Here is a 113105-nt window from a genome sequence, read left to right on the forward strand (position 1 = left end):
GATTTGTGCGCGGCTACAGCCTCGGCAAACGGGTCTACGATCTGCGCTCCCGCATCGATTCTTTGAGGTCCGATGTCCTTTCACGGGAATCGGAAGCCAACCGCCTCTCCGAAGAGCTGAAAAAGGCCGAGGACAAGGACCGCCGCAGCCTGCGCGACCGCATCGATGATGCGGAACGAGACCGCAGCCGCGCCCGCCGCGAGGCCGACGACCTCGGCTATGATCTGAGCGAAGCCGAACGCGACCTAGGCTACTTCCGCCAGACCTCCGGCATACCGATGGCACCAGCGCGTTATTAATTGTAAACTACGGGGCCGTGCACCCTCACCGGCGCACGGAAACCCTTGCGATATCCCGCAGGAATTCATCGCGCACCACCTGCCCCATGGGGGTGTCAGATGGTTTGTCGTTGATGCGCAGGCGGGCGAAGACGATGTGTTGGCCTTCGCGTTCTGCCCAGCCCACGAACCAGCCGAAGGGGCGCTGCGGGTCGGGCTTGCCATCATCGCCGTTGAGGTTTCCCATGCCTGAGGTGCCGTGCACGCTCCAGGCTTCGGCAGCATCGAACACCGGCATGATGGCGCGGGTCTTGTTTTGAGCATCGCGAGCGAAGGGCAGATTGTTGCCCATCAGACGGCGCAGGAAGCCCACCTGCTCGACCGGCGAGATTTGCAGCGCGCCACCCATCCAGCTGGCCATGCCCTTCGGCGTGGTGCCGGGTGCGCCCGCCGTGCTGGTGGTGCCAAAGCCCAGCCGCTTCACATAGCTTAAAAACTTTTCAGGGCCGAGGCGGCTGGCGATCTCGGTGCCGTACCAGCTCACGCCATTCTTCTGCCAGGCGCTGGGGTCCACCTTGCGGCGCTCTGCCGGGGCGGCATCCATGCCTTTTTGCCAGTCCCACACCGGGTTGAATTCATCCAGCAAGACGCCGGAATCATAGCCGATCAGCGCTAAGGGAATGTTGAACGTCGCGCCCGGCGGCACGCGCTTGTCACACGTGCCCTGCTGCGTCATGACGGCACCGGTTTCCACCGAGGTCACGAAAGTGCACTCGTAAACATGCTGCGAGGCATTGGCCCCGCCCGGCACTAGGCCAGCGCCAGAAAGGCCAGCGGCGGAAAGGCACAGGGCTTTTAGAACGGCGCAGCGGGATAGCATTCATTTTCCTTGTAACCGGTGCTCATGCAGGCCGATAAGGGGTCGTTGATAAAAGATGGCATGGTTTAAGTGCAAGTTGGGGCAGCAATAGGACGGGGCAAATTGCCCTTCATCTCCGTTGTGCCGCAGGCTCATCCCCCACCGTCAACGGCCAGTCTACAACGTAATTCTCGAAATCGTCCACATCAACCTGCTTTTCGTTGATGGTACGGCCGCGTGCGGAAATGCCAGCCACATGCACGGTTTCCGGATCCCCGGAAACAAGGTGGTGCCACCAGTAAAGATCTTCGCCATCGCGCACCAGCGCATAGGCGCAGGTAGGCGGCAGCCAGCCGATTTCGTTGACGAGCTTCAGGTTGAGCTGGATGCAATCCGGCACCGTATCAAACCGGTTGGGGTAATCTGAACAGGCGCAACTGTCTCCATCCAGCAACTGGCAGGAGACGGATGTGAACACCACATCGCCGGTGTCCCAGTCCTCCAGCTTATTTAGACAACAGAGCCCGCAGCCATCGCACAGGCTTTCCCACTCGGTGTTACTCATTTGCGCCAGTGATTTCGTTTTCCAGAAGGGCGCGTCACTCATCGTTAACATTTCCGTTCCATTTTGCAGCATCGGGCGGCAACGTGATCCCCGTTTGCCATATCGCAATCTACCGGATTATGAGATAATCGCTAAATCCGGCAGAGTAGTGGTGATGGTGGAATGACCCGCGCAAGGTCGCTGCGTCAAGCAAATGCTGGCGAGATCGAACAGGAATACGTTTCAGGTGCAGGAAGACAACAACAAGAAACCGGCGCGCCGTAAGCGCCATCTTCTGCTGCGCATCGATTCATGGATCGATTCCAGCCTGTGGACATCCGCGTCGCGCTTCTTCGATTTCTGGGAAGATGTCACCATCGCATCGCGCAAGCTCCATGTGCGCGGCTGGAAGAAATTTCTCATCAACATTGCCGATGATGCGCTGACGGTTGGCACCGCTGGCACCGTGTTGATGCTGGCGCTGGCGCTGCCCGCCTTTGAGGAAACCAAGAAGGACTGGCGCTATCGCGGTGATTTCGCGGTGACATTCCTCGACCGTTTCGGCAACACCATCGGCCATCGCGGCATCATTCACGAAGATTCTGTGCCGATCGACCAGATGCCGGACCATTTCATCAAGGCGGTTCTGGCCACAGAAGACCGTCGCTTCTTCGAGCATTTCGGCATTGATTTCATTGGCCTTGCCCGCGCCATGAGTGAAAACGCGCGCGCAGGCGGCGTTGTGCAGGGCGGCTCTACACTGACACAGCAATTGGCCAAGAACCTGTTTCTGACCAATGAACGCTCGCTGGAACGCAAGATCAAGGAAGCCTTTCTGGCGCTTTGGCTTGAATCCAACATGTCGAAAAAGGAAATCCTTAGCCTTTATCTGGACCGCGCCTATATGGGCGGCGGTACCTTTGGCGCGGCAGCGGCAGCACAGTTTTATTTCGGCAAGAACCTGACGGATGTGACTCTGGCGGAATCCGCCATTCTCGCCGGTCTGTTCAAGGCGCCTGCGAAATACGCGCCGCATGTGAACCTTCCAGCGGCGCGTGCGCGCGCCAACACGGTTCTCTCCAACTTGGTACGCGGCGGCTTGATGACAGAGGGACAGGTTATTGGCGCACGCCGCAACCCCGCCACCGTGATTGACCGGGAAGACGTGAAGGCACCGGACTATTTCCTCGACTGGGCCTTTGACGAGGTGCAGCGTCTGGCCAAGGATGGCAAGATCAAGGACCACACGGTCATTGTGCGCACCACCATCGATACCGGCCTGCAACAGGCGGCTGAACAGGCGCTGGAAGGCAGCCTGCGGGAGTTTGGCGAAGGCTACAAGGTCAAGCAGGGTTCGATTGTGATGATCGAGAATGGCGGCGGCATCCGCGCCATGGTCGGCGGGCGGGACTATGGCGAAAGCCAGTTCAACCGCGCAACGGCGGCGCTTCGCCAGCCGGGTTCATCCTTCAAGGTCTATACCTATTCCGCCGCCATGGAGAAGGGCTACAAGCCGGAAACGCTGATTTCAGATGCGCCCGTAACATGGCGCGGCTGGTCACCGCAAAACTATGGCCGTTCCTATGCGGGCAAGGTGACGTTGCAGACGGCGTTGGCAAAATCCTACAACACCGTGCCGGTGCGCCTTGCCAAAGATGTGCTGGGAACGCAGATCATTGCCGATACCGCCAAAGCCATGGGCGTTGCCACGCCGCTGCGCACCGACAAGACCATTCCCCTTGGCACATCCGAAGTGACCGTGCTGGATCAGGCCACAGGCTATGCCGTTTTCCCGGCAGATGGTATGCAATCGCGCCGCCACGGCATTGCGCAGGTGCTGGATTACGAAGGCAAGGTTCTCTACGATTTCGAGCGCGACGAGCCACCGGCGCAGCGCGTGCTATCCGAAGACGCCAATTCCAAGATGAACCGCATGCTGGTGACCATTCCCGTGGAGGGAACGGCGCGGCGTGGCGCACTGGACAATGGCATCGTTTCCGGCGGCAAGACCGGCACGTCGCAATCCTACCGCGACGCCTGGTATGTGGGCTTCACCGGCAATTACACGGCAGCCGTCTGGTTCGGCAATGACGATTTCACCTCCATGAACAACATGACCGGCGGCGCCCTGCCCGCCATGACGTTCAAGAGGCTGATGGACTATGCCCACCAGGGCATGGAACTGCGCCCCATTCCCGGCATTCAGAACCCGCTGCCCAATGGCACGCACCCCAAACCCGCCACCGGCGCGGTCGTAGCCTCCACAGACGCCAGCGCCCTCCCCGCCCTCACCCGCCCCCGCTCCCTTTCCGCCGAAGCTACACGGGTTATTCGCTCGATTGGAAAACGGCTGAAGGAGGCGTCTGCGCCTTCGTTGACGGTGCAGAAGGTGGCAGGCGTTGAGACGGATGGTGGGGTGAAGCGGTAGGGTCGAATCACTCGCTGCGCATCGGCTTGCCCACACGTACCCACTAAGAGGCGGGCTTCCTACCGCAACCGGTTTGATTTCAAGCATATTGGTGTAGATCCAGAGGCGAGCCTTTAGTCCTCATCCTCCGCGATCCGAAGGTCTCTCAGAAACCGATCGAAGCTTGGGGAATAACAGGTCACCAGCCCATTCTCTTCTGCTTCCTCCAGTGTTTCTGGCTCGCCATCGTAAGCCACCATCTCATGATCTAAAACGAAGATCTGACAATATCTGTCCTTTGACAGGCAGATCATAATGGAATTGCCGCCACCATCATTGCCAATGACGAAAAGCGCACGAGGAAGGGGGTATGCACTTGGTTTTGTGAATTCTTTGTCGATCTCCGCCAGATCGCACATATGCCGAAGCTGGAGGTCTCGCCCGTCGGCATCGAGATATTCAACGGGCGTATTAAAAATCAGACCGCCGCCCGAACGCTTCAAGAATGTTCTAAATCCTTCAGGAAGCTGAACCCCGATTTTTCCTTCGAAACCCAAAAGATCCGCCTCAGTCGCGGGCTTACCGCCCTCGCTCTCTATGCTTGCTACGAATTCATCCAGTGTCATTCCGTGCGCTCCTTGAAATCCGTGGTTAACTTCGATCCGCTCAAATACTCTCTTCATCCACAACCTGGACGCCTTTTTCTTTCAGGGCCTTCAAAAGTTTAGGGCTGGGCTTGCTGTTTTCCAGACCGCTCAATCGTCTCAGATTTGGCAAGAGGGCAAGATCATCAATCGCCTTGTTGGTAATCCTTACGACTTCATCGCCAACACCGGGATCCCAGAATGGGAACAGGTGATAGATAAAACGCGAGCCACCATCGATGCCGCTTGATTGATGCAAAGCCTCGATTTGGGAAAGAAGCTCATCGGGAATGGCCATATTCTGAAAATATGTCTTCGCTTCTGGAATGATCGCATATCCATCAGTCTCGACGTCGATTTCACGCTTGTCATACTCTTTCGCAAACTCATGTATGTCGAAGACAGGTGTGAGAATCTTCTGCCGGTACATCAACTCTTCTATGACAATTAGCTTTAAGCCAAAGTCTCTGAACCTGTTGTCGGCCGCCTTAGGCATGGGATAGGTCTTCGGTTGGTTCCGGTAGTCCACCGCATCGTTGAGCAGCGCCAATAACCGAGCCGAGCTTGTGAGAGGCAGTCGCTGGCTCGCCGCTTTGAGCGCTCTGCGTGTCACGGCTGAAACGGCTACCCGCCGAACAGCTTTTCTCCATCGCCGCTGATCCCAGCTATCGAAATCACTTTCTATCAGCCCCAGCTCTTTTCTGTATTCTTCAAGATATTTGATATCGCGGTTTTTCAACTCTTCAGCAGATGCCCAGCGCTCACTTTTATAGTGTTTCGATGCTATTTGGTGTTCGGCCCTTGCGACCTGAACCTGCATCCTGGCAATCTCTGTCGTCTGCGTTGTCGTTTCCACCTCGAGGGCAGCAAGGATGAATTTCTCTACAAACGAAGTCGCCGTTTCCTGTGACCAAGACCGGGCGTCTCGAAGAGTAAGGGTCAGGATATCTGCAGACTTTATATAAAGAACATCTGCTTTTCTGGAATAATGGCCCAGCATGTTGGAGGCGAAGGTGCTCATAGGGCCTTCTGTAAAATCGTTTCGCTCCAAAATGTGAAAGCGCAGGAGATCACTGACAAGGACTGGTCCGTTAGCATCCTTCGCCAGCATCTCACCGAGAACCAAACTTCTCTGCGTCGGGAAAGCTCGAAATAGTCTGGCTATCATCGGGCGCAGCTCAGCGTCAATTTCTGGCGCTTCTACGGAATAAGGACGGTGCCAACAGTATGCTTCCAACATGGCAGTCGGAATATCACCCAAGTTTCCAGTATCCATGTGGCTATGAACTGGACTTATTTGACGATCGACAGAGCCGAGCGCAACCTCGATCAGTTTTTGGTGCTCATGGTGCCGTTCAGAAAGCTCTCGGAAAAATCCCGCACGCACATCGCCCGGCACGGATGTTGATGGAGACGAAAACAGTGTGATAAATTTATAGGCGTGGGTCTGATCAATGTCTTTTGCTGGATAGTCATTGACGAGTATAATTTTCAGGCAGTGAAAATACGCATCGTACATAACTTTGATTAGATCTAAATTTTCGCTTAGAACAGCATAAAACCTATTTCGGATCTCGGAACGATGTTCGTAGTCATCAGCGGGTACCACGTTTAAGTCTTGGAAAATCTGTTTAAATTTTTCAGGCATTTCCGAAATCATCAGGCACCTCTTACCACGATATCCTCAACCAAAACGTGTTTCGTAATTGTGGCAATTTTGGCTCGCGGCGCATACGCCCGGAGACTGCAACCAATTACCGCTCCATTCGTTTGCGAACGTTGCACAATGCGTTCAGGTCGCGAGATGACCCGGACCTCCCCTACAGACTGGCTGGAGCCATCCATGAGTGACGACTCTCGCAGAGAATCCTCTGCTTATCCCTTTCAATCCCTTTTCGTGCCGTTTCCGTTTGTCTGCTTTTCGATGACCTTGGCCACCGATATTGCCTTCTGGCAGACGGCGAATTTGCTTTGGCTGAATTTTTCGGCTTGGTTGCTGTTTGCGGGGCTCGTATTTGGCGGGTTGGCGGTTTTGGCGGGGTTGGTGGATCTGTTTCGCTCTCGCACGCGGCCGATGCGGCCTTCGTTTTTTGCGATTTTTCTGTTTGTCGTGATGCTGGCTTTGGCGCTGATCAATAGCCTTGTGCATGCGGGTGATGGTTGGACGCCTGTTGTTCCCTATGGTCTCGCCCTTTCGGCGGTTACCTTTGGCGTGGCGCTGATGTGCGTTGCCGCTTCTTCCCGCAAATATGCAAGACTGGCCTGGAGAGTATGATGATCGCGCGCCGCCTGCTTCACACCGCTGTCTTCATGGGCAGTGCCGCCGTCATCCTTTCTGCTTGCAGCGAACAGGATAGCAATTTCGATATTTCCCAGCAGATCGGCGCTGACCCGGTGTTGCCGGAACCATCTGCCAGCCTGATACCGGACCTAAAAGTGGCCAAGGTCGTGGGCTGGAAGGATGGTGAGTTGCCGACTGTGCCGGAAGGGTTGAAAGTCAGCCTTTACCAAAAGGACCTTGCCAACCCGCGCACCGTGCACACGCTGCCCAATGGCGATGTGCTGGTGGTGCAGTCTCGCGGGCCTAAGGGCGCGCCACCATCGCGGCCAAAGGATATTATTCGCGGCTGGATCATGGCAATTTCCCATGGGGAAACAAAGCCGCAAAAAGAGAGCAATCTCATCACGCTTCTGCGCGATACCAACCGCGATGGTGTGGTCGATGAGCGCCACGATCTTCTGACGAAGATGGATTCTCCCTTTGGCTTGGCCTTTGCGGATAATACTCTCTATGTCGCCACGGCCAGCGAGATTCTCGCCTATCCCTACCAGCTTGGGCAGAACGAAATCACGCAACCGCCGAAGGTGCTGACGCCGCTGCCGGGCGGGCCGATCAACCATCACTGGACCAAGGATCTGGCGCTAAGCCCGGATGGCAAGTTCCTCTATGCCTCCGTTGGGTCCAATTCCAACATCGTTGAAAACGGTCTGGAAGCGGAAAAGAACCGCGCCGCTATTTTGCAGGTGGACCGACAGACGGGTGCGTTCAAGCTGTTTGCATCGGGTCTGCGCAACCCCAATGGTCTGGCATTCAACCCGCAATCGGGTGAGCTTTGGGCCGTTATCAATGAGCGTGACGAGTTGGGGCCGAACCTCGTTCCCGACTATATGACATCGGTGAAGGAAGGTGGTTTTTACGGCTGGCCGTGGAGCTACTATGGCAACCATGTCGATCCGCGTGTCTACCCCCCGCGTCCCGATATTGTCGCCACCGCCATCAAGCCCGATTACGCGCTGTCCAGCCATGTCGCGGCGCTTGGCCTGACATTCACGCTGAACTCTGCTATGCCAGCAGCCTATGCAAATGGCGCATTTATTGGTGAGCATGGCAGCTGGAACCGCGATTCCTTCAACGGCTACCGCGTGACATACGTGCCGTTTGAAAACGGCAAACCGGCTGGCACGACGCAGGATGTTGTGACGGGCTTCATTCAGGGCGACAAGGCCCGAGGCCGCCCGGTCGGCGTTGGCATCGATGGAACCGGCGCGCTTTTGGTGGCGGATGATGCGGGAAATTCCGTGTGGCGCGTGGCGGCTGCTGATGGCAAGATGACGCCAGCCCCGGTTGCCACGGACGATATTTCGGGTGGAACGGCGGCAGCCCCTGCTGCACCGCCGACCGCGCCTGCCGCGCAGACTCCACCGGCGGCACCTGCGCCCACTCCCGCTAACTAAAATGTGCTCATGCTTCACGCTGCCGGATTTTGCAGCGTGAAGCTTTCTGCAGAGCTGGACCTACTGCGAATCGCCGCCAAGTTGTGTGGAGATTTTTTCAAAGGCTTAGATCTCACGCGTTCTGCCCATTTCCCCGCGATGAAATCAATGGTAACCCTCACCTGTTCCAAAACGGGAAAACAGCGTGTTTCGAGTTCCATTTCTTGTTGCCATTTCGCTCATCATTGCTTTTGGCGTGGGTATCTTTTCAACGTTTGCAGCACTGCAAGCGACCGAGGGTTTTGGCTCTATCAAGATTGGTGCGTGGGATGCGTTTCCCGAGGCGCAGACCATTGAAGCTGACCCTTATGCAAAATCCCATCGCGCCCGCGCGGGCAAGCTGCTTTACGGCACGGCGGAAGGTTTGAGCTTTACCGCGTCTGTGGATAGCAGCGGTGAGCGCCTGTCTGGCGACTGCCGTTACAAGCTGACCGGCAACGTGCCCCCTTCCCGTTTCTGGACGCTTTATGCCGCAGACCATCAGGGCAATGCGCCCGAAGATGGATCAGGTCGACCGATTGCGCTTAACTCCCGCAACCTGTTGCATGGTTCTGAAGGTGGCATGGATATCAATATTGCCTCATCCGCGCAGACGTTCAACTGGCTGGCCGTCCCGCCCTCTGCCGGGTTCAAGCTGGTGCTGACGCTGCTCGATACACCGGTTGCATCCAGCACCGGGCTTATCGACATCAAGATGCCGGATATTCGCAAGATTGGATGCGGCAATGCTTAAGGTCATCTTTGCCGTTTTCGTCGGGCTTGTTGGTGCCGCCGTGCTGCATCTCATCATCCTGCTGGCCATCCCGCATTTTTCCAACCGCGATGCCTATACACGGGCCGTGGCGGAAGGTGCGCCCAACATGTTTCATCTGCTGGATGAGAAAAGTGAAAAGGCCGGGCTTGGTAGCGGAGATCCCTTTATGCGGGTTGCCATCTGCACGTTCAGCGTGGATCAGAAACCGGTGCGGCTGGCGGCATTCGGCGCGGTGCCCTTCTGGTCGGTCGCCGTCTTCGATAGCGCATCCAACGAGATTTTCAGCATGAATGACCGCACCTCTGCAGGTGGAGAGATGGATATTCTGGTGGCAAACCAGGTGCAGCTTGCGTCTATCCGCAAGGCAATGCCCGAGGGACTTTCGAAATCCATTCTGGTCGCGGCTGGACAGGGCAAAGGCTACGCCGTGTTGCGGACCATGGTTCCGCAGTCAAGCTTCGTGGAAGAAGCGACACGTTTTCTCAGCGAGGCCAAATGCGAGCAGGCGCCATGGCCGTGACCAGCGCGCTGGCAACGAACCATCAGGAGCCGGTGGCGGCTTCAGTCGTTGTGTCAATGGTCTTGCGCTTGCGGGGCTTGCGCCCATCTTCAATCTGAATTTGCGGCACTGGCCGCTCATAGCGCACGCCCGTGAAAAACAGAATCTGGGCAGGGCCATCAGTTGCTTTTTGCGGATTGGCGGGTTTGGCGAAGCGGCGGGATGCCGCAAAAAACGAAATGATTTCCGTCATCGTATTCTCCTCTCAAGGCATGACGCTAAGCTGTTGAATATGTGCGCGGCGATATGAACTACGCGCGGAATGCCATCACCACAACATTGTGCATTTCCAGTCCACAGACTGGCATGTGAGATGCGAGCTTTCGTAAACACTCAGGCGTTTACGACCGTCAATCCAGACTTCCGATTTCGAAATCCGGCATCGTATCTGTAGGCTCTTCACAAGATTACAAACAGATATAAGTTAATCATCCGTTAATTCTAATATTCTTGCTTCCGTAAGAACCATTAAAATTGAGTATAATTGCGATATCTCTTGGAAAGGATGCAGTCACACATCTGTGAATTGAAAATCAGGCATTTTTTGAAAGTCGTTGTATTCAATACCTTAATTCAAACACTACAATAAGTAACAGGTTATTTTTAGGAAAACTGTCGTTTGACGGCTGTCATTATCGTCATGTTTAAGAGCAGATAGCCGCCATGATAGCGGTTAGGGGCTCGCTCTTTACTGCCATCGGCACGATGGACGGTGCCCCGCTTTAAGCCACCTGCAGCCCCCTCCTCCGGGTCGGGCGTTTCGCTCATAGGTGGTGTTGGCGCATGATCCACACAGATCCCAAAACATCCTCTTAAAATTTGCTGTGAATAGCCGGAAAAAATCGCTTTGCGCGATTGCTGGTTAACAGCACGTCAACACGTTTGCTCTAATTTGATGAGATCGTTTTGTTCTGCGTCAAATTGGGTATTGCGTTGACCGACAGGTATCGAGAATTGGAAAGGCCAAGTGCCGAGAGGAAGAAGGATGTGGTCCTTATGGCTACGGTGACGAGCTTCGAGGGGCTGTCTTATCCATCCAAATCAGAGCTCCGGCAGTTTGCAGAGCTGTTCATGCCGCTGTTTGCCGCCTCCACGCCAGAGGCGAAGCGGGATGCGGTTGCGGCCTTGTCGCAGAACCCCAACGTGCCCTCAGCCGTTGCCTTCTTCATCGCCAGTCAACCGATCGGGCTGTCTGCACCCTTTCTCGTTTCTTCCAAATGCCTTGATGACGATACGCTGATTGCCATTGCCCGCACACAGGGCGGCGCGCATGCGCGAACCATCGTGCGCCGGGATGATCTTTCGCCCACCGTTGTCGATGCGCTGGTTGGCCTGCGCCACTCGCACAATCCCATCCCTGCCTCTGCCCGAAAGAACGCGGCGACTGCCGAGCCCGCGCAGAGCCTTGAAAAGTCGATTGCCGAGCGCGAAGAGGATCTGCGTCGTCAGCTCCGCACCATGGCGCGCCAGCTTCACCGCCCGGTCAGCGATACGCTGGGCGTGCGCCGCCTGACAGACGTGCAGGAAGCATTGCTGGTACGCTTTGCCCGCGAGCGCAATGCGCGGCAATTCTCCACGGCGCTTTCCGATTCCCTTTCGGCAAGCCACTGGCTGTCCGAGCGCATCATGCTCGATATTTCCGGCCAGCAACTGGCCACGACCATGATTGGCGTGGGCATGGATTTTGCCGATGCAGCCTTTGTACTGGAAAGCTTCTATCCGCACCTCAAGGCGCAGGAAGGCGACATGACGCGCGCCGAAGCCATGCTGGACAAACTGGACATTGGTGAATGCGAAGACCGCATCGAGAGCTGGCGCCGGGCAGACAGCTATACTGTCGATCCAAGCCGGGAAACCACGCGGGAGCTTCAGGAACAGACGGATATCGCACGGCTGGTGGTTCGGCGCTAAGGCGCCGGATTAAGCTGAAACGACGTTGAACAGACCGTCAACGGTCTCGGTCTCGATTTCCACGACCCAGAGGTCGCTATCGAAGCGACGCTCTTTTTCTAAGACGGCCTCAATATCACCTGCATCCGCGTGGCCTAGCCGCAGTTCGAAACGGCGGTCTGCGCTCCCCTCTTCATTATCGGAAAAGCTTTGGGGCGCGGGGCTGTAGAGATTTTCTAAGCCGTTGCGAAGGCGCTGGCGAATGAAGATTGCGCCTGCCGCATCGGCACCCTTGCGTTCCACGGCGGCGAAATCACCGGCGGAAAAGACGCGCCTTATGAGGGCTGAAATGAAAATCTCGGATTTGATGCGCATGGGAATGCGATATCACAAAGCGCCGATCGATTTCAGCTTTTTCAGCACGGCCTCGCTGGGCTCGCCGGTTTCGGGCAGGCGATAGTGTTTTTCAAAGTTGCGAATGGCCTGACGCGTCTGCTCGCCTGCCATGCCATCCACCTTCACATCCGCATAGGCAATGTTGACAAGGCCCTGCTGGATCTTGGCGACAAGATCGTTTGTGACGGGCGTGTGCGGCTTTTGCGTTGTGAGCGAGACGGACTGTGCCTTCGGCTTTTCAGCCTCTGCGTTCTTGATCGCAGCGGCTACGGGATCAATGGCGACGCCGCCGGAATTGGCAGCGGCTGGCCGATCCTTCGGCAGGGCTTTGGGGATCGCGGCAACGGTGGTGGCGCTGTCTATTTTCAGGGCCGAGAGAACACGGGTCGTCGGCTCGCCGGTCTGCTCCATGCCGACGGTTTCTTCAAAGAACAGAATGGCGGCGGTGGTGCGGGGGCCGGTCATGCCGTCTGCCACGCCTTCGTAAAGGCCGCGACGGGCAAGCTCGCGCTGGATATCGGTGACGAGTTGAGACGGGCCCTGGGCTGCGGCCCCGCTCGAAGCATGCGCGGGCAGAGCCGGAAGGGCTGGCGCTTCATCTGGATTACCGGCTGCCGGCATGGCCGATGGCTTCGGCGCTTCGGTCTGGCGCTCGATGCGGAAGGTGGTCACATTGCCCTGTTCGCCGAGGCCGGATGCCAGGCGATATCCGGGAATGCCGTTTGGATTTTCTTCATCGCGTGTGCGCATGAAGGGTGATGGGTGATGCCCCGGCTGATACCAGAGCGCATTGGCGGCTACGAAACCGAACACGACGAAGAAGGCCGTGCAACCGCCGACCAGTTTGGGGTGACGCAGAATCTGTTGCCCCACGGCCAGAGCGGCCACGGAAACGACACCCGGCTCCTTGCGGGCCGGAGTTTTCCTAGGCGATTTTCGCTTTGGCGCCGCCATCCGCAACGTCCTCCTTCATCATTTTGTCTGCACCTGCGACCTGTTGCTTGAGGCGTGGTGGAAAGACCACCGGGCCTTTTGCATCATCATGGTCGAGGCCTGTCGTCTGGCCAGAGCCATCCGCTGGCAAGAGGATCGTGACAACCGTGCCTTCACCGGCGCGGCTGGTCATTGCAAAGCTTCCGCCGTGCAGGGCAACCAGACCCTTGACCAGCGCAAGGCCGAGGCCTGTGCCCTCAAAGCGGCGTGTATATTCGTTCTGCACCTGCATGAAAGGCTGGCCGAGAAACGCCATCTTGTCTGCGGCGATGCCAATGCCCGTATCGCTGACGGTCAGCTTCAACATGGCCCCCTCCAACGATGCGTCGATGGTGACAACACCGCCCGATTCGGTAAACTTTATGGCGTTGCCAGCAAGATTGATAAGAACCTGTTGAACGGCGCGCTGATCGGCAACGACTTCACCGATTTCGCGCTGAATGCGGCTGGTGAGGGTCAGGCCCTTCTGCTTTGCCTGAAGACCGAGCATGCCCTCGCAGGTGGCAATGGCATCGGAGATGAGGAAGGGCTCCATCAGCAGCTCATAACGGCCCGCTTCCAGCTTGCTCATATCCAGCATGGTGTTGACCACCGACAGAAGATGCGCGCCGGACTGGCGGATCAGCGAGACATATTCGCGCTGCCGATCATTTTCGAGCTTGCCGAAATACTCGCCAGCGAGGATATCCGAAAAGCCGAGAACGGCATTCAGCGGCGTGCGCAGCTCATGGCTGACGGCTGCCAGAAAACGCGACTTGGCATCATTGGCCGATTCGGCTTCCGCTGCCTTGCGGACCACTTCCTTGCGCAGGATTTCCTTCTCCGTCACATCGCGAAGCTGGCCGATGACGGCTGTGAGCCTGCCCATAGAATCTCGCTCTGCCGTCAAGTCCACACGACCGTGCAGAAACTGGGTCTGGCGGGTGGCAACTGGCGTATCAAAGCGCAGTTCCGCAAATGCATTCTCATTACCCTGACGCAGCGCGTCAAACGCCTGCATGAGAGCGATGCGATCCGACACATGAACCAGTTCAGCGAAGATGTGGCCAGCGCAATGCTGGAAGGATGTTGGAAACTGGCCGACATCGCGTCCGGACACGCTTTTGACCACGCCGTGCTCATCAAACACCAGCAACAGGCCGGGCACCTGTGTGGCGCGCAGCATGACATCGCCTGCGTGCGCAGCGGACATGTCCTGCTCCTGCGGGCGCTTTGGCCGGTGCAGGGCCAGAAGCGAAGCGGCGGCGGCGAGAAAAACGGCAAAGACTGTTGCAACGCCCAGTGGCAATGCAACAGAGACGGAGAATGCGAGGCAGAAAGCAGCCGGCACGACTGCCAAGGCGGCAATGCCTGACACGACGAGACGACGCAGGGCGTGGACCGTTGCGATCCGCGCGCTGGCGTCTTCTTCCATGCGCGAAAGCCACACGCCAGAGGCATGATCAATCAGCGCAATCGCTTTTTCCGTTATTTTACGCAATACCTAAACACCGAATTCTGACGGGCGACGCAGCCCTTAACCATGGCCGACAATAGAGGGCCGCGGCTTAAGGAAAGCCTAAACCTGAGAGCTCCCGGCCCCTTTAAACCCCGGCATAATCCCGTTTCGGGGCATTTGGGGCAGACTTTGTCTTTCATGGTTAATGACGGGTAAGCAAAGGATTTTGTTAGATTTTTCGTTTCGCGTTAATCTTTGTGGCAGGCGTGGGCACCCTTATCCCCTGCAATTGCTGGCGACCGCCGCAATTATGCTTAACACCAGCCGTTAAACTTGTAGCGAAATTGCAATCGGGGTTCAGTTACGGAACAAATCGATACAATTTGAATTAAATTCTGCCGTTTTTTGCAAATGGCTGTTGGTCTGTTGGTTCTAGGGTGATTCCAAGCCCGAGAAACAGGGCAACACGGATGACCCGCAAAGGGCAACGTCAAACAGGGTGGTGTCGCAATGTGGTTCTTGATCAAGGGGTCGATCTGGTTTTCGCTGGTTCTGGTTGCATTGTCCTATTTTGGCGGCTCCAGTGACAGCAACAATCCAAATTCCCAGATGAATGTCGCCGGCGCTGTATCAGCAGCCAGCGAAGCCTATAAATATGTCTCCGCCATCTGCGTGGAAAAGCCCGACGTTTGCGTGAAGGGTGCAGAAACATTTCATGCGCTGGGTGAAAGAGCCCGTGAAGGCGCAAAGGTTGCCTACCAGCTGATCGACGCCCAGCTGGCTGGCAGCGACGAACAGCCGAAAATTGCCGATGCGGCGGCAGCGCCTGCACATGCCCCTGCCGCAGAACCAGCCATCGCACCTATCAATATTTCCGACAACAGCGATGACATCAAAACCGGCACCATCAAATCACAGCCATACGTGCCGATGCCCCAGCGCCGCCCGGCACCCTGATCGACGGCCAACGCAATTCAATACATTCCTCCGCTTGCAGCCCTTCCCTGGGGCAGCCTGACTGCCCTGACTGTAACCCTGCTACGATTAGCTTAGTAGCGGGGCTTTTTTTGTGGTGAGCGGTTCAATTGGGGTTTGGTTTGGCCTATATGCTGGTGAACCGGCACGATGAACGGATGGCGCACCATGGCTTCCCTAGACAAGATACTCGATGACTTTGCCTTTCTGGATGACTGGGAAGACCGTTATCGCTACGTGATCGAACTCGGCAAGGCGTTGCCTGATCTCTCCGAAGAGAACAAGAACGCATCCAACAAGGTGCAGGGCTGCGCAAGTCAGGTCTGGCTTGTGAGCCACAGCGATGGCGCGAGTGACCCTGTCCTGACGTTTGAGGGTGATTCCGATGCGCATATCGTGCGCGGGCTGGTGGCCATTGTGCTTGCCGTCTACTCGGGAAAACACGCCTCTAAGATCGCCGGTCTCGACGCCATCGAGGTTTTCGGCAAGATTGGTCTTGTGGAACACCTTTCCGCGCAGCGTGCCAATGGCCTGCGCTCCATGATCAACCGCATCCGCGGCGAGGCACAGCTGCTCGCCGCCTGATGGTTTCGGGATTGTCTCACAGATCTGGCCGATAGCCATCGGCACCCCAATGGTGGCTGTCTCGCTTGCGGCTTGTGGGGCTGGGCGGCGAATAGTGCCGCGACAGCGCCTGCAAGGCCGTGCGCAACATGAGCTTTGCGGAGCGCACCGGCCATTGCCGCTCACGCTCCACCAGTTCCAGACCCTTTTCAAAACAGCAGACATCAATAGCGACGCCAGCCAGTTCCGGCCCCATAGCCTCGGTGGCCTTGGAAAACCGAATGCGGGCGGCCATGGCGGTATCGCTGATATCCTGCGCGCCATTGCCTTGGCCTTTGGTGCGCTTTGCCAGCCGTGGCTCCCAGCACGATGTGATCCTTGGGCTGAGTTGGCCACGATGGAAATCGGCGGCCAGCCTCTCGCCCGCTTCCAGCGCATCCGCCGGGAAAAAGAGTTTGCCGTCGCGGTCCTTCAGTCGCAGCAGGGCTGACAGCGGTGAGGACGACTCATTGCGCCGCGCCGTTTGCTTCGTGCCATCGATCTCTATGGAAACCACATCGCAGAGACGATGCTGCTCCTGAAAGATCTCGTCATGGTCTTTGACCATAGCGCGCTTGAGGAAGGCACTTGATGTGGCGGGCTGCGCGCGGAGGCTGTTGCCATCCAGAACCAGCAGGCCGGCGGACACGCCCTGATCGACCGCCTGCCGATCGAACCGACGCGGTTGATCGGCACGCTCAGTGGACACGTCGATATCGCCTCCCCTCTCCGTAATCACAGCAGGCTTGCTGCCGATGAAGCGAAGAAGCCGCACAAGTGAGGAATGGTTCTTTTCGGTGGTGTTGGTGTCGATCTCACGCATGGGGTTCGACCTCGATTGTTTCCAGAAGCGGTTTGACGGCCTCTTCCACCATGGTCACGAATGCATCGAAACCAGCATCATCGCGACGATCTTCGACTTGTTGGCAGGTCAGGCTGGCCGTGGATTGATCCCGCCCGAAGCAGAGGGCCACCTGCCACATGGGCAATGACAAGGCGACATGGCTGACATAGAGCGCGATCTGGCGGATATGCAGCATGGCGTGACGCCGGTTGCGACGGACCGCGTCCTGATCCACGATCTGCGTGTAAATCTGGCAGGTGGTTTCACGCACCCGCTGGCATGCGGCACGGTTAGCCCTCGGCACTGGCGCGCGGGGCATGCAGGCCAGCACAGCCGCAAAGCTTTGAGGGGCAGATGTTTGCGGCGCGCAGGCTTGAAGATTTGATGTCATGATGCAACTCCTCACTAAATAGGAATTAATTCATACTCCATCAAATCTTAACCTGCAATTGCGCCGTCACCCTGAAAATGCTGTATTCAGCAACCGTAAGCATAAGGCTTTGAAATTTTTCAAGGATTATTTTCTTATTCTGAACGCTGACACCCTTGTCTCCACGGCATAAAAAAAGCCGATCCACGAGGGACCGGCTTTTGAAGAGGCGAATGGAGTGCGGATCAGCGGCTGGACTTGCGGCGCTGGCCGAGGCCCATTTCCTTTGCCAGGCGCGAGCGCGCTTCGGCATAGGCAGGGGCGACCATCGGATAATCGACAGGCAAATCCCACTTGTCGCGATATTCTTCCGGGCTGATGCTGTGATGCGTCGTCAGGTGACGCTTGAGCGATTTGAAAGAACCACCACATTCCAGGCAGATGATCTGATCATCCTGAACCGACTTGCGGACAGAAACCGCAGGCTTCTGCTTTTCAACATTAACCGCAGCCACTGTTGGCAGCGATGTACCGCTGAGCGCGGTGTGCACATCTGAAATTAGACCGGGAAGCTCCGTAACCGGAACGACGTGGTGGCTAACATAGGCAGCAACGATATCTGCAGTCAGTTCGACAAGCAGATCCTGAGCGCCGCCGTATGTAGTTTCCGTCATATATCTGTCTCCTGTTCATATCTTCACCGGCACAGGTTAAAACCTGAACCGCGTGAAACGAAGTTAACCCCGCCCTCTGATTTGGGTCCTCCGAAGATCAATTCCTTCTTCCGATATACGCAGGAGAAGGGATCGATGCTTATGGACACTACGAACAACGAATGGATATCGACGATACTCTTGGAAAAGATGAATTATGCATCTTTAAAATACCTAACTGGACCTACTCATCTTCGCATGACACAAATCAACATCATGTACTTTACCTGATGTGGATAACACCAAACCAAAAAAAGTCCAATTATTATTTTGTAATAATTCGTAGATTAAAGCCCTTATTCTTCCTATTAGAAATCACAGGTAAGAAACTAAATATGTATGTCTGAATTATGGCTCAGACTACACTCAAGCATATACCCTATTTCAACTTCAGGTTTGCTTTCATTTCGTCTTTTACAGTAATCTTTGAGAGACGATATCCGGCCTGATGCGCAACTTTTGCTAGCAAATGAGCAGAAACCGGGGCAGTCATAATAATGAAACAAAATCCTATTGCTGCACGTGCGAAAACAGTCAGCTGAAACGCGTCAATGCCGACGGCAAGAAGAAGAAGACCCGAACCGACAGTTCCGGCCTTGGACGCTGCATGCATGCGAGTATAGAGGTCTGGAAAACGGTTAATACCTATCGCGGCAGCCAGCGAAAAGAGCGCCCCACAAACCAATAGGACCGTGACGGCAATGGCGATGACCCAGTTCATGATCGGCCCCTTTTTCCGTTTGTTCTTCTTCGTGCTGCACCGCGCGCAGGCATCACATCCGTGCCATCGAGCACGATTTTTCCATGCGCATCTGGGTCTGGTCTTCGCGACTGGATGAAGCGGGCGAATGCAACTGTGGCAAGAAAACCGACAAGGCAAAGAGCAACTGCAATATCAACATAGAGATACACGCCTGTGCGGATCGCTATGGTTGCGATGAAGCCGATGGCAATGCCAACAAGCATATCCAGTGCAATGACCCTATCCGGCAGGGTTGGGCCAACAACGACGCGATAGACCGTCATCAGAAAAGCAACAGACAGGACAATCAACGCAAACATCGTTGCGCCGGAAACCAGGGTCTCAGGTGTCATTTGCGAAATGCCTCCATGATCTTCTTCTCGAAACCCTCCGCAATCGATCGCTTGGTAGCCTCTACATCGCTGCAATCCAGCGCGTGAATGAAGAGGATTGCGCGGTCAGCGGAGACATCCACGGAGAGTGTGCCGGGCGTGAGCGTGATGAGATTGGCGAGAAGCGTGATCTCGAAATCGCTTTTGACCTTGAGCGGATAGGCGAAGATGCCCGGAGTAAGCACCAGCTTTGGCTTGATGACCATCATGGCCACCGTCCAGGCCGAGAGCGCAAGTTCGCGAACGAACAACAGCGCCAGCGACAGGATTGCAGGGATGCGCGCCCAATAGGTCTCGCTTGCCGCGAGCTGGCGGCGCACGATGCCAAGCGACAGCGCCGCTATGATGGCCCCAAAGACCGTATTGGCGATGGTGAAGCTGCCGGAAATGGCAAGCCAGGTGATGACGAACAGCAAGCCCAGGACATAACGGCTCATTGCGCAGCTCCTTGCGGAAAGACGGAGCGGATATAGGCCGCGGGGTCGGCGAGGCCATCTGCTGCCTGCTGGCTGAGTTTCATGATGCTTTCCGGAAACAGGCCGAAACCGACGATCAGCAGGGTCAGCGCCAAGACCGGGGCGATGCCGGGCACTCTGGCAGGCGGTGCCACATCCTTCATGCCAGCGGGTGCCGAGCGCCAGAAGCAGAGCAGGAAGACGCGGGCAAATGCGATGGTGCAGAGGAAGCTGGACACAAGGATGGAGGCTGCCAGCCACCACGCGCCGATATCGATGGCGGATTTGGTGAGCATGGCCTTGGGCCAGAAGCCGGAAAATGGCGGCAGGCCGGAACCGGCAAAAAACAGCGCCAGTGTGAGCCCTGAGAACCATGGCGCTCGGGCATAAAGGCCGCTCAGATCCGTGAGCGACCAGCCACCGCCGATGCGTGCGGCGTGACCGATGGCCAGATAAAGCGCCGTCATGAGCACCACGGAATTCAGCGCATAGAAGATGGCCCCGGCGACGGCAGAGGGTGAGCCGATGGCAACGCCTGCCAGCATGATGCCGATACCCGATATGACGACGTAACCCAGCATGCGCCTGATATCGTTCTGCGCCAGCGCACCCATGCCGCCGAGAATCATGGTGAGTGCCGCGACGATGGCAATAATGAAGCTCAGTTCCTCCCGCTGCACCGGAAACAGCATGATCATGACGCGCAGCAGCGCATAGACGCCGACCTTGGTCAAAAGACCGCCGAACAGGGCTGAAACCACAAGTTTTGGTGTGTGATAGGATGCGGGCAGCCAGAAATTGACCGGGAAGGCCGCAGCCTTCATGGCGAAGGCCAGCGTGAACAGCGCGGCCAACGTCATCAGCGGCGGCTGATCTGACGTTTCGGTGACCTTGCGGGCGATATCGGCCATGTTGAGCGTGCCGAAAATGGCATAGAGATATCCCACCGCGATCAGAAACAGCGTGGTGCCGACGAGGTTGAGCACGGCATATTTCAGCGCGCCATCGATCTGCTCTTTCGTCGAACCCAGCACGATGAGGCCGAAGGACGAGATGAGCAGCACCTCGAACCAGACATAAAGGTTGAAGATATCCCCGGTCAGAAACGCGCCGCTGACGCCCGCCATGAGCAGCATGAGGAACGGATAGAAACCATAGCGCCTGCCACCCTCATCGATCTCGGCACTGGCATGGATGGCGCAGGCGAGTGCGACGATGGCACCGGCCAGGCCCAGCAGCGCGCCAGTCAGATCCGCCGTGAAGGCGATGCCGAAGGGCGGAAGCCAGCGGCCCATGACCATGGTGAAGGGACCGCCTGCCACCACCTTCCACAAAAGCGCAGCGTGGATCAGCACCAGCAGACCGAGCCCTGATACGGCAATGGCGGCATGAAGGCGCGCCAAGTGCCTGATCATCATCAGGATAGCACCGACGCTGATGCACAGCGCAAAGGGCGCAACGATCAGCCAATCAGCAAGCGGGGTGGGCTGCATCACCAGTGCGGCGGCAAGATCGATGTTAGGATAACCGGAAGCGGCCATATGTCTTATCCGTTTCTCAATATCCGAGCGGCGGGAGCGGCTCACGGGCCGGTTCGGCAGCGCGCATCGCATCCGTATCGTCTGTCTTCAACTCCTGAAAGGCGCGCCAAATGAGCACAGCCAGAAAGCAGAAAAAGCAGAAGGAAATGACGATGGCCGTGAGGATGAGGGCTTGCGGCAGCGGGTTTGCCGTACTTGCCGCCAGAACATCTTCGCCGGGGCCGATGATGGGCGGCACCTCGCGCGTCAGCCTGCCTGCGGTAAACAGCAGCAGATTGACTGCATTGCCCAGAATGGCGATGCCAATCAGCATTCTTACGCTGTGGCGCGACAGCATGAGATAGATGGCGACACTGAAGAAGATGCCGACGAGAACGGCGAAAATGGGCTCCATCAGTCACGCTCCCTTTCTTCCAGTGCCAGCGCAATGGATGTGAAGCCTCCGACCACGACCAGATAGACGCCGATATCGAAGGAGATGACGGTGGCAAGCGGCACTTCGACGCCAACAAGGCTGGGGAAGATCCAGATACCCGTCATGAAAGGCACAGACGAAAAAACCGAGATGATGCCGGACAGCGTGGCGATGAGAAGGCCGAAGCCCGCAATGGACAGCGGATGGAAGACGATGGCGCGGCGCACGCTTCTGACGCCGAAGGCAATGCCGTAGACAGCAAAGGCCGAGGCCGCAATCAACCCGCCAATGAAGCCACCGCCCGGTTCATTATGGCCGCGCAGCAGCACGAAGACGGAAAACAGCAGCATGAGCGCGGTGATGACGGGCGCGATGGTGCGGAAGATCAACGTGTTCATGCCCGGCCCTCCCCGGCTTTGGTGCCTGTTGCCGGTTTGGCGCGAATGCGGATCAAGGCAAGGATCGCAAGAGCCGTGATCATGACCACGGCGATTTCGCCCAGCGTATCGGTGCCACGGAAATCGACGATGATGACATTCACCACATTGTTGCCGTGGGCGATGATCTTGGAATAGGCGCTGAAGAACTCTGTGAGGCCGGTGTTGAAGGGCCGCTCGGTGGCTTTGAGCAACATCAGCGCAAAGCCCGTGCCGCAGGCAAGTGCAATCGTTCCATCCAGCAGTTTCTGGCCGCGATGGCGGTGATCGGACGGCGAAAGCCGCAACCGCGTCATGACGAGCGTGAGGATGACGACAGACAGCGTTTCCACCATGAACTGGGTGAAGGCCAGATCCGGTGCGCCAAACAGCAAAAACAGCACGGCCACGGCAAAGCCCTGAATCCCGAGCGCGACGATGGCCGTGAGGCGGCTGGCCGCCGTCAGCACCGCAATGAGGCCGATGATGGCTATGACGATGAAAGTGATTTCGTGCAGCAGCATATCTGTTGGCCAGCTCGGCATGGCTGGCAGTTCGCCATAGGCAAACAGCGGCACGAGCAGCACCAGCGCGATGATGGCGAAGGTAACGGTGACGTAGAATTCAAGCCTGCCCGGCTGAATGATGCGGGTAACATAAAAGGACAGCTTCACCAGCCCTGAGATGACGGCATCAAAGGCGCGGTCCGGCCCCGGACCTGCCGAGACCAGCGCCCGGTCCATGAGGCGTCGTGCGCGGGACAGATTGGTATAGACCACAACACCCAGCGCAACAGTCAGCAGCGAAAGGCCCAGCGGCACGCCGATATGCGGTATAAGCGACATGGTGACCGGACGCGGCGCACCTGCAATGGCCGTGGCCATGGGCGTGGAAACGAGAGCATGGAAGCCACCGGAAAACAGCGCAGCCAAAAGCCCGACCAGCGCCAGCACGGCGGGGCCAAGCCACAGCAAGACCGGGCCTTCATGCGCCTGTTTCGGTGTTTTTCGCGGCTTTCCAATGAAGGGTTTCAGCGCCACGGCAAAGGCGATGGCGAGCATCAGCGCATTGCCAATGATGGCGATGCCGGTGAACAGCAGTGCGCGTGGATTGGCATGCGCCAGCGCATAATAAATCTCTTCCTTGGCGAGAAAGCCGAGAAACGGTGGCAAACCGGCCATGGAGAGGGCAGCCGCCATGGCGGCGATGAAGGTGATAGGCATGGCGCGGCGAAGCCCGCCAAGCTTCGTCACATCCCGCGTTCCAGCCTCATGATCGATGATGCCGGCGACCATGAAGAGCGCGCCCTTGAACAGCGAATGGGCGACGAGATAAAGGACCGCCGCCTCGATGGCGTGTTCGGTGCCGATGCCGGTCAGCATGACGAGCAGGCCGAGCGATGAGACGGTCGTATAGGCCAGCATCAGCTTGAGATCGGTCTGACGGATGGCCAGAAACGCGCCGGTCAGCATAGTCAGCCCGCCGAAGAATGGCAGCAGGATTTCCCAGGCCGCCGTATCCCCCAGAACGGGATTAAGCCGCATCAACAAGTACACGCCCGCTTTGACCATGGTGGCGGAATGCAGATAGGCCGACACCGGCGTTGGCGCTTCCATGGCGTTGGGCAGCCAGAAGTGAAACGGAAATTGCGCCGATTTGGTAAAGGCACCGCCCAGCACCAGAAGCAATGTGGCGAAATAAAACGGGCTCTGGCGCAGCACATCATTGCCATGCACCAGAAGCGAAAGCTGCGTTGTGCCGCTGATATTCCAGATGAAGATGAGGCCCGCCAGCAGCGCCAGCCCACCGCCGCCGGTGACAACAAGCGCTTGCAAGGCAGCGCGGCGCGAAGCTTCACGCTTGTGATCGAAGCCGATGAGCAGGAAGGATGTGATCGAGGTGAGTTCCCAATAGACGAACAGCATCATCAGGCTATCCGACACCACCACGCCCAACATGGCCCCCATGAACAGCAGCAGAAACGCCAGAAAACGCCCCTGCTGCGGATGGCCTTTCATATAACCGCCCGCATAAAGCACGATAAGCGTGCCGATGCCGGTGATGAGCAGCGCAAAGGTCAGCGACAGGCCATCAATGAACCATGAGAAGCTGAGGTTGAAGCTGGGCACCCAGACATAGCCGCCCGTGATGACCTCACCGGCAGCGATTTCCGGCAGGAAGCTCAGGAAATGCGCGAAGGCGAGCGCCGGGGCGATAGCCAGAAGCCATGCAGCCCTGTGGCCCAACCGACCAACGGCCACGGGTGCACATAATGCCATGACAAATGGCAAAAACAGCACGAGGAATGTCATCGACGTGACATTGGCAATCATCTTGTCTCCCAGCCCTGCCGATGTTCACGGCCTTGTCATGTTGTCCTTTCAATTAGGCCATTAAGGGCATGCACCTCAACAGTTTTCGGCCAAACTGGCAGTAACAAGGTCTTTATCCCCAGCAACAGACGCATTGCCATCCTCCCCTCTTTTAACATTGAGCCCTCGACCCTATCTTGGGGACAAACGAAAGGATCTCCTGATGAGCGATCACCCAGCACCCAAAATAACCAAGTCCGATGCGCAGTGGCGCGAGGAACTGACGGCGGACCAATACCGGATTCTGCGCGAACACGGCACCGAGCGCCCGTTTACTGGCCCCTACTGGAACAGCACGGAAAAAGGCCTCTACCGCTGCGCTGCCTGCGATGAGCCGCTGTTCATCTCCGACACCAAGTTCGATGCCGGTTGCGGCTGGCCCAGCTATTTCGAGCCAGTCAAGGCTGACGCCGTGACGGAACATCGCGATACGGCTTTCGGCATGGTCCGCACGGAAATTCGCTGCGCCAATTGCGGCGGCCACCTCGGCCACGTGTTCCCGGATGGTCCACCCCCAACCGGTTTGCGCTACTGCATCAATGGACATTCCATGGTGTTTGAAGCGCAGGAGTAAGCGGATTTGAAATATGGAAAGGCCACGCGCCCCTAGGGGTGGCGTGGCCTTTTTCATGTCGGGCTCGCCTTAAGCGCCAGACGCGAATGCAAACCCCTCATCCGCCCAGCCGGTCATGCCGCCGATCATGATTTTGACCGGCCTGCCAAGGCGGGCGAGATTGAGCGCGGCGTGGTCGGCACCGTTGCAGTGCGGACCTGCGCAATAGGCGACGAACAGGGTATCGGCAGGCCACTCGGCCATGCGACGCTCGGTGATATCAGCATGACGCAGGTGTATCGCGCCAGGAATGTGCTTGCGGGCGAAGACTTCAGGCGAGCCGACGACGTGCAGCAGCACAAAGTCTTGGTCACCGCTGTTCATGCTGGTGAAAACATCCCAGCAATCGGTTTCCAGTGCCAGCAATCTTGAGAAATGTTCGATGGCCGCGCCTGAAGATGCGGCGGGAGTTTGCGATACGAGGCTCATGGGCGTCTCCTTTTGATGTCGATGGAGACAATTTAGCCTCGATAGAAAAGCACTGGCAGATGGCATGATTGCCATATATCATCAAGATCATGCCAAAACATCTGACCCCGCCCTCACTCAACCGCCTTGTTGTTGCGCTTGCCTATGACGGGCTGTGCACATTCGAATTCGGCGTTGCCGTTGAGATCTTCGGATTGGCGCGACCTGAGATGGGCGATGACTGGTATCGCTTTGCCGTGGCGGGCATTGATGATGGCGAGATGCGGGCCACAGGCGGCGTGCGTTTCCTTGTGGATGGCGGGCTGGAATTGATCGAGCAGGCGGGCACAATCATCGTGCCGGGCTGGCGCGGCATCCATGAGCCGGTGCCGGAAGCGCTCTGCGTGGCGCTGCGCAAGGCGCATGAAAACGGGACGCGGCTTCTTTCGCTTTGCTCTGGCGTTTTCGTGCTGGCTGCGGCGGGGCTTCTGGATGGACGACAGGCCACGACCCACTGGCGCTATACGGATGCGCTGAAGGCGCAGTTTGGCGAGATCGAGGTTCTGCCTGACGTACTCTATGTGGATGGCGGCACCGTGCTGACGGCTGCTGGAAGTGCGGCGGGCATCGACCTTTGTCTCCACCTCGTGCGCCGCGATTTCGGATCGAAGGCCGCCAATATGGTGGCGCGGCGGCTTGTCGTGGTGCCGCACCGCGATGGCGGACAGGCGCAGTTCATCGACAAGCCGGTGCCCGAGACCCATGAAAAGGCGCGGCTGGGGCCGCTGCTGGATGCTGTTCAGGCTGACCTTTGCCAGGATTATACCGTCGCAAAGCTGGCGCAGATGGCTGGCATGAGCAGCCGGACGCTGCTGCGCCGGTTTGAGGCTGCAACCGGCATGACTCCGGCGCGGTGGCTTTTGCTGCAAAGGCTTTCCAAGGCCAAGGACCTGCTGGAAGGCTCGAAAATGGGCATAGAGGACGTCGCGCAGACAAGCGGACTTGGCAGCGCCGCCAATCTGCGACACCACTTTCGCCAGCAATTTTCCATCACGCCTGTGGCCTATCGCGCCCGCTTCGGCACGAAAAGCCTAACGCCATTGGAAGCTTGAGTTCCATGCAGGTGAGGTCCAGCCAGCGGCCGAATTTTGTGCCGACTTCCGAGAAGCGCCCGGCAACGCGAAAGCCCAGCGATTCGTGGAGGCGTATGGAGGCGGTGTTCTCAGCTTCGATGGCGCCGATGAGGACGTGCACGTCATTGCCCTTGGCGTGCTCGATCAATGCCTGCATGAGCTGCTTGCCGGTGCCAGCACCACGTCCGTCCTTGTGGACATAGATGGAATGTTCGCGGGTGTGGCGATAGCCATCGAATGCGCGCCAATCGCCATAGGATGCGTAACCGACAACGGCCCCGTCCTTGATGGCGACGATGACCGGAAAGCCCCGGTCCTTGCGGGCTTTGAACCATTCCGTGCGGTTTTCAAGATCGACCAGAACATCGTTCCAGATCGCGGTCGTGTTCAGCACCGCGTCGTTGTAGATATCCATGATGGCGGGAAGATCGTTCAGGGTAGCGTCGCGGAGTTCTATCGTCATGCTTCATGCTCACTGCAAATCAAATGTTGCAGCAAGCATAGTGCATCTTCCGAGACTGTGCAGCGGTTTTACGCGACCGAAGGCGCCATGCTGAAACTGGTCATGACGGCCACATAATGCACCGCAGCCGCCGTGACCACAAAACCGTGCCAGATGGCATTCTGGAACCGCAGCCGCTCCCACACATGGAAAATCACGCCCATGGAATAAATGATGCCGCCGATGACGATGAGCCAGAGGCTGATGGGCGGCAGATGGTAGGACAGGCGATCCGCCACCATGACACCGCTCCAGCCCATGGCGAGATAGAGAGCGATGGTCAGCCGATCAAACCGGCCGGGAAAGAAGCATTTGAGCATGATGCCGGACAGCGCCGCCGCCCAGATGCCAGCCAGCGTGACGGCAATCATGGGGTCTTCGATGCCGCGCTGCAGAATGGGCGTGTAGGTCGCGGCAATGAGAATGAAAATGCCGGAATGATCCAGCCTGCGCAGCAGCCACTTCACATGGGAATGGGGCCAGATATTATAGGTAAACGAAATGGACAGACAGGCCACGAGACCCAGAGCATAGATCCAGACAGCAGCGATGGCGCTGAAGCTTCCCCACAGGGTGACGTAGAAGATCAGGGCCGTTGCGCCGATCAGCGCAAAGACGATGCCTACTCCGTGGACAATGCCATCAGCAACGATTTCTGGAAGGTCATAGCGGCGTCCAAAGCGCCATAGTTCACTCATGGTCTGTTCCCGAATAGAAAGTGAGCAGATCATGCAGCCAATATGAGACGGGAACAAGACCGGGCGTGCGAAAGGCGATCACTTTGCGTTCGCGCCTGTCGCAAAAGTAAGACTGGCAGGATGCCTGTAGCCTATCGGTCCACCAGAACCGAGCATTTGGCGTGGCGCACCACGCGGTCTGCAGTCGCGCCGATGAAATAATTGGTCATATCTGGCGTGTGCGAGGCGATGATGATGAGGTCCGCTTTCAAATCCGCAGCAGCCGCCAAAATCTCACGGGCGGCAGAGCCGTTGCGGACCTCGACTGAGCCGACAAAAGGCGACGTCTGCTGCAGGGCCGTCAGCCTTGCTTTGGCATCATCGATTGCATTTTCAATGATGTCGAGCGGCAGATCGATGGCCAGATAATTCGGGAGATCCTCGACCACATTCAGCAATATGATTTCGCCATCGCGGCCAAGCAATGCTTCGGCTTTCTTGAGGATCTTCTCGCCTTTTTCAACGGCGCTGAAATCAACCGGAACAAGAATTCTGTTATACATGTCTGTCTCCTGCATGTCAGATGCCCCTAGTCTACCCAATGAAGCGGAAGGCGTAATTGATCCGCGTCAAGCCAAACGCAGCTCATTGTCAACAATTAGTGCACACTCTTTCACCAAAAGGCCATCTTTCGTGAACGATGGAACGCGCGCATAGTGACCCTCAGACTGCCGCAGAGGCACAAGTTTCATGGGAGTGCAGGAGTTGGTTAAAGACGAGATGTTTGCATTGACGCGCCCTGCCTATGTGGGTCAGGCGCATCTTGTGGTGCAGGATCTGGCAGGCGTCTCGGCGTTTTACCAGAAGATCATCGGCCTATCGGTCATCGAGAAGACGGCAAGTGGCGAGGTTCTTGGCGCAGGCGACCAGCCGCTTTTGACGCTGACGACCGGCCACGGCACGACACGCGCACCCGCAAGTGCTGCTGGCCTGTTCCACACCGCATTTTTGATGCCGACCCGCAGCGATCTCGCTCTGTGGCTGACCCATGTTGCCAATAACAATGTGCCGCTTCAGGGCGCTTCCGACCATCTGGTCAGCGAAGCCATCTATCTGGCCGACCCGGAAGGAAACGGCATCGAAGTTTACCGGGACCGGACGCCGCAGGAATGGAGCTATCAGCCCGATGGCACTGTTTCCATGGCCACCAACCGGCTCGACCTTCAATCACTCTATGACAGCGCGCCGAAAGCCACATTCGCCAAGGCCCCTGACGGCACGGCCATTGGCCATATCCACTTGCAGGTGGGCGATATTCCGCAGGCCGATGCGTTCTACCAGAATGTCCTGGGCCTGAAGATCATGGCGCGCTATCCCGGCGCGAGCTTTTTCGGATCGGGCGCCTATCATCACCACGTGGCCGCCAATATCTGGAACAGCCGGGGTGCCGTAGCCCGCACAGGCAACATGACAGGTCTTTCCGGCTACTCCCTGAAATTCAACGAGAAAACGGCTCTGGACAGTGTCGTTGCCGCACTCGAAAAGCTTGAAATTTCCACCACGCGCCAGAGCGATGGCATTACGCTGAAAGACCCGTGGGGCATCGGCTTGACGCTTTCGGCGCAGGCTTAAGAACAGGGCGGAATGGCGCGTGTGGTTGTAGCCTCGCCATTCCACACTTAAATATTCTGAAACCTTGGAACCGGTGTTTAAGTCGAGCGTTCAACGCCCTGATGGGGGACTGCTTGATGAACGAACAGACGAAAATCAACCGGAAGATTGCTGAGCGAAACCTTATCTCTGCCGAGCATAAGGAGCTTTTGATGGGCGGGGCGATGGGTTCCGCGCAGGATGATGAGCGAAGCCAGCAGCCGCTGGGCCGTGAGGCGCTGGACGTAGCCGTTGCATGGTCCACCGTCGGCATTTTCGTCGTCATCATGATGGGTGTCATCCACTCGCTTTCCATCATTCTCATACCCGTTGTCATGGCCATTGTGGTGGGCATGATTCTGGGCGTGGCGGCCACCAAGCTGAACTCCTATGGCATTCCGGGTTTTGCCGTGGCGCTCATTCTCTCGTCAGCCGTTGCGCTGGTTTTCTTTCTGGTCATCAATTCGCTGATCGATCCGCTTTCGACGCTTGCGTCTGAAGGGCCAATGATCGTTGAAAAAGCCATCGACCGCTTCGTGCCCTATCTGCAAAGCCTGCGATGGCTGAATGTATCCTCCGCGACCTTCAGCCTGAACTCCATCTCGATGGAATCGCTGATTTCGCGCAGCGGCGATATTATTTCGGTGGTGGGGTCTAACATCACGCCCGCCATCGTGCAGGGCTTGATCTTCTTTGCGGCGCTTCTTCTGTTCCTTTATAGCCGCGTGCGCCTGCGCAAGGCCACCATCATGGCCTTTCCGCAGCGCCACCAGCGTCTGCGCACCATCCGCACCATCGCCTCCATCGAGCAGGTTCTGAGCTCCTACTTTGCCACGGCGTCGATGATGTATGCGGGCCTTGGTGTGAGCATGGTTATCATCGCTTATGCCGGTGGGCTGGCCATGCCGTTTTTGTGGGGGCTGTTTGCGTTTCTCTCCAGCTTCGTGCCCTTCCTCGGCATCACTGCCATGACGCTGGCTTTGACGGTTGGCGGCATTCTGACGCATGACAGCCTGATCCTCGGGCTGTTGCCCGCCATTGTCTTCTTCACCATTCACCTTTTGATGGAAAATCTGGCTTTTCCGGCGGTGGTGGGCAAGAATATGGAGATCAATCCGTTTCTGGTCTTCGTCGCCATCATCTTCTGGACATGGATGTGGGGCGCTGCCGGTGCCATGCTGGCCCTGCCGCTTTCGCTGATCGGCATGACGGTTGCGCGTGAGCTGTTCCCATCGCGCCGGGTCGTGCCGAACCTGCCGTCCTGATTACATGATCAGTTCGATGGTGGGTGGAAGGCGGAGTCATCCAGCCGGGTGAAGATGACGCCTCGGGCTTTGAGCGCCAGAAGACCCTTCACCACGCCCTCGCCTGCTTCATGGGTGGGCTGGTTGATGTGGGAAATGATGACATCACCATCCCTGGCAGCGGCGATGTGTTTTGCCGTCGTGCCCGCGCCCAAAAGTGAGCCGCCATCGCCATTGATGGAAAAGCCTGCCACGCGTTCTCCCAACTGGTTGATGGTTGCCATGGAAGTGCGGGTGTATTTGGCGGTTGCGCCGCGAAACCATTGCGGCTGATGGCCAGTGGCAGCGGCGATGGCCCGCATGCCGCCTTCCACTTCCTGCTGCACGGCTTCCGTGGAGCCCGCGGCTGCGATGCCATAGATCAGCGTGGGCCTGTCCACCGCCGGAATGTGGTTTTCGCCGTGGTTTTCCAGCTCGAAAAGATCAGGGTGATCCAGCATGATGGCTAGCGCCTGTGGATTGTTACGCAACCAGCGGGCCGTGACGAAGATGGTCGCGGGGATTTTCTCTGTCACCAGCGTATCGAGAATCCGGAAATCCGTCTTGCCCATGCAAGCATCCAGCGTCACCGCCACGCGAACGGCATTGCCCTTGGCCGTCTGCATTTTCAGCGTCGGTTCCATCAGCCCATCGCCTGCGAAAGCGCAGGTTGCAGCGGAGGCCATCAGCACAGTGATGGCGATTGTCTTCAGCATATCAGGCGCTTTCTTCGATCACGAGCCAGAAGCCATTCTGCCCGCAACGCGCCGGAATTATGGCGCGGAGGCCGATGGCTAATCCAGCTCCGCAAGCTTGGCAAGTGCTGCTTCCACGCGCGCGCAAGCGCTGACATCGGGCGGCATGATTGGAAGGGGTGGCTGGCGTTGGGTCAGCGACAGGAGATTGGCCGCCGCATACATGACGCGGAAACTGCCCAGTTCCTGAAACAGTGACCAGAAGGGCTGGAAGTGCTCTTCGATGCGCTGAACCTCTGCCGCATCCCCCGCTTGCGCTGCGCGCGCCAGGCGCAGACTGGGTTCTGGCAACAGACCGCCAATGACGCTGTACCAAGCATCTGCACCTTGCAGCAGAGCTTGGGATGAGCCCCAGTCTCCGCTGTAGCCGATGGAAAAGCCATCACCCAGCCGTGGGCGCAGGCGCTCCAGTTCAGCCTTGAAGGCTATGTCTGCTGGCAGCGGCATTTTGATGGCGCAGATATTGGGAATATAGGCAAGCCGCACCAGCAGCTCGTCACCGAAGGAAAACTTCGTCGTGGTCGGATTGTTGTAGATGCAGAGCGGCAGGCTGGTTGAACCAGCCACCGCTGCGACATGATAATAGGCTTCTTCCTGCGTCAATGGGGTGTAGGACACGGGTGCCAGCAGCAGGGCATCGGCACCGGCGGCCTCGGCGTCCTTTGCCAGCGCCACGGACTGATCGGTGCGCAACGCGCCGACACCCACGAGCAGCGGCCGCTTGCCTTTCAGGATCTCCGCAGCCGCCTGGACGGCGCGAAGGCGCTCTGTACGGGAGAGATAGGCATAGCTTCCAGTGCTGCCAAGAAGGCCAATGGAATCGACCCCGGCTGCATCCAGCCGCTCGATCAGCATTGACAGCGCCTCGACATCGACAACCCCGTCGTCATCCGTCGGTGTCAGTGGAAACGCAGAAAGCCCTTGAAATCGTACAGTCACGAACACCTCCCCCAATGCCTTAAGGGAAAATGATTATGCCGCAAAACCGCAGGCTGCAATATCAATCATAGAGATAATGCTTGGCCCATTGTTCCTCAGGGACTTTTTCGCCAACCTTGTAGTTAAAGTCGCGGATGCCAAGGGTTGAAGGCGTGATCTGACACTTGTAGCGCAGGCGGTACCACTCACCGCCGCTTCGGAACACGGCACCTGCGGCCTTGATGCTATCTGAGGTCACATCCGGGTCGCCAAAGGCGTAGGCGATGACCTTGTCGGGCTTCATGCCCTTCTGTTCGCTGGCAATCCGCTCCATCGCTTCGATATCGCAACGCTGCTCAAGGCGTTCTTCGGGTGCCAGCACGTTCAACTGGCGCAGAATATTGGCATCGATGGCAAGCGCTGGCGCCGCCATGGGCACGGATATCAGGGCTGCGAGAAGGGCAACGGGCGTAAGCTTATGCATGGGGTCCTGTCGAGCTTGTCGTTTCTTCTTTTTCTGATTCGCGGAGCAATTCCACGCGGCGACCTCCACAGGACGGATGTGTCAGATTTGCGATCCGGTTCAAAAATGTGAGGGAAAAGCGATCAACTTTTGGCGAACGCACGCGCTGCCCTTTCGGTTTTCCACCTTGATACACACCAGCCCGCGCTCTACATCTTGGTATACACGCAGACCGATTTTCCATGAAAGCGAGTAACTCTTGTCCATTTTCAAAAATCTGCCCGCAGCGCCCGTTGCCGCGAAGAAACCATTGAGTGACACGCATCACGACATTACCCGCACGGATGATTACGCCTGGTTTCGGGCTGATAACTGGCAGGCGATGTTCAAGGACCCGACGCTGCTGGACCCTGAGATTCGCACCCATCTGGAGGCAGAAAACGCCTATATGGAAGCGGCCATGGCCGATACCAAGCCGCTTCAGGACACGCTGTTCGAAGAGATGAAAGGTCGCATCAAGCAGGATGATTCCTCCGTGCCGGTCAATGACGGCCCCTTTGCCTATGGCACGCTTTTCGTGACGGGTGGCGAGCAGCCGCATTATTTCCGCACGCCGCGCGGTGGCGGCGACAAGCACGTGCTGCTGGACGGCGACAAGGAAGCCCACGGCAAGGATTATTTCCGTCTGGGTGGCCTGGACCAATCCAGCGACCACAGCCGTGGCATCTGGGGCTATGACGACAAGGGTTCCGAATATTACACGCTGCGCATTCGTGAGTTGGAAACCGGCGAAGACTTGGCTGACATCATCGAAAATACAGCTGGTGGCGGTGCCTGGGCACCTGATGGAAAGAGCTTCTTCTATTCCCTGCAGGACGAGAACCACCGCCCGTCCAAGGTCTTCCACCACATTATCGGTCAGCCGCAATCATCAGACCGTCTGGTGTACGAAGAGAAAGATCCCGGTTTCTTCATGGGCGTCGGCGCATCTGTGCTGGATGACTTCATTTTCATCGACATCCACGACCATGAAACCAGCGAATACCGCCTTCTTTCCACCAAGGATTTGACCGCTGAACCGCAGATCGTGGCAGAGCGCGAAGAGGGTATCGAGTATTCGCTGTGTGAAGGCGGCGATGTTTTCTACATTCTGACCAATGATGGCGATGCCAAAGATTTCCGCATCTGCCAGACGCCGGTGACGGCACCGGGCAAGGAAAACTGGACGGAAGTCGTGCCGCATGAGCCGGGCCGCCTGATCCTCTCCATCGATGCCTATGCGCGCCACCTCATCTGGCTGGAGCGTCGCGATGGCCTGCCGCGCCTCGTCATCCGTGACCGGACCAGCGGTGAGGAGCACAGCGTTGCCTTTGACGAAGAAGCCTATTCGCTGGGCCTGCATGGTGCCGCTGAATACGACACCAATGTCATCCGTTTCAGCTATTCCTCGATGACCACGCCAAGCCAGCTGTTCGATTACGACATGGTGACGCGCGAACGCACGCTTTTGAAAACGCAGGAAGTGCCATCGGGCCATAATCCTGACGATTACGTCACACGCCGCATCATGGCCCCTTCGCATGATGGCGCGCTGGTGCCGGTCTCCCTGCTTTACCGCAAGGATACGCCGCTTGATGGTTCTGCCCCATGCCTGCTCTATGGTTACGGTGCCTATGGCATGTCCATTCCGGCATCGTTTAGCACCAACAATCTGTCGCTGGCCGATCGCGGCTTTATCTATGCCATTGCCCATATCCGTGGCGGCAAGGACAAGGGCTTCGAGTGGTATGAAAACGGCAAGATGGAGCACAAGGAGAACACCTTCAAAGACTTCATTGCCGCTGCTGACCATCTGGTGAAGGAAGGCTTCACCGCCTATAGCGGCATTGTGGCCGAAGGCGGCTCTGCTGGCGGCATGCTGATGGGCGCGGTTGCCAATATGGCACCGGAGAAATTCGCAGGCATCATCGCCGCTGTTCCCTTTGTCGATGTTCTCACCACCATGCTGGACGACACATTGCCGCTGACGCCGCCGGAATGGCCTGAATGGGGCAACCCGCTGGAGTCGGAAGAAGAGTATCGCTGGATTGCAGCCTATAGCCCCTACGACAATGTGGTGCAGAAGCCCTACCCGCCGCTTCTGGCGATTTCCGGCCTGACCGACCCGCGCGTGACCTATTGGGAGCCGACAAAATGGGTGGCAAAGCTACGTGAACACACGACGGGTGAAGCCCCTATTCTGCTCAAAACCAACATGGCGGCTGGCCATGGCGGAAAGTCCGGTCGCTTCCAGCGGCTGGAAGAGATTGCCTTTGAATATGCGTTCGCGCTGAAGGTGGCTGGCAAGGCTGCTACTTGACGTTTACGTTTAGTCGGGATGCTCGGGCACGTCCCGGGCATCTGCGACGTTGCATTCTTTGCGACGTGGTTAGATCCTCGGGACAAGCCCGAGGATGACGGCTGGGTGTTTTGCACTTGTTCCGGGCAAGAGCTGCCATTTGAAGCCGGACGCCTACCGTCGTCATGCTCGGGCTTGACCCGAGCATCTAACCACGTGGAGTCTTGGCAGATGTTCTGAAATGACTGACTCAGGATGGAATTCGGAGAAAAATACCCGTTGAAATGACTTTTTTGAGATTTTTTTCCACAAAAAATCGACGCCATCGCTACTTGCAATATATATTTGTCATTAATTGAATTTTCATTTTTTATGCAGTTAAGCCGCCATTTAAAACAGTAAACGGCAAACCATCCGAAGTATTACAGAATCACAGAAATGGTTCCGCGACGCCGCGCATGGCTGCGATGCGGCGTTTTGCGTTGCAATATCATCTTCTCGCCGTATTATAGAACCCGTTGACATATTTATGCGTTTCTCGCCGCTGTGATTGCGGCCTTTTCCGTCGCCTCGTAGCGGCTTCTATTTGACGATCATTTTTTCGTCTTTCCGCGCATGTCACTCAACATGGAGTTTTCGCACAGCTTTGCGGAATCGATGCTCCATGGCTTCATCTTTGCGTTCTGGCTGCGGACATCGCGTTCGCGTCAGCGCTTTGGCAGGCCGGGCTTTGCAGTGCCCCGGTATGTCTAACATAAACACTGCATCAGACTTGGGGGTCTTACAATGAAGAAACTCCTCGCCTCGACCATTCTTGTCACGGGCTTCACCCTTGCCGCTGCCGCTGGCGCAAGCACCGCCAACGCCGCTGAGACATGCGGCAATATCTCCATCGCAGAAATGAACTGGGCCTCTGCGGGCGTCGCGGCTTATGTCGACAAGTTCATTATGGAAAACGGTTATGATTGCACGGTCGATATCGTGACCGGCGACACCACACCGACCTTCACCTCCATGAACGAAAAAGGCCAGCCGGACATGGCGCCTGAAATGTGGGTGAACACGCTGGGCGCTCCTTACGAGGAAGCCGTAAAATCCGGCAATCTCATTCAGGACGTGAAGATCCTGAGCGAAGGCGGCGTTGAGGGATGGTGGATTCCGAAATACCTCGCCGATGCACATCCCGACATCAAGACCGTTGAAGATGCGCTGAAGCATCCCGAACTGTTCCCGGCACCGGAAGATGCCAGCAAGGGTGCGGTCTTCGGCTGCCCTCCCGGCTGGGGTTGCCAGCCAACGACGGCCAACCTCTTCAAGGCACGCAAGGCAGATGAAAAGGGCTTCACGCTGGTGGATACCGGATCTGGAGCGGGTCTCGATGGCTCCATTTCCAACGCTTACGAAAAGAAGGCGGGCTGGCTCGGCTATTACTGGGCACCCACGGCCATCATGGGCAAATATGACATGGTGAAGCTGGATGACGGCGTGCCGCTCGACCGCGAAGCCTATGACACATGCATCGTCAAGGCCGATTGTGCCGACCCCAAGCCGAACGCCTATCCCATTGCCGATGTCTATACGGTTGTGACGAAGGCGTTTGCCGAAAAGGCCGGCCCTTCAGCCGAATACGTGAAGAAGCGCGCTTGGGACAACGGCACACTTGCCAAGGTTCTGGCCTGGATGGATGAAAACCAGGGCACCAACGAAGATGGTGCTGCCTACTTCCTCGAAAACCACGAGGACATCTGGACGAAGTGGGTTTCGCCAGAGGTAGCAGAGAAGATCAAGGCTTCGATCTAATCAAGATGAGGCGAGGCCGCGAGATGATCGCGGCCTCCGCATCTGTGGATACCCATCCCCACAAGCTTCTCCATCAACACCTTAGGGAAAAAAACAATAATGGCCCTCTGTAATGTTCTGCCGGATATGCTGTGCAAGTTTCCGGCCATTGGCAACAGCACCATGCGCGTGGCGCGCAAGACAATCGATGACGGGTTTCGCGATATTGTTCGCAGCTATGGCGACATCATCGATGCCGTTGTGCACCCGTTGCAACTGTTTCTGAACGCATCCGAACGCTTTTTCACGCAGACGCCGTGGATCATCATCTTTCTTGGCCTGCTGGCCATGGTGCATCTGGCGGGGCGCAGTTTCCGCATCACGCTTGGCACTGCCGTTTCTCTGTGCCTCATCGGCGCTGTTGGCCTGTGGCGGGACGCGATGACGACGCTCTCGATCGTCGCAATTGCCACACTCATCGCCGTCCTCATCGGCCTGCCGCTTGGCATTCTCATGGCGCGGTCTGAGAGGCTACAGCGTTTCATCAATCCCGGTCTGGATGTGATGCAGACGATGCCGAGCTTCGTTTATCTGATCCCCGTTGTCGTCATCTTTGGTATTGGCAAGGTGCCGGGGCTGATCGCTGTTGTGATCTATGCCATTCCGCCGATGATCCGCCTGACCAATCTGGGTATTCGCATGGTGGACCGGGAAACGCTTGAGGCCGCCGATGCTTTCGGTTCTTCGAACACCCAGAAACTGTTGAACGTGCAATTGCCGCTCGCGCTGCCCACCATCATGACCGGCATCAACCAGACCATCATGATGTCGCTCGCTATGGTCGTCGTTGCCTCCATGGTCGGCGTTGGCGGGCTGGGCAAGAATGTCCTGCAGGCCATCAACAACCAGTTCTTCACAATCGGCTTTCTGAACGGCTTTGCGCTGGTGGCTATCGCCATCATGTTTGACCGCGCAAGTCAGGCCTTCGGCAAGCGTTTGCAGAAATATCGCGAGGTGCAGCATGGCTAAGGACATTGAAATCCGGAATCTTTACAAGATCTTCGGCAAACATCCCGAGAAGCATCTTGAGGCCGTTAAAAACGGCTTGAGCAAGACCGAGCTGAACGACAGGCACGACCACGTGCTGGGCCTCAACAACATCAACATCACCATGCCCGGTGGCAAGATTACCGTTGTCATGGGTCTCTCTGGTTCCGGCAAATCCACGCTGATCCGCCACATCAACCGGCTGATCGACCCCACGGCAGGCGAAGTGCTCTATGGTGGGCAGGATGTCTGCTCCATGGGCACATCCAGCCTGCGCGAGTTCCGCCGCCACAAGACGGCGATGGTGTTCCAGAAATTCGGCCTGCTGCCGCACCGCACCGTTCTGGAAAACAGCGTCTATGGCCTCGACATTCAGGGCGTATCCCGCAAGGACAGCATCGAGAAGGGTCGTTACTGGCTGAACCGGGTGGGTCTGGATGGCTATGAGGAAAATTATCCTAACCAGCTATCCGGCGGCATGCAGCAGCGTGTGGGCCTTGCACGGGCACTCACCAATGATGCCGACATTCTGTTGATGGACGAGGCCTATTCGGCGCTCGACCCGCTTATCCGCGTGGACATGCAGACCATGCTGCTCGATCTTCAGCAGGAGTTGAAGAAGACAGTTGTCTTCATTACCCATGATCTGGACGAGGCACTGCGGCTCGGCGACCATATCGCTATCTTGAAAGACGGTGAGATGGTGCAGCAGGGTGATGGACAAAGCATCATCCAGCATCCGGCCAATGAATATGTCAGCGACTTCGTGCGGGATGTGAACCGCAGCCGCGTGCTTCAGGCCACGACCGTGATGGAGCCGGCGACCAGTGCGCCGGACAGTATTTCGGTTCTGGAAACGGATACGCTGGAAACCATCGCCCGCGACATGACAGACGCCAACGAGACAACGGCGCAGGTGGTGGACGAAGATGGCAAGACCGTGGGCAGCATCGGCATCGAAAACCTGATGGCGGCGATGGTTACGCCCGCAACACAGGATGATGCGGCACCCGTTGAAGAGCCTCCAAAGCCACAACTGGTGACAGAATCGGAAAAACGCAGCGCCTGATTCTCTCTGGCCCTTCGCGACTCACGTTGCGCAGGGCGGTTTACGGCAAAGAATCGGCCCAAGTGGCCGATTTTTTTGTTTTGCAAGACCCTAAAATGCAAAAACGAAGCACCAGTTTCACACCTGTCAAGCGGTGAACGCCCTCCCAGCCTCAACGACGCAAGCTTCGCGCAAGCTTCAGCCGTTAATACTTCGTTAATCAGGCAAAGAGAGGCTTGCTATGAATATCAGCAACAACATCGGCGGATCGGCCCAACACGGTCGTTCACCGCACATTGAGAAGCGTGCAACAGAGGCCGTCGCGCCTGAACAGCAGCAGGTCATCCTCAGCGGCAGCAAGATATCCTTCGTCAACGCTCTGGAAGCGACGTCGCTGGCCAACGTTCTCTGGACCGTTAACAACGAAGCATCCGCAAATGATGCCGTTTCCCAGGGTGGCGCCGCTCAGGTCGAATCCCCGTGGTTCAGCCAGGCCTACACCGAACATTGATCGTTCCCGTCACGCCTCTCCCAAGGCGTGATCAGATGACAGGTTTATCGTTAAGATTGACTTAACGGACCTGAAGCCGCGATATCGCGGCTCCGTGCATGCGGCTTGGCGTCAAGCCAGATAATCTGCCCATGCTACCGTCAGCCATGATTGGCGGCGTTGATTTCAACCGTGATATGCGACAATTCCTTGATCGACTGCAGCTTCTGCCGGTAAAATGACGGCGCATGCGAAGATGCCGTTTGGACGACCACAATGGCCGCATGATGCCCCGGCCCTACCTGCCACACATGCAAGTCGGTAATCCTGTCGCCAGCAGTTTCCAGCTTGCTGCGAATCTGGCTGGACAAGCCATGCGCCTGCGGCACTGCATCCACCAACACAGAACCGGTGGAGCGCAAAAGCCCCCAGGACCAGCGTGCAATGACCAGCCCGCCGACGATGCCCATGGCCGGATCCAGAAACGTCCAGCCATTCCATTTGCCGAGCAGAAGAGCGACGATGGCCAGAACCGATGTCAGCGCATCCGCCAGCACGTGCAGATAGGCTGCACGCAGATTGTTGTCCTTGCCGGCATGACTTCCATGATTGGCGTGACTTCCATGATGAGCATGATCGCCGTGGTGGGCGTGGCTACCATGGGAGTGACCGTGGTCATGGTCGTGGTGATGATGGTGGTCGTCCTTCAAAAGCCATGCGCTGACGATGTTGACGACGAGACCGATGGCCGCGACAGCAATGGCCTGATTGAAATCGATCTCCACCGGCGAGAAGAACCGCAACAGGCTTTCCCAGGCAATCATGACAGCCGCAACGCCCAGCACCACTGCACTGGCAAAACCGGCGAGATCACCGAATTTGCCGGTACCGAAGGTGAAGCGGGCATTGCTGATCTGGCGGCGCGCATAGAGATAGGCCAGCGCCGAAATCAGCATTGCACCGGCATGGGTGGCCATGTGCCAGCCATCGGCCGTCAGCGCCATGGAGCCGAACCAGCTTCCGGCAGTAATTTCGGCGACCATCATGATGGTGGTCAGGGCGATGACCGCCCAGACGCGTCGCTCATTGCGCTCGTGGTTCTCTCCCAGAAACACGTGGCCATGCGTGCCGTGATCATGAGGGTGGGGATGTGAATGGGGATGATCTGTCGCTGCAGTCATGGCGCACCTCTTATCGAATGTAGGTTTTCAGAACCTGTGCCAGTTCTTCCGTGGCACGGGCACGCTCTTCGTCGTTTTCGGCATGCAGCACATGCTCATGCAGATGATCCTGCATCACCTCACCCGTGAGGCCGGAGAGCGCGCCGCGCACGGATGCCAGCAATTGCAGCACCTCCCCGCAGGGCTTGCCACCCTCCAGCGCCCGCTCCACCGCTTCCATCTGCCCCTTCAAACGGCGGATGCGCGCCAGAAGCTTGTCCTTGTTCTCGATGGAATGTGACATGCTGGCCTCTCAATATAGTATAGGGGGGTATGGTATATTGGATGTGGTCAGGGCGCAAGCGTTCTGGATCACCTTGCCATGGGCAAGCCTTACACCTATATCTACAGAAGCTATAGATATGAGGCGATCATGTATTCCATCGGGGATCTATCCAGAACCACAGGCGTCAAGGTCACGACCATCCGCTATTATGAGCAGATGGGTCTGCTGCGCGCGGCCGAACGGTCCGAAGGCAACCAGCGGCGCTATGAAAAGTCAGATCTGGAGCGCCTCGCCTTCGTGCGGCACGCCCGCGATCTCGGCCTTAATATCGACGCCATCCGCGAGTTGATTGCGCTCAGCCAGCACCGAGAAATGCCCTGCGACGGCGCAGACCGCATCGCTGCCGACCATCTGGCCACGGTGCGCGAAAAGATCGCCAAGCTTAAAAAGCTGGAGCACGAGCTGAAACGCATCGTCTCCCACTGCGACGGCCATTCCATCGAGGACTGCTACGTCATCCGGGCGCTCTCAAACCACGAATTGTGCGAGCATGAGCATTGAGAAATGCAGACCACTTGACTCAATCCCGTTTCCAGCGCATTGAATGTCCCATGATCAACGCACGCGCACTCATTTCCTGCACGTATTTTTGGGCCTTCCTTTAAGGGCGGCTCGACAGATCATTTTGTCAACAAGCCGCCGTCAGGCGGCTTTGTTGTTTTCAAACGTCCTGACGGCGAAAACCAGAACCCGAAGGACACGAGAATGACCGAAGACAGCCTTCTGACCCTGCCGAGACCGCCTGTTGTGACCATTCGTGCTGCGCGCAAGGATGATCTGCCTGAACTCAACGAGATGATTGAGCTTCTGGCCGCTCACCATGGCGATGCGGCTGGAATTACGCCGGAAAAACTGGAGCGTGATCTCTTCGGCAACGTGCCGTGGATCACGGCGTTGGTGGCCGAGGCGGACGATGCTTTGATCGGTTACGCCATTCTCATGCCACTCTACCGCGCCCAGGAGGGTCGTCGCGGCATGGAACTGCACCATCTTTTTGTGCGTGATGGTCATCGTGGCCATGGCACAGGTCAGCATCTGGTGGCGCGCGCCAGCGATGTCGCCAAGCGTTGCGGCTGCGACTTCATGTCCGTGGGTGCCGCAACCGGCAATTTCGCGGCACATAAATTCTATGAAAACATGGATTTCATACCGCGCCCCGTCACTGGCATGCGCTTCATGCAGGCCTTGGCTTGAGACGCTGAAGCGTTGTGGCGTGGCAATTGCCCGCCCGCCTTCCCCAAGGGCTGCCGTGCATTTTACAATGGATATTCCGGGGAGCTTCCGAGGACCTTGCAGCAGCCGGAACAGGATAAGCATCCTATCCGGCGCGGCTCTGCGCCCAAAAAATCAGGACGGGGCATTAATTCGGCTTTAATCCTGTTCTGCAGAAACAGTCTATCCCCATAATTTCAATAGTATTGAAAGGTTTTAGGCGTAACTAATTGAGATGTCTGTGGGATGAAGCCGCAGTTGGCAGTTGCCGCTTTCCAGGATGGAGAGTTCAACCAACCGGTATCCAATATGAATATCAGCAATATTTCGATTTTGAAGAAAGTTAGCCTGGTGGTTGCACTCATGGGGCTTGCGGCCTTTGCAATCACCATCGCTGGAACTCAAGGCCTCATGTCGCTTGGCACTGCCTTGAAGGATACCGGCACGAAGGAAGAAGCTGCACGCGAGGCAATGGACCTGCGTGTAGACATTATCGCAATCAGCCGCATGACCTACCAGCTGGTTCTGGCGCCCGAGAAATCCGCAGACTTTGCAGCGGAAACCGAAAAGCGCGCCAAGGAAATGCTGGAGCGCCTTCCCAAAATCGCGACGGCTGCGGATGCAACCGAAAAGAAGCAGCTTGCCGATATCGGCACAGCGCTCAATGCCTATTTTGATAAAATCCGGGCGCTGGTGAAATTGACTGCCACCCCATCCATTACGACCGATGCGCTCAAGGCGGGTCTTGCTGACAGCCTTGAAGGCCAGAAGGCCGTGACCGCCGCTGTGAAGATTTACAGCACCTATTCCGGCGAAGAGCTGAAAGCATCGCGTGCGAATGCGCTTTCCGTTTCCAGCGTAACGATGATCGTTCTGGTAACGACCGCCGTGATCTCGATTATCGGCGGCGTGATGGCCGGACTGTTTGTTGGCGGGCGCGGCATCTCGCGTCCCGTGCGCCTGCTCACCGAGCGGATGAGCCGTCTTGCAAAGGGCGATCTGCACGATCCGATCGGTGGTGTGGACCGTCAGGACGAAATTGGTGAAATGGCCCGTGCGCTTGAAGTGTTCAGAGCCAACGAAATGCAGATGCGTGAGATGGAAGCTCAGGAAGCCGCCCTCACCGCACAGAGCAAAGACTTGCAGTCCTCGATCAGCGGCATCGTAGCTGCGGCTGCGGCTGGCGACTTCTCCAAGCGTATTGCCAAGACGTATGAAGACGCGGACCTGCAGACCTTCGCAGAAAGCGTCAATGAACTGGTCATCAATGTCGATCTGGGTGTTACAGAAGTTCGCCGCGTTATTGCTGCCCTATCTGAAGCCGACCTGACGCAGGAAATGAATGGCAGCTATCAGGGTGCCTTTGCTGAACTGCAAACCAACGTCAACCAGACGCTGGCAACCTTGCGCGCCACGATGCAGACCATCCGCCATGCTGCGGGCACCATCACCGACAATTCCGGCGAATTGTCCTCTTCGGCCAACCAGCTGGCACGACGCACCGAACAGCAGGCCGCAGCCCTCGAAGAAACCGCAGCAGCCCTGGAAGAAATCACAACCACCGTCAAGACATCGACTGCGCGTGCCAATGAAGCGACGCAGATGGTGCGCGACACCAAGAGCAGCGCTGGCAAATCCGGCAACATCGTTCGCAACGCAATCGATGCAATGGGCCGGATCGAACAATCCTCGCAGAAAATCGGTCAGATCATCTCTGTCATCGACGAGATCGCCTTCCAGACCAACCTACTTGCCCTGAACGCCGGTGTTGAAGCTGCGCGTGCCGGTGAAGCGGGTCGTGGCTTTGCTGTGGTTGCACAGGAAGTTCGCGAACTGGCCCAACGCTCGGCAAATGCTGCCCGCGAAATCAAGGGCCTCATCACCACCTCGGCAGATGAAGTCAAGGGTGGGGTATCGCTGGTTCTGTCGACCGGAGAAGCGCTGAAAGAGATCGAAGAACTCGTCAACCGCGTCGATGACCATGTCACGACCATTGCACGGGCCGCTGCGGAGCAATCCATGGCGCTCGGAGAGATCAACAGCTCGGTCAACCATATGGACCAGATGACGCAGCAGAACGCCGCAATGGTGGAAGAAACCACCGCCGCCAGCCAGATTCTGGCCGACGAAGCGCGCCAGTTGCATGCCCAGCTTGAGCGTTTCCGGTTGGAAAGCAACGGTCAGTCAGGCCAGCGCTACCGCGCAGCAGCCTGAACAGGACAACATTGAATCTAAAGAAAGCGCGGCATCTGATGCCGCGTTTTTTGTTGCGCAAAGCTTAAGCCATTTCCCTCAAGAGGTCTCGCGGCCACCCCCCTGCCAGTTTCAGCCTTTTTGCTCAAAAGCTTTTCCGATAGCATAGCAAACATCGATGATTGCAGGAGATGACTATGCCCCGTATTGCCTTGGCACTGACCGAGGAATTTGCTGATTGGGAGCCCGCTATTCTGACGGCAATGGCGCGCGGTTATTTGGGCGTCGATATCTTCACCGCATCCCCCGATGGTGCGCCCCTCACCTCCATGGGTGGGCTGAAGATCGTCCCGGATACGACTTATGACGCACTGGACCCGGAGACTGTTCACGCGCTGGTCATTCCCGGCGGCTTGATCTGGGAACGGAAAATGGCACCGGATTTTACCGATCTCGTCCACCGCTTTCGCGCGCAGCACCGTTTGGTGGCTGGCATTTGCGCAGCAGCGAGTGCGCTGGCCGGAACGGGCGTGTTGAACCACGTGGCACACACCGGAAATTCCGTGGCATCACACTCCACCTACATCACCTATGAGGGTGCCGAACACTACCGCGAGCAGCCCCAGGCCGTCAGCGACCAAGGCATCATCACGGCACCTGGAACCGCACCTGTGAGTTTCGCGAGCGAAATATTGAAAGCGCTCGATCTCTGGGGGCCGGAGGCGGAGGCCGAGATGGCCGGGTTTGCGGCGGAGCATCTCTAACGGCGGTCAAGCACACGACACGCACGCGCAGTCCCCTCAATCGGATTTTCTGTCATCGCGCGCCTGACGTCTCTGCTGTTGATGTGCAGGCTGCGATCGGCGGGAAGTTTCAGGCTGCTGATCTTGGCTGAGGCGGCCTTGAGAAAGGCCTCCCGGTTCTCAGCAAAGAACTGAAGACACGCGGCCTTTTGCGGCTCTTTGCCCAGCAAAGCCTTGAAGGCCAGCCGGTGCATGGCGCAGGGCGCGCCATGGCCGGGAACGGAAAAACGCAAGGCATCGAGCCCGTCGCTCCATTCACTTGCGGTTTCCATATTATCTCGCAACGTCGACACGTTTGAGAAGATGGCCGCTCAAGGTTCCCAAGATGATCCAGAACACGAAGCTGGTCACGGTTGCCAGAACGACGAAACGGCGCTCCAGCGGCAGAGGTGCCAGCGCGTGTTCACCCGCTGGCGGCAAGGGCGCGCCGATGATGTGGGGAGCGGCCATCAACACCAGAGCCAGAATGACCGCCCATGCTTCCGCCCGTTTGAAGGCAAGTAGCGCCAGACCGCCCGCCGTGGCAGCAACGGTTGCCACCCACCACATCTGACGCGCACCAAGCTCTGCGGCGGGGCTGCCGGGCAGTTCCGGCGGCAGGCCGATGGCCGGGGCCAGCATGACGGCGGCAAAACCGGCAAGGCCCCAGAGCAGCCCTTCCCGCCAGCCGCCTGCGGAATTGCGCAAGGAAATCAGAGCCGTGAGCACCAGCGCATAGCCGATGGCAGTCAGCACATTGGCGGCGATGGTGTACGCATTGCGCTCGAAGCCATCGGCGGGCGCCCACGCTTCTGGATCGTGGTGATGATCTGCGGGTGCGCCCGCCTCATGGGTGTGCGCATGCGCAACCTCTGCGCCGCGGCTTTCGAAGGTTTCGGCCTGAAGGATGAGCGGCGTGGTGCCGATGGCCTGCATGGCGCTGACGGCCAAACCGGCAATCAAGCCCACCAGAACGGCGGTGAAAACGATATTACGGAAAAATGGCATGATCTTCCTCCCCTCAATGGCAAGGGAAGGCGTTGGCGTGGCGCGTATCATGCGCGGCATTGTGCACGGCTTCTACCTGCGAGAAGCCGACAAAGCCCACGATAAACAGGCCGAGCAAGGCTGCTGTCAGCGATTGCGCAAGTCTTGAGGTTGAGGACGAGACGGCGCTTGCCGCCGTATTCTGGTGGATAGACATGGTGACCCTTTCACGTGCGGGTGGGCGTCATTCTGATCAAAAGACCCACGACCGCATTCAACATTCACCACGGGGAAAAGAGACACAGGGTCTTGAAGGCGGGAATATCCCGACCTGAAAACCGTGCTGTTCCGGACACCCCGCCGGCATTGACGACACTTCCGTGATGGCAGGTATCCTGGCTTGCGGGTCACAACCTTGAAAACACCTTCCCGGTCCTTTGTTTCGCATCGTGCTTTACGAAATCCCGGAGAATTTCGTGCCGATGGGCCAGACCAGTGGCAATACGTTTTCAGGCTCTCCGCTCACAGTTGCGGGGGCAGCCACGAATCAAAGCTTGAGGCTCCTATCGTGTTCCCTTTTCACTTTCCGGGCGAACCGGAAAGACCATCACACAACCGTTATCCTGCGGACGGGTTGAGGAGTCAATGGCTTCTCAGGGAGAAGGAAGTGCCTTGAGATAGGCCGCAATGGCCTGGCGGTCTTCGGCAGGAAGACGGGCCATATTCTGCTGGACTTTGACCATGGATCCACCGGCACTATCGAAGTCCGGCGTGAAGCCGGTTTCCAGATAATTGGCGATATCCGCTTCACTCCATGAGCCGATGGTCTGCGATTCCGGGCGAATATCGGGAATGCGCCCCTCGCCTTCCGGGTTCGGTCCACCGGCAAGCCACTGGCCCTTCATGAAGCCGCCCAGCGCATCTCGCGGGGTATGGCACTCGCCGCAATGGCCGGGGCCTTCCACCAGATATTGGCCGCGAACGACCTGCGCATTCGCATTGGCAATCTCGACGCGCGGTTCGCCCTTATCGAAATACAGGAACTTCCAGCCGCCAAGAACAAGCCGGATGTTGAAGGGAAATGGCAGATCGTGGCCGGGCGCATCATTGGTGCTGGCGGGCAAGGTTTTCAGATAGGCGAAGAGGTCGTTGATATCCTGCGGGGTCATCCGCGCATGGGAATTATAGGGAAAGGACGGATAGAGGTGCTCGCCATCCTTGCCCACGCCCCGCGTCATGGCATCGCCAAACTGTGCGAGCGACCATGCGCCGATGCCGTGCTGCGGATCCGGCGAAATATTGGGCATGTGGAACGTGCCGAACGGGCTTGGCAGCGCCTGCCCACCGGCAAGCGTCTTCAGCGCATCGCCCGTCGCATCCGGGGCGGCGTGACAGCTTGCGCAGCCGCCTGCCCAGAACAATGTCTCGCCATTGGTAAGATTGGGTTCGCCAAGGTTGGCCCAATGGCTGGGTGCCTGGCGCTCAGGCGCGGTGACGCCCATGAAAATTCCGAACCCGACGGCCCCGGCAACAACAGCACCGCCCGCCAGCTTTGCCCAAATGGACGCCATCGCCGTTTCCGCTTCTTAAATGGATATCATGAAAAAGGCCCGCCGAAGACCGGCGGACCGATGGGCTGATTACTTCTTGACGCGGTAAGCCTGATGGCAGCTGCTGCAATCGGCACCCAGCGTCTTCAAGGCGGCGCCGACGCTGGCCTGATCTGCTGGCAACTGTGCCAGAACCATGTCTGCATCCGAGCTCAGCTTATCGGACTTCGCTTTGAAGTCTGCGAAGTTCTGCCAGATGGCAGGGGAAGCAGAGCCACCTTCAGAACCTGCGGGGAACTGATCCGGGAAAGCCTTGGCATTGGCGCTGATGGTGGTGACAGCGGTTTTGACTGTTTCCGCATCATAGGGCTTTTCGCCCTTGGCGATGGCACCCAGCGCTCCCATGGCACCGCCGATACCCTTCATCAAGCCTTCGCGCTTTTCAACCTCGCCGGCTGCGGAAACCGCACCGGCGCAAAGACAGCCTATCATAATGGATGCGGCAATCGTTCTAAGCTTCATCATGTCTCTCCTGGGTCCGCGCACCGGCGGGTGAATGCTTGCGTGTCATCACGTAATCCCTGCGGCAAAACAGCGCGACGCACAAAGGCGAAGATGCCTGTTCCACATGGCAAAAAGAAGTCACATTGCAGTGATTTTTTTGAAGCATTATCAGGCGCATATCACCCGGAAGCAAGGGCTTCCCACAGGGTGAAACCAGCGACCACAACCAGCAGCAAGCCCGCAGCGCGACCGATGAAAATAGTGATATGCGGCGAAGACACCAGTAAATCCCGGCTTTTGCCTGCCGTCAGCGCCAGGGTGCCATAGACGGCAAGCTGCGTGCCCGCCGTCATCAGCCCCATGATGATGCCCTGTATCCAGACGGGACCGTACATCGGCTTCAAAAATTGCGGGTAGACCGCCATCATGAAAAGATAGGCCTTGGGGTTGGAGAGGCATGTAACGATGCCACGGCGGAATGCGCGGCGGGCAGAGGCGCTGGCGCTCACCTCATCCCCCTCCACCACGATGGAGCTGCGCATGAGGCCGATGCCGACCCAGATCATATAGGCCGCACCAAAAATCATCAGCGGCGTGAACAGAACCGGCATAAGGCTGGCCAGAAGCCCGACGCCAACAGCGCCATAAAGCGAATGCACCACGCCTCCCGCCATGATGCCCGATGTGGCGGCAAGTCCCGCCTTGCGACCGCCCGTCATAGAGCTTGCCAGAACCAGCAGCATATCGATGCCGGGCAAGATGATGATGCCGAACAGAAGCGAGAAGTAGAGCCAAAGGCTTTCTGAATAAGACATATCGAATATTCCTGAAAATACGGCATTCGTCAAAAAATGGATGAGCGATATGACGCGGATATCAGCCGCTTTGCCTGATAATATCAAATGAATATGTGTGGTGAAATCATCTCGCTGACGATGGGTTTTCGCACCCTCTTCAGAAGGTCAGCGTGCGGCTCTCTTCGCGGCCAAAACCCCTGATATCGATGCGATCCCAGTAGACATCGGCGATGGCAAATGTGTTTTCGTCAGGCGTATCCACCATGCCCTTGAAATTCAGGAAATGCGTGTGGCCGAGGCTGGCATAATTGCCGACGTGGTTGTGGCCGCAGAACCATGCTTTTGCGCTGGGGTGCGCTTCAAGCAGCGCCAGAATGGCAGGCGCATCCCACATATTATGGGCGTTTTGCGGGTAGAGCGGATAGTGGCAAAACAGGATTGCGGTTTCACCGGCAGCATCCGCAGCATCGAGCGTTTGTGCCAGCCATGCCAATTGCGTGTCGCTGAACGAGCCGTTCCAGTCATGCGCGTTGATGGCACCGGCCTGTCTCAAGCCCTCCAGCCTTTGCGCTGCGAGATCGCGGCGGGCATCGCCTAGCGGTGGGGCGAAGGTGCTGACATCGCTGCCGTCCAGCACCACGAACCGGACGGAGCCAACCACGAAATCATACCATGGAGACGGCATTCCCAGCCGCTCATGCACCTGCGCGAGATAGTCAGGCGCGACCGCGAAGTCGTGATTGCCCGGTAACAAAACTGAGCGGTGTCTGAGCTTGCCATAGGGCGCGAGGATGGCGTCGAAATTCTCCCAGCCGCGATCGATGATATCGCCAAGCGTGACGACGAAGGCGAGATCATGGGCGTTAAAGACCTCGATGGCCTGCGCCAGCTTGGCCGGGCTCTCGGCATAATAGCGGCCCATTTCCGGGCGCGGCGGGATATCGGCATATTGCGGATCGGCGACGATGCCAAAGGAGAAGAGCGGTGCGGTTTTGTCTGTCATGATGCCCCCGCATAGGCCGGGGCAATGACACCCATATGACAAAACGAAAACACCCGGCGCAAGGCCGGGTGTTTGTCTTTAGGTGTGTCTCAAGACTTACTTGGAAGCAGCTTCGAAGCGCTCCAGAACGTAATCCCAGTTGATGAGATTATCGACGAAAGCTTCGAGGTACTTCGGACGCAGGTTCTTGTAATCGACATAGTAGGAGTGTTCCCACACGTCGACGCCGAGGATAGGCTCTGCGCCGTGAACCAGCGGGTTTTCGCCGTTTGGTGTCTTGGAAATTTCAAGCTTGCCGTTCTTGACAGACAGCCATGCCCAGCCGGAGCCGAACTGCGTGGTGCCAGCGGCAATGAAATCTGCCTTGAACTTGTCGTAGCCGCCGAGATCAGACGTGATTGCCTGTTCCAGCTTGCCCGGCAGCTTGTTGCCGCCGCCGTCCTTCTTCATCCACTTCCAGAAGTGGACGTGGTTGTAATGCTGGGCAGCGTTGTTGAACAGGCCAGCATGTGTGCCGAAGGACTTCTTGACCACTTCTTCCAGCGAAAGATCTGCGAGACCGGCTTCAACTGCGAGCTTGTTGCCGTTGTCCACATAAGCCTTGTGGTGCTTGTCGTGGTGCAGCTCAAGTGTTTCGCGAGACATGTAAGGCGAAAGCGCATCGTAATCGTAAGGCAGTGCGGGAAGTTCGAAGGCCATGGTGTTACTCCTTGTTGCAGCGGCGTGACCGCTCCTAGAAACCTGGTGCGCGGACCATAGGAGCGGACGCCCCGAGAGGCAACCTGCGAATTATCAAAATGTTCCGGTAACGGAGAAAATTCCTCTCATCGCCATGGCTTCACACCCCCCGTGCCGGACCTTGCGTACCGTTTGAGGAAAATCCGTTCGGCGGACCTGCGCCTCACGCTGCTGGCTTGAAACGCGGGGTCGTGTCAGCCTCGCCCAACGGGCGCTGCATGAGCACGATGTCCAGCCAGCGACCGTGTTTCCAGCCGACTGATTTCAGCGTGCCGACCATATCGAACCCGGCGGCGCGGTGAACGCCGATGGAGGCGGCATTGTCCGAATCTCCGACCACGGCAACCATCTGGCGGAAGCCACGGGCTGTCGCATCTTCGATCAGAGCCAAAAGCAGCGCCTTGCCAATGCCGAGGCCCTTGCGCTCCGGATCGACATAGATGGAATCCTCAACCGTCGCGCCATAGGCGGGGCGAGCCCGGTGCAGGCCCGCATAGGCATAGCCCGCAACCGCGCCCTCCACTTCCGCCACCAGATAGGGAAAGCCACCGGCGACCAAAGCCTGTCGGCGCTCGCGCATCGTCTCCAATGATGGAGGTTCGATTTCGAAACTGGCAGTGCCGTGCAGCACTGCGTGGCGGTAAATCTCGGTGATAGTGGCAAGATCACCCTCTTCGCCGGGGCGGATGGTGACGGTAGGTTTAAGCTGCGATGGCATGACAGGTCCTGAAAATCGATTATGGAATGTGCACAGTTCGTAAGCGCCTAAAAATTGTTATTTCGAGTCCTATCCGCCGGTCAACAGCTTGATGGCGATGAGCCACATGGTCAGCGCAATCACGCCTTCCAGAATGCGCCATGCTCTTGGGTTGGCAAAGAGCGGACGCAGCCAGCGCGCACCAAAGCCAAGCGTTGAGAAGAACACGAAGGAGGCGGTCACGGCACCCGCCCCGAAGGATGCTTCAGCGCCGGGAAACTGGGTGGATATGCTGCCGAGCAAGACAACCGTGTCGAGATAGACATGCGGGTTGAGCCATGTCAGCGCAAGGCAGGTGACGAGCGTAGATGCAAGCGGCGTGACGCTGCCGGATGCAGCAATGAGAACGCTGGACGCGCCCAGCGCCGATTGCAGGTTCTTTGCGCCATACCAGAACAGAAAGGCGGCACCGGCATAGCGCATGGCGGGTTCCAGCCCCGGCATGACAGCCGCAATCTGGCCGAAAGCCGCAACGCCCACAGTGACCAGAATGGCCTCCGATATGGCGCAGGTCGCAACCACGGCCAGCACGTGTTCTCCGCGCAGGCCTTGCCGTAACACGAAAGCGTTTTGAGCACCGATGGCGACAATCAAAGTCAGCCCCATCGTAAAGCCCGTCAGATATGTCGAAAAATCCATTGTCGCGTCCCCGTTCGGCGCTTGGATAATCTTAGCTTACGGATTAATCTAATTAATCTTTCTAATCGTGATTAAGTCAGGCTAATTTCATGCTGGATTATGCGGCGTTTCGCGCGGTGGCCATGGTGGTGCAGACGGGCAGCTTCGAAAAGGCGGCGCTGGCGCTGCGCGTCACCCCCTCGGCCATCTCCCAAAGGGTCAAGCAGCTGGAGGAACGGCTCGGTGCCGTCCTTATACTGCGCGGCCAACCCTGCACGGCCACCGAAAAGGGCGAATGGGTCTGCCGCCACATGGAGCATGTGGGCATGCTGGAGATGGAGCTTTTCGATCAGCTTCCGGCCCTGATTGCACCGGATGAGCCGGGCCAGCGCGTGACCCTGCACATCGCCACCAATGCCGATAGCCTTGGCACATGGTTTGTCAACGCCATCTCCGGCTTTGCGAAGGATACGAATTATCTGTTGAATATCGCCGTAGACGATCAGGATTACACGGCCGACTGGCTTCAGCGTGGCCGGGTTCTGGCGGCGGTGACGAGCCTCGAAAAGCCAGTGCAGGGATGCCGCGTGGTGCCTCTTGGAGCTCTGCGCTATCACGCCACGGCTAGCCCTGATTTCATGAAGAGGTATTTCGAGGGCAGCGTCACGAAAGCCCGTCTATCGGAAGCGCCTGCGCTCACCTTCAGCCAGAAGGACAGGCTTCAATTGACGTGGATCGCACAGCAGTTCGGCGCTGACGTGGTCTACCCCACCCACTGGCTACCCTCCACGCAAGCCTTCGTGGATGCAGCACTTATGGGCATGGGCTGGGGCATGAACCCGCACCTTCTCGTGAAACATCATCTCGCATCCGGCCGGCTGGTGGAACTTGTGCCCGCAACGCCGCTGGATATTCCGCTCTACTGGCAGGTCAACCGGCTGGCCGCGGACCGGTTGAAGCCCCTGACGCAGGCCATCATGGACGGGGCGCGAGAGGTTCTGGTGCAGTAAACGGGAGAGCGAGAGATTTGCCCCTCGCCCTCACAGTCACGGCTTACTCGGTGTGCGCACCCAGATCAGCCGCCCATTCCATGTAAAGATCGAGTGCCTTGCGGGCCACGGGTCCGGCCTGCAACTCGCGATCATCAAGCTTCGTCACAGGCGACACCTTGGAATAGTTGCCCGAGCAGAAGATTTCATCCGCCTCGCGGAAGTCCTGAGCCGACAGCGTTGCTTCGCGCACCTCGAAACCGGCTTGGCGCAGAAGGCCCATGACGCGGGTGCGGGTGATGCCGGCAAGGAAGGTGCGGTTCGGAACAGGTGTGAAGACCACGCCATCCTTGACCATGAAGACATTGGCCGAAGATGTTTCAGCAACATTGCCGTTCATATCCAGCATCAGCGCGCCGCCGAAACCACGCGAACGGGCTTCGAGAATAGCGCGCCCGCTGTTGGGATAAAGGCTGCCAGCCTTGGCGTCCGTCATGGCCGTTTCCGGCGATGGGCGGCGGAAGGACGAGACGGTGAGTGTCACCGGTGCGCCCGCATCCATTGGTGCTTCGAACAGGCACAGCGCAAAGCGCGTGGATGACGCATCCGGTGCCACGATGCTGCCGGGCATGCCGTGTTCGGCCCAATACATCGGCTTGATATAGATGGCGACGTTGCCATCGAATTTCGCAACACCTTCCAAGGCGAGTGCGGCAATCTCTTCCGGCGTGAAGGTCGGCTTCATGCCCATGCTGACCGCAGAGCGGTTGACGCGCTGGCAATGCAGATCGAGATCCGGTGCAAGACCATTGAACCAGCGTGCGCCATCAAACACCGTGGATGCAAGCCACATGGCGTGCGATGTGGGTCCGATCAAAGGAGGGTTACCGGGAAGCCATTGACCATCGATATAGGTCCAGGTTGGGGAACGGGGCGATGTATCGACGGACATAGTGTTCTCCTTGTGCAATGGCGGGGAATGAATGCCTCTCGACCTTTTGCGTCAAGATTAAAAACAGTCGATTTGGGAATTTGATGGAAAGTTACAGGAAACCAGTCCTTTGGAGCGTTTTTATTGCGCGACACGCAAACAGCATCGATCAACCCATCAGATTTTGTGATGAAAAGCGTCTGGCCCGAGACTTCGCCGCATGCGATATTGAAGAAAGACAAAGGAGTGCGACATGGCCTGGTCTGCCCAACAATATCTGAAATTCGAAAGCGAGCGGACCCGCCCTGCCCGTGACCTCCTGGCACAGGTGCCGCTGGAGCGGTTGGCGGCGGGATACGATCTGGGCTGCGGCCCCGGCAACTCCACAGAGCTTCTGGCCGAACGCTTCGGTGTCAACGTCATAACCGGCGTGGATAGCGATGCCGACATGCTGGAAAAGGCGCGGATACGCCTTCCCACGACGGAGTTTCAAAAGGCGGATCTCGCAACATGGCAGCCCAGGCAAAAGGCGGATCTTTTCTACGCCAATGCCGTCTTTCAATGGTTGCCCAACCATATCGACATTCTCGAAGGACTGATGGATCACCTGAAGCCCGGCGGTGTTCTGGCCGTGCAGATGCCGGATAATCTGGACGAGCCAACGCATATTGCCATGGAAGAAACCGGTGCTGCCGGGCCGTGGCAGGCAGCCTTTACGGGCGCGAAATTGCGCCGCCAACCGCTGCCGGAGCCCACTGATTATGTCGAGCGACTGTCTCCCAAATCGGCACGGGTGGATGTTTGGCACACCATCTATAACCACCCCATGCAGAATGCGCAGGCCATCGTTGAATGGGTGAAGGGCACCGGCCTTCGCCCCTATCTGGATGCGGCGGGCGAAGACAATCGCGACGCCTTTCTGGCCGATTATCTCAAGCGTATCGACGCCGCCTACCCGCCCATGGCAGACGGGCGGCGCCTGCTGCGCTTTCCGCGCCTGTTCGTTGTCGCCGTGAAAAAATAGCGGATATGAATTCTGATGAGCTAAAGTTCACATGCTTTACTTAAAGTATTGGCGTTATATCTTCACGAGATATTAGTGATATCCGGCAACGGGTTTTCAATTCCGTTCATCTATCCTAGCCGCGATTATAAAGCGAGAGGGTAGAACGTGCGTCATTTCTGGCACGACAAGGCAGGTAATTTTGGTATTCTGACAGCGCTGCTGGCTGTTCCCATGTTTGGAGCGGCAGGCGTTGCGCTGGATATCAGCCAGGCAATGGTGGTGAAGCAAGATCTGCAGAACGCAGCCGATGCGGCAGCGCTCGCAGCCGTGGCGAAATCCTCGAAAGAGGTCGAAGCCGCCCGCAAGATGAAGGCCGATGGTAAAATCGTCATCCCTGAAAATGAGGCGCTGAGCTTTTTCGAAGCCGATGCCGTTGGCCGCAACGATTTTGAGGTGGAGAGCGTGAACGTCTCCGTTGAGAAGGTCGGCAATGTCGTGCAATCCAACGTGAGCTTTTCAGCCACCGTCCAGACGTCGCTCTCACGCATTCTCGGCAAGAACTTCATGACCGTGAGCGTTAAGGCAACGGCAAAATACGAGACCGAAACCTACAGCGATTTCTATCTGTTGCTGGACAACACGCCTTCCATGGGTGTTGGCGCGACGCCCGCAGACGTGAAGAAGATGGTGGACAACACCAAGGACAAATGCGCCTTTGCCTGTCACGTGGTCAGCATAGACGGCGTCGATGACAAGAACAGCTATTACCACCTTGCCAAGAAACTCGGCGTGACCACGCGCATCAATGTGGTGGCACAGGCCACCGCCGCGCTGATGGACACGGCGACATCACTGCGCAAGACCAGCGATCAATACCGCATGGCGGTCTATACCTTCGGTGAAAAGGCGCAGGATGCCGAGCTGACGGAAGTCGTGCCGCTTACGACCAATCTGGCAAATGCCAAGAAGAAAGCCGAGAAAATTGACCTGATGTCGGCGCTTTCCAAGAAGAGCTCCGAAAGCCAGTTGACGGATTTTGACAATACATTGACCGCGCTTGGCACCAAGATGGGAACTGTTGGCAATGGCACAAGCTCTGCCTCGCCGGACAAGGTGGTGTTCTTCGTATCCGATGGCGTGGGCGACAGCTACAAGACGACCAGTTGCACCAAGCGCGCCAACAATGGCCGCTGTCAGGAACCGATTGACACACGTTTCTGCACGGCGCTGAAAGAAAAGGGTTACAGAATTGCGGTGCTCTACACCACCTATCTGCCCCTGCCGGAGGATGACTGGTACAATACCTGGATCAGCCCCTTCCAGTCTCAGATCAGCACCCGCATGGAAGAATGCGCAACGCCCGGTCTTTATTTCGAAGTGAGCCCGACGGAAGGCATCAGCGACGCCATGGCCGCACTTTTCAAGCGGATCATCACCTCCCCGCGCCTCACGAGTTGAGTTGAAAACGCGCCGGTTGGCACCCTGATGAAGGGGTGCCATCCGGCAGATCCGGCTTTAAACCAGCCGCGCCGGTTGAACCAAATCTCATCCGCCCCACTTATTCCCTTGCCATTATCGCCTTGCAATCTGCAGGGCGGAATTCACATGGGAGAATATTCATGCACACAGTAACCGCCAATGGCGCAGCTATTCCGGCGCTTGGTTTCGGCACGTTCCGTATGCCGGATGACGATGTCCAGCGCATTCTTCCCCAAGCCTTGAAGCTCGGCTTCCGCCATGTCGACACCGCCCAGATCTACAAGAACGAAGCATCCGTCGGTGATGTCATCGCCAAATCCGGCATTGCCCGTGGCGATATTTTCCTGACGACGAAGGTCTGGGTGGATCAGTACCGCCACGATGATTTCATCAAATCCGTGGATGAAAGCCTGACGAAGCTGAAGACAGATTACGTCGATCTTCTGCTGCTGCACTGGCCAAAGAGCGACGTGCCGCTGGCCGAGCGCATCGGCGCGCTGAACGAGGTTCACAAGGCGGGAAAGGTTCGTAATATCGGCGTTTCCAATTTCAATGTCGCGCTGATGGATGAGGCCGTCAAACTTTCTGATGCGCCCATTGCCAACAACCAGATCGAGTATCACCCCTATCTCGATCAGACCAAGGTCATCGAAGCCGCACGCAAACACGGCATCTCCATCACCGCCTATTATCTGATGGCGGATGGCAAGGTGCCCGGCGATGCCGTTCTGAAGGATATCGGAGCAAAACACGGCAAGACTGCTGCTCAGGTAGCGCTGCGCTGGGCCGTGCAGCAGCCGGATCTCATCGCGCTCTCCAAGACGGCGACCGAAAGCCGCCTGCAGGAAAACTACGATATCTTCGATTTCGAACTTTCCAGCGACGAGATGCAGGCGATCTTTGCACTGGCAAAAGCGGATGGCCGCATTGTCAATCCGGGTCATCTGGCTCCGGAATGGGATAAGTAGGCGTCAGTCTGCATTCGGCATGAGTTGCGAATGTGGAGACGTGGTTAGATCCTCGGGACAAGCCCGAGGATGACGTCAAGAGAGAGTGGGGGACGAGCTGTTTGCCCCCTCTTTCTTTAAGAATGCACGCCGTTCACCATTGCGAAGACCTGATCGATATTGCCGTTCTGCGCGGCAAAACGCAGTGGCTTGCAGCGCTCCACGACCACTTCCGTCGCGTCCGGCTGGTTCGTCAGAATGTCCATCACCTCGGAAATATAGGCGTCCAGCGGCATGGCGCGTTCGTCGGTTGCCTGATGGTCGCCCTGCAGTGTGGTCTGCACGTAGGGCGGAATGATTTCGATGACATCGACTGATGTGTCTTTCAACTGCTCGCGGATAGCCATGGAGTATCCGTGAATGGCGGATTTCGTGGCGCTGTAGGTTGGCGTCGCGACCATGGGCACGAAAGCAAGGCCGGATGATACCGTCAGCACGGCTGCGCGCGGCTGCTTCAGAAAATGCGGAAGCAGCGCGGCTGTGAGGCGGATGGGGGCCAAGAGGTTCGTCGTGATGGTTTCCTCGGCAATGTCAAGATAATCAGGCGCGGCAGCGATGTCCTCATTCTTCATGATACCGGCATTGTTGATGACCGCATTGAGGTTTGGGTGGTCAGCGATGAGCTTATCGGCAAAGGCGCGAATGCCCGCCGCATCGCCTGCATCCATGGTGGCCCATGCCATACCAGGATTTGCGGCGGCTACCTCCTGCAACACCTCTGCGCGGCGGCCTGAGATGATGACCTGATTGCCCAGCGCATGAAATGCTTCCGCTAGTGCGCGACCAATGCCTGTGCCCCCGCCGGTGATGAGGATGGTGTTGCCTGTGACTTGCATGGGAGTATCCTTCCTTGTTGCTGATACAAAGAGTAGGTAGGATGCTCTCTCAAACACAGTAGGCACCTGAAAGATTTATACGCACCCAAAGGAGAGTGTCTGTATGAAAAGGCATCTGGCCGATGACACCATCGAAGAACGGCGCAAGGCCCCTCCGCCAGAGACGACCGATCCCGTGATCGAGGCGCTGGTGCGCGACATTATCGCCAAGGTGGCTGACAAGTGGACGATGCTGATTCTGGAAGTTCTGGAAGAGCGCGGCACGTTGCGTTTCACGCAGATAGGCCATCATGTGGAGGGCATCAGCCAGAAAATGCTGACCAAGACCCTGCGGCAGATGGAATGCGACGGGCTGGTGCGCCGTGTGGTCCACCCGGTCATTCCACCGCATGTGGATTACAGCCTGACGCCGCTGGGCCAAAGTCTGGGCAGCGCGTTCTGCGGCGTGTGGATCTGGGCGGAACAGAACCATGCAGACATAGAAAGGGCGCGAAAGGCGTTCAACGACCGCCCTCCACGCCCCGCAATCTGATCAGTTTTACTTAAGCAAACTGGCTGAGGCCCGGAACGGAGGCAATAACCTGATCCACGGTTTCATCGCCTGCATGCACGCGGGCGATGGCGATGGTTTCTTTTGCTAGCGCGGAAATTTCGCCCATGCCGAGGCCCTGGCTCATCAACTGCTGGCCAAGACCCATGATGCCGCCGCCACCGATGGCGCTCATCAGGCCACCCAGCAAACCGCCGCCGCCCTTGCCTTCGCCGTTGAAGCGGGCCACGAGATCAGGCGCGCCGGGAATGGCTTCGATCATCCGTGCAACCGGTGCATCGTCAGCTTCGCGCTGAAGGAAGCCCAGCATCATGCCCAGCGCCTTTTCGGCCTTGTCATGTTCGATACCAACCTTGTCGGCAACCTGGGTTACGATTTCGCTCATAATGTTCCTCCGGAAACGAATAAATGACGTTAACGTCAACGTAAAACAACTGACGTTTTGGCACAAGGCTGGAAATGACGGCGCGACCAAGTTTGCCATCGCTTCCACAAGCTTATCAAACAGGTGTTGAGCATGCAGCCAGTTCATATAAGAATATTGCAAAGATTGGATAAAGGGCGCTTACGCCCTGATGACGGGAGGAATATGCCTGATGTTGCAGGATGGAAAGCTCTACATCGGCACCAGCCGGAACGCCGATGACAGCCTGAACAAGGGCGAATATCTGGACTTACGATTCGGCAACCGGCACGGTCTGATTACAGGCGCGACCGGCACCGGCAAGACGGTGTCTCTGCAGGTGCTGGCGGAAGGCTTTGCCAAGGCTGGCGTTCCCGTTTTTTGCGCCGATGTGAAGGGCGACCTGTCCGGCATTGCGGCCAGAGGCGAAGCCAAGGAGTGGGTAACGAAGCGCGCCGAGCAGATCGGTTTTAGCGATCTCGCCTTCGAGCAATTCCCCGTCATCTTCTGGGATCTCTACGGTGAAAAAGGCCACCGTGTGCGCACCACCATTGCCGAGATGGGACCGCTTTTGCTGGCGCGCCTCATGGATGCTTCGGAAGCACAGGAAGGTGTGCTGAACATCGCCTTCAAGATTGCCGATCAGGGTGGCCTGCCGCTCTTGGATCTCAAGGACTTACAGGCGCTGCTCAACTATATGGGTGAGCATGCGACAGAGCTTTCCAACCAGTTCGGGCTGGTTTCCAAATCCTCCGTCGGCTCGCTTCAGCGCGGCTTGCTGGTGCTGGAACAGCAGGGTGCCGAGCATTTCTTCGGTGAACCGGCGCTCAAGATTTCCGATATCATGCGCACCACATCCGATGGGCGCGGCACGATTTCGGTTCTTGCCGCCGACAAGCTGATGATGAACCCGCGCCTTTACGGCACGTTCCTGCTCTGGATGCTCTCGGAACTCTTCGAAGAGCTGCCGGAGGTGGGCGATCCGACCAAGCCGAAGCTCGTCTTCTTCTTCGATGAAGCGCATCTCCTGTTCAATGATGCACCCCGCGTGCTGGTGGAGCGCGTGGAACAGGTCGTGCGCCTGATCCGCTCCAAGGGTGTCGGCGTTTATTTCGTCACGCAAAACCCGCTGGATGTGCCGGAAACGGTGCTGGCGCAGCTGGGCAACCGCGTTCAGCACGCGCTGCGCGCCTATACGCCACGGGAGCAGAAAGCCGTGAAGACGGCTGCCGATACATTCCGCCAGAACCCGGCCTTCAGCACCGCAGATGCCATCACCACGCTCGGCACCGGCGAGGCGCTGGTTTCCACGCTGGGTGATAAGGGTGCGCCATCCATCGTGGAGCGCACGCTGGTACGCCCGCCATCTGGCCGTGTCGGCCCCGTAACGGACGACGAGCGCCGCGCTATCATGAGCACAAGCCCGGTTGCGGGTCTCTATGACGAAGATTTGGACCGCGAATCAGCATTCGAGCTGCTGGCCGCACGCGCGCAGAAAGCAGCCGAAGCGGAAGCCGCCAAACGCGCTGCCGAAGAAGAAGCCAACCAACCGGCAGACAGCGCCGCTGGCCGCTGGAAACTGCCCGGCTTTGGCGATGAAGAGCCAACGCAGGCCTCCACGTCAGGCGCCAAACGCAAGGCTGGCGGCTATCAGCGAGAAACGGTTATCGAAGCGGCGATGAAAAGTGCGGCCCGCACGGTTGCAAGCTCTGTCGGGCGCGCCTTGGTTCGCGGCCTTCTGGGCAGCTTGCGGCGGTAAAGTATTAGCTACTCCCGCATTTTGTGGCGGAATGCGGGAGGGTTTATTCTGGGCCGCTATGTTTCTCGATAGAGAACCATTCCGGCGTGATAGAGCACATTATCGATAAACTCGCCGTCAGCCGTGAAACCGGTATCATCCCAGTAATCGATGTGGTCACCCTTCATCTCGTAGCGCCCCTGATAGGCGCTTTTGCGGTTTCCCCGTGCCTCATCATAGCGGCCATTGGGCAATAGCTCGTGTCGGATGTGGCCATCGCCCGTCACCCACATGCCGATATAGGGGTGGCTCTTTTTCTCCGTCTCTGCCCTCATCCCCTGGCCTCAACCGGCCGTGGGGCGAACGACGATCTCGTTGATATCGACGTCATCTGGCTGCTCGATGGCAAAGCGCACGGCGCGGCCGATCGCATCCGGCTTCAGCGCAATGGCGCGGTATCCCGCCATCAGTTCGGCAGCAGCGGGGTCGGTGATTGTGTTGGCCAATTCGCTTTCCACCACGCCCGGATGGATGCAGGTGACGCGGATGTCCCTGTTTTCCTGACGCAGACCATCCGAAATGGCCCGGACTGCAAATTTTGTCGCGCAGTAGACCGCAGCGGTGGGCGATACGGCCAACGCGCCGATGGAGGCAACGTTGATGATGTGGCCGGATCTTGCGCGGGTCATATCCGGCAATACGGCGGCGATGCCATAGAGCACACCCTTGATGTTGACGTCTATCATGCGGTCCCATTCGGCAACCTTGAGCGACGACATGAGCGAAAGCGGCATGATGCCCGCATTGTTGACGATGACGTCGATCTGCCCGAAAGCCTTGCGTCCCGCCTCGGCAAAGGCTGCGACGCTCTCGCGGTCCGTCACGTTGAGCGGGTGGGCGATAACCTCGGCACCGGCTTGGCGCAGCTCTTCAGCCAACGCTTCCAGACGGTCCATACGGCGCGCACCGATGACGAGTTTGGCGCCTGCTGCTGCAAGCTCCCGCGCAATGCCTTCGCCAATGCCGCTTGATGCGCCGGTGATGAGGACGACTTTGTTCAAAGCCATGATGGGATCTCCCTTGATGTTGCAACCCGACCCCTTTTGTGGAGGTGTGCCGTTGCACCAGAGATAAAGCTTTGGCATTGTCGTTAGAACTGCCTCAATTCTAACCTCAATGGGTAGATATGCTAACCAATGAACATCGATCTCAATGCCCTGTCCATTTTCTGCATGGTCGCTGATGAGCGCAATTTTCGCGCGGCAGCTGATCGCCTTGGCGTTACCCGCTCCGCCGTCAGCCAGACAATTCGCAAGCTTGAGGAAGCGATTGGCATCGCGCTGGTGCAACGCACCACCCGCAGCGTCAGCCTGACCGAGGCAGGGCAGCAACTCTATGACGAAGTCTCGCCATCCATCGCCAATCTGGTGCAGGCAACATTGTCCACCTCTTCTCTCAGCGGCACGGCGCGTGGACGGCTGCGGCTCGCCGTATCCTCGATTGCGGAAAGCTTTCTCTCCGGCCCGCTGCTGGCCGGGTTTGCAAAGGCGCATCCGCAGGTGCAGCTTGATATTGTCGTGACCGATGAGGAGTTCGACATCGTGGCCGCGCAATATGATGCGGGTGTGCGGTTGGGGGAATTGATCGAGCAGGACATGATCGCTGTTCCTGTCTCCGCTGCGCAGCGGCAGCTTCCGGTCTGCTCTCCAGCCTATAGAGACCGTCGCGGGTTGCCCATGCACCCAAGCGAACTGATCGACCACACATGCATCGGCTGGCGCCCTCGCCCCAGTGTTGCGCCATATCGATGGGAGTTTGCGGAAAATGGCCGGGAATTTTCCGTCGCGGTGGAGCCGGAATTCACCACCAATGATATGCAGCTAATGATCAAGCTCGCCTGCGCCGGTGCTGGCATAACATTTGGCATGGAAGAAACTTTTCGCCCCTATCTCGACAGCGGGCAGCTTGTCCCGATGCTGGAAGAGCATTGCCCCAGCTTTTCTGGCTTTTATCTCTATTATCCGAGCCGCCGTAATCTGGCACCCAAGCTGCGCGCCTTCATAGACCACGTCCGTATGCCGAGAGCGGCATGACCACACGAAAAAGGGCCGGCCCTTCGGCCAGCCCTTCCACTATCGCTTGATGACGGGGGACGCAATCAGGCGACAGAAACTGGAACCTCAGTGGAGGTCCGCATGGCGTGGGAGTAAGGGCAAACAATGTGCGCCTTCTTCACCAGGTCTTCAGCCGTGTCCTTGTCGAGGCCGGGAATATTGACCTGCAGCGATACTTCGATGCCGAAGCCTGTGCCGTCTTCGCGTGGGCCGATGCCGACCGTTGCTGTGACGCTTGTGTCTTCTGGAATCTTGACCTTTTCCTTACCGGCGACGTTCTTCAACGCGCCGAGGAAGCAGGCGGAGTAGCCGGCAGCAAAGAGCTGCTCAGGGTTGGTGCCGGTTGCGCCATCGCCACCCAGCTCCTTTGGAACGGTCAGCGTAACGTCCAGAACGCCATCCTCAGACTTTGCATTGCCAGCGCGGCCGCCTGTTGCTGATGCTTTTGTTGTGTAGAGAATTGCCATGTCACTGCTCCTTGGTGTGAATGTTGAATATTACATATACCGCAATTTAATTGTGCGCAATATAATTTTGCGCATTGAGGATTTTTTCTGTTTCTGCGATACGTGATGCGGAGATTGCGTTGCGATGTGCATAGGGCAGGAACCGAGTGACGGCATAAATTGTTCCCTACGCAGCCGCATTTTGGAGCCCTGATATGGATGATGGAACGATGGAAGGCCTTTTGACGCTCGACATGCAAATATGTTTTGCGCTGTATGGCGCGTCCCATGCATTCAACCGCGCCTATAAGCCCTTGCTCGAGCCTCTTGGGCTCACCTATCCGCAATATCTGGTTCTGATGGCGCTCTGGGAAAAAGAGACCGCGACCGTAAAGGTGCTGGGCGAAATGCTGGGGCTGGATTCCGGCACGCTCTCTCCCCTGCTCAAGCGGCTGGAACAGGCTGGCCTGATTACGCGCAAACGCGGCACGGTGGACGAACGTCAGGTGATGATCGCGCTGACGCCTGAAGGCGCCGAGATGAAGACCAAGGCAGCCGAAGTCATGCGCGCCATTGGAGAGGCTACCGGTTGCAGCCTGGACGAGCTTGGAAAGCTACGCGACCAGCTGAATGCCTTGAAGGAGAATCTGGTGAAGGAGTGAGCGTGTCACTCCGAGCGACTTTCCGATGGCACAACGCCACTGTTGGCAGCACGAACCATTCCGGGGATTAAGAAAAGGTCGATTATGTTCCATGCTACGGCTGCCCAAGTGAGGGCATCTAGCAGAATGCTGCGGCCGATTATGAATGGTAGCAGAAACGTCGCTATACCGAGAGCCAACTGTATTTTTGCGGATCTCTTGAAGCCCAAATAGAAGCGATGAAAGCCGAAATATCCGCCTCCGCCAAACAATTGCAGGGCATAAGCAACCCACATCTGCTTTTGAGCCACAGCATGTGGAGGTGTGGGCGGTGACGGATGCTCGCTTGCAGAAATTTTCGGTACGCTGACCAAGAATGATGCCCTTTGCAAAATCAAAATGTCTAATGCAATTTGAAATTGTTTTCCGGGCATTTCCAGTACAACAAAAAGCCCGCAGGATGTTCTATCCTGCGGGCTTTCTCATGCGTAAAAATGTCAGTCGCTTACTGCCAAACCACCACGCGCGCCTTGTTCGGCACGCGGTCATAGAGGTCGATGACGTCCTGGTTCATCAGGCGCACGCAGCCGGATGATACGGCCTTGCCGATGGAGTTCCACTCAGGAGAGCCGTGGAGGCGGTACAGCGTATCCTTGCCGTTCTGGAAGATGTAGAGCGCGCGGGCGCCGAGCGGGTTTTTGAGGCCCGGTGGCATGCCGCCGTTCTTGGAAGAGAACTTGACCAGCTCTGGCTGCCGGGCAACCATTTCGTCTGGCGGCGTCCATTTTGGCCACTTTTGACGCCACTGGATGACGCCCTCGCCCGACCAGGCGAAGCCTTCACGGCCAATGCCGACGCCGTAGCGCATGGCGGAACCGCCGGGCTCGACCACATAGAGGAAGCGCGAACGCGTATCGACAACCACGGTGCCGGCTGGCTCGCCCGTAGGATCAACCACGCGCTGGCGATAATAGCGACGGTCGATGTTCTGGTAGGGGATGGCGGGAATGACATAACCGCCATCTTCGACCGTGCCGTAAATGACGGCCAGTTCGGAATCGGACATGCCGCCTGCAAACATCGAGCGGAAATCGCCCGCAATGCTGCCTGCAAGGCTACCGGGCTCGGCACCGTTTGAAGGCCTAAAGCCTGACGACGCGCAACCTGCCAGAAGCGATGCGGAGGAAAGGCCAAGGAGGGAAAGGAAGGTACGTCTGGAAAAGTCTGTGTCGGTGCTCATCATAAGGCCGTTTTTCTCACATCGAAGCGATCGGGGGCGGATGTTACGCGGGTTTGCGGAATCACCCATCAATCTCGCTGTACGTCGTTTGTTCCACGACATCTCACCTATTAGTATAGTAGTTAATACATAACTAACGGCCAGTGGCGCTAGTGCAACACTGGCACTGGAGACGAGCTTTCCTGGGGTGCGTGATCAGATAACCACAATCGGCGCGCCCTGAGGCACGCGGTCAAAGAGATCGATGACATCCTGATTGAGCATGCGCACGCAACCGGATGAGGTGGCCTTGCCCACGGATTGCCAGTCCGGCGTGCCATGCACCCGGTACAGCGTGTCCTTGCCATCCTTAAAAATGTAAAGCGCCCGGGCACCGAGCGGATTGTTGAGACCGGGGATCATGCCGCCATTGGCAGCCGAGACAGACGCCAGTTCCGGTTGTCGTTCCACCATCTCATTTGGCGGCGTCCAGCGCGGCCATTTGGCTTTCCACTGTATCTTGCCGCGACCGGCCCAGGCATAGCCATCGCGGCCAAGCCCCACGCCATAGCGAACGGCCTTGCCGCCCGGCTGCACGAGATAGAGGAAATGCTGCTTGGTATCGACCACGATCGTGCCCGGCGCTTCCGCCGTCTGGTAGTCAACATCCTGGCGCAGAAAGCGGGGATCGACACGCGAATAGGGAATGGCAGGCAATGTGTGGCCGTCATCGCTGATCTGGTCATACATCACGCGGTGCAAAGGGTTGGAAACCGGCAGGCCGTAACCACGCGTCTGGTTGCTATAGCCAGGTGTGAGGCCAGAACCTGTGGGCTTTGCGGTGGATGGCGGACCATAAAGCTGCTGGAACTGCGACTGGAAGAGCTGCGGCGGGCGACTGTTGATGGAGCCGGGCGTTGGCGGCAACGGCGGGCGCGGAATGGAGCCGACATTGTTGTAATTGAAGACCGGCGCCGTTTCCTGCACGAACACGTCAGGGTTCATGCGGCTGGTGTCGGTAATGAGCAGGCAGCCGCTCAAAAGCGGCATGAGCGCAAGCACCGCAAAAGACACAAGGCGACGGCAGGTTTTCAAGGGTACTGTCATGGAACCGCTTCACAGGGAGACATCGTTTCCACGACATTGCCCTACCCGGCTGGCGCGAAGCTGGAGGCATTTGCGGTTATGGCAGGTGTCAGGCGAACTGATTGAAGAAGCGAATACTCTCGACAACGGCACCGGGGACCACGCCATTATGGTTTCCGGGCAACAGCATATTGTCGATGGGCATGCCTGCAAACCGCGCCCGCTCCATCAAAAGCTTGTGGTCGGCGTCGAAAGGTCTTTCCTCCGTGCCCCGCAAAAGCAAGGTCGGGCATTTCAGGCTCGGGCCGAAACAGACGGAAGAGCGCATGATGAACTCCTCCTCGTTGCGATCATCGAAGCATATTTCATCCGAATATCGGTTGAAATACCGCCATGAGTTGACGCCTGCGGAGATGGGAACGGACGCCCGGAATTTGCGCGTCATCGATGCCAGCAGCGACAGGGTGCCGCCATTGGAATGGCCTGCGAGGAACAGCCGATCGCGATCCACTCCCGGCAAATTTTCGAGATAGGATGCCGCCGCCAGCGCATCGGACGTCTCATCGTAAAAGCCGGAATAATTGCCCTGCTGGCCGTTTTCGCCCCTAAACGATGGCAACAGAACCACGAAACCTGCTTCCCAATAGGGCTTCATCAGCGCCCAATGCCCATCGCCCGTGGCGTTGCCGCCATGGAGAAACAGCACGGCTGGTTTCAGTGTCTTGCTCGGCTCATAGTGCGAAAGCCATGCCACCAGCTCGATGGAGCCGTTGGGTCCACCCGGATAGGTCACGCGGCTGGCGCCCGGCGGCGTTCCTAGCGGCGTGGATTTTTCAGGCGCTGCGATCTTGCGCAGCAGATGCGTGTGAAACTGTTTGCGCGCATTGGCATAATCTTCGCGTGCAAGCGGAAGAACTTCGGGAATGGACAGGGCGGCATGGGCAGGCAGCGGCAGCGAAGACGCGGCGACAAGACCGGCTGCACCTGCCAGAAGGTTGCGTCGTGTGAGGCGCGTCTCAGTGAAAGCACCGGAGGACGAGGGTTTCTCTGCCATATGAGAGGTCCGAAATTGTATTAAGCGCACGTTAATTTCACCACTAAGTGATTGAATTGTCCATTCACTGTTTTGCGAATGCGCAAGAAAGCCTAAGCTAATTTATCGTCAATCATTGCCATCAGTGTGGACAGGCGATCCGCTTCCGATGGCAGTTTGTCCGCACGCAATCTGGCGATTCGAGGAAAGCGCATGGCTACGCCGGATTTATGGCGATTGGAACGGTTGATGCCTTCGAACGCCACTTCCAGCACAAAACCGAACTGCGGCGTGGCACGAACGGCACGCACCGGGCCGAAACGCTCCACCGTATTGTCGCGCACGAACTTATCCAGCACCTCCAGCTCCGCATCGGTAAAGCCGAAATATGCCTTGCCGACAGGAACGAGTTGCTCGCCCTCCTCCGTTTCCGACCAGACGCCAAAGGTGAAATCCGAATAGTAGCTGGAGCGTTTGCCGTGGCCTCGCTGGGCATACATCATCACGGCATCGATGTTGAAGGGATCGCGCTTCCACTTGAACCACGGCCCCTTGGCACGGCCCGCCTGATAGAGGCTATCCTTGCGCTTGATCATCACCCCTTCGATGACAGGATCCGGTGGCGCCTTGCGCAGCGTCTCCAGCTCATCCCAACTGGAAAACGGCACCAGCGGCGACAGATCGAACCGATCATGTGGCGCATCTTCGATCATGCCTGTCAATATCTCACGGCGCTTGAGAAAGACCTCGCCGCGAACATCCTCTTCGCCTTCGAACAACACATCATAGGCGCGCAGGAAGGCCGGATACTCCTCCAGCATGCGGGCCGTGACCGTTTTGCGGTTCAAACGTTGCTGAAGATCGGAGAAGGTGCGGGTAGCAAGATTGGAACGAGCCGTGCCGCCAATCAGCAACTCGCCATCGACGACGCCTTCGAAGTTAATGCGCTCGAGAATGTCGGGAAAAGCGCCGGATATGTCATCGCCAGAGCGGGAATAGAGCTTGCGCGTATCGCCGGAGCGCGACAGCTGCACGCGAATGCCATCCCACTTCCATTCCGCAACGAAATCCTGCGGATCGAGGTTTTGCAGATCATTGTCACCGACGGGCGTGGAGAGCATGACGGAATGAAAGATTGCGGGCGTGGCGAGCACTGGGCGCTCGGACTTTCCCTCCAGCCATGCAAACAACGGCTCATAGGGCGGCTCCAGCCCATGCCACAGCGTTTCGATTTCGGTAATATCGCGCCCGCCGAAATCTGCCAGCGCCTGACGCGCGAGCCTCGCCGAAACGCCGATGCGCAGGCCGCCGGTGACGAGTTTGAGGAAGGCAAAGCGCGAAGACGGCTCCAACCTGTCCAAAAGATCACGCACGGCGGGGCGTACTTCCGTTCGCCCTAGGGAATTCATTAGCGTGACGATTTCGCCAAGGCCAGGGTCTTCGATGGCAGGCCGGTCCTCTGGCTGGCTGGTATCCCAGACAAGCGATATCGTCTCGGCCAGATCGCCAACATAATCATAGGAATAGCGAAACAGCACGTCGTCCATGCGTTCCAGCACAAGCTCGCGCAGCATGGCGGGTTTGACGCTTTTCAGGTCCAGCGTACCTGCAATGGCGGCAAGGCCGTAGCCCCGGTCCGGGTCCGGTGCATCGCGGAAATAATCGGACAGCAGCTTTAGCTTGCCGTTCCGCGACGGGGTGAGGACAAGACGGTCAAGGAGGTTTGCGAAGGCTTTCATACCGTCAATCCCCCTCGTCCTCGTAACCCACCAGATGCAGCGGGCGGGCCGGAATGCCCTGCAACTCGCACCAGCGCACCAGCGCCTCCTCGCGGCCATGGGTGACCCACACTTCGGAGGGCCCGACTTCCTTGATGGTTTCCAGCAGTTCTGGCCAGTCACAATGGTCCGAGATGACCAGTGGCAGTTCCACCCCGCCCTGCTTGGCGCGCTGGCGCACCATCATCCAGCCGGACGCAAACGATATCAGCGGTTCGTTGAAGCGGCGCGCCCATTTTTCCTGAAACGCCGAGGGTGGCCCAACGACTATGGCGCCCTTGAACTGTTCCGGGTTGCTTTTCTCAAGCGTGGCGGGACGCAGGTCGCCCAGCTCTATGCCCTGCGACATGTAGTAATCGCACAGCTTGGCCAGCGCGCCGTGAATGTAGACCGGTTCGCTGTAGCCATTGTCACGCAGAAGCCTCAGCACCCGCTGCGCCTTGCCCAGCGAATATGCGCCGACGAGATGGGTGCGTTCGGGAAATTGCCGGATCGACGTCAAAAGCTTGGCGATTTCGTGGGCGGGCTTGGGGTGGTGGAACACTGGCAGTCCGAAGGTCGCTTCGGTGATGAAGACATCGCAAGGCACCGCTTCGAAAGGCGCACAGGTGGGGTCGATCCCACGCTTGTAATCGCCTGATGCGACGATCCTGATACCGCCATATTCAATGGAAATCTGGGCCGATCCCAGAACGTGGCCAGCAGGATGAAAACCAATGGTGACGCCATTGACGTCAACCGTTTCGCCAAAGCCAATCGCCTGCTCGCTGCCGGTAAAATCCTCGCCGTAGCGGATGCGCATGATATCCAGAGTCTGGCGCGTGGCGAGAACCTTTTCATGGCCCGACCTTGCATGATCCGAGTGGCCGTGGGTGATCAAAGCCCGAGGCACCGGCCGCACGGGGTCCACATAAAAATCACCAACCGGGCAATAGAGGCCTTTCGGCGTAGGATAGAGCAGTTTGTCAGGCTTCATGGGGGCCATCTGTTGCGGTGCGACGGGTGAAAACGCGTGGTTGCCAAACACGTTCCCCACCCATCATGATTCCCGCAGCAGCGCGAGGTCAACCTTTCGCTGACAGCTTCTCGTCAGCGGCCCGTAGGCAGCCTCACATTTTTCAGCGCAATAGAGGCAATCAGACCGATGACTGCGGTCAGAGCTGCGGCATAGAAGAGAATAGTGAATGTACCACTATACAGAGCCGCAACGGCGGCCTGCGATGCAGCCGGTAGTTCCGAGAGCATTTTCGGTGTCAGCTCCTCAATCTTGCCAACGCCTGGAATATCAGCCCCCACGCCTGTCAGACTGGATGAGACGATGGCACCATAAACGGAAATGGCAATGGCAGCGCCACCCATGCGCGTCAGCGTCACCGCACCGCTGGCCGCGCCGAGATCCTCCTTGAGAGCCGAGTTCTGGACGCCGATGATCGGTACCTGCTGACCCAGCCCCACACCAAGCCCCTGCGTAAACATGATGGCGGCGATAATATAAAGAGGTGTGCCTGCGTGCATTTGTGACAGCGAAAGCATGGCCAGCATTGCGATTGTCAGACTGGCCACCGAGAAAGGCTTGTATTTGCCGGTTCTGGAAATCAGGCGCCCTGCTGAGAGCGATCCCGCAACGATGCCGCCTGTGACGGCGATGAAGAACAAACCAGCAGTGGAGGGTGAAAGGCCGGTCGTTGTTTGCAGAAACAGTGCGTAATAATTGACCATGCCGATGCCCAGCCCCCCGCTGATGAGGGAAATAATCATGAGCAAAGGAAATGTGCTGTCCTTGAAGAGATGCAGAGGTACGACAGGCTCCGGCGCACGGCGCTCGACCTTCACCCAGAGATATGCGGTCAGGGCGGCAAATGCGACGATGCAAAGGCTCTTCCATGCAAAGATGGAGCCGAATATTTGTGAACTATCCGCCCACAGGACGATGCATGTGATGGTCAGCGCCAGCAGGACAGCGCCCATATAGTCGATCTTGGGCTGGCGGTCCGGGCGCCTGTTGGGCAGCAGCAAAGCAAGGCCCGTGATGACGGCGATGCCGATGGGGAGATTTATCAAGAAGATCGAGCGCCAGCCGAAGAGATCGCTCATCGTACCGCCAAGAACGGGGCCGATGCTGCCGGACGCCATGATGACGAGGCTGGAGTAGCTCTGATACTTGGCTCTCTCCCGCGGCTCGAACAGATCTGCATTGACGGAAAAGATTGAGACCAGAATGCCACCGCCGCCAAGGCCCTGCAGAACGCGCGCTGCGATGAGGGAATTCATGGACCATGCCATGCCGCATGCCAGAGAGCCGATGGTAAAGATCACGATGGCCGCGATCATCACATATTTTCTGCCGAAGAGATCCCCCAGCTTTCCATAAATGGGCATGACCGCACTGGACGCCAGAAGGAAGGCCGAACCAATCCAACCAAAACCTTCAAGCCCACCGAACTCACCAACAATCGTGGGCAAGGCAGTCGACACGATCTGGTTGTCGAGCGTCGCCATGAACATGGCAAGCATGAGAAGAAAGAAGACAAAGAGCCTGCGGCGGCGATCAGGAACAAGCGACGCCGTGGGCTGGACGGATATATCCATGGTGGGGTTCTCACAATTGATGAGAAAAATTTATGTGCCTTTCGCACATATATGTCAATGGCACGCTTATAAAAACCGTGCTATCGTTTGGACAAGAGTTCGGGGAGTACGAAAATGAGCAAACAGGCGCCAGCGCCCACATGCGACACTATGGAAAGCGACGAGGTGCTGCATATCAGTCAGACCATGACCAGGATGCGCCTGATGATCGGTCGGCGCATTATCGGCCGCATGGCCATCGCCAGGCTGGCGCCGGGGCTGGAACTGTCTCACATCGATGTGCTGGATGTTGTGCACCGGGCTGCCCAGCCTGCGACTGTCGGCGCCATCGCGGATGCCATGCGGCTTGATCCGTCTCGCGGCAGCCGGGTGGTGGCGGAAATGGTGGGGCGTGGCCTTCTGAAACGCGAGGTTTCGCAGGAAGACGCACGGCGCAGTCTGGTCGTCATCACCCCGCTTGGCCATACCATTCTGGGAGAGATGCGCAGCGCCAAGGTCAGCATCATCCGCGAAGTTGTAAGCGATTGGCCGGAACAGGACGTCGCAGATTTCGCCCGCCTGTTCGACCGCTTTATCGGACGGTTCGAACAGCGGCTGGTCCCTTATCTTCCTGCTCCAGCAGATGTTAGCCAGCAGGCAACTACCGAGTGATGAGAGCGAGAGCTAGACGGCGAAGACGCTGCGTTTCTGAGCCTTACCAGCGCGCATAGGGTGAGTTGTCGTGCCTGACGACCTGCCCCCAACAAGGCGTTTCTCTTTCCAGATTTCCACCTGCCGCGCAGAGAGCAGGAGCACGATGGCGATGCCTGCATAAACAGGGGTGGCCATTGCGTCAAATACGGTGTCGGGATCGGTCATGAGAAACTCCATCAGCTTGATGGCATGACACTAGACGCAAACCCGGCATGGGCATTTGCGGGAAATCAAATCTCACCCCTGCGCAGCGACGAGCTGTTTGTCGCAACGCGAGGGACGTCAGATACCGTCGCCGCAGGACTGCTCGAAAAACCGCACGCCGTTGCGCCCGCCTTTTTTGGCCTCATACATGGCAGCATCCGCCTTTGCCAAAAGGGCCTCAGGCGTTTCGCCATCGCTTGGATAAAACGCAGTACCGGAGGAACAGGTGACCGTGAGGGAACCGACATTCAGTTCGATCGGCTCGGCGGCGCGCTCACGAATGGTTTCCAGCCGCTGCAATATGCCGGGCTCGTCATGTTGGGGGTTGCTAAAAATGATCGCAAACTCATCACCGCCAAGCCTGACGGCGATATCGGATGCACGGATGCAGTTCTTGATCCGCTCGGCAAGGCTGCGCAGCACTTCGTCGCCCACGCCATGACCGTAGATATCGTTGATTTCTTTGAAATTATCGAGATCGATATAGGTAACAGCCACCAGCCTGTTTTCGCGTCGGGCCTCATGAATGGCGCGCTGAAACTGGCTCCAGAACAGGTTTCTGTTGGAAAGCCCCGTCAGCGGATCATGATGGGCCATGTAGTTGACCTTGTCTTCCGCACGGCGGCGATCAATCGCAATGCCGGCGATATTGGTCGCCATGTCGATGATCTCGCGCTCAATGGCAGAAGGCATTCGCACCGTGCCGGAATAGAGAGCAAATGTTCCAAGCAACACGCCGTTATTGCCAAAGATCGGCGTCGACCAGCAGGACCGAAGCCCGTGGCGCATCACGAGTTCTATGAAGTTGCTCCACAGCGGATCTTGAAACGTATCACTGACATAGACCGCTTGCCGCAGCCAGGCTGCGGTTCCGCAGGAGCCAACATCCGCGCCGATTTCCACGCCGTCCACAGCCGCGACATAGCTCTCGGGAAGGTTCGGCCCAACGCAGTTTCGCAACCGGTTCTGCTCTATGAAAAGAATGGAGCCGGTCAGATTATCCAGCAGGTCTTCAACCGTGCGCACCACGGCTTCGAGAATGAGCTGCAACGGCTTGCCATGCACGATCATCTCAAGAAGCGCGGCGTGGCTACGGCGCAGGGATTCCTGCCATTTGGCTTCCGTGATGTCTCTGGAAATACCTGCGATTCCAACGATCTCGCCTCGATCATTGCGAACGGGAATATGGGTTCCCGAAAACCAACGGATCTGCCCGTCTGAAAATGAGATATTGTATTCGGCATTATAGCTGCCGTTACCCGTATCGAGAAGCCGACGGTCTATCTCATCCAGTTGGCGCGCAATTTCCGGTGGAGCGATGTCGTATATTGTAAGCCTGCGCCCGTGCAGGAACGTGGGTTCATGGCCAAGGCATGCCAGACACGCCGCATTCATATAGGTATAGTAACCCTCAGCGTCCTTTAAAAAAACCATCTCTGGAATATTGTCGAGCAAATAGGACATTCTGGAGTTTGAAAGACCATCCAACAGAAAATCGGCATTCATGTCCATAACGACTGGATTGCGAGCGCCTTTTTCTTCACCCATTCCGTAAGAGCCCTTACTACTCGACTTTTTCACTCGCCATTGAGCTTTGAGCCGAAAACCATACTTTCTAGGAATTCTCAGCCTGTATAAAGTGATGCAAATTTACTTATTCTGAATTAAGATATTAGGTGACCCTGTATATACATTTCAATATATTCAGATGGCATTGTATCCATATGCCTTGCGATTTTCACTAGGCCTCCATTACTAATAAATTTAATAAATCTTAATTGCAATCTTGAGATGAGTCAGATGGAAAGAAAACGTGTTTATTTTCTAAGCTTATCACTTCCGTTTTGTAGATCACAGCAATAGGTTGCAGCAGGGAATCACGAGGGAATTAAAATGTTGACGATTTATGGTGCCTTTCGTTCTCGCGCCACCCGCACGTTGTGGCTGGCAGGGGAACTTGGGCTTGAATTCACGCATGTTCCGGTCATCCAGGCGCGGCGTGTCAGCGATCCGCTCGGCGCCGATGCTCCGATCAACACATTAAGCCCCTCCTACCTGGCGATCAATCCCATGGGCACCATTCCCTGTGTCGATGACGATGGAATGGTTCTTTACGAATCCATGGCCATCAACCTCTATCTTGCGCGCAAATATGGAACGCCCCTTGCTCCGGCAGATCTTTCGGAAGACGCGCATATGATGCAGTGGTCGTTCTTTGCGGCCACCGAGATTGAAAGCAACGCCTTGAAGATTTCGTCTGCGGCCGCAGAAGGGCTGGCAGGAAGCGACACCGGACAGGCGGTGATTGAAGTGGCCGCGCGCATGCTGCGCCGCTCGTTCAAGGTTCTGGATCAACACCTTGCCACCAACGACTATCTTGTTGGCAACCGTTTCAGCGTGGCAGATATCAACGTCGCTGAAGTGGTGCGCTATGCCAGCGCCCATCCGCCGCTGTTTGCGGCCAATCCTGCCGTCAAGGCATGGCTGGACCGTTGCCAGGCGCGCCCCGCCTTCAAGGCCATGTGGAGCGCGCGCGAGAACGAGGCAGCGTAAGTCCCCTACATCCGGGTCGTGACCCTGACATCGCCGACATGGATGCCGTTCCAGTTTTTCATGGAACGGTTTGCCATACGGAGAAGTGTTTGTTGCTCGGCGCTGTCATCGTCGAAGTAACGTGCCAAAAGAGCCGCAATCATGGCTTCTGCCGCACGCGTTGCCCCATCCTCACATTTCACCGCCATGGCGATGCCCTGCTGCGGCAGGGCCGCGACGAACACGCCCTCAGCGCCGGTCTTGGCGAAGATTTGCCCCGGCGCGATTTCCATCAGCCGCGTGCAGGCCCGGCCCGTTCCCGCCACATAGAAGGGTTGCGCCATGCAGGCGTCCATCAGGCGGCGCGATGCCTTGGCGCGAATGCTTTCCAGCCCCTGCCCCGTCGCCATTTTCGCAAAACCATGGGCCAGACTTTTCAGCGGAATGGCATAGGTCGGGATCGAGCAGCCATCAACGCCGCAATTGTCTTGACCCAGGGCGACCCCTGTCAGGCTTTCCATCGTGCCACGGATTTCCTGCTGGAGCGGGTGATCGTAACCAACATAGCCTTCAACATCTGTTCCCGTGTGGCAGCAGGCACAGATGAAGCCGGAATGCTTTCCAGAGCAATTGTTGTGAAGCGCCGAAGGCTTCTCCAGCGTTCTTGCCTGGTGGATAATGGTTTTCTGATCGGACGACCAGTGCGCGCCGCATTCCAGTGCACTTTCGTCCCTACCCGCTCTTGCCAGCATGGAGGCCGCAAGCTCGGCATGGGCGTCTTCACCTGAGTGGGAGGAGCAGGCGAGCGCCAGTTCCTTATCGCCAAAACCGAACGCATCTGCTGCGCCGCTTTCCATCAAAGGCAGCGCCTGCATGGCCTTGCAGGCCGAGCGGGGAAACACGCCACCCTCGATATCGCCTGCCGAAAAAACAATCGCGCCATCTCCATCCACCACCACAGCCATGCCACGATGGCGGCTTTCAATGAGATTTCCGCGCGTGACTTCGACAGTAACGGGGTTGTGCATGGGTGTGGCCTCAAAAAATGCGAATTTAAGTCTGTTGTTTAGATGAATTGCCGCAACGATGCACGGGGCTCCTTCATTGAAATACGCGAAACGTTTTTTGGTTGCTGTCTTCCTGATCTACCTCCTGCCCGCGCTGGCTTCCGCCGGTCTGTGGGCGATGAAGGAACACCCCGCCGGCTATCGCAATGCGCGCTGGTCTTCCGCAGGCATTTTGCCGGAAGCGCCCGCCAACAAGCCAGCGGCCATCTACATCTACTCCGCCATGACGGGCGGCCTCAAAGGATCGCTGGCGAGCCACGCCTGGATCGTGATGAAGCGCGAAGGTGCGACGACCTATGAGCGATATGACAAGGTGGGTTGGGGCACGCCCATCCGCCGCAACGCCTATGCGCCTGACGCTTACTGGTATTCCAACATGCCCCGGCGTGTGCTGGAAATTCACGGCGAAGAGGCCGAGCGGTTGATCCCGAAAATGACGCAGGCCATTGCCGATTACCCCTATGGCAAGGCCGGTGGATACAACATCTATCCCGGCCCGAACTCCAACACCTTCGTTGCCCATGTGTTGCGCAGCGTGCCGGAACTGGGCGTGGTGCTGCCACCCGATGCGGTTGGGCGCGATTATCTGCCCAATGGAAAGTTCATCCACATTGCAGATGACTGGAAAGACGTGAACTTGTCCCTTGGCGGCTTCGTCGGTATGTCTGCGGGTGTCCGAAGCGGCTTTGAAATCAACTTTCTGGGTCTCGTCGCCGGTTTCGACATCATGAACCCCGGCATCAAAATTCCCGGTCTCGGCTACTTCGGAACGAAATCTTTTGAACCCGCTCCTGAGCGTAAACCCGTCAGCGCCTGAGACTTTACGTCAGCGGGTCGCCCGCCTTGCGCGGATGACCTGCGCGATGAACACCCGCGAGAGGCCGTGATAAAGCGGCTCTGCCGAAATCAAACGCGAGGTGACATATCCCAGCATGGACGCCGCCATGATGGGGATCACCGCTTCATGGTTGCCGGTCATTTCCAGAATGATGACGAAGGCTGTCATCGGTGCCTGAACGACACCGGCGAAATAACCGGCCATGCCGACAATGGCACCCAGCCCAACACTGGCACCCAGCACGGATGCGACCGTGCTGCCAAAACCGGCCCCAACGGACAGCGATGGCGCAAAAATGCCGCCGGGGATGCCTGACACCATGGCGAGAAACGTGCTCGCCAGTTTTTCGATAAAGAAGAACGATGGCGCAGCATGGCCTTCGATGGCGGCACGCGCCTGCTCATAGCCGGTTCCAAAGGTTGCGCCGCCTGTGGCAACGCCTAGTATGGCAGAGGCTAAGCCGCAAATGCCTGCAACCATCAGCATGCGTTTCAACGGCACGGTGTGCGCCCAGCGCCGGATACGTTGGGAAACCTGCAGGGCGGCGGCGCTGAAAAGCGCACCGAACACCCCGCCGCCAATGCCGCACAGCACCACCAGCCCCCAATCACCTGCCGTCTGCGCCAGCACGGTGCTGGTGCCAAAATAGGTATAGCTGCCGATGAGACCCAGCGAGGCAAGGCCCGAGACAATCACGGCGGTGAGAACCAGACCATTGGACCGGGCTTCATAGGTGCGGCTCATTTCCTCAATGGCAAAGACGATACCCGCCAGCGGCGTGTTGAACGCTGCGGCAATGCCTGCTGCGGAACCCGCCAGAATGAGGCCTCTGGCCTGCGCCATCCCGCCAAACCGCGCCGCCTGCAACATGATGGACGCGCCGACCTGAACCGTTGGGCCTTCACGGCCAATCGATGCGCCGGATAAAAGACCGGCAATGGTCAGCACGATCTTGCCGAAGGCCAGCTTCAACGACAGAAGGCGCGAGCGGTCCTCATCATCATGAAAATGCCGGGCGGCGATGGCCTGCGGAATGCCGCTGCCGCCGGAATTGGGAAACACCACCATGGCCAGCCATGCGCAGAGCACGAAACCGACGGGCGTGATGATGAGCGGCAAGAGAAACGCCCATGGACCTGATGATGTCGTTGCGAAAAACAGATGCTGCGCCCAATCCGCCGCCTTGGCAAAGCCGACGCTGATGACGCCAACGGCCACAGCACCGGCCCAGAAGACCGCACGCGGCTTCCACATGCGCCAGCTTCCCCAGACAACGCGGGAACGGCGGAACATTTTGATTTTGCGGTATTTGGCAGGCATGGCACTTTTCAATCATCTAAAATAGAGATGGTTTATCGGCCTGCGGACATATGATTGCAACCTCATAGACACCAATCGGCACGAAAAACGGGCGAGACGCATGACGCCCGCCCGTTCTGTTTTTCCCCGATACTCAGATGCAGCAGCGTCTCAGCGGTCGCTGATCGCTGCACGCGGATTGACCCACGGCTCCTGATTGGAACGGGGCAGAGGCTGCCTGTTCAGAATATGATCGGCGGCTTTCTCACCCGTCATGATCGATGGACCATTGAGGTTGCCATAGGTGACATGCGGGAAGATTGAGCTATCGGCTACCCGCAAGCCCTCAACGCCAATGACCCGGCATTCGGGATCGACAACGGCCATCGGATCATCCCGATCACCCATCTTGCAGGTGCCGCAAGGGTGGTAGGCGCTTTCCAGATGCTCGCGCAAGAAGGCATCAATATCCGCATCGGACTGGACGCCCTCGCCCGGCTGGATTTCCGGGCCGCGATAGTCGTCAAAGGCCTTCTGGCTGAAGATTTCCCGCGTCAGGCGAACGCAATGGCGGAATTTTTCCCAGTCTTCCGCATGGCTCATATAGTTGAAGCGGATCACCGGATCGTCGTTCGGATCGCTTGAGCGTAGCGTGACATTGCCCCGAGACTTCGACAGGTTGAAGCCGACATGCACCTGAAAACCATGGCTCTTTGCCGCCGCCTTACCATCATAGGAAATGGCGACGGGCAGAAAGTGGAACTGGATATCCGGCTGCTTCAGACCCGGCTCGGAGCGCAGGAAGGCGCAGGCCTCGAACTGGTTGGAAGCGCCAAGCCCACCCTTCGTCACCAGCCATTGCGCACCCGCCACACCCTGCCAGAACCACGGCAGCCATGAATAGAGCGAAACCGGCTTGGTGGAAACCTGCTGGAAATAAAACTCCATATGGTCCTGAAGATTTGCACCCACGCCGGGGCGATCGGCCTTCACCTCGATACCCATATCCTGCAAGTGCTTGGCCGGGCCAATGCCCGACAGCATCAACAGCTTGGGCGAATTGAAGGATGAGGCAGAGACGATGACCTCGCGGTTGGCGACGATGGTTTCCACCACGCCACGGCGCTCGATCTCGACACCCGTGGCACGGCCATTTTCTATGACGATCTTGCGGGCAAAGCCACGCACCAGTGTCACATTGCCGCGTTTCAGCGCGGGGCGCAGATAGGCGTTGGCGGCAGACCAGCGGCGGCCATTGTGGATGGTTTGCTCCATCAGGCCGAAGCCTTCCTGCTTGGAGCCGTTATAATCGTCCGTCAGCTCGAACCCGGCCTGCGCGCCCGCCTGCACGAATGCGTGGAACAGCGGGTTGGTGACGGGACCGCGTTTGACATGCAGCGGCCCATCCGTTCCGCGCCAGCCCTCCTCGCCGCCATGGCTCGTTTCCATGCGCTTGAAGTAAGGCAGCACATCCGCATAGGACCAGCCGCGCGCGCCAAGCTCTTCCCAACGGTTGAAATCTTCCGCATGGCCGCGAACATAAACCAGGCCGTTGATGGAGGACGAACCGCCAATGACCTTTCCGCGTGGCGCGGTGATGCGGCGATTGTTGAGGTTCGGCTCAGGCTCGGAATGGTAGCCCCAATTGTACCGCTTCATGCTCATGGGCCAGGCAAGGGCCGCTGGCATCTGGATGAATGGCCCGATATCCGAGCCGCCCGCCTCAATGACAACAACCGAATATTTGCCGTCCTCTGACAAGCGATAGGCCATGGCAGAGCCTGCCGAGCCCGAACCGACGATGACGAAATCTGCCTGCTGCATTTCACGTGTTCCCCACAGTCCCTGAAGGGCGGCACCGCCTCAAGCGGCCCGCCCCGAACCCCATCAATAAGGCGCTTCGACCTTGCCTGTTGCCACATACACGGTCTTCAACTCGCTATAATGACTGAGCGCTGCTGCCGAATTTTCACGGCCGAAGCCGGATTGTTTGGAGCCGCCGAAGGGCATTTCGACCGGGCAAAGATTGTAGGTGTTGATCCAGAGCGTGCCTGCCTCCAGCTGATCGACCACGCGGTGGGCGCGGGACATGTCGGCTGTGAAGACGCCGCCTGCGAGGCCGAATTCGGTGGCGTTGGCCCGGGCGATGACTTCCTCTTCATCATCGAAATCCAGAACGCACATGACGGGTCCGAAGATCTCCTCACGCGCAATGGTCATGCCGTCGGTCACATCGGCAAACACGGTTGGCTGCACATAGGCACCCTCACCCGCAACGTGGTTGGGAATGCCACCACCAGTGATGAGCGTCGCGCCCTCGGCCTTGCCCTTTTCGATATAGGCAAGCACCTTTTCCTGCTGCGCTTTCGATACCAGTGGGCCGATCTGCGTTGCCTCATCCATCGGGTCGCCAATCACCATGGCGTCGGTGCGGCTTTTCAGGTTTTCGAGGAAACGCTGCTTTGCGCCGCGCTGCACGAAAACGCGGGTGCCATTCGAGCAGACCTGTCCGGACGAGTAGAAATTGCCCAGCATCGCGCCGCCGACGGCGCTTTCAATATCGGCATCATCAAACACGATGAGCGGCGACTTGCCGCCCAGTTCCATGGTGACATGCTTGAGGTGACCGGCGGCGGCAGCCGCGACCTTGCGGCCTGTCGGCACCGAGCCGGTCAGCGAAACCTTGGCCACATCAGGGTGGTTGACGAGCAGCGGGCCTGTCTCCCGGTCTCCCTGAATGACGTTGAACAGGCCCTTGGGGAGACCCGCCGCGACCAGAATTTCGGCAATCTTCAACGCGCCGAGCGGTGTGTTTTCCGATGGCTTGAAAACCATGGCATTGCCAGCGACCAGCGCAGGAGCCGCCTTCCAGCAAGCGATCTGCTGCGGGTAGTTCCACGCGCCAATGCCCACACAGACGCCGAGTGGCACCCGCTTGGTGTAGGCGAAATCGCCGCCTAGCGGAATGTAATCGCCGTTGAGAGCCGAGGGCGCGATGCCGCCGAAGAACTCGAAGCAATCTGCGCCTGACGTCGCATCCGCAACAATGGTTTCCTGAATAGGCTTTCCGGTATCAAGCGTTTCCAGCTCGGAGAGTTCGCGGTTGCGGGCGCGGATGATATCTGCCGCACGGCGCAGGATGCGACCGCGTGCGGTTGGGCTCATCGTCGCCCATTCCTTTTGCGCCGCCTTGGCGCTGGCAATGGCGCGCTCCACAATGGCGGGCGTGGCGGCATGCAGCCGTGCAACGACTTCGCCGGTCGCGGGGTAAATGCTTTCAAACACAGTGCCTGCACTATCTTCGACGTAATCTCCATCGATGAAATGCGATGCTTTCGGCTGGGCTTTCAGTGTCATCTAAAGGTCCTCAAAGAATACGAATGGACGGCTTGGCGTCGGAAAAGGGTTTGAGCTGGGTGTCGAAATAATTCTCCACCAGAGCAGGCGCGGATGAATGACCGAGCGGCGCGGTGTGCAGGCTGTGGCGGATATAAAGACCGTCGATCAGGGCAGCCGCGCCTTCGGCAATCCGCGCCGCATCATCTGGCGGGCAAAGGCGGTTGAGACTATCCATGATGTTGGAGCGCAGACGCCGTGTGTAAATAACCAGCAGGCGGCGCATCTCTTCGGAACGCTGTGCCTCCATGTAAAAGGCAAGCCAGGCGGCAACCGTGTCATCGGAGAATTGTTCGCTCTGAAACGACACGCGAACGATGGCGCTCAGCCGTTCACGCGGCCCGGCCGCCCGGCTCAAGGCCGCGACCGCATCCTGCCCCAGGGTGCGCAACAAGCTGCGAATGGTTTCCAGAAGAAGCTGTTGCTTGCTGCCGAAATAATGATGCGCAAGCGCCGCCGAGACCCCTGCCTCGCGGGCAATATCGGACATGGTCACGTTCAGCGAACCATTCTGGCCGATGGCACGCAATGTGGCATCCATAAGCGCCTTTTTGCGCAGCGGTTCCATTCCAAGCTTCGGCATCATTGATCTCCTAAAACGACAATTTATTATTGATTGACTGATCAATCAATAATAAATTTCGCGACGCCTCCGGCCTTCCCCGTCGCGTCCAGCAAAAAGAATATTTCCCTTGGGAACGAAAAGCACACGCGGTTGTTTCTTCTCGTGGACGCACGCATGTGCTAATATTTCGATATTCAAATTCGCAGAGGATTGACCACCCGCGGATGTATAAAAAGGTCGTTGAGGGACATGCTTGAGATGATCGAGAGCGTCCCTAAAACAGGGAGAAACACGATGCCGATGGTAACAGTATCCATTTCCCCGGAGCAGGCTGCAAAGATGCGCGAGGCCGTTGATTGCGGGGAATACGCCTCAGGAAGCGAAGTTGTGCGCGCAGCTTTGCGGCTGTGGTTCGACACAAACAGTGCAACAAGACGTGCAAGGCGCGCACCATCAGAGACGGGCGAACATATGAATGTTGCCGATCTCTACGCCGCTCACGCTCTTAAAAAACACGGCTAACCATCTGCGCGCGTTCGCAATTGCTGTTTTAGCGCGTCGCCGAGCTGTCATAAATATTTCAACAAAGCTTCATCAACGCGAAAGTTTTTGTTGAGGAGTCTTCGCCATTCTCCACGCCTAAAAGTGCCCGCAAAATTATAAAACAGGGCGCAGTGGAGAGAATGAGCATGTCGACGGCAATCGACCCTGATGTGATCAGGCGGTTCGCAAGCGGGCAGATCGCGTCCATGGCCAAACTGGTTCTGGAAACTGCGTTTCAGCCCATCGTAGAAGTCACAACCGGCTCTGTTTTCGGCTACGAGTCGCTGATGCGGGGGTTCGACCGAATCGGATTTTCCAATCCGCTGGAGCTTTTGGACCAGATCGAGGCCGACGGCCAGCTTGTCACAGTCGAGCAGATGCTGGCCGGACGTGCGCTGGCAAAGTTTTCAACACTCACTGATTTTCAAACCGCGACACTCTTTCTCAACCTTGATGTGCGGCTCATCCCCCATGGCGACCGCATTCTCGACAAGCTTCTGGAACACCTCGCCAAGGCATCCATCCCGCCATCATCCATCTGCTTTGAACTGTCAGAACGTTTCGACAATACCAGCGTGCCAGAATTTGCGGCGCTGATTGCCCGGATGCGCAAGGAAGGTTTCAAGCTGGCCATTGACGACTTCGGCGTCGGCCATGGCGAAATGAAGCTGCTGTGCGAATATCCGGTCGATTATCTCAAGATCGACCGCTATTTCATCGAAGGCGTGGACCGTAATCCGCGCAAGCGGCATCTGGTCAAGAACATCGTCAACATCGCGCATGTTCTGGGTGTGCGGGTCATCGCGGAAGGCATTGAGACCGAGGCCGAGTTTCTGGCCTGTCGTGAACACGGCGTGGACCTCGTTCAGGGCTGGTTCATCTCTCGCCCCACGACCTTCGTCAGCGAACTGCAGAGCGCCTTCCCGCATCTTCAACATTTGGGCGAGACACGCCGCAGCAGCCAGACGCTGGACGAGATCCTCATTCGTCGCCAGATCGAGCGGTTGCCGACGGTCTATGAAAATGACACGATCGACAGTGTGTTCGAGTTGTTTCGCCGCAATCCGGCGCAGGCTTTCTTTCCGGTTCTCAACGCCAATGGCGAGCCGCGCGGCGTCATCAACGAACACCATCTCAAGGAATATATCTACCAGCCGTTTGGACGCGATCTGCTGAAGAACAAGGTCTATGAGCGGACCATTTCGCACTTCGTCGATGGTGCACCGATTGTGGGGCTGGATGCCGACGCCGACCAGTTGATGAATGTGTTTGCCAATACCGGCGGCAGCGCCTGCGTTATCCTGACGGAAAACATGCGCTATATCGGTGTGGTTTCTGCGGCATCTCTCATCAAGGTCATCAATGAGAAGCAGTTGAAGCTGGCGCAGGAGCAGAACCCGCTGACCGCCCTGCCCGGCAACCGCGCCATCAGCAACTTCATTGAAGACAGTTGCAGCGACAGCGATGAGGACAGGTTCTTCTGCTATTGCGACTTCGACAATTTCAAACCCTTCAACGACAAATACGGCTTCCATGTCGGCGACCACTCGATCAGCCTGTTTTCGGCGCTGATGAAACGCTATTTCTTCTCCGGTGATTGTTTCCTCGGCCACATTGGCGGGGATGACTTTTTCATCGGCGTGCGGGACTGGACGATGGATGAAGTCACCGAAATTCTCGAGCGTCTGCTCGGTGACTTCCATGACGATGTGGTTGATCTCTATTCCGAAGAAGACCGCGCGGCCGGGCTGATCCTGGGTCACGACCGGTTCGGCAATGAACGGGAATTTGCCTTGCTGCGCTGCTCCATCGGCGTTCTGCAACTGCCAAAGGGGCTCATTATCGGCAACCCTGAACGGATCAGCAGCGAGATTGCCGCCATCAAGAAGGCCGCAAAGGAAAGCGAGTCCGGGCTGGTGATCCGCACTTACGGCGCATAGGGTACGCCAAGAGAATTGCCTTCGCGGCAAAACGCCTCCTTCCATATTAGCGGCGTCTCGAATAGGTTTCCGCCACTGAAACAAAAGGAGGCCCGTCATGACTTTGCCCGAGACGATGCGATTTGTAGACCTGCCAAGCTTCGGCGCGCCTGAGGTGATGACCTTTGCAACCGGCCCTCTTCCCACGCCAAAGCCGGGTGAAATTCTGGTGAAGGTGCAGGCGGCAGGCATCAACCGGCCGGATGTGGCGCAACGCCAGGGAGCCTACCCGCCACCGAAGGATGCAAGCCCGGTTCTGGGTCTGGAAATTTCCGGCGAGATCGTCGCGCTTGGCGATGGCGTTACCGAATTCAGCATTGGAGACCATGTTTGCGGCCTCGCCAATGGCGGCGGATATGCGCAATATTGCGTGATACCGGTGGGTCAGGCACTGCCCTTTCCCAAAGGGTATGACGCGGTGAAAGCCGCAGCCCTGCCCGAAACATTCTTTACCGTCTGGGCCAACCTCTTCCAGATGGCGGGGCTGACCGAAGGCGAGAGCGTATTGATCCACGGCGGCAGCAGCGGCATCGGCACGACGGCCATTCAGCTGGCCAAGGCATTTGGCGCCGAGGTCTACACCACAGCCGGCTCGAAGAAAAAATGCGACGCCTGCGAAAAGATCGGCGCTAAGCGTGCGATCAACTACCGCGAGGAAGATTTCGCTGAGGTCATCAAGGCCGAGACCGGCGGCAAGGGCGTCGATGTCATTCTGGACATGATCGGCGCGTCCTATTTTGAGAAGAACCTGGCATCACTTGCCAAGGACGGCTGCCTGTCGATCATCGCGTTCCTCGGCGGCAACATCACCGAAAAGGTGGACCTGCGCCCCATCATGGTGAAGCGCCTGACCGTAACAGGATCCACCATGCGCCCACGCACCGCAGACGAAAAGCGCGCAATTCGTGACGAGCTGGTATCGCAGGTCTGGCCGCTGCTGGAAGCAGGCACCATCGCCCCCGTCATCCACGATGTCATCGACTTCGACCACGTGGCAGAGGGACACCGGCTGATGGAATCCAGCAACCACATCGGCAAGATCGTGATGCGGGTTTCGTGAGCCAGCGGCGCGGAAAGCTCTGGCGGTTTCTCCGCCTGAGCTTTTGATGGTTGAGCCCTTGCAATCTCGCCGAATCGTATTACCTTCTACTCATGTTCAACGTAGTGAAAGGAAGGTGATCCAATGTCTAATGAGATTTCGGTCTTCGTAGCAGGCAATGGAAAGGATTTGATTTTGACGAGGCAGCCCTCGGCTTGATCCGCCTTCCAGCGGGACGTTGCTAAACGTTTCCAGGTCTGAAACAAGACCAAACTCATGGAAGGGCCGCCACAAGCGGCCCTTTTCCTATTTCTGGCTTTAGGCGCAAGGCTTACTTGCGGAACACTTTCCAGCGGGTTGGGCGGAAGCGGACTTGGTTGCCGACGGCCACTGTGGCATCGAGCGGCACTTCGATTTCCAGATGATGGGGCTCGTGGCCATTATTGGCGATATCGATTTCAGCGATACGCGTTCCGGCCAGCCGACGACAAATCGTGACCTTGCCGTAGAGCGCATCGGCATCGTCGGTCAGAACCACATCTTCCGGGCGGAAGAACAGTTCTCCGTCCCCTTCGCAGGCATCACGCAGGCCGATATTTTCACCCTGAAACAGCATGTGGCCATCGCGGACCGTGACCGGCAGGTTGGAGGAATCCCCGATGAAGGAGAAGACGAAGGGTGAGTTGGGCGTATCATAGACATCATCGGCCGTGCCGACCTGCTCTATCTTGCCCTGGCTCATGACGACCACGCGGTCTGCCAGCTCCAGCGCCTCTTCCTGGTCATGGGTCACGAAAACCGTGGTGTGGCCGGTGCGATCGTGAAATTCACGCAGCCAGCGGCGAAGCTCCTTGCGCACCTTGGCATCCAGCGCGCCGAATGGCTCATCCAGCAACAGAACTTTCGGTTCGATGGCAACGGCGCGAGCAAGCGCCACGCGCTGGCGCTGCCCGCCGGAAAGCTGGGTGGGATAGCGTTTCTCAAGGCCTGACAGATGCACCATATCCAGCAGATCGGACACGCGCTTGCGGATCTCCGATTTCGCCGGGCGGGTGGCGGATGGCCGGACTTTGAGGCCGAAAGCGATATTATCGGCAACGGTCATGTGGCGGAACAGGGCATAGTGCTGAAACACGAAGCCGACATTGCGCTCCTGAACCGTGCGGTGCGAGGCATCTTCATCGCCGAAAAATACCTGCCCGCTGGTGGGCTGTTCCAGACCGGCGATGAGGCGCAGAAGCGTGGTCTTGCCGGATCCGGATGGCCCGAGCAGCGCAATCAACTCGCCGGAGCGAATATCCAGCGAGACATTGTCCAATGCGGGAAAGCGATCAAACTGCTTTGTGATGTTGGTAACTTTGACGTCCATGGACATGCCCTTCAATGCTTGCCGGCGGCGTTGCCCGCGCCAAAGCGTATTTCAAGAATGGTTTTGAGAACAAGCGTGACCAGCGCAAGGCCCGCCAGCAATGTTGCCACCGCAAAGGCTGCGCCGATATTGTACTCATTGTAGAGGATTTCGACATGCAGTGGCATGGTGTTGGTTTCGCCCCTGATATGGCCTGAGACCACAGACACGGCACCGAACTCGCCCATGGCGCGGGCGTTGCACAGCAGCACGCCGTAAAGCAGGCCCCATTTGATGTTGGGCAGGGTAACGAACCAGAAGGTCTGCCAGCCGGATGCACCGAGCGATATGGCTGCTTCTTCATCGCCCGTTCCCTGATCCTGCATCAGCGGGATCAACTCACGCGCAACGAAGGGAAAGGTGACGAAGATGGTGGCGAGCACGATGCCCGGCACCGCAAACAGGATTTCGATGCCACAGCTTTTCAGAAACGGTCCGAGCACACTGTGGGATGAAAACAGGATGACGTAGACCAGGCCCGAAATGACTGGCGAGATGGAGAATGGCAGGTCAATAAGCGTGATGAGGAACGCCTTGCCCTTGAATTCGAACTTGGCGATGGCCCATGCGGCGGCCACGCCGAAGACGATGTTGAGCGGCACCGATATAGCCGCAACAAGCAGCGTGAGGCGAATGGCCGAGAGCGCGTCCGGCTCGATGATCGATTCCCAGAAATATTCGCCACCCTTGCGGAACGCTTCCACAAAGACCGCGACTAGCGGCAGGACGAGAAACAGCGCCAGAAACAGGAAGGCTATGCCGACCAGAACGAGCTTTGCCGAAAAACCTTCGCTTGCGGGATCGCGGAAGGGTTTGGACGAGAGTGTGCGGGCTTGATCAGGCATAACCGTACCTCTTGCGGCTCCAGGCCTGAATGAGATTGATGACGAAGAGCATGGAGAAGGAAATGATCAGCATGATGGTGGCGATGCCGGTGGCGGCGGGATAGTTGAATTCTTCCAGCCGGATCACAATTAGAAGCGGTGCAATTTCCGACACATAGGGAATGTTACCGGCGATGAAGATGACGGAGCCGTATTCTCCTACGCCACGTGCAAAGGCCAGTGCAAAGCCGGTGAGAATGGCGGGGGTCAGGCCCGGCAGCAGAATGCGGGTGATGGTCTGGAAACGGTTTGCGCCAAGCGTTGCGGCAACCTCTTCCACCTGCCGATCGATCTCTTCCATAACCGGCTGCACCGTGCGCACGACGAAGGGCAGGCCGATGAAGATGAGCGCGATGACGATGCCCGTTGGGGTGAACGCGATCTTGATGCCGAAGGGCTCGAACATCTGCCCCACCCAGCCACGGTTGGAATAAAGCGCCGTCAGCGCAATGCCGGCAACGGCTGTGGGCAGCGCGAACGGCAGATCGACGATAGCATCCACGAAGCGGCGGCCGGGGAAGCGATAGCGTACCAGCACCCAGGCGATGAGCACGCCGAAGACCGCATTGACGAGGGCCGCTAGAAACGCTGTGGTGAAGCTGATGCGCAGGGCATTCAGCGTGCGGCTGTCTGTCGCGATGGCGAAGAACTCTGCGAGCCCCAGCTGTGCCGTGGACCAGACCAGACCGCCGAGCGGTATCAGAATAATCAGAAACAGATAGGTGATGGTGTAACCAAGTGTCAGGCCGAATCCCGGCAGGACGCTGGATTGGCGCCACTTCCACTTTGTGGGCGATTGCGTATTGCTCATCAAGGCTCCGGGTATATGGGGGCCATCCTCAGCCGCCCTCTTATGCGCCATCAACCGGCCTCAAGGCCGGTTGATCGTGTCTTCGGTCCGAAACGAGCAATTGCCCTGTTCGGAGTGGCCCATCATCCGCTTAGTTGGCGGGCTTGTAAATCTGGTCGAAGATGCCGCCATCACCGAAATGCTCCGGCTGCGCTTTCGCCCATCCGCCAAACTGCGGGTCATCAATGGTGACGAGCTTAATGTCAGGCAGTTGCTTCAGCAGATCCTTCGAGACAACGGAAGGATTGGACGGACGGTAGAAGTGCTTGGCCGCAATGTTCTGTCCCTCGTCGGAATAGAGATATTGCAGATAAGCCTCGGCAGCCTTGCGGGTGCCCTTTTCATCGACATTCTTGTCCACCACGGCCACCGGTGGCTCTGCGAGAATGGAGATGGGCGGAACGACGATTTCAAACTCGTCCTTGCCGAATTCCTCACCAGCCAGATAGGCTTCGTTTTCCCATGCCAGCAGCACATCACCGATTTGGCGCTGCGCAAAGGTTACGGTGGAGCCGCGTGCGCCCGTATCCAGCACCGGAGCGCGCTTATAGAGGTCGCCGACATAGGCCTTGATCTTGTCCTGATCGCCCTTGAACTCTTCGTTTGCCCAGGCCCAGGCCGCGAGGTAGTTCCAGCGCGCGCCGCCCGATGTCTTCGGGTTTGGCGTGACGATCTGGATATCGCCCTTTACCAGATCACCCCAATTGTGGATGCCCTTGGGGTTGCCCTTGCGAACGAGGAACACAATGGTGGATGTGTAAGGCGCGGAATTGTTCGGCAGGCGCGAGCGCCAATCGGCATTGATCTTGCCGCTGTTCTTGACGATGGCGTCAATATCGCTCTGAAGTGCCAGCGTGACGACATCGGCCTCAAGACCATCGATCACCGAGCGAGCCTGCTTGCCAGAGCCGCCATGCGACTGCTGGATCCTGACATCCTCGCCGGTATCGGCTTTCCACTTCTTCGCAAAGGCTGCGTTGAAGTCCTTGTAGAGTTCGCGCGTCGGATCATAGGAAACGTTCAAAAGCTTGGTATCCGCTGACGCCGTTGCAACTGTTCCCAGTGTGAAAGACAGGCTTAGCGCAATCGCGCTCAGGCTGGAAAGAAGTTTGGACATCGATACCCTCCTTATGGTGCGCTTCTAACACTAGCGGGAAAGCCCCGACGGTCAATCAGGTCAGACGCAATCGCAAAAGTGTTTCCATTGCAGTTGCTTAACCCGCAACAAACACGCCGCCGCACTGCCAAACCACGCAACAGGGCGCGTGGAAAACAAATGCGACGCGCAAAACCAGTTCGGATTTTACCCATTTTCGCGCTCTGAATTCGGATATTTTTTGGTCGATGGAAATTTTTTGCCGACTTGTGCCAGTCCGCCAGCAGCTCTTGATATGTCCACGTGACATCGTCTTGCGATCTCGGCGGGACCATGCGCCGTTGGGCGTCTTTTGCGCAGATTGACCGCACACGAGAGATATTTGCTCTCTCTCCATGCGCACAAGAATAGCCATTCCTGTCCAAGCGGGGCGAATTCAGGGATATTTTGTTCAACAGTGTATGGAACCCGCGAAATGACCATCAGCACCTCGCCGCATGAATTTTCCAGCCATAATATCGCATCCCTCGACGGACAGCTCGCCAGCCTTGATCTTGAAGGTCGGCTCGCATTTGTGGCGGGTCTGGGTGGACGAACCGTTTTCACGACCAGCCTTGGCATTGAAGACCAGGTGATAACAGCCGCCATTGGCACGCACCGTTTGCCAGTTGATGTCGCCACGCTGGAGACGGGGCGTCTGTTTGCCGAGACGCTCAATCTGATCAGCGAGACGGAAGACCGTTACGGCATCACGATTGAACGCTTCTGTCCCACCCAGGATGATATTGACGCCTATGCGGCGAAGTTCGGCCTGAACGGCTTTTACGACAGCGTAGAAGCCCGCCATGCCTGCTGTCATGTGCGCAAGCTCGTGCCGCTTGCCAACGCGCTGGATGGCGCTAGCTTCTGGGTAACCGGCCTTCGTCGCGGCCAATCCGGCAACAGGGCAACAACGCCGTTTGCGGAATTTGATGCCGAGCGCAATCTGATCAAGATCAATCCGCTTGCGGACTGGGATATCGACCGGATCAACGCGCATGTCGCGGCGGAAAATATTCCCGTCAATCCTCTCCACGCGCGCGGCTACCCATCCATTGGCTGCGAGCCCTGTACCCGCGCCATCAAGCCCGGCGAAGCAGAACGCGCTGGCCGCTGGTGGTGGGAGAATGACGAAAAACGCGAATGCGGTCTGCATGTGGCCGAGGCCTCCCAAGCCTCCACCATCCCAACCGCCTCACAACGATCCTAGAGATTTCGATTTATCAGAGTGCCGGAGTTTACAATGACCAAAGCAGTTCCGGAAACGGAAGGCAGCAATGTCACTACACCAAAGCAGCCGCTCGACCCCCATCTGAAGGCGCTGGAAAACGAAGCCATTCATATTTTCCGCGAGGTCGCGGCAGAATTTGACCGCCCGGTCATGCTCTATTCCATCGGCAAGGATTCGTCCGTGCTGCTGCATCTTGCGCGCAAAGCTTTCTTCCCCGGCCGCATTCCCTTCCCGCTGCTGCACGTCAATACCGGCTGGAAGTTCAAGGAAATGATCACGTTTCGGGATGAGATCGTCAAAACATACGATCTTGACCTCATTTCCTATACCAACCCGCGTGGCGCGAGCGAAAACGTGACGCCGTTCAGCCATGGTTCGGCGCTTTACACCGACATCATGAAGACGGAAGCGCTGCGTCAGGCGCTGGATGCGGGCAAGTTCGATGCCGCCTTTGGTGGTGCGCGCCGCGATGAGGAAGCCAGCCGCGCCAAGGAGCGCATTTATTCCTTCCGCACGCCCGACCATAAATGGGACCCGCGCAACCAGCGCCCGGAACTGTGGAACATCTATAACGGCATGGTTCGTCAGGGCGAAAGCGTTCGCGCCTTCCCGCTGTCCAACTGGACCGAGGTCGATATCTGGCGCTACATCCAGGCGGAGAGCATTCCGCTTGTGCCGCTCTATTATGCCAAGAACCGCCCTTACGTGGAGCGCGATGGCATGATGATTCTGGCGGAAGACGAGCGTCTGGAACTTCAGCCGGGCGAAGTGGTGCAGGAAGGCATGATCCGCTTCCGCACATTGGGCTGCTTCCCGCTGACGGGTGCCATCAACTCCCATGCAACCACGCTGGATGAGGTGATTTCAGAGCTTGAGATCGCCACCGTTTCCGAGCGACAGGGCCGCGCCATCGACCGTGACCAGTCCGGTTCCATGGAAAAGAAAAAGCGCGAAGGATATTTCTGATGAGCCAGACCAGCACTGCGCAATCCGCAACCATTCTGCCCTTTGTGGAACATGTAAAGTCTGTCAAGGATACGCGTCCGCTGCGCCTCATCACCTGCGGCAGCGTGGACGACGGAAAATCCACACTGATCGGCCGTCTGCTTTGGGACACCAAGGCGGTGAAGGAAGATCAGGCCGCCACATTGCACCGCGACAGCGGTAAGCAGAACGATCTCGGCCTTCCCGATTTCGCGTTGCTTTTGGACGGTCTTCAGGCGGAACGCGAACAGGGCATCACCATCGATGTTGCCTATCGCTATTTCGCCACCGACAAGCGCGCCTTCATCGTGGCCGACACGCCCGGCCATGAGCAATATACCCGCAACATGGCAACGGGCGCATCGACGGCGGATCTGGCTGTTCTTCTGGTCGATGCCCGCACCGGCATTCTGGAACAGACCCGCCGCCATGCGACTATTGCAGCCCTGATGGGCATTCGCCAATTCGTTCTGGCCGTCAACAAGATCGACCTGACGGATTACGACAAGGCAGGCTTTGAGCTGATCGCCCACGACTTCCGCGAGTTTGCGCTGTCGCTGGGCATCAAGCAGATTACCGCCATTCCCATGTCGGCGCTGAAGGGCGAAAATGTCGTGCATTCCGGCAAGGCCGCCATGCCGTGGTATGAAGGCCAGACACTGGCTGAAACGCTGGAGCTTGCAACATCCCGCTCCACCCAAACCGGCGGCTTCCGCTTGCCCGTCCAGCGCGTTTCCCGCCCCGGCGAGAGCTTTCGCGGGTACCAGGGGACGGTTGCCGGTGGCGCTGTGAAGCCGGGTGATTCCGTCGTTATCCTTCCATCCGGGATGGTGGCCAACGTCAAGCAGATCGTAACCTTCGACCTGGTACGCAATGCCGCCGTTGCAGGCGATGCGATTACGCTTGTTCTTGATCGACAGGTGGATGTTTCGCGCGGTGACATGATCGTTTCGATCGAGGCGCAGCCGCAGACAGGCCATGCCTTCGATGCGCAGATCGTGGCGCTTCAGCCCGGTGGCATCGAACCCGGCAAGCGCTACTGGCTGAAAAGCGGCAGCCGCCGCCAGCGGGTTTCCGTACAGCCGATAACGCAGCTGGACCTGAAGAACGGTCAATGGCTTGCCCACACCGACACGCTTGCCATGAACGCCATCGGCAAGGTTCGCCTGTCCTTCGACGAGACGGCGATCTTCGATCCCTATGAGCAAAACCGCTCGACTGGCTCGTTCATTCTGATCGATGCCGACACCAACAACACTGTTGCTGGCGGCATGATTTTGAACAGACGCACCGATACGGGCAAGATTGCGCAGGGCGAACGGGTGATCCTTTCCCTCCCCGCCGATCTGGCCGAGGCGCTTCTGGCCAGCGAACAGCTTTCCAGCCGCCGCGACGAAATCGAGCTTCGCCGCACAAGTTCGGCAACGGCCTCAAGGCTGCTGGACCAGCTGGATTAAGCCAGAAACAAAAGGAGGCGCCGGATTATCCGGCGCCTCCCTAAGATCAATGACTATCTCGACTGCCTAAGCGGCTTTACGATGATCGTTTGACGGAAAACGAGCCGCCTTCCATATTTCTTACACTGAGCGTGCTGCCATCGGCGCTGAGTGAAACATAATCGATGTTTCCACCATTCCACTTCATTGCGCCCGTTCCATTCGCCATCGGGAACCAAGCACCCGCCTTTGTACCACCAGCCTCGAATGAGAAGTTGCTGGCGAAGTTGATTTTTTGACCGGTATCTGTTTCCCAACCGCCCGTGAGCGGACCAAGCTTGGGGAAAAATCTCTCCGTGCCTGAAATATTGGTGATGACACAGGCAATACGATCTGGCCTGCCCGGACGGGTTATGGTTGCTACCAGGCGGTAGTCCGGAGAAATTGTCTTGAACAATGCAAGCCACTGACCGGGATGGAAAACAGAGCAATGGCTGTGTCCATCATCATAGCAGGCAATCACGTGATAGTTGAAGCGTGCCGCTTCATGGAGCTTTTTAATCAGCGCCGGCAAGGCATGCGGTTCGAAATGCTCGAGAACATCTGCCGAAACACAAACGCTTCCGTTTGGAATCTCATCCTTTAGAACGTCTGTTGTGCGGAACTCGACATTGTCAGGAATGACCGCGAGCTGGGGCGCGCGCGCCCAATCAAGACCGACGACATTGGGAACGAGAGGGGCGATCTTGCGTAGGAAGCGGCCATTTCCACAGCCGACTTCGACCACGACCTCAGGCTTGACGGACGAGATGACGTCGCAATGATCGACCAGCCAATTGTTGTCCTGATAACCTCGGTCATGATCGTGCAGGCGCTGATAATCATTGGCCGTGCGGTTTTTGTGAGCGAGTGTCGGGTCCATACCTGCGGCATAGGCCGAACTCATGATCTCCACTTCCACCTGACGCTTCAACTCTGGCGATCGCATCGCGGTCACAGCCATTTCCGCATAGGCAGAATATGCAGAACGAATGGTTCCACCGAGTACAGCTTCACCAACACTTGCGGCCATGCCTCCCTCATGCAGGCGCATAGCGACTTCTGTCGCGGCCGCAATTGCATTCGCAGATGCTGGAGATGACGCGTCCTGAGACCCGGACTGGGAAGCCAGCTGCTTTTCAAGCCGAGCTGCCAGTTCAACGGCCTGTGTCGCCACTTCGCGCAGGCGTGCAGTCTCGGCTTGCGCCTCAGCCAGGGAAGCGCTGAGCGCACTTCCCTCATGAGATGAGGTTGCGTCCCTCTCGCTTGCGCCTGACTTCACAACGGCAGATACGCCAACCAAAGCACGGCTGACTTGCCGCTCTATGGTGTTGGTATCGTAAATCGAGAAGCAGCATTGCTCGAGATAATAGTTCAGAAACTGCGCCATCCATGCGGCGTTATCGGGAAGCTCTGGAGCAAATGCTGCATCGAGTTCTTCAAGCGAAGAAATCGGCGTCGTCGCAAGCTCATACTCGCTTGATGCGAAGGAGAACACCGGCTTCAAATACATCAACGCCTCCATTCCCACGCCGGAATTTGCAACGATGACAGCACGGCAGCCTTCAAGGTGCTGATGGATGGAAGCATTGGATATGACGACGGAAGAGAATGCCTTTTGCACCTCTCCCAACACCTGAGCGACCACAGAAGACCGGCACAAAGGATGCCTCTTCAAAACCAGGGCGTAGCCGCTCTGTTGCGCCATCTCGGCTGCACGAACAATGACGTCAAACGGGTTCAGACGGCAGAATTCACTGACAGGATCATCGATAAGCTGCAGCGGAAAGTAAACATAGGGCCGATCAAGCGTGAAAGCCTCTGCCGACTGGCTGTATTTCGACGCATTACGACTGCGCAGCTTTTCTTTCAACCGCTGAACATAGGCAAGGCTTGCATTTGGCTCGCAGCCCCTGATGCGAGACATATGGGAGGCCGGAAACTTTGCGAGCGAACTCCAGCCTGAGAAGCCGTTCGGATCGAAGGAGTACCAGCCAGCGATAGGCGTTTCCTTGATGCGCCAGACATTCCGCTCTGTACCGATGGAATGATAGGAAAAAACAACACCATTCGGACGCGGGCGGCGCGGAACGTCATGCATTCCATGGGCCACAGGCTTCAAATGAACATCGATGGGACGCGATGCGAGAACGCTGCACAGTTGCGAGAACATCGCGCGGTGACGCTCACCATCGAGCTGTGACGGAAACCAGGTGACCGGCACCTCAAGATCGACCGGAATTCTATCGAGTTCCGCTGCGGCTAGCGGAGAATGCTGGGACATCAAAGTAACAGGAGAATTCATTCTTACCACCAATCCTATTTGCAGCGTCTTTACCTGCAGAAAATACAGCCTTGTTTAATGCTCTAGTCTTGCCCCGAACTGGCGAATTCCATCAGATAAACTGGTCGAGGTAGGTGGAAAGATCGAAAGCTGCATCTTTTCGCGCAAGAGGCTCGCCGAAGCGTGGATCAAAGCGAAGCCAGGCGCGCGGGCCATCGTCACGCGTGGGGATTTCGCGGGTGATGCGGTCTTTCAGCGCCTGCGGCAGGAGTTCAACGATCTCGTTGCCAACGATTGGATCCAGGATGATAGGCAGGTCGCTGAAGGCGGCCGCTTCTTTCGCCGCAACTACGAGGCCGGCGATTTTCCTGATCGTGTCGCTTGTCGTATCCTTCAACACCACAGTCTGGTAGGCAGCCATGCGGTTGTAGAGAATGTAAGCTTCTGGCCAGTTGCGCGCATCGATATGCAGCCGCAATGCGACGCCCTGCCTGTGAAGCATGAATTCCGTCAGACGGCGGAAGAAATCGTCACGCTCATGCGTGGATGGCACCTTGTCCTTCCACATCTGCGCCGCCAGATATTCTATGCCACCGCGATAGGTATCCCATTGGAACATGCACTCGTTGTTGCCCTGCTGCATTCTGGGGTCGTCAGAGATCGCAGTCACGCGCGCAAACGGCTCCGGCATGAAGAGGATGTCGGCCTTGTCGAGCGCGCGGGCGGTGTAAAGGTAAGCCCAGAAAATGAATGGGGTCGCACTGGATATGGATTTCGCCAGCACATCGCGACGAACAATCAGAAACTCTGGAAAGACGTGGTGATTGAAGACAAAGCTGAGGAGTGACGAGAAATCGCCCCTGGAGTGGCGGGTTGGGCCCGGTATACGATAGAAGGGGCCGATATCACGTTGACCGCCCCGCGCATCAACCAGCAACCACGGCGCCTGCACCATGCCGATGCCGGGCTCGGCCTCCATGATCTCGACATATTGCTTGACCTTTTCCGGGATCAGCAGGTCATCATCGCCCAGGAACACGGCGTAGCGGCCGCGCGCGCGGCGCATGGCAAAAGCGTAGTTGCTGACGAAACCGGAATTCTTGATTCTTCTGTACGGGCTGACTTCGGGAATATCCGCCAGCGTCTTGATATAGTCGGCGGTGCCATCGGTCGAGCAGTCATCGACAACAACAATCTCGAATGACATGCCAAGCCTGCGGAACCATTCCAGATGGAAATTGATATTCCTCTCAAGCAAAAACTGCCTGTTATAGGTCGGCACACATATTGAAAGCAGGATTTCTGAACTGGACATTGCGACGGCCGCCTGTTGCATGACGAGTGAACATCAATCAACGGCAAAATTCACACTGACAGCGGCCAACGCGCTGGGCCGCAGTCACCGGGAAGCTTCAAGCCCGCAGACGGATGCAAGGTGAGTCTTTCTACTCTGCAAGAGCCACCCTTTTAAAAGAAGCTTTCCAGATATCCTTGACGGTATACAAGCCTCGGCTTTCGCGAAGCTTATGTATCACCCCACCTACAACGGCGTTCTGGATGGCAATATTTGGCTCTCGGATGAGCCTGAAGAGCGCAACCAACTTCAAGCGAAGTCTTAGCGATACACTTAAAACAAAACGGCCACGCCGCAGTGTATAAACCTGAGGCATGACCGTATTGATCTTAATTCGCTAGTGGCTGCGATGATTTACAGCCCGTTCTTCGACTAGAAGAAGAACATATAGAGCAGGACGATAACGACGAGGGGCACACCCATTGCCCACAGAACCAGACCTTTTAACATGATAGTCTCCTTTATACCTGTGGACCTAACGGAACTCAGGGGCAAAGGTTCCTTGTCGACGTATCCCGGTGGCGTGATCCCGCCGCTTCAGGGCGCGATCGTTACAAAAAAGCAATTGTGGCAAAAAATATTCATTTGCGCCAATGTCGGCACTGCCGCACCGCCGTAAATCTGCTAGGGGACATCATCTCCCATCTCTCAGACACCGCTTACAAAGGAAATTTCCATGCGTTTTCGCAGCTTAACATTGGCAGGGCTGGCGATTGCCCTTTCCGCCTGCACCACGACCACACCTTCATTGGCACCTAAAAGCGCTGTTGAAACGCGCTGGGTCGGCCAGTCTGCAGGCGTGTTCTTTGCCAAGTTTGGCCCGCCGCTGACTGACGTCACCAATGGCAGCACGACGACCTACACATGGCGTGGTGGTTTCAGAAACGCGAAGATTCCTGCCAAGTTCGAAGAAGGCAAGGACGGAAAGCGCGGACGCCAGATTTCGGCTGCACGCAATGCAAGCCTTTCCTGCACAGTGCAGATCGTTGTTGGCGGCGACTACAAGATCAATTCCGTTCGCACCGTTTCCGACCGTCCCGGCGTCAACGGCCCGAGCTATTGCGCAGAGTTTCTCGCAGGCGAATAAGGCCTGAGCCACTGCTTCTCAAAGCCCGCCGATTTTTGGATCAGGCGGGCTTTTTTATGGCCTTTGTTTGGTCTGCGCCGAGGCTTGGAAAGGTCGATATTCGCAAAAAGGCATGGTCGCACATCAGATATGCACATAGCGCAAGCCTATGGTTTCAATCGATTAGATGCCTATTAGCTTCTGCCGCAACTCCGCTTGCGTTCCATAAGGCGAACAGGCCTATGACACGGAAAAATAAGGCAAAATGTCGCAGCCTTGAGTTCTGAAACGTCGTTTGCGAAATTTTTCACGGGAAGCTGCATTTTCTGAGCTTACGTAAGCCGGGGCTGACCCTTGGCCCCTCCCCGAGTTGTCTTACAGCTATCGATGCGTTATTGCGCCGCACAAATTGAAGATTATCAATTAGTTTAGGAAAAGACGTGAGCAGAAACGACAAGGGCAAAGGCCTGACAACCGAATTCTCGAACAACGACTTTACCATGAACCGTCGCCAGGTGCTTGGCACGGCGTTTGCGGGCCTTGCGGCTGCCGCGCTGCCGGGCGCGCCTGCACTGGCGCAGGCTGCCGACAAGCAGGTTGATGTCCTGTTGATTGGCGGCGGCATTATGAGCGCGACGCTTGGCGTCTGGCTGCACGAGTTGGAGCCGAACTGGTCCATCGAAATGCTGGAGCGCCTTGATGCGGTTGCATTGGAAAGCTCCAACGGCTGGAACAATGCAGGCACCGGTCACTCCGCGCTTGCCGAGTTGAACTATACGCCAGAAACCGCCAATGGCGGCATCGACATTTCCAAGGCCATCGAAATCAACGAGGCGTTCCAGATTTCGCGCCAGTTCTGGGCATGGCAGGTGCGCAATGGCGTTTTGAAGAACCCGCGCTCCTTCATCAACCACACTCCGCATATGAGCTTTGTCTGGGGCGAGGAAAACATCGCCTATCTTGAAAAGCGCTATGAGGCGCTTAAGGCCAGCCCGCTTTTTGCCGGGATGCAGTATTCCAGCGACCCGGAACAGATCAAGAAATGGGTTCCGTTGATGATGGAGGGTCGCGACCCGAACCAGAAAATCGGCGCGACATGGTCTCCGCTCGGCACCGACATGGAATTTGGCGAAATCACCCGCCAGTTTGTTGCTCACCTGCAAACGCAAAAGTCTTTCAACCTTCAGACATCAAGCGAAGTCACCGCCATCGAACGCAACAGCGATGGCACATGGCGCGTGACATATAGCAACCTCAAGGATGATTCCGAGCGCACGGTTGATGCCAAGTTCGTCTTCGTTGGTGCAGGCGGCGGTGCCATCCATCTGTTGCAGATGTCCGGCATTCCTGAAGGCGAAGCCTATGGCGGCTTCCCGGTCGGGGGCTCGTTCCTCGTCAACGAAAACCCTGACGTGACCATGCTGCATCTGGCCAAGGCCTATGGCAAGGCATCGGTCGGTTCTCCGCCCATGTCCGTTCCTCACCTCGACACGCGCGTCATTGGCGGCAAGCGCGTCGTGCTGTTTGGACCATTCGCGACCTTCTCCACGAAGTTCCTGAAGGAAGGCTCTTATTTCGATCTGATGACATCAACCACGATGAGCAATGCGTGGCCAATGATGAGCGTTGGAATCGATGAGTATCCGCTGGTGGAATATCTGGCCGGTCAGTTGATGATGTCTGATGACGACCGTTTCGCTGCGTTGCAGGAATATTTCCCCGGCGCCAAACAGGGTGAGTGGCGCCTGTGGCAGGCGGGCCAGCGCGTGCAGATCATCAAGCGCGATGCGGAAAAGGGCGGCGTGTTGAAGCTCGGCACCGAAATCGTCAGCGCCAAGGATGGCAGCATCGCGGCTCTGCTGGGTGCATCTCCAGGCGCATCGACTGCGGCTCCCATCATGCTCAACGTGCTGGAGAAGGTTTTCAAGGACAAGGTCGCTTCGCCAGAGTGGCAGGCCAAGATCCGCGAAATCGTTCCAAGCTACGGCACGAAGCTGAATGCCGACCCCGAAAAGGTCATGCAGGAATGGGCTTACACAAGCGAGCACCTGCAGCTTCCGACCCCGCCGCAGATCGACATGACAGCCATCAATGCAGGCAACGGCGCAGCCGTTGGTGAGCCAGCTGCAAAGCGCCCCGACATGGCGCTCTAAGCCAGCATCAGCTTTACAGAATGACAAAAGGCACGTCGTGGGACGTGCCTTTTTTATTGGAGAGCGTCGCAGGCCTTAGCCAGTGGAGCCGCTTTTCAGCTGTTGCTCCGGTGGCCGTGGCGTCGGCACGGGCAGATCCGTGGCGGTGGCCCAGGTGGTGATTGTCCGAACCTGTCCTGATGTCTGGGGTTTCAGGAAGGTTTCGTGGCCCGGCAGCCCCATGGGGTAAAGCGCTTCACGCTCGGCCTCATAGGCGACGCTCTTGTCCGTGCAAAGCCGGATGCGCATATCCTGCGGTGCCACATCGCTGCGGTTTTGAATGGCTTCCAGCGAACCGGACGCCGGAAGCTTGCCGTCGAAAGCCTCCGTCAGATATTTGGCGGCGCGTTCGTTGCGCTCGCGCTCCGTCGTCGCGCCAAGGATCACGACCATCACGCGCTTGCCATTGCGGGTGGCAAGACCAACGTAGTTTCGGCCCGAGGCACAAAGAAAGCCGGTTTTCATTCCGACGGTTCCATCAAAGCTGGTCAGCAAGGCATTGTTGGATTTGATCTCCTTGCCATCGATGATGACGGCAGATCCCTGGAAGAAACGGCTATATTCCGGATAGGCTTGCTCGATCTCCATGCCGAGAATGGCCAGATCGCGCGCCGTGGAATAGTTGCTGCGGTCAAACAAACCATTTGGGCTTGCGAAATGCGTGCCTGTCATTCCAAGGCGTTGCACCTGCGCATTCATGCGCTGAATGAACGCAGCCTCGCTCGGCGCAACTGCCTCCGCCAAAGCCACGGCGACATCATTGGCAGACGCCGTCAGTGCTGCATAAAGCGCGTCTTCAAGCGTCATGGTTCGGCCAAAGGTCAGTCCGGATTCGAGGAAGGCCTGCTTGGTTGCGTTGCGCGTCATCATTACGGGAGTGGAAAGGGTGACTTCACCGGCCCGCAGCGCTTCGAACACCACCAACGCCGTCATCAGCTTGGTGGTGGATGCAGGATACCACGGCACGCCCGCGTCTTCCTGATAAAGGACCTGGCGGCTGGCGGTATCGACAACCAGAACCGGCGTGGCATTGGCAGTTCCCGCAGCCAGAAGGCACGTGGCGACAACAATCCGTGCCCACAAATGTTGAGCCAATTTGGGTTTCATCAAGCGTCGGTCTCCAAGCCTGTCATATCAGGTGTTCGTCTGCGCGGTTTTCCGACACCTGCATAAATCCCTGAGAGGGAATGTCCATAAGCAAGCTGCGATAAAATGTTCGTGGCAAGGGGCTGAGCATCACACGCCACGACCGATCAGATCATTGACCTTGCGCGCAAACACATCATTCTGAAACGGCTTCGTCATGACATGCATGCCCTGCTCCAGATGGCCGTGGTTGAGAACGGCATTTTTCGCATAACCGGTTATGAAGAGAACACCGAGGTCTGGCCGCGCCATGCGCGCCGCTTCTGCCAGTTGGCGCCCGTTCATGCCATTGGGCAAGCCGACATCGGTCACCAGCAGGTTGATCTGGGTGTCGGCATTGAGGATGGCCAGAGCGGATTTTCCGTCATCGGCTTCGAGAACCCGGTATCCGAGCTCTTCCAACTGCTCGACGGCAACCATCCGAACCAAGGGTTCGTCATCCACCACCAGCACCGTTTCACCGCCGCTCGATTGCGGTGCGGGTGCCTGTTGGGCTTCGCCACCTTCTTCCGCATCAGCCTCTGCGCCATGGCGCGGAAGGTAGATGCTGATCGTGGTGCCTTCACCAATTCTGGATTCGATGCGCACTGCGCCGTTTGATTGGCCTGCAAAGCCGTGCACCATGGAGAGGCCAAGGCCAGTGCCCTGCCCGATGGGCTTGGTGGTGTAGAATGGATCGAAGGCACGCGACATGACCTCTGCCGACATGCCTGTTCCGGAATCTGCAACGCACAGGCTGATATATTCACCGGCTTTAAGGCCCACTTCTTTTGCTGTGCGCGCATCCAGCCAGTGGTTTCCGGTCTTGATGGTGAGAGTGCCGCCATCGGGCATGGCATCACGCGCATTGATGCACAGGTTGAGCAGCGCATTTTCAAGTTGGCCCGCATCGACAAAGGTTGTCCAGAGATTGTCCGCCGCATCGGTTTGAACCTCGATGCTGGGGCCGATACTGCGATGGACAAGCTCCAGCATGCCGGTGACGAGAGCGTTCACATCGGTGGTTTTCGGGGCCAGCGTCTGGCGGCGCGAAAACGCCAGAAGCCTTTGCGTCAAGGCCGCAGCGCGTTTGGTGGCACCGGTTGCGCCAACGATATAGCGATCCAACTCGCCAACGCGCCCCTGCGCAAGACGCGTCTTCATCATCTCCAAGCTTCCGGCAATGCCAGCCAGAATATTGTTGAAATCATGCGCCAAGCCGCCGGTGAGCTGACCGATGGCCTCGATCTTCTGTGCCTGTCGCAACTGCTCCTGAGCATCGGCAAGCTCTTCTTCTTGAGCCTTGTAATCCGAGAGGTCCCGGCCGACCGCGATGAAATTCACATTGTCGGCTTCTGGCGACACGGTCCAGCCGATGGGCGTCCACACACCGCTCTTGGTCAGGATGCGGTTTTCAAACTTCGTCGGCTGGGCGGTCTTTGCCATTTCCACCAGTGCCGCCGTCGTTCCTGGCACGTCGTCAGGGTGGATGATATCGACGTAAGGGTTGGTCAGCAGCTCCTGCTCGCTCCAACCCAGAACCTTGCCCCATGCAGGATTGACGGCTGACATTTCACCGTCATAGCTGGCACGGGCCAGCATATCCTGCGAAAGCCGCCAGAGCTGATCGCGTTCGGCGCGGGCAATTTTCTCATTGGTCACATCGCGGATGATGCAGTAAATCTTGCCATTCTCTGGCACGCAGACCCAGGAAAACCATCGATATGCCCCGTCCTTGGTCCGGTATCTGTTTTCGACCTCAATGACAGCCTCACCATTTATCAGTGTGGCAAGAGCTTGATCTGCGTCTGCAATATCGTCCGGGTGCAGCAGATCGGAATAGGTGAAGCCGCGCATTTCATGGGCGGTGTATCCCAGCGTCTTGCCCCATGCGGGGTTGGTTGCCAGAAAACGGCCATCCACACCCATTACGGCGAGCATATCGGGGTTGATGTTCCATGTCGTGCCCTGTTCCAGCACGCGCTCCAGCACCTGCCGCTCCAGATCTTCATTCAGCGCTTCAAGTTGCCTTGCCGCCTTGACCCGCTCGGATGTATCGCGCAACACGGCAAAAACGCCGAGTGTGGTGCCATCTTCATCGGCCACCGGCGAATAGTCGAGATCCAGCCACACGTCTTCGGCAACGCCATTTCTAAACAGCGTCAGAGGCTGATCCTTATAGGATAGCGTTTTGCCAGCCATGCCCGACTTCATGACATGATCGTTGAACTCTGCGGCCTCCGGCCACGCCTCCCGAACGGCGGAGCCCATCAGACCGGGATGCCTTTTGCCCGCGATTTCGACATAGGCATCATTGTAGATCATCACGCCTTCATCTCCCCACATGGTGGCGATGGCAACGGGAGAACGCAGCATCGTCGCCACGATGGTCTGAATGGTCACGCTCCAGCTCTCAATGGGCCCAAGCGAGGTTTTGGACCAGTCGAAGCGATAGATGACGTCGGCCGCCTCGCCGCTTTCGGGCAAACAGGATGGCCGGGAAGAACCTGCGGGCATTCAAAACTCCAGACGCAAAAACGCTATAAGGCTTTTAAAGGTGTTTTCGTTCACCTCACAACGCAAGTTTTTGACATGACGGCCCTGCATATGAGGCATGGCCATCCATGGGCGCTCCATTCTGGCTCGCAAATCGAGTGTTGAGCAAACAGGGTTCAACAGAATTTTGTCCTTCTCTGTTCTGCAAGGAACCGCATATCACCACATGCGTTCACCGCTTCGCGTGGCCATGCTAAGGGCTAGCGCATGTCACACGTTCACCCGACCGACTGCCAACAGCCTTTTGCGCTGCCTGTTGAAAAGGCCAACGATGTGACCCTTTTTGGGCATGAGGCGGGATAAAGACATGGACTTTCCGAAAACTGTGAGCGCGGTAACCGCCGGTCCGACCTATCCGAAGACCGATGGGGCTTCGTCCAATATGCTTTCGGGAAGAACGGTGTTGATCCTGATCGGCGTGGCGTTTCTGCTGCGTGTGGGTGAGGATATCTTCATTCCGCTTGCGCTTGCCCTGCTTTTGTCGTTCACGCTGGCACCCATCGTTTCATTTTTGCGCAAGCGATCTGTGCCGAAAATACTGGCGGTGATTCTTGCCGTCATCTCAGCTTTCACCGCCATTGCTATTTTCAGCTTCATCGTGGCCACCCAGGTCGCCAATCTCGCCACCAACATTCCCACCTATCAGCGCAACATCGTCAGCAAGGTGCAAACACTGGCCCAAGCCGGTGCGGGCAACGGCCTGCTGGATCATCTGAGCAAGGTGGTGGAAAAGGTGGGCGCGGAAATACAGGTGAGAGCGGTGGAAAGTCAGGACGCCGCGGCGCCTGTGGCACCACCGCGCGAACCGATGCCGGTGGAAATCATAGCCCGCTCCAACCCGCTGCAGACGCTCGGAAACCTGATCCTGCCCTTGATCAGCCCCTTTGCTACGGCAGGTCTTGTCATCGTTCTCGTCGTCTTCATGCTTCTGGAGCGGGAAGATCTGCGCGACCGCTTCATCCGGCTGGTGGGCCTCAGTGATCTGCACCGCACCACCGCAGCGCTTCAGGATGCGGGCAAGCGCGTTGGCAAATATCTGCTCATGCAGCTCGTCGTGAATACGCTCTATGCTGTGCCCATTACCATTGGTCTGTGGGTGCTCGGCATTCCTAACGCCATACTCTGGGGGCTGCTGACGCTGGTCTTAAGGTTCGTTCCCTATATCGGCCCCGTCATTGGCATGATCCTGCCGCTGTTTCTGGCTCTGGCCATTGCGCCCGGCTGGTCGCTTGTTGCGTGGGTAGCTGCGCTGTTCATCACAATTGAAATCATCAGCAACAATGTGGTGGAGCCCTGGCTTTACGGATCGCATACGGGGCTTTCTCCGCTGGCCATCATCGTTTCGGCGATCTTCTGGTCGTGGCTGTGGGGGCCAATCGGGCTTATGCTCTCCACACCGCTGACCGTCTGCCTTGTGGTTCTGGGCCGCTATGTTCCGCAATTCGGCTTTCTGGACGTTCTGCTTGGCAATGAGCCGGTGCTGGAACTGCATGAAAAGCTGTATCAAAGACTGCTGGCGGGTGATCCGAACGAGGCGACCGACAATGCCGAGGAATATCTGAAGGAAGAATATCTCGTTGATTATTACGACAAGGTTGGGCTTCCTGCTTTGCTGTTGGGTGAGATGGACCGCCAGCGCGGTGTCATGTCCGACGCACAGATCGGGCTGTTTTCCAGCAGTTCGCTGACGCTGGTCGACAATCTCTCCGACATTGCCGACGAGGAAGAGAACGAAGAGGACGAGGCCGAGGCCTCTATCATCGTCAACGACCCGACCGAGTTGCCGGATGGGCGCGGCCAGACCATCCTATGTCTTGGCGGACGCGGAGCAATAGATGACGCTGCCGCTGCCATGCTCTCGCAGATCATCGAGATACAGGGTGCAGAGGTCTCATCAGCCAGCTATGCCGGATTTGCCGGTCGCGGCACGCAAGGGTTTGCCATAGATGGTGTCGAAACTGTCGTGGTCTCGTTCCTGAACGGTAATTCCAAATCCCATGCCCGCCAGATTATCAGGCGTCTGAAGCGGGCAAGGCCAAAATTGCGGGTGGGGATTTTGATGCCGACCGCCGACGGACAGAATTTCGGGCAGATCGATGCGGCCGAAATCAGCGCCGATTTCATCGCGACATCGATGAGCGAGGCAGCGCGGCTTGCCCTGACCAAATCCACGCCGAGGGAATTGACCGTTATCGCCAGAAAGATCGGTCGCCCAAGGCTGAAAGCCGTCAAGCCGATAGAGGCCGCCTAGAGCGTTTCCGGTGAACATGGTTCACCTTCAACGCTCTATCTGTTTGTTTTTACGCAATTCCGGACGCAAAACCGGTTCCCACTTTTGCTGGAATTGCTCTAGACGGCTGGCACTGGCTGCGGCCATCGAATAAGGGCTTCACGCCCGGCATCAGTCAGGCCATAAATGCCTCTGTCCAGACGTTCGAACCAACCATAGACATTGGACTGCAGGATTTTCGTGGCCTCGGGAATACGTTCCCTCACATCACGAACGCGCAAAGGTGCTTCAGCAAGAACGGCTGCGCATCCGAGCGCCTGCTGTCGATAAGCCGTCATGACAGGTGTGCGGGTGCTGCCGCCCAAAACCGGGTCGCCGCGCCTTTTCTGGTGCTCTCGCACCAGCCTCGAACGCCGCTTGGCGTTGGTGCGAGGCATGGGAGAAACGGATGCAACGATGATGCTGACATCGCCAAGATCTGATACGCCCAGCATGCCGATGCCGAGACGGCGGCACAGATCCCTGTAACGCTTGTCAGCCTCGCGCCCCTTGCCTTTGGCTGAAATTCTTGCCGCAATCCAGACCTCGTCGGAAACCGCAGCGCGGTCGACAGCCTGAAGGATAAGCTCAAGATTGAAGGTCAGCTTTAGCTCGCACACGACCACGACAGGCGGATCATCACCGCTCAGCCCCACCAGATCGCACCCGCTGATTTCCCCTTTTACGGAAAAGCCAGCGGCTTCCAGAAACGCTTTGACAGGCAAATAGAGCGAAGTTTCCATGCGGACTGACTATCAAATCAGCCTGTCATGGACAAGGTAACAGCCAGAACGTGATGTGCCGTCAAGGCCTCACGTGCAGGTCTTCACCAATCAGGCAGCACTCATATTTCTGACCGCGACCTCTTCGAACATCCGTCCAAGATTGAGAAAACAGATCATGCCGTCCGGCTGCGCGATGATACCGTCCGCATAGCGCATGCCCGGCGATACGCTGATCTCCGGTACTGGCTGAAGCATGTTTTCGGGAATCGTCAGAATATCCGAGACCCGATCGACGACCAGTCCCATCGCCAGACCATGAACCTCGGCCACAACGATGGCGCTCCGTTCATTGGGCTCAGTGCTGTCCATACCAAGCTTGTTAGCAAGATCGATGATGGGAATAACCGTGCCACGCAGGTTCATGACACCAATGACGTCGGGCGGCGAGTTCGGGATCGGCATCGCTGGGCCCCATCCCCGGATCTCGCGGATCGTTCTTGTCAGCACGCAGAACGTCTGATCGTGCAGCCTGAACGCGATGATTTCGAACGTGCCGGTCGAGTTAGGACCGCTTTCCGTAACAGACATCAGAATTCCCCCAGCTTCCCTTAGGCGCGGTGCTTCCCAAGAAAACACTCGCTATCTTGCCGACAAAGCGTTTTACAGACGATGCAACCAAGCGATGAGCGGTGAACACTACCTTAGCGATAGATAAGGTTTTATGCAACGCGCTTCCAAGCGGGAACTGCGAAATCAATTCGTGCGGCGAGGCGCTCGGGGTAGATCAAAGTTCAATGAGAGACTTATTCGGCTGCATCAAACAGCAATGGCTGGGGCGCCAGGATTCGAACCTGGGAATGCCGGTACCAAAAACCGGTGCCTTACCGCTTGGCGACGCCCCAACAGGGCAGTGGGCGAAGCGCCACGACCTGAATGCGGCCTGATTAGCAAAGCGCAATGGCAGCGGCAATCATTAAGTTGCGTGGCGCGCAATATTTCTTGTGTGTCGGTCTAATTCTTCATGTTACGTCAGGGGGTACGACGCCGCCGCCCTATCGTCGCAAGACCGGGGCTTCGTACACTGTGATGAATGCAGGCAGTGAGCATCATCAAAATCGAATACGAGTGAGCATTGACTGAGCCTATGACAGACCCGGAATTCAACCGCGATTTTCAGCCCGCTTATGGCAATGCGGTGCCTGTGGCCGATGGCGTGCAGCGCATCACTGTCAACAATCCCTCGCCTTTCACCTTTCATGGCACCAACAGCTATATTGTCGGCGAAAAATCCGTTGCGGTGATTGATCCGGGGCCGGATGACGATGCGCATTTTCACGCATTGATGGCCGCGCTGGAAGGCCGCGAACTGACCCATATTTTCGTCAGCCACACCCACCGCGACCACTCGCCACTGGCGGCGCGGTTGAGGCAGGCGACCGGGGCGCTGACCGTTGCGGAAGGGCCGCATCGCGCCGCAAGGCCGTTGCATGAGGGTGAGCGGAACCCATTTGCCGAAAGCTCGGATACGGATTTCGTGCCGGATATCGCGCTTGGCGATAATGAGAGCCTAATAGGTGATGGCTGGACACTGACGGCGCTGCATACGCCCGGCCACACGGCCAATCATTGCGCTTTTGCGCTTGAGGGTACAGGCATCGTCTTTTCGGCTGATCACGTCATGGCATGGGCAACGACCATCGTTGCGCCACCGGATGGTTCGATGAGCGATTACATGGCGTCGCTGACAAAGCTTCTGGAACGGGATGACAGGCTGCTTTTGCCCGGCCATGGCGGTCCGGTCAATGAACCCACTGCCTTCATGCGTGGCCTCCGCACCCACCGGCGCATGCGCGAAAAAGCCGTGCTGGCACGTCTGCATGCGGGTGACAGAACCATTTCTGACATGGTGAAAATCATCTACAGAAGCACCGACCCGCGTTTGCATGGCGCAGCTGCACTCTCAGTCCTCGCCCATATGGAAGACCTGCTGGAAAAAGGGCACGTGCAGACGGATGGTCCACCATCTTTGAACGGGCTTTATTTTCCGACCTGAAAGGCGAGCCGCGCAGTGCGTCAGTTGTCGTTGAGGCCCTGCATTTCGGCGTCCAGCGCATCGAGATAGGCCTCGGCGATTTTCGCGCCCATGCCCAGATCATGGGGGCCAAAGCGCGACGCAACGCGCACATCCACCAGCGTGGTTTCAGTGTCTTCCCGCAGCCTTATGAGAACATCAAAGCGAAGGCCCCAGATGAGGCTGCGCGTCTCGCCCTGCATCACAACCACGCCGCTGCCATTGAAGAAGGTCGGTGCCGGAGCCTCTGCAGGGCGAGCCAGAGGCACAGGCACATTGGCCGGCAACTCCTCGACCGGCGTGTCGCTTGCTCCTTCGTTCTGGTCCTGCTGCGGCATGCCGGGCTGCGTATCCGGCAGCGAACCGATCAGACCATCGGTGTGGGAAATGCGGATGCGCTCGGCTTTCGCAACCTTGCGGGCCGCCGCATAGACGCGGTCGATGGCGCCTTCATAGCGGTGGCCTGCAAGGCTTGGATAGGCTGCTACCTGCACATCCCTCTCCGCTTTGGAAACGATGAGCGGGCGCGGCAGCCATTGCTGGTTGGCGGTTGGGATGGATAGCCAGTTCGGCGCATCCAGCACATCTGTCGTCACATCGTAAATGTGGGGCTTTTGCCAATAGAGAAAGCCCGCAAATGCCACCACGCCCAGAGGGATGGCGGCGAAGAAGATGGCGCAGAGCGACCACAGCCCGCCTTTCGCGCCTGTTGACCACAGCCGCTGCAAGCCGATGAGGGCCAAGAGCAGCGCGACAGCGGCAATGGCTGCGGAGATGAGCGTGAGCGAGATGAAGTCCGGCAATGTGAGCGGACCGAAGCGATGCAGGGGGGCCGCGACCAGAAACAGAAGAAGCGCTGCCAGCGCGAGATATCGGGAAAGATATGCCGCATAGGACACGGGCCGAACGAAACGCACAGTCATGGGGCGGCACCTGGCTTGGCATGTCACTGCTGCAAACACTTAAACCGTTTGCACGACATGCCCTAGTATTTCAACAAGAGCGTTTCGCGCAAAACATCCAATTTTGCAGGGAATCGCCGGGACATCACGTCATAATGGGTTTTGGGTTGAAATGGAATCGACCCACCCCTTGAACAGCGTATGGTCGGCGTTTTGTGCACTTTTCTCAAGGCGCGAACAATCGTATCAATGGATACACAGGGCAGTTCAGTTTGCTGCCATCAAGGAGTTATCATCATGCGCGTTTCCATCGCTCTCGGCACAATCGCAACCGTGCTATCGCTGTCATCCTGCCAGACACTGACGCCGGAAGAACAGCGCGCCCGCGACGAAACGACCTGCCGTGGCTATGGCTTCCGCCCCAACACCGATCCTATGGCCGGTTGCCTGCTGGATCTTGACCTCGACCGTCGCGCCGACACACGCGCCTGGCAAGCGCAATCCAGCCGCGACATGTTCTACCGCCCCGTGGTGGTGGAGCGCAGGATCATCGTGCAGAACCGTTAGACCAAAGGTTACACCTTGGCGGGGATAGCCCTGAACGGCACGACCTTCGAGACGGTTTTCGCGTTGCGCTTATCCGCCATGGCAAGGGTTGCCTGCGCCGCAGACAGCCTCGCAATCGGCACGCGGAAGGGCGAGCAGGAGACGTAATCCAGCCCCACATCCTCGCAGAAATGGATGGAGGTCGGATCACCGCCATGCTCACCGCAGATGCCGAGTTTCAGCTCTGGCCGGGTCTGGCGACCACGGTCGGCGGCGATGCGGATCAGTTCACCCACGCCATCGAAATCCAGCGAGACAAAGGGGTCACGCTCGATGATGCCCTTGCGCTGGTAGGTCTCGATAAAGCGGGCCGCGTCATCACGGGAAATGCCGAAGGTCGTCTGCGTCAGGTCGTTGGTGCCGAAGGAGAAGAATTCCGCAGCCTCGGCAATGACGTGAGCCCGCAAGGCAGCGCGTGGCAGCTCGATCATGGTTCCGGTCAGATATTCCAGCGTCATGCCGGTTTCCTGTGCCACCGAGACGGCGACACCATCGATGACGGCGCGGACATAATCCAGCTCTGAACGCAGACCGACCAGCGGCACCATAATCTCCGGCACCACGGGTGCGCCAGTGAGACGGGCGGCTTCCACCGCCGCTTCGAAAATCGCACGGGCCTGCATTTCGGCGATTTCAGGATAGGAGATTGCCAGACGGCAACCGCGATGGCCGAGCATGGGGTTGAATTCGTGCAGCGCATCCAGCCGCTGCCGGAACAGGGTTTGCGACATGCCCATGGCGGCGGCAACCTCGACGATTTCGCCATCGGTCTTGGGCAAAAATTCGTGCAGTGGTGGGTCCAGCAAACGGATGGTGACCGGCATGCCGTGCATGATGGAAAACAGCTCGGTAAAATCCTGCCGCTGCATGGGCAGCAGCTGATCGAGTGCGGCGCGCCTGCCCTCTTCAGTTTCAGCAAGGATCATTTCCCGCATCACCTGAATGCGGTCGCCCTCGAAGAACATGTGCTCGGTGCGGCACAGGCCAATGCCTTCCGCGCCGAATGCACGCGCGGCGCGGGCATCTGCCGGGGTATCGGCATTGGTGCGCACCGTCATGCGCCGGGTGCTATCGGCCCACTCCATCAGCTTGGCGAAATCGCCTGAGAGTTCCGGCTGGGTCATGGGGACCTCGCCCTTCATCACACGGCCGGATGAGCCGTCGATGGTGATGACATCGCCCCTTTTCAGCATGCATCCCACGCCGATCAACACATTGCTGCGCAGATCCACCCGCATGGAGCCAGCGCCGGAAACGCAAGGTATGCCCATGCCGCGCGCGACGACGGCCGCATGGCTGGTCATGCCGCCACGGGTGGTGAGGATGCCTTCTGCGGCGTGCATGCCGTGAATATCTTCCGGGCTCGTTTCCATGCGCACCAGAATCACCCGGCGGCCCTCTGCTTTGGCAGCAACCGCCTCATCAGACGTGAAGACGATTTCACCGGATGCCGCACCCGGCGAGGCCGGAAGGCCAGAACCGATAATGGGGCGCTCGACAGATGGATCGATGGTGGGGTGTAGCAACTGGTCAAGCGATGAGGGCTCGATACGGCAGATGGCCTCATCCTTGGAAATCAGCCCCTCCGCCACCATGTCGACGGCAACCTTCATCGCCGCCTTGGTCGTGCGCTTGCCCGCGCGGGTCTGCAACATCCACAATTTGCCGCGCTCAATGGTGAATTCCATATCCTGCATATCGCGGTAATGGCCTTCCAGGCGCTGGCAGATGCCGATGAATTCCGCGAAAGCCTCCGGCATCAGCTTTTCCATGGAGGGTTTGTCGGAGCCGGAACAGATGCGTGCATCTTCGGTGATGGATTGCGGCGTGCGAATGCCCGCGACCACATCTTCGCCCTGCGCA

Annotated in this window: 112 protein-coding genes, 1 tRNA gene, 1 pseudogene and 1 riboswitch (2 of these 115 running past the window's edge); of the genes and pseudogenes, 44 read left to right on the forward strand and 70 right to left on the reverse strand. The window is 57.6% G+C overall.

The window, feature by feature from the left end; translation table 11 throughout:
* Positions 1–299 carry the 3' end of a DUF2799 domain-containing protein gene (locus IFT53_RS01095; protein WP_192063651.1) on the forward strand. 319 nt of this gene lie to the left of the window's left edge, so only the last 299 of its 618 coding nucleotides appear in the window; the start codon falls outside the window, past its left edge; its stop codon occupies positions 297–299.
* Between the two features lie 25 nt (positions 300–324).
* Here the strand turns inward: IFT53_RS01095 and IFT53_RS01100 are convergent, their stop codons facing one another.
* Both IFT53_RS01100 and IFT53_RS01105 read right to left on the reverse strand, forming a co-directional pair.
* Positions 325–1158 (reverse strand): class D beta-lactamase, encoded by an 834-nt coding sequence (locus IFT53_RS01100; protein WP_192063650.1) that lies wholly within the window; start codon positions 1156–1158, stop codon positions 325–327.
* Between the two features lie 109 nt (positions 1159–1267).
* On the reverse strand, positions 1268–1744 hold the full coding sequence (locus IFT53_RS01105) for a YcgN family cysteine cluster protein (RefSeq protein WP_042618457.1): 477 nt from the start codon (positions 1742–1744) through the stop codon (positions 1268–1270).
* A gap of 184 nt (positions 1745–1928) precedes the next feature.
* On the opposite strand from IFT53_RS01105, the gene IFT53_RS01110 reads away from it, so the two are divergent.
* A complete protein-coding gene (locus IFT53_RS01110) occupies positions 1929–4109 on the forward strand; it encodes a transglycosylase domain-containing protein (protein WP_042618456.1) in 2181 nt (726 codons plus the stop codon).
* Positions 4110–4222: 113 nt separating this feature from the next.
* On the opposite strand, the gene IFT53_RS01115 is transcribed toward IFT53_RS01110, so the two are convergent.
* Positions 4223–4714: an SMI1/KNR4 family protein gene (locus tag IFT53_RS01115; RefSeq protein WP_192063649.1), complete on the reverse strand. Its 492-nt coding sequence runs from the start codon at positions 4712–4714 to the stop codon at positions 4223–4225.
* Positions 4715–4754: 40 nt separating this feature from the next.
* Positions 4755–6392: a DUF6892 domain-containing protein gene (locus IFT53_RS01120; RefSeq protein ID WP_192063648.1), complete on the reverse strand. Its 1638-nt coding sequence runs from the start codon at positions 6390–6392 to the stop codon at positions 4755–4757.
* A gap of 183 nt (positions 6393–6575) precedes the next feature.
* Between IFT53_RS01120 and IFT53_RS01125 the strand changes: the two genes are divergently transcribed.
* The 4 genes from IFT53_RS01125 (at position 6576) to IFT53_RS01140 (ending at position 9780) form a co-directional block, all read left to right on the forward strand.
* The gene (locus IFT53_RS01125) at positions 6576–7007 is read left to right on the forward strand and encodes a DUF2231 domain-containing protein (RefSeq protein WP_192063647.1); all 432 of its coding nucleotides are present in this window, start codon (positions 6576–6578) and stop codon (positions 7005–7007) included.
* A 35-nt stretch (positions 7008–7042) separates the two neighbouring features.
* Positions 7043–8467: a PQQ-dependent sugar dehydrogenase gene (locus IFT53_RS01130; RefSeq protein ID WP_446737650.1), complete on the forward strand. Its 1425-nt coding sequence runs from the start codon at positions 7043–7045 to the stop codon at positions 8465–8467.
* 184 nt (positions 8468–8651) lie between these two features.
* Positions 8652–9239, forward strand: coding sequence for a DUF1214 domain-containing protein (locus IFT53_RS01135; protein ID WP_192063645.1), 588 nt, complete (start codon positions 8652–8654; stop codon positions 9237–9239).
* Entirely contained in the window at positions 9232–9780 is a 549-nt protein-coding gene (locus IFT53_RS01140; RefSeq protein WP_192063644.1) for a DUF1254 domain-containing protein, read from the forward strand. Before IFT53_RS01135 ends, IFT53_RS01140 begins: the two co-directional genes overlap by 8 nt.
* Before the next feature lie 22 nt (positions 9781–9802).
* Here the strand turns inward: IFT53_RS01140 and IFT53_RS01145 are convergent, their stop codons facing one another.
* Positions 9803–10012, reverse strand: a complete 210-nt coding sequence (locus IFT53_RS01145) for a hypothetical protein (protein WP_042618300.1) — start codon at positions 10010–10012, stop codon at positions 9803–9805.
* An 803-nt stretch (positions 10013–10815) separates the two neighbouring features.
* Here IFT53_RS01145 and IFT53_RS01150 point away from each other — a divergent pair.
* Positions 10816–11730: a DUF2336 domain-containing protein gene (locus IFT53_RS01150; RefSeq protein WP_244656208.1), complete on the forward strand. Its 915-nt coding sequence runs from the start codon at positions 10816–10818 to the stop codon at positions 11728–11730.
* A 9-nt stretch (positions 11731–11739) separates the two neighbouring features.
* Here IFT53_RS01150 and IFT53_RS01155 read toward each other — a convergent pair whose 3' ends face one another.
* Genes IFT53_RS01155 through IFT53_RS01165 form a run of 3 tightly spaced genes read right to left on the reverse strand, consistent with a single transcriptional unit; the run spans position 11740 to position 14569 of the window.
* The gene (locus tag IFT53_RS01155) at positions 11740–12084 is read right to left on the reverse strand and encodes a DUF1491 family protein (protein WP_192063643.1); all 345 of its coding nucleotides are present in this window, start codon (positions 12082–12084) and stop codon (positions 11740–11742) included.
* 12 nt (positions 12085–12096) lie between these two features.
* Entirely contained in the window at positions 12097–13059 is a 963-nt protein-coding gene (locus tag IFT53_RS01160; RefSeq protein ID WP_192063642.1) for a peptidoglycan-binding domain-containing protein, read from the reverse strand.
* On the reverse strand, positions 13031–14569 hold the full coding sequence (locus IFT53_RS01165) for an ATP-binding protein (RefSeq protein WP_192063872.1): 1539 nt from the start codon (positions 14567–14569) through the stop codon (positions 13031–13033). The genes IFT53_RS01160 and IFT53_RS01165 overlap by 29 nt, the downstream gene beginning before the upstream one ends.
* Positions 14570–15046: 477 nt before the next feature.
* Here IFT53_RS01165 and IFT53_RS01170 point away from each other — a divergent pair, with 477 nt between their 5' ends.
* Together IFT53_RS01170 and IFT53_RS01175 are read left to right on the forward strand one after the other, a co-directional pair.
* Complete coding sequence (locus tag IFT53_RS01170) at positions 15047–15493, forward strand: DUF5330 domain-containing protein (RefSeq protein WP_042618297.1); 447 nt, start codon at positions 15047–15049, stop codon at positions 15491–15493.
* 186 nt (positions 15494–15679) lie between these two features.
* Complete coding sequence (locus IFT53_RS01175; protein ID WP_192063641.1) at positions 15680–16096, forward strand: SufE family protein; 417 nt, start codon at positions 15680–15682, stop codon at positions 16094–16096.
* A gap of 16 nt (positions 16097–16112) precedes the next feature.
* On the opposite strand, the gene IFT53_RS01180 is transcribed toward IFT53_RS01175, so the two are convergent.
* The 10 genes from IFT53_RS01180 to IFT53_RS01225 form a co-directional block, all read right to left on the reverse strand.
* Positions 16113–16937 (reverse strand): DUF6456 domain-containing protein, encoded by an 825-nt coding sequence (locus IFT53_RS01180; protein ID WP_192063640.1) that lies wholly within the window; start codon positions 16935–16937, stop codon positions 16113–16115.
* Positions 16930–17349: a chromosomal replication initiator DnaA gene (locus IFT53_RS23665; RefSeq protein ID WP_244656207.1), complete on the reverse strand. Its 420-nt coding sequence runs from the start codon at positions 17347–17349 to the stop codon at positions 16930–16932. Before IFT53_RS23665 ends, IFT53_RS01180 begins: the two co-directional genes overlap by 8 nt.
* Positions 17350–17573: 224 nt before the next feature.
* Complete coding sequence (locus IFT53_RS01190; protein WP_042618295.1) at positions 17574–18002, reverse strand: MucR family transcriptional regulator; 429 nt, start codon at positions 18000–18002, stop codon at positions 17574–17576.
* 418 nt (positions 18003–18420) lie between these two features.
* Positions 18421–18765: a monovalent cation/H(+) antiporter subunit G gene (gene mnhG, locus IFT53_RS01195; protein ID WP_192063870.1), complete on the reverse strand. Its 345-nt coding sequence runs from the start codon at positions 18763–18765 to the stop codon at positions 18421–18423.
* On the reverse strand, positions 18759–19136 hold the full coding sequence (locus tag IFT53_RS01200) for a cation:proton antiporter (protein ID WP_042618293.1): 378 nt from the start codon (positions 19134–19136) through the stop codon (positions 18759–18761). The genes mnhG and IFT53_RS01200 overlap by 7 nt, the downstream gene beginning before the upstream one ends.
* Positions 19133–19612 carry a Na+/H+ antiporter subunit E gene (locus IFT53_RS01205; protein WP_192063639.1) on the reverse strand — a complete coding sequence of 160 codons (480 nt, stop codon included), beginning with the start codon at positions 19610–19612 and terminating at the stop codon, positions 19133–19135. Before IFT53_RS01205 ends, IFT53_RS01200 begins: the two co-directional genes overlap by 4 nt.
* Positions 19609–21171: a Na+/H+ antiporter subunit D gene (locus IFT53_RS01210; RefSeq protein WP_192063638.1), complete on the reverse strand. Its 1563-nt coding sequence runs from the start codon at positions 21169–21171 to the stop codon at positions 19609–19611. Before IFT53_RS01210 ends, IFT53_RS01205 begins: the two co-directional genes overlap by 4 nt.
* 16 nt (positions 21172–21187) lie before the next feature.
* Positions 21188–21565 (reverse strand): Na+/H+ antiporter subunit C, encoded by a 378-nt coding sequence (locus IFT53_RS01215; protein ID WP_192063637.1) that lies wholly within the window; start codon positions 21563–21565, stop codon positions 21188–21190.
* Positions 21565–21984 carry a Na+/H+ antiporter subunit B gene (locus tag IFT53_RS01220; RefSeq protein ID WP_042618289.1) on the reverse strand — a complete coding sequence of 140 codons (420 nt, stop codon included), beginning with the start codon at positions 21982–21984 and terminating at the stop codon, positions 21565–21567. Before IFT53_RS01220 ends, IFT53_RS01215 begins: the two co-directional genes overlap by 1 nt.
* The gene (locus IFT53_RS01225; RefSeq protein WP_192063636.1) at positions 21981–24335 is read right to left on the reverse strand and encodes a putative monovalent cation/H+ antiporter subunit A; all 2355 of its coding nucleotides are present in this window, start codon (positions 24333–24335) and stop codon (positions 21981–21983) included. Before IFT53_RS01225 ends, IFT53_RS01220 begins: the two co-directional genes overlap by 4 nt.
* 202 nt (positions 24336–24537) lie before the next feature.
* Here IFT53_RS01225 and msrB point away from each other — a divergent pair, with 202 nt between their 5' ends.
* Entirely contained in the window at positions 24538–24948 is a 411-nt protein-coding gene (gene msrB, locus IFT53_RS01230) for a peptide-methionine (R)-S-oxide reductase MsrB (RefSeq protein ID WP_192063635.1), read from the forward strand.
* 69 nt (positions 24949–25017) lie between these two features.
* On the opposite strand, the gene IFT53_RS01235 is transcribed toward msrB, so the two are convergent.
* Positions 25018–25416: a rhodanese-like domain-containing protein gene (locus IFT53_RS01235; protein WP_192063634.1), complete on the reverse strand. Its 399-nt coding sequence runs from the start codon at positions 25414–25416 to the stop codon at positions 25018–25020.
* Positions 25417–25505: 89 nt separating this feature from the next.
* On the opposite strand from IFT53_RS01235, the gene ftrA reads away from it, so the two are divergent.
* Positions 25506–26507, forward strand: a complete 1002-nt coding sequence (gene ftrA / locus IFT53_RS01240) for a transcriptional regulator FtrA (RefSeq protein ID WP_192063869.1) — start codon at positions 25506–25508, stop codon at positions 26505–26507.
* On the opposite strand, the gene IFT53_RS01245 is transcribed toward ftrA, so the two are convergent.
* The 3 genes from IFT53_RS01245 to IFT53_RS01255 all read right to left on the reverse strand — a co-directional run bounded on the left by IFT53_RS01245 (position 26446) and on the right by IFT53_RS01255 (position 28270).
* Positions 26446–26991 carry a GNAT family N-acetyltransferase gene (locus tag IFT53_RS01245; protein WP_192063633.1) on the reverse strand — a complete coding sequence of 182 codons (546 nt, stop codon included), beginning with the start codon at positions 26989–26991 and terminating at the stop codon, positions 26446–26448. The two genes, ftrA and IFT53_RS01245, sit on opposite strands and share 62 nt — an antisense overlap.
* A gap of 68 nt (positions 26992–27059) precedes the next feature.
* Complete coding sequence (trhA, locus tag IFT53_RS01250) at positions 27060–27728, reverse strand: PAQR family membrane homeostasis protein TrhA (protein WP_042618284.1); 669 nt, start codon at positions 27726–27728, stop codon at positions 27060–27062.
* A 131-nt stretch (positions 27729–27859) separates the two neighbouring features.
* The gene (locus IFT53_RS01255) at positions 27860–28270 is read right to left on the reverse strand and encodes a universal stress protein (protein WP_192063632.1); all 411 of its coding nucleotides are present in this window, start codon (positions 28268–28270) and stop codon (positions 27860–27862) included.
* 187 nt (positions 28271–28457) lie between these two features.
* Here IFT53_RS01255 and IFT53_RS01260 point away from each other — a divergent pair, with 187 nt between their 5' ends.
* Both IFT53_RS01260 and IFT53_RS01265 read left to right on the forward strand, forming a co-directional pair.
* Positions 28458–29339 carry a VOC family protein gene (locus IFT53_RS01260; protein ID WP_192063631.1) on the forward strand — a complete coding sequence of 294 codons (882 nt, stop codon included), beginning with the start codon at positions 28458–28460 and terminating at the stop codon, positions 29337–29339.
* Between the two features lie 116 nt (positions 29340–29455).
* On the forward strand, positions 29456–30622 hold the full coding sequence (locus tag IFT53_RS01265) for an AI-2E family transporter (protein ID WP_042618282.1): 1167 nt from the start codon (positions 29456–29458) through the stop codon (positions 30620–30622).
* Between the two features lie 8 nt (positions 30623–30630).
* On the opposite strand, the gene IFT53_RS01270 is transcribed toward IFT53_RS01265, so the two are convergent.
* From IFT53_RS01270 to IFT53_RS01280, 3 genes are all read right to left on the reverse strand, one after another.
* Positions 30631–31356: a polysaccharide deacetylase family protein gene (locus tag IFT53_RS01270; RefSeq protein WP_192063630.1), complete on the reverse strand. Its 726-nt coding sequence runs from the start codon at positions 31354–31356 to the stop codon at positions 30631–30633.
* A 78-nt stretch (positions 31357–31434) separates the two neighbouring features.
* The gene (locus IFT53_RS01275; RefSeq protein ID WP_192063629.1) at positions 31435–32334 is read right to left on the reverse strand and encodes a dihydrodipicolinate synthase family protein; all 900 of its coding nucleotides are present in this window, start codon (positions 32332–32334) and stop codon (positions 31435–31437) included.
* Between the two features lie 61 nt (positions 32335–32395).
* Positions 32396–32797 (reverse strand): DUF930 domain-containing protein, encoded by a 402-nt coding sequence (locus IFT53_RS01280; RefSeq protein ID WP_192063628.1) that lies wholly within the window; start codon positions 32795–32797, stop codon positions 32396–32398.
* 238 nt (positions 32798–33035) lie between these two features.
* Between IFT53_RS01280 and IFT53_RS01285 the strand changes: the two genes are divergently transcribed.
* The 5 genes from IFT53_RS01285 to IFT53_RS01305 all read left to right on the forward strand — a co-directional run bounded on the left by IFT53_RS01285 (position 33036) and on the right by IFT53_RS01305 (position 39499).
* The gene (locus IFT53_RS01285; protein ID WP_192063627.1) at positions 33036–35135 is read left to right on the forward strand and encodes a S9 family peptidase; all 2100 of its coding nucleotides are present in this window, start codon (positions 33036–33038) and stop codon (positions 35133–35135) included.
* Between the two features lie 765 nt (positions 35136–35900).
* Positions 35901–36914: an ABC transporter substrate-binding protein gene (locus IFT53_RS01290; RefSeq protein WP_192063626.1), complete on the forward strand. Its 1014-nt coding sequence runs from the start codon at positions 35901–35903 to the stop codon at positions 36912–36914.
* Positions 36915–37013: 99 nt separating this feature from the next.
* Entirely contained in the window at positions 37014–37922 is a 909-nt protein-coding gene (locus tag IFT53_RS01295; protein WP_042618276.1) for an ABC transporter permease, read from the forward strand.
* The gene (locus IFT53_RS01300) at positions 37915–39009 is read left to right on the forward strand and encodes a quaternary amine ABC transporter ATP-binding protein (RefSeq protein ID WP_192063625.1); all 1095 of its coding nucleotides are present in this window, start codon (positions 37915–37917) and stop codon (positions 39007–39009) included. Before IFT53_RS01295 ends, IFT53_RS01300 begins: the two co-directional genes overlap by 8 nt.
* A 220-nt stretch (positions 39010–39229) precedes the next feature.
* Positions 39230–39499 carry a hypothetical protein gene (locus IFT53_RS01305; RefSeq protein WP_192063624.1) on the forward strand — a complete coding sequence of 90 codons (270 nt, stop codon included), beginning with the start codon at positions 39230–39232 and terminating at the stop codon, positions 39497–39499.
* 140 nt (positions 39500–39639) lie between these two features.
* Here the strand turns inward: IFT53_RS01305 and dmeF are convergent, their stop codons facing one another.
* Positions 39640–40659: a CDF family Co(II)/Ni(II) efflux transporter DmeF gene (gene dmeF, locus IFT53_RS01310; RefSeq protein WP_192063623.1), complete on the reverse strand. Its 1020-nt coding sequence runs from the start codon at positions 40657–40659 to the stop codon at positions 39640–39642.
* A gap of 10 nt (positions 40660–40669) precedes the next feature.
* Positions 40670–40942 carry a Ni(II)/Co(II)-sensing transcriptional repressor DmeR gene (dmeR, locus tag IFT53_RS01315; protein ID WP_192063622.1) on the reverse strand — a complete coding sequence of 91 codons (273 nt, stop codon included), beginning with the start codon at positions 40940–40942 and terminating at the stop codon, positions 40670–40672.
* 129 nt (positions 40943–41071) lie between these two features.
* Here dmeR and IFT53_RS01320 point away from each other — a divergent pair, with 129 nt between their 5' ends.
* From IFT53_RS01320 to IFT53_RS01335, 4 genes are all read left to right on the forward strand, one after another.
* On the forward strand, positions 41072–41485 hold the full coding sequence (locus tag IFT53_RS01320; RefSeq protein ID WP_192063868.1) for a MerR family transcriptional regulator: 414 nt from the start codon (positions 41072–41074) through the stop codon (positions 41483–41485).
* Between the two features lie 204 nt (positions 41486–41689).
* On the forward strand, positions 41690–42178 hold the full coding sequence (locus IFT53_RS01325) for a GNAT family N-acetyltransferase (protein WP_042618268.1): 489 nt from the start codon (positions 41690–41692) through the stop codon (positions 42176–42178).
* Positions 42179–42505: 327 nt separating this feature from the next.
* Entirely contained in the window at positions 42506–44410 is a 1905-nt protein-coding gene (locus IFT53_RS01330) for a methyl-accepting chemotaxis protein (RefSeq protein ID WP_192063867.1), read from the forward strand.
* Between the two features lie 176 nt (positions 44411–44586).
* Entirely contained in the window at positions 44587–45153 is a 567-nt protein-coding gene (locus tag IFT53_RS01335; RefSeq protein ID WP_192063621.1) for a type 1 glutamine amidotransferase family protein, read from the forward strand.
* On the opposite strand, the gene IFT53_RS01340 is transcribed toward IFT53_RS01335, so the two are convergent.
* The 10 genes from IFT53_RS01340 to IFT53_RS01385 all read right to left on the reverse strand — a co-directional run bounded on the left by IFT53_RS01340 (position 45150) and on the right by IFT53_RS01385 (position 52146).
* Complete coding sequence (locus IFT53_RS01340; RefSeq protein WP_192063620.1) at positions 45150–45464, reverse strand: hypothetical protein; 315 nt, start codon at positions 45462–45464, stop codon at positions 45150–45152. The two genes, IFT53_RS01335 and IFT53_RS01340, sit on opposite strands and share 4 nt — an antisense overlap.
* Position 45465: 1 nt before the next feature.
* Complete coding sequence (locus tag IFT53_RS01345) at positions 45466–46179, reverse strand: CbtA family protein (protein WP_192063619.1); 714 nt, start codon at positions 46177–46179, stop codon at positions 45466–45468.
* Positions 46180–46192: 13 nt separating this feature from the next.
* On the reverse strand, positions 46193–46375 hold the full coding sequence (locus IFT53_RS01350) for a CbtB domain-containing protein (protein ID WP_042618264.1): 183 nt from the start codon (positions 46373–46375) through the stop codon (positions 46193–46195).
* A gap of 151 nt (positions 46376–46526) precedes the next feature.
* Positions 46527–46782: riboswitch (cobalamin riboswitch) on the reverse strand.
* Positions 46783–46811: 29 nt separating this feature from the next.
* Positions 46812–47729 (reverse strand): cytochrome c, encoded by a 918-nt coding sequence (locus IFT53_RS01355; protein ID WP_192063618.1) that lies wholly within the window; start codon positions 47727–47729, stop codon positions 46812–46814.
* A gap of 69 nt (positions 47730–47798) precedes the next feature.
* Complete coding sequence (locus tag IFT53_RS01360; RefSeq protein WP_192063866.1) at positions 47799–48230, reverse strand: c-type cytochrome; 432 nt, start codon at positions 48228–48230, stop codon at positions 47799–47801.
* A gap of 161 nt (positions 48231–48391) precedes the next feature.
* Positions 48392–49027, reverse strand: coding sequence for a LysE family translocator (locus IFT53_RS01365; protein WP_192063617.1), 636 nt, complete (start codon positions 49025–49027; stop codon positions 48392–48394).
* A gap of 139 nt (positions 49028–49166) precedes the next feature.
* Complete coding sequence (locus tag IFT53_RS01370; RefSeq protein WP_192063616.1) at positions 49167–50012, reverse strand: metallophosphoesterase; 846 nt, start codon at positions 50010–50012, stop codon at positions 49167–49169.
* Positions 50013–50108: 96 nt separating this feature from the next.
* A complete protein-coding gene (locus IFT53_RS01375) occupies positions 50109–50711 on the reverse strand; it encodes a superoxide dismutase (protein WP_192063615.1) in 603 nt (200 codons plus the stop codon).
* 202 nt (positions 50712–50913) lie between these two features.
* The gene (locus IFT53_RS01380) at positions 50914–51468 is read right to left on the reverse strand and encodes a GNAT family N-acetyltransferase (protein WP_192063614.1); all 555 of its coding nucleotides are present in this window, start codon (positions 51466–51468) and stop codon (positions 50914–50916) included.
* 69 nt (positions 51469–51537) lie between these two features.
* The gene (locus tag IFT53_RS01385) at positions 51538–52146 is read right to left on the reverse strand and encodes a LysE/ArgO family amino acid transporter (protein ID WP_192063613.1); all 609 of its coding nucleotides are present in this window, start codon (positions 52144–52146) and stop codon (positions 51538–51540) included.
* Between the two features lie 89 nt (positions 52147–52235).
* Between IFT53_RS01385 and IFT53_RS01390 the strand changes: the two genes are divergently transcribed.
* Positions 52236–53135, forward strand: a complete 900-nt coding sequence (locus IFT53_RS01390; RefSeq protein ID WP_192063612.1) for a LysR family transcriptional regulator ArgP — start codon at positions 52236–52238, stop codon at positions 53133–53135.
* A 43-nt stretch (positions 53136–53178) separates the two neighbouring features.
* Here IFT53_RS01390 and IFT53_RS01395 read toward each other — a convergent pair whose 3' ends face one another.
* Positions 53179–54066 carry a branched-chain amino acid aminotransferase gene (locus IFT53_RS01395; protein ID WP_192063611.1) on the reverse strand — a complete coding sequence of 296 codons (888 nt, stop codon included), beginning with the start codon at positions 54064–54066 and terminating at the stop codon, positions 53179–53181.
* A 232-nt stretch (positions 54067–54298) separates the two neighbouring features.
* Here IFT53_RS01395 and tam point away from each other — a divergent pair, with 232 nt between their 5' ends.
* The 3 genes from tam to IFT53_RS01410 all read left to right on the forward strand — a co-directional run bounded on the left by tam (position 54299) and on the right by IFT53_RS01410 (position 57498).
* Positions 54299–55069, forward strand: a complete 771-nt coding sequence (gene tam, locus IFT53_RS01400) for a trans-aconitate 2-methyltransferase (RefSeq protein WP_192063610.1) — start codon at positions 54299–54301, stop codon at positions 55067–55069.
* Positions 55070–55216: 147 nt separating this feature from the next.
* Complete coding sequence (locus IFT53_RS01405) at positions 55217–56509, forward strand: pilus assembly protein TadG-related protein (RefSeq protein WP_192063609.1); 1293 nt, start codon at positions 55217–55219, stop codon at positions 56507–56509.
* A 161-nt stretch (positions 56510–56670) separates the two neighbouring features.
* Positions 56671–57498: an aldo/keto reductase gene (locus tag IFT53_RS01410; protein ID WP_042618252.1), complete on the forward strand. Its 828-nt coding sequence runs from the start codon at positions 56671–56673 to the stop codon at positions 57496–57498.
* Positions 57499–57614: 116 nt separating this feature from the next.
* Here IFT53_RS01410 and IFT53_RS01415 read toward each other — a convergent pair whose 3' ends face one another.
* The gene (locus IFT53_RS01415; protein WP_042618251.1) at positions 57615–58373 is read right to left on the reverse strand and encodes an SDR family oxidoreductase; all 759 of its coding nucleotides are present in this window, start codon (positions 58371–58373) and stop codon (positions 57615–57617) included.
* Between the two features lie 103 nt (positions 58374–58476).
* Between IFT53_RS01415 and IFT53_RS01420 the strand changes: the two genes are divergently transcribed.
* Positions 58477–58905 carry a winged helix-turn-helix transcriptional regulator gene (locus tag IFT53_RS01420; protein ID WP_042618250.1) on the forward strand — a complete coding sequence of 143 codons (429 nt, stop codon included), beginning with the start codon at positions 58477–58479 and terminating at the stop codon, positions 58903–58905.
* A gap of 10 nt (positions 58906–58915) precedes the next feature.
* Here IFT53_RS01420 and IFT53_RS01425 read toward each other — a convergent pair whose 3' ends face one another.
* On the reverse strand, positions 58916–59308 hold the full coding sequence (locus IFT53_RS01425; protein ID WP_192063608.1) for a DUF937 domain-containing protein: 393 nt from the start codon (positions 59306–59308) through the stop codon (positions 58916–58918).
* A gap of 211 nt (positions 59309–59519) precedes the next feature.
* Here IFT53_RS01425 and IFT53_RS01430 point away from each other — a divergent pair, with 211 nt between their 5' ends.
* Positions 59520–61085: a helicase HerA-like C-terminal domain-containing protein gene (locus tag IFT53_RS01430; RefSeq protein ID WP_192063607.1), complete on the forward strand. Its 1566-nt coding sequence runs from the start codon at positions 59520–59522 to the stop codon at positions 61083–61085.
* Between the two features lie 56 nt (positions 61086–61141).
* Here the strand turns inward: IFT53_RS01430 and IFT53_RS01435 are convergent.
* Positions 61142–61375: pseudogene (locus tag IFT53_RS01435) on the reverse strand (Atu4866 domain-containing protein); the annotation flags it as partial.
* A gap of 33 nt (positions 61376–61408) precedes the next feature.
* Positions 61409–62131, reverse strand: coding sequence for an SDR family oxidoreductase (locus tag IFT53_RS01440; RefSeq protein ID WP_192063605.1), 723 nt, complete (start codon positions 62129–62131; stop codon positions 61409–61411).
* A 129-nt stretch (positions 62132–62260) separates the two neighbouring features.
* Here IFT53_RS01440 and IFT53_RS01445 point away from each other — a divergent pair, with 129 nt between their 5' ends.
* A complete protein-coding gene (locus IFT53_RS01445; RefSeq protein ID WP_192063604.1) occupies positions 62261–63157 on the forward strand; it encodes a LysR family transcriptional regulator in 897 nt (298 codons plus the stop codon).
* Positions 63158–63222: 65 nt separating this feature from the next.
* Here the strand turns inward: IFT53_RS01445 and IFT53_RS01450 are convergent, their stop codons facing one another.
* Entirely contained in the window at positions 63223–63645 is a 423-nt protein-coding gene (locus IFT53_RS01450; RefSeq protein WP_042618244.1) for an organic hydroperoxide resistance protein, read from the reverse strand.
* Positions 63646–63839: 194 nt separating this feature from the next.
* Here IFT53_RS01450 and IFT53_RS01455 point away from each other — a divergent pair, with 194 nt between their 5' ends.
* The gene (locus IFT53_RS01455) at positions 63840–64286 is read left to right on the forward strand and encodes a MarR family winged helix-turn-helix transcriptional regulator (RefSeq protein ID WP_192063603.1); all 447 of its coding nucleotides are present in this window, start codon (positions 63840–63842) and stop codon (positions 64284–64286) included.
* A 5-nt stretch (positions 64287–64291) separates the two neighbouring features.
* Here the strand turns inward: IFT53_RS01455 and IFT53_RS01460 are convergent, their stop codons facing one another.
* From IFT53_RS01460 to IFT53_RS01490, 7 genes are all read right to left on the reverse strand, one after another.
* Positions 64292–64699, reverse strand: a complete 408-nt coding sequence (locus IFT53_RS01460; RefSeq protein ID WP_197980105.1) for an NINE protein — start codon at positions 64697–64699, stop codon at positions 64292–64294.
* A 71-nt stretch (positions 64700–64770) separates the two neighbouring features.
* Complete coding sequence (locus IFT53_RS01465) at positions 64771–65508, reverse strand: L,D-transpeptidase (protein WP_446737641.1); 738 nt, start codon at positions 65506–65508, stop codon at positions 64771–64773.
* Positions 65509–65700: 192 nt separating this feature from the next.
* Positions 65701–66591 (reverse strand): L,D-transpeptidase, encoded by an 891-nt coding sequence (locus IFT53_RS01470; RefSeq protein WP_042618241.1) that lies wholly within the window; start codon positions 66589–66591, stop codon positions 65701–65703.
* A gap of 88 nt (positions 66592–66679) precedes the next feature.
* Positions 66680–67624 (reverse strand): alpha/beta hydrolase family protein, encoded by a 945-nt coding sequence (locus tag IFT53_RS01475; protein WP_192063602.1) that lies wholly within the window; start codon positions 67622–67624, stop codon positions 66680–66682.
* 92 nt (positions 67625–67716) lie between these two features.
* Positions 67717–69342: a cisplatin damage response ATP-dependent DNA ligase gene (locus IFT53_RS01480; RefSeq protein ID WP_192063601.1), complete on the reverse strand. Its 1626-nt coding sequence runs from the start codon at positions 69340–69342 to the stop codon at positions 67717–67719.
* A gap of 4 nt (positions 69343–69346) precedes the next feature.
* A complete protein-coding gene (locus IFT53_RS01485; RefSeq protein ID WP_192063600.1) occupies positions 69347–70357 on the reverse strand; it encodes a ligase-associated DNA damage response exonuclease in 1011 nt (336 codons plus the stop codon).
* Between the two features lie 113 nt (positions 70358–70470).
* Positions 70471–71970 (reverse strand): MDR family MFS transporter, encoded by a 1500-nt coding sequence (locus IFT53_RS01490; protein WP_192063599.1) that lies wholly within the window; start codon positions 71968–71970, stop codon positions 70471–70473.
* 114 nt (positions 71971–72084) lie between these two features.
* On the opposite strand from IFT53_RS01490, the gene IFT53_RS01495 reads away from it, so the two are divergent.
* Positions 72085–72621, forward strand: coding sequence for a MarR family winged helix-turn-helix transcriptional regulator (locus IFT53_RS01495; RefSeq protein WP_446737642.1), 537 nt, complete (start codon positions 72085–72087; stop codon positions 72619–72621).
* A gap of 12 nt (positions 72622–72633) precedes the next feature.
* On the opposite strand, the gene IFT53_RS01500 is transcribed toward IFT53_RS01495, so the two are convergent.
* Positions 72634–72828: a hypothetical protein gene (locus tag IFT53_RS01500; protein ID WP_192063598.1), complete on the reverse strand. Its 195-nt coding sequence runs from the start codon at positions 72826–72828 to the stop codon at positions 72634–72636.
* Positions 72829–72945: 117 nt separating this feature from the next.
* Entirely contained in the window at positions 72946–74415 is a 1470-nt protein-coding gene (locus tag IFT53_RS01505) for a sensor domain-containing protein (protein WP_192063597.1), read from the reverse strand.
* Positions 74416–74760: 345 nt separating this feature from the next.
* Here IFT53_RS01505 and IFT53_RS01510 point away from each other — a divergent pair, with 345 nt between their 5' ends.
* Positions 74761–75420, forward strand: coding sequence for a glutathione S-transferase family protein (locus IFT53_RS01510; protein ID WP_192063596.1), 660 nt, complete (start codon positions 74761–74763; stop codon positions 75418–75420).
* A 5-nt stretch (positions 75421–75425) separates the two neighbouring features.
* Here IFT53_RS01510 and IFT53_RS01515 read toward each other — a convergent pair whose 3' ends face one another.
* The gene (locus IFT53_RS01515; RefSeq protein WP_192063595.1) at positions 75426–76427 is read right to left on the reverse strand and encodes an asparaginase; all 1002 of its coding nucleotides are present in this window, start codon (positions 76425–76427) and stop codon (positions 75426–75428) included.
* A gap of 76 nt (positions 76428–76503) precedes the next feature.
* Here IFT53_RS01515 and IFT53_RS01520 point away from each other — a divergent pair, with 76 nt between their 5' ends.
* Positions 76504–77283, forward strand: coding sequence for a DUF3750 domain-containing protein (locus tag IFT53_RS01520; RefSeq protein ID WP_192063594.1), 780 nt, complete (start codon positions 76504–76506; stop codon positions 77281–77283).
* A 9-nt stretch (positions 77284–77292) separates the two neighbouring features.
* Here IFT53_RS01520 and IFT53_RS01525 read toward each other — a convergent pair whose 3' ends face one another.
* The 4 genes from IFT53_RS01525 to betI form a co-directional block, all read right to left on the reverse strand.
* On the reverse strand, positions 77293–78624 hold the full coding sequence (locus IFT53_RS01525) for a chloride channel protein (protein WP_192063593.1): 1332 nt from the start codon (positions 78622–78624) through the stop codon (positions 77293–77295).
* 150 nt (positions 78625–78774) lie between these two features.
* Complete coding sequence (betA, locus tag IFT53_RS01530) at positions 78775–80427, reverse strand: choline dehydrogenase (protein ID WP_192063592.1); 1653 nt, start codon at positions 80425–80427, stop codon at positions 78775–78777.
* A gap of 63 nt (positions 80428–80490) precedes the next feature.
* Positions 80491–81954 carry a betaine-aldehyde dehydrogenase gene (gene betB / locus IFT53_RS01535; RefSeq protein WP_192063862.1) on the reverse strand — a complete coding sequence of 488 codons (1464 nt, stop codon included), beginning with the start codon at positions 81952–81954 and terminating at the stop codon, positions 80491–80493.
* Between the two features lie 16 nt (positions 81955–81970).
* On the reverse strand, positions 81971–82582 hold the full coding sequence (gene betI, locus IFT53_RS01540; RefSeq protein ID WP_192063591.1) for a transcriptional regulator BetI: 612 nt from the start codon (positions 82580–82582) through the stop codon (positions 81971–81973).
* A 276-nt stretch (positions 82583–82858) separates the two neighbouring features.
* Between betI and IFT53_RS01545 the strand changes: the two genes are divergently transcribed.
* The 3 genes from IFT53_RS01545 to IFT53_RS01555 all read left to right on the forward strand — a co-directional run bounded on the left by IFT53_RS01545 (position 82859) and on the right by IFT53_RS01555 (position 86146).
* Positions 82859–83086 (forward strand): ribbon-helix-helix domain-containing protein, encoded by a 228-nt coding sequence (locus IFT53_RS01545; RefSeq protein WP_192063590.1) that lies wholly within the window; start codon positions 82859–82861, stop codon positions 83084–83086.
* Between the two features lie 161 nt (positions 83087–83247).
* Positions 83248–85047: a GGDEF domain-containing protein gene (locus tag IFT53_RS01550; RefSeq protein ID WP_192063589.1), complete on the forward strand. Its 1800-nt coding sequence runs from the start codon at positions 83248–83250 to the stop codon at positions 85045–85047.
* 97 nt (positions 85048–85144) lie between these two features.
* Positions 85145–86146, forward strand: coding sequence for an NAD(P)H-quinone oxidoreductase (locus IFT53_RS01555; protein ID WP_192063588.1), 1002 nt, complete (start codon positions 85145–85147; stop codon positions 86144–86146).
* A gap of 310 nt (positions 86147–86456) precedes the next feature.
* Here IFT53_RS01555 and IFT53_RS01560 read toward each other — a convergent pair whose 3' ends face one another.
* From IFT53_RS01560 to IFT53_RS01575, 4 genes are all read right to left on the reverse strand, one after another.
* On the reverse strand, positions 86457–87494 hold the full coding sequence (locus tag IFT53_RS01560) for a sulfate/molybdate ABC transporter ATP-binding protein (protein WP_042618443.1): 1038 nt from the start codon (positions 87492–87494) through the stop codon (positions 86457–86459).
* An 11-nt stretch (positions 87495–87505) separates the two neighbouring features.
* Positions 87506–88378, reverse strand: coding sequence for a sulfate ABC transporter permease subunit CysW (gene cysW / locus IFT53_RS01565; RefSeq protein WP_192063587.1), 873 nt, complete (start codon positions 88376–88378; stop codon positions 87506–87508).
* Complete coding sequence (gene cysT / locus IFT53_RS01570; RefSeq protein WP_192063586.1) at positions 88371–89228, reverse strand: sulfate ABC transporter permease subunit CysT; 858 nt, start codon at positions 89226–89228, stop codon at positions 88371–88373. The genes cysW and cysT overlap by 8 nt, the downstream gene beginning before the upstream one ends.
* A gap of 130 nt (positions 89229–89358) precedes the next feature.
* Positions 89359–90384: a sulfate ABC transporter substrate-binding protein gene (locus IFT53_RS01575; RefSeq protein ID WP_243256495.1), complete on the reverse strand. Its 1026-nt coding sequence runs from the start codon at positions 90382–90384 to the stop codon at positions 89359–89361.
* Between the two features lie 454 nt (positions 90385–90838).
* Between IFT53_RS01575 and IFT53_RS01580 the strand changes: the two genes are divergently transcribed.
* Genes IFT53_RS01580 through cysN form a run of 3 tightly spaced genes read left to right on the forward strand, consistent with a single transcriptional unit; the run spans position 90839 to position 94074 of the window.
* A complete protein-coding gene (locus tag IFT53_RS01580; RefSeq protein WP_192063585.1) occupies positions 90839–91612 on the forward strand; it encodes a phosphoadenylyl-sulfate reductase in 774 nt (257 codons plus the stop codon).
* Between the two features lie 33 nt (positions 91613–91645).
* Positions 91646–92599, forward strand: coding sequence for a sulfate adenylyltransferase subunit CysD (gene cysD / locus IFT53_RS01585; protein WP_042618220.1), 954 nt, complete (start codon positions 91646–91648; stop codon positions 92597–92599).
* On the forward strand, positions 92599–94074 hold the full coding sequence (gene cysN, locus IFT53_RS01590; protein WP_192063584.1) for a sulfate adenylyltransferase subunit CysN: 1476 nt from the start codon (positions 92599–92601) through the stop codon (positions 94072–94074). Before cysD ends, cysN begins: the two co-directional genes overlap by 1 nt.
* 76 nt (positions 94075–94150) lie before the next feature.
* Here the strand turns inward: cysN and IFT53_RS01595 are convergent, their stop codons facing one another.
* A complete protein-coding gene (locus IFT53_RS01595) occupies positions 94151–96397 on the reverse strand; it encodes a capsular polysaccharide export protein, LipB/KpsS family (RefSeq protein WP_192063583.1) in 2247 nt (748 codons plus the stop codon).
* Between the two features lie 91 nt (positions 96398–96488).
* A complete protein-coding gene (locus IFT53_RS01600) occupies positions 96489–97691 on the reverse strand; it encodes a glycosyltransferase family 2 protein (RefSeq protein ID WP_162196028.1) in 1203 nt (400 codons plus the stop codon).
* A gap of 715 nt (positions 97692–98406) precedes the next feature.
* On the opposite strand from IFT53_RS01600, the gene IFT53_RS01605 reads away from it, so the two are divergent.
* Both IFT53_RS01605 and mqo read left to right on the forward strand, forming a co-directional pair.
* Positions 98407–98817, forward strand: coding sequence for a hypothetical protein (locus IFT53_RS01605; RefSeq protein WP_042618216.1), 411 nt, complete (start codon positions 98407–98409; stop codon positions 98815–98817).
* A gap of 479 nt (positions 98818–99296) precedes the next feature.
* The gene (gene mqo / locus IFT53_RS01610; protein WP_192063860.1) at positions 99297–100949 is read left to right on the forward strand and encodes a malate dehydrogenase (quinone); all 1653 of its coding nucleotides are present in this window, start codon (positions 99297–99299) and stop codon (positions 100947–100949) included.
* Positions 100950–101024: 75 nt separating this feature from the next.
* On the opposite strand, the gene IFT53_RS01615 is transcribed toward mqo, so the two are convergent.
* Positions 101025–102095, reverse strand: a complete 1071-nt coding sequence (locus IFT53_RS01615) for a D-alanyl-D-alanine carboxypeptidase family protein (protein WP_192063582.1) — start codon at positions 102093–102095, stop codon at positions 101025–101027.
* A gap of 129 nt (positions 102096–102224) precedes the next feature.
* Positions 102225–104630, reverse strand: coding sequence for a hybrid sensor histidine kinase/response regulator (locus tag IFT53_RS01620; protein WP_192063581.1), 2406 nt, complete (start codon positions 104628–104630; stop codon positions 102225–102227).
* A gap of 346 nt (positions 104631–104976) precedes the next feature.
* Here IFT53_RS01620 and IFT53_RS01625 point away from each other — a divergent pair, with 346 nt between their 5' ends.
* Positions 104977–106920, forward strand: a complete 1944-nt coding sequence (locus IFT53_RS01625; RefSeq protein ID WP_192063580.1) for an AI-2E family transporter — start codon at positions 104977–104979, stop codon at positions 106918–106920.
* A 98-nt stretch (positions 106921–107018) separates the two neighbouring features.
* Here the strand turns inward: IFT53_RS01625 and IFT53_RS01630 are convergent, their stop codons facing one another.
* From IFT53_RS01630 to IFT53_RS01640, 3 genes are all read right to left on the reverse strand, one after another.
* Positions 107019–107681: a DUF2161 domain-containing phosphodiesterase gene (locus IFT53_RS01630; RefSeq protein ID WP_192063579.1), complete on the reverse strand. Its 663-nt coding sequence runs from the start codon at positions 107679–107681 to the stop codon at positions 107019–107021.
* A gap of 90 nt (positions 107682–107771) precedes the next feature.
* Positions 107772–108251, reverse strand: coding sequence for a chemotaxis protein CheW (locus IFT53_RS01635; protein ID WP_042618212.1), 480 nt, complete (start codon positions 108249–108251; stop codon positions 107772–107774).
* A 239-nt stretch (positions 108252–108490) separates the two neighbouring features.
* Positions 108491–108565: transfer RNA gene (locus tag IFT53_RS01640), tRNA-Gln, on the reverse strand.
* A gap of 242 nt (positions 108566–108807) precedes the next feature.
* Here IFT53_RS01640 and IFT53_RS01645 point away from each other — a divergent pair.
* Entirely contained in the window at positions 108808–109716 is a 909-nt protein-coding gene (locus IFT53_RS01645; RefSeq protein WP_192063859.1) for an MBL fold metallo-hydrolase, read from the forward strand.
* A gap of 20 nt (positions 109717–109736) precedes the next feature.
* On the opposite strand, the gene IFT53_RS01650 is transcribed toward IFT53_RS01645, so the two are convergent.
* Positions 109737–110657 (reverse strand): DUF1499 domain-containing protein, encoded by a 921-nt coding sequence (locus IFT53_RS01650; RefSeq protein ID WP_192063578.1) that lies wholly within the window; start codon positions 110655–110657, stop codon positions 109737–109739.
* A gap of 276 nt (positions 110658–110933) precedes the next feature.
* Between IFT53_RS01650 and IFT53_RS01655 the strand changes: the two genes are divergently transcribed.
* Positions 110934–111203, forward strand: coding sequence for a hypothetical protein (locus IFT53_RS01655; protein ID WP_192063577.1), 270 nt, complete (start codon positions 110934–110936; stop codon positions 111201–111203).
* A gap of 8 nt (positions 111204–111211) precedes the next feature.
* Here the strand turns inward: IFT53_RS01655 and ppdK are convergent, their stop codons facing one another.
* Positions 111212–113105, reverse strand: partial view of a pyruvate, phosphate dikinase gene (gene ppdK / locus IFT53_RS01660; protein ID WP_192063576.1) — the 3' portion only. It continues 833 nt past the right edge of the window; the window shows 1894 of its 2727 coding nt (coding positions 834–2727); its start codon lies off the right edge, out of view; the stop codon is at positions 111212–111214.

This window comes from Rhizobium sp. CFBP 13644 (assembly GCF_014842165.1).
Taxonomy (GTDB): domain Bacteria; phylum Pseudomonadota; class Alphaproteobacteria; order Rhizobiales; family Rhizobiaceae; genus Agrobacterium; species Agrobacterium tumefaciens_C.

Bases quoted from the DNA above. Each gene is read 5' to 3' on its own strand.
- IFT53_RS01615 (WP_192063582.1), bottom strand. From the start codon at position 102,095: ATGAAACCCAAATTGGCTCAACATTTGTGGGCACGGATTGTTGTCGCC.
- IFT53_RS01475 (WP_192063602.1), bottom strand. From the start codon at position 67,624: ATGGCAGAGAAACCCTCGTCCTCCGGTGCTTTCACTGAGACGCGCCTC.
- IFT53_RS01445 (WP_192063604.1), top strand. From the start codon at position 62,261: ATGAACATCGATCTCAATGCCCTGTCCATTTTCTGCATGGTCGCTGAT.
- IFT53_RS01595 (WP_192063583.1), bottom strand. From the start codon at position 96,397: ATGAATTCTCCTGTTACTTTGATGTCCCAGCATTCTCCGCTAGCCGCA.
- IFT53_RS01360 (WP_192063866.1), bottom strand. From the start codon at position 48,230: ATGAAGCTTAGAACGATTGCCGCATCCATTATGATAGGCTGTCTTTGC.
- cysW (WP_192063587.1), bottom strand. From the start codon at position 88,378: ATGCCTGATCAAGCCCGCACACTCTCGTCCAAACCCTTCCGCGATCCC.
- IFT53_RS01235 (WP_192063634.1), bottom strand. From the start codon at position 25,416: ATGAGCCTCGTATCGCAAACTCCCGCCGCATCTTCAGGCGCGGCCATC.
- IFT53_RS01580 (WP_192063585.1), top strand. From the start codon at position 90,839: ATGACCATCAGCACCTCGCCGCATGAATTTTCCAGCCATAATATCGCA.
- IFT53_RS01645 (WP_192063859.1), top strand. From the start codon at position 108,808: ATGACAGACCCGGAATTCAACCGCGATTTTCAGCCCGCTTATGGCAAT.
- IFT53_RS01105 (WP_042618457.1), bottom strand. From the start codon at position 1,744: ATGAGTGACGCGCCCTTCTGGAAAACGAAATCACTGGCGCAAATGAGT.
- IFT53_RS01340 (WP_192063620.1), bottom strand. From the start codon at position 45,464: ATGGAAACCGCAAGTGAATGGAGCGACGGGCTCGATGCCTTGCGTTTT.
- IFT53_RS01120 (WP_192063648.1), bottom strand. From the start codon at position 6,392: ATGATTTCGGAAATGCCTGAAAAATTTAAACAGATTTTCCAAGACTTA.
- IFT53_RS01365 (WP_192063617.1), bottom strand. From the start codon at position 49,027: ATGTCTTATTCAGAAAGCCTTTGGCTCTACTTCTCGCTTCTGTTCGGC.
- IFT53_RS01260 (WP_192063631.1), top strand. From the start codon at position 28,458: ATGGGAGTGCAGGAGTTGGTTAAAGACGAGATGTTTGCATTGACGCGC.
- IFT53_RS01605 (WP_042618216.1), top strand. From the start codon at position 98,407: ATGCGTTTTCGCAGCTTAACATTGGCAGGGCTGGCGATTGCCCTTTCC.
- dmeR (WP_192063622.1), bottom strand. From the start codon at position 40,942: ATGTCACATTCCATCGAGAACAAGGACAAGCTTCTGGCGCGCATCCGC.
- IFT53_RS01255 (WP_192063632.1), bottom strand. From the start codon at position 28,270: ATGTATAACAGAATTCTTGTTCCGGTTGATTTCAGCGCCGTTGAAAAA.
- IFT53_RS01550 (WP_192063589.1), top strand. From the start codon at position 83,248: ATGAGCATGTCGACGGCAATCGACCCTGATGTGATCAGGCGGTTCGCA.
- IFT53_RS01330 (WP_192063867.1), top strand. From the start codon at position 42,506: ATGAATATCAGCAATATTTCGATTTTGAAGAAAGTTAGCCTGGTGGTT.
- betA (WP_192063592.1), bottom strand. From the start codon at position 80,427: ATGCAGCAGGCAGATTTCGTCATCGTCGGTTCGGGCTCGGCAGGCTCT.
- IFT53_RS01290 (WP_192063626.1), top strand. From the start codon at position 35,901: ATGAAGAAACTCCTCGCCTCGACCATTCTTGTCACGGGCTTCACCCTT.
- IFT53_RS01245 (WP_192063633.1), bottom strand. From the start codon at position 26,991: ATGACGATAGAACTCCGCGACGCTACCCTGAACGATCTTCCCGCCATC.
- IFT53_RS01505 (WP_192063597.1), bottom strand. From the start codon at position 74,415: ATGGGTGAAGAAAAAGGCGCTCGCAATCCAGTCGTTATGGACATGAAT.
- IFT53_RS01560 (WP_042618443.1), bottom strand. From the start codon at position 87,494: ATGGACGTCAAAGTTACCAACATCACAAAGCAGTTTGATCGCTTTCCC.
- IFT53_RS01100 (WP_192063650.1), bottom strand. From the start codon at position 1,158: ATGCTATCCCGCTGCGCCGTTCTAAAAGCCCTGTGCCTTTCCGCCGCT.
- dmeF (WP_192063623.1), bottom strand. From the start codon at position 40,659: ATGACTGCAGCGACAGATCATCCCCATTCACATCCCCACCCTCATGAT.
- cysT (WP_192063586.1), bottom strand. From the start codon at position 89,228: ATGAGCAATACGCAATCGCCCACAAAGTGGAAGTGGCGCCAATCCAGC.
- IFT53_RS01345 (WP_192063619.1), bottom strand. From the start codon at position 46,179: ATGCCATTTTTCCGTAATATCGTTTTCACCGCCGTTCTGGTGGGCTTG.
- IFT53_RS01510 (WP_192063596.1), top strand. From the start codon at position 74,761: ATGTTGACGATTTATGGTGCCTTTCGTTCTCGCGCCACCCGCACGTTG.
- IFT53_RS01350 (WP_042618264.1), bottom strand. From the start codon at position 46,375: ATGTCTATCCACCAGAATACGGCGGCAAGCGCCGTCTCGTCCTCAACC.
- IFT53_RS01470 (WP_042618241.1), bottom strand. From the start codon at position 66,591: ATGACAGTACCCTTGAAAACCTGCCGTCGCCTTGTGTCTTTTGCGGTG.
- IFT53_RS23665 (WP_244656207.1), bottom strand. From the start codon at position 17,349: ATGACATCAAATCTTCAAGCCTGCGCGCCGCAAACATCTGCCCCTCAA.
- IFT53_RS01630 (WP_192063579.1), bottom strand. From the start codon at position 107,681: ATGGAAACTTCGCTCTATTTGCCTGTCAAAGCGTTTCTGGAAGCCGCT.
- IFT53_RS01415 (WP_042618251.1), bottom strand. From the start codon at position 58,373: ATGCAAGTCACAGGCAACACCATCCTCATCACCGGCGGGGGCACAGGC.
- IFT53_RS01370 (WP_192063616.1), bottom strand. From the start codon at position 50,012: ATGACAGACAAAACCGCACCGCTCTTCTCCTTTGGCATCGTCGCCGAT.
- IFT53_RS01525 (WP_192063593.1), bottom strand. From the start codon at position 78,624: ATGCCTGCCAAATACCGCAAAATCAAAATGTTCCGCCGTTCCCGCGTT.
- IFT53_RS01425 (WP_192063608.1), bottom strand. From the start codon at position 59,308: ATGAGCGAAATCGTAACCCAGGTTGCCGACAAGGTTGGTATCGAACAT.
- IFT53_RS01295 (WP_042618276.1), top strand. From the start codon at position 37,014: ATGGCCCTCTGTAATGTTCTGCCGGATATGCTGTGCAAGTTTCCGGCC.
- IFT53_RS01160 (WP_192063642.1), bottom strand. From the start codon at position 13,059: ATGGCGGCGCCAAAGCGAAAATCGCCTAGGAAAACTCCGGCCCGCAAG.
- IFT53_RS01575 (WP_243256495.1), bottom strand. From the start codon at position 90,384: ATGTCCAAACTTCTTTCCAGCCTGAGCGCGATTGCGCTAAGCCTGTCT.
- IFT53_RS01170 (WP_042618297.1), top strand. From the start codon at position 15,047: ATGTGGTTCTTGATCAAGGGGTCGATCTGGTTTTCGCTGGTTCTGGTT.
- IFT53_RS01145 (WP_042618300.1), bottom strand. From the start codon at position 10,012: ATGACGGAAATCATTTCGTTTTTTGCGGCATCCCGCCGCTTCGCCAAA.
- IFT53_RS01455 (WP_192063603.1), top strand. From the start codon at position 63,840: ATGGATGATGGAACGATGGAAGGCCTTTTGACGCTCGACATGCAAATA.
- IFT53_RS01395 (WP_192063611.1), bottom strand. From the start codon at position 54,066: ATGTCCGTCGATACATCGCCCCGTTCCCCAACCTGGACCTATATCGAT.
- IFT53_RS01460 (WP_197980105.1), bottom strand. From the start codon at position 64,699: ATGCCCGGAAAACAATTTCAAATTGCATTAGACATTTTGATTTTGCAA.
- IFT53_RS01430 (WP_192063607.1), top strand. From the start codon at position 59,520: ATGTTGCAGGATGGAAAGCTCTACATCGGCACCAGCCGGAACGCCGAT.
- IFT53_RS01210 (WP_192063638.1), bottom strand. From the start codon at position 21,171: ATGGCCGCTTCCGGTTATCCTAACATCGATCTTGCCGCCGCACTGGTG.
- IFT53_RS01130 (WP_446737650.1), top strand. From the start codon at position 7,043: ATGGGCAGTGCCGCCGTCATCCTTTCTGCTTGCAGCGAACAGGATAGC.
- IFT53_RS01175 (WP_192063641.1), top strand. From the start codon at position 15,680: ATGGCTTCCCTAGACAAGATACTCGATGACTTTGCCTTTCTGGATGAC.
- IFT53_RS01355 (WP_192063618.1), bottom strand. From the start codon at position 47,729: ATGGCGTCCATTTGGGCAAAGCTGGCGGGCGGTGCTGTTGTTGCCGGG.
- IFT53_RS01180 (WP_192063640.1), bottom strand. From the start codon at position 16,937: ATGCGTGAGATCGACACCAACACCACCGAAAAGAACCATTCCTCACTT.
- IFT53_RS01465 (WP_446737641.1), bottom strand. From the start codon at position 65,508: ATGATGAGCACCGACACAGACTTTTCCAGACGTACCTTCCTTTCCCTC.
- IFT53_RS01215 (WP_192063637.1), bottom strand. From the start codon at position 21,565: ATGGAGCCCATTTTCGCCGTTCTCGTCGGCATCTTCTTCAGTGTCGCC.
- IFT53_RS01300 (WP_192063625.1), top strand. From the start codon at position 37,915: ATGGCTAAGGACATTGAAATCCGGAATCTTTACAAGATCTTCGGCAAA.
- cysD (WP_042618220.1), top strand. From the start codon at position 91,646: ATGACCAAAGCAGTTCCGGAAACGGAAGGCAGCAATGTCACTACACCA.
- IFT53_RS01205 (WP_192063639.1), bottom strand. From the start codon at position 19,612: ATGAGCCGTTATGTCCTGGGCTTGCTGTTCGTCATCACCTGGCTTGCC.
- IFT53_RS01480 (WP_192063601.1), bottom strand. From the start codon at position 69,342: ATGAAAGCCTTCGCAAACCTCCTTGACCGTCTTGTCCTCACCCCGTCG.
- IFT53_RS01655 (WP_192063577.1), top strand. From the start codon at position 110,934: ATGCGCGTTTCCATCGCTCTCGGCACAATCGCAACCGTGCTATCGCTG.
- betI (WP_192063591.1), bottom strand. From the start codon at position 82,582: ATGCCGAAGCTTGGAATGGAACCGCTGCGCAAAAAGGCGCTTATGGAT.
- IFT53_RS01625 (WP_192063580.1), top strand. From the start codon at position 104,977: ATGGACTTTCCGAAAACTGTGAGCGCGGTAACCGCCGGTCCGACCTAT.
- cysN (WP_192063584.1), top strand. From the start codon at position 92,599: ATGAGCCAGACCAGCACTGCGCAATCCGCAACCATTCTGCCCTTTGTG.
- IFT53_RS01620 (WP_192063581.1), bottom strand. From the start codon at position 104,630: ATGCCCGCAGGTTCTTCCCGGCCATCCTGTTTGCCCGAAAGCGGCGAG.
- IFT53_RS01450 (WP_042618244.1), bottom strand. From the start codon at position 63,645: ATGGCAATTCTCTACACAACAAAAGCATCAGCAACAGGCGGCCGCGCT.
- IFT53_RS01140 (WP_192063644.1), top strand. From the start codon at position 9,232: ATGCTTAAGGTCATCTTTGCCGTTTTCGTCGGGCTTGTTGGTGCCGCC.
- IFT53_RS01375 (WP_192063615.1), bottom strand. From the start codon at position 50,711: ATGGCCTTCGAACTTCCCGCACTGCCTTACGATTACGATGCGCTTTCG.
- trhA (WP_042618284.1), bottom strand. From the start codon at position 27,728: ATGAGTGAACTATGGCGCTTTGGACGCCGCTATGACCTTCCAGAAATC.
- IFT53_RS01650 (WP_192063578.1), bottom strand. From the start codon at position 110,657: ATGACTGTGCGTTTCGTTCGGCCCGTGTCCTATGCGGCATATCTTTCC.
- IFT53_RS01225 (WP_192063636.1), bottom strand. From the start codon at position 24,335: ATGATTGCCAATGTCACGTCGATGACATTCCTCGTGCTGTTTTTGCCA.
- IFT53_RS01190 (WP_042618295.1), bottom strand. From the start codon at position 18,002: ATGACGGAAACTACATACGGCGGCGCTCAGGATCTGCTTGTCGAACTG.
- tam (WP_192063610.1), top strand. From the start codon at position 54,299: ATGGCCTGGTCTGCCCAACAATATCTGAAATTCGAAAGCGAGCGGACC.
- IFT53_RS01280 (WP_192063628.1), bottom strand. From the start codon at position 32,797: ATGCATAAGCTTACGCCCGTTGCCCTTCTCGCAGCCCTGATATCCGTG.
- IFT53_RS01270 (WP_192063630.1), bottom strand. From the start codon at position 31,356: ATGCTGAAGACAATCGCCATCACTGTGCTGATGGCCTCCGCTGCAACC.
- IFT53_RS01125 (WP_192063647.1), top strand. From the start codon at position 6,576: ATGAGTGACGACTCTCGCAGAGAATCCTCTGCTTATCCCTTTCAATCC.
- mqo (WP_192063860.1), top strand. From the start codon at position 99,297: ATGAACCGTCGCCAGGTGCTTGGCACGGCGTTTGCGGGCCTTGCGGCT.
- IFT53_RS01420 (WP_042618250.1), top strand. From the start codon at position 58,477: ATGAAAAGGCATCTGGCCGATGACACCATCGAAGAACGGCGCAAGGCC.
- IFT53_RS01220 (WP_042618289.1), bottom strand. From the start codon at position 21,984: ATGAACACGTTGATCTTCCGCACCATCGCGCCCGTCATCACCGCGCTC.
- IFT53_RS01600 (WP_162196028.1), bottom strand. From the start codon at position 97,691: ATGTCCAGTTCAGAAATCCTGCTTTCAATATGTGTGCCGACCTATAAC.
- IFT53_RS01555 (WP_192063588.1), top strand. From the start codon at position 85,145: ATGACTTTGCCCGAGACGATGCGATTTGTAGACCTGCCAAGCTTCGGC.
- IFT53_RS01500 (WP_192063598.1), bottom strand. From the start codon at position 72,828: ATGACCGATCCCGACACCGTATTTGACGCAATGGCCACCCCTGTTTAT.
- IFT53_RS01265 (WP_042618282.1), top strand. From the start codon at position 29,456: ATGAACGAACAGACGAAAATCAACCGGAAGATTGCTGAGCGAAACCTT.
- IFT53_RS01115 (WP_192063649.1), bottom strand. From the start codon at position 4,714: ATGACACTGGATGAATTCGTAGCAAGCATAGAGAGCGAGGGCGGTAAG.
- IFT53_RS01440 (WP_192063605.1), bottom strand. From the start codon at position 62,131: ATGGCTTTGAACAAAGTCGTCCTCATCACCGGCGCATCAAGCGGCATT.
- IFT53_RS01200 (WP_042618293.1), bottom strand. From the start codon at position 19,136: ATGACACCTGAGACCCTGGTTTCCGGCGCAACGATGTTTGCGTTGATT.
- IFT53_RS01150 (WP_244656208.1), top strand. From the start codon at position 10,816: ATGGCTACGGTGACGAGCTTCGAGGGGCTGTCTTATCCATCCAAATCA.
- IFT53_RS01325 (WP_042618268.1), top strand. From the start codon at position 41,690: ATGACCGAAGACAGCCTTCTGACCCTGCCGAGACCGCCTGTTGTGACC.
- IFT53_RS01305 (WP_192063624.1), top strand. From the start codon at position 39,230: ATGAATATCAGCAACAACATCGGCGGATCGGCCCAACACGGTCGTTCA.
- IFT53_RS01635 (WP_042618212.1), bottom strand. From the start codon at position 108,251: ATGTCTGTTACGGAAAGCGGTCCTAACTCGACCGGCACGTTCGAAATC.
- IFT53_RS01495 (WP_446737642.1), top strand. From the start codon at position 72,085: ATGAGCAAACAGGCGCCAGCGCCCACATGCGACACTATGGAAAGCGAC.
- IFT53_RS01390 (WP_192063612.1), top strand. From the start codon at position 52,236: ATGCTGGATTATGCGGCGTTTCGCGCGGTGGCCATGGTGGTGCAGACG.
- IFT53_RS01410 (WP_042618252.1), top strand. From the start codon at position 56,671: ATGCACACAGTAACCGCCAATGGCGCAGCTATTCCGGCGCTTGGTTTC.
- IFT53_RS01155 (WP_192063643.1), bottom strand. From the start codon at position 12,084: ATGCGCATCAAATCCGAGATTTTCATTTCAGCCCTCATAAGGCGCGTC.
- IFT53_RS01545 (WP_192063590.1), top strand. From the start codon at position 82,859: ATGCCGATGGTAACAGTATCCATTTCCCCGGAGCAGGCTGCAAAGATG.
- IFT53_RS01335 (WP_192063621.1), top strand. From the start codon at position 44,587: ATGCCCCGTATTGCCTTGGCACTGACCGAGGAATTTGCTGATTGGGAG.
- IFT53_RS01380 (WP_192063614.1), bottom strand. From the start codon at position 51,468: ATGCCATCGCAGCTTAAACCTACCGTCACCATCCGCCCCGGCGAAGAG.
- IFT53_RS01385 (WP_192063613.1), bottom strand. From the start codon at position 52,146: ATGGATTTTTCGACATATCTGACGGGCTTTACGATGGGGCTGACTTTG.
- ftrA (WP_192063869.1), top strand. From the start codon at position 25,506: ATGCCAAAACATCTGACCCCGCCCTCACTCAACCGCCTTGTTGTTGCG.
- IFT53_RS01320 (WP_192063868.1), top strand. From the start codon at position 41,072: ATGTATTCCATCGGGGATCTATCCAGAACCACAGGCGTCAAGGTCACG.
- msrB (WP_192063635.1), top strand. From the start codon at position 24,538: ATGAGCGATCACCCAGCACCCAAAATAACCAAGTCCGATGCGCAGTGG.
- IFT53_RS01490 (WP_192063599.1), bottom strand. From the start codon at position 71,970: ATGGATATATCCGTCCAGCCCACGGCGTCGCTTGTTCCTGATCGCCGC.
- IFT53_RS01485 (WP_192063600.1), bottom strand. From the start codon at position 70,357: ATGAAGCCTGACAAACTGCTCTATCCTACGCCGAAAGGCCTCTATTGC.
- IFT53_RS01515 (WP_192063595.1), bottom strand. From the start codon at position 76,427: ATGCACAACCCCGTTACTGTCGAAGTCACGCGCGGAAATCTCATTGAA.